We start from the raw sequence: 115,343 nt of genomic DNA, 5'->3' as shown, positions 1-115,343 counted from the left end.
GGCAATTCGACGCCGCTCACCGACGGCGCGTCGACCGTGCTGCTGGCCAGCGACGAGTGGGCCGCCGACCGTGGACTACCGGTGCTCGCCTACTTCGTCGACAGCGAGACGGCCGCAGTCGATTACGTCAACGGTCCCGACGGATTGCTGATGGCGCCGACCTATGCGGTTCCGCGACTGCTCGCCCGCAACGGACTCACCCTGCAGGACTTCGACTTCTACGAGATCCACGAGGCCTTCGCGTCGGTGGTCCTCGCCACCCTGCAGGCGTGGGAGTCCGAGGAGTACTGCAAGGAGCGTCTCGGCCTCGACTCCGCGCTGGGTTCGATCGACCGCAGCAAGCTCAACGTCCACGGTTCGTCGTTGGCCGCGGGTCACCCGTTCGCCGCCACCGGCGGCCGGATCGTCGCGCAGGCGGCCAAGCAGATCAAGGAGAACGGCGGCGGTCGCGCACTGATCTCGATCTGTGCCGCCGGCGGGCAGGGCGTCACCGCGATCATCGAGGGCTGACCCGGACGAGGTCGCATCCGACGCGGCGAGGGACCGGATCCCGACAGGTGGGACGGGTTGGCGACTGATCAACCGATCCGTCTCACCTTCGTGGGACGAAACGGGGTACTTCGTCACATATTCGGCAGAATCGTCCTTTCGGGGATGCCTCCGGCCGAAAAGTAGCGTAAATATGTCTATAGCTCCGGCTGCGCTGTCAGACCCCCGACCCGACAGCTCGGCCGGAGCGCCTACTTTCCGACCGTAGTTCTGCGGCCACCCCCTGATCTGCCCACTCGTCAGCCCCACCCGGCTGTCAGCCACGATGGATGGAGTTGTGACCCCAGGCTCTCGCCGAGCACGATCCGCGCTTCGCGCCGTGCTCGCCGTCGTCGCCGTGGTCACCCTCGTCCTCGCCGCCGAATTCGTCGCCACCCGCTCCGATTCCGCGCGCAACGCCGTCGTCGGCGGAATCGACGCAGGTGGTCGGGACACCGCCGGACTCACTCCCGTCCTCGACGAGCTGGCGGCGCGCTCGACCCAGCCGGTCATCGTGCGGACGCCGGAGGGTTCGGCCGAAGTCGCGCCGGCCGATCTCGGACTCTCCTTCGACCTCGACGCGACACGCACACGTCTGCTCGAGCAACCGCGCAACCCTCTCGTGCGACTGGGCGCCCTGTTCGGCCGGGACGCCCACGTCGAACCGGTCGTCAGGCTGGATCGGGCCGCGATGAACGCCGCTCTCGACGCCCAGCGCACATCACTCGAGAAGGCGGCGGTCGAAGGTGGCGTGCACTACGACGGCACCCGGCCCGTCGGAGATCAACCCGCCGCGGGTGAGCGCATCGCCCGGGACGCGGCAGCCGCCGCCCTCGTCGACCACTGGCTGGACGGCAGACCCGTCGACCTGCCCATGGAGCCCTTCTCGCCGACCGTCAGCGCCGAGGTCGTGGCGGCCACCGTCGCCGGACCTGCCGAACGCGTGACGTCGGCTCCCGTGCGTCTCGTCGACCGGCGGAAACGGACGGTCGAGGTACCCGCGGGAGACCTGGCGTCGATGGTGACCTTCGGTCCCGACGGGCGCGGCGGACTCACGCCCCGAGCCGATGAGAAGGTCGCCCGCCAGATCCTCGCCCCCGACCTCGACGCGTCCCAGCGCGCCCCGGTCAGTGCGAGGTTCAGCCTCGCGTCCGGCCGTCCGACGGTGGTGCCCGGGGTCGCCGGCGCATCGGTCAACTGGCCGAAGACGCTCGAGGCCGTTGCGACGAGGGCGGCCGCCGACGGTGGCAACCGCACGGTCGAGGTCGTCTACGACGAGGTGGAACCGAAGCTCACGACCGATGCCGCCCGCAAGCTCGGTGTCACGGAACTGATCAGCGAGTACACGACGGGTGGCTTCTCGAGTGCCTCCGGGGAGAACATCCGGCTCGTCGCCGCCGAGGTCGACGGGGCGCTGGTCATGCCCGGAAAAGTGTTCTCGCTCAACGGACACACCGGACCGCGCGGGTCCGAGCAGGGATATGTCGAGTCGACGATCATCGACCAGGGCCGGGCGTCGACCGCGGTCGGCGGCGGTATCTCCCAGTTCGCGACGACCCTGTACAACGCGGCGTACTTCGCCGGACTCGAGGACGTCGATCACACCGAGCACGCGTACTACATCTCGCGGTACCCCGAGGCGCGGGAGGCGACGGTCTTCGAAGGGGCCATCGACCTGAAGTTCCGCAACAACACGCGGCACGGCGTCCTGATCGAGACCAGCTGGTCGTCGTCGTCGGTGACAGTGAGGTTGTGGGGCACCAAAGCGTTCGAGGTGGAGTCGGTGACCGGGGAACGGTACGCGACGACCGACCCGCAGCGCGTCCGCGTTCCGCGCGGAGACGACTGCATCCCCAGCAGCGGGAGCAAGGGTTTCACCACGTCGGACACCCGCATCATCAAGGATGCGCGCACGGGACGGGAGATCGACCGGTCCACCCGTACCGTCCGTTATGCGCCCGAACCGATCGTGAAGTGCGTCTGACCCGACGGGGCGTTTCGCGGAGGGACTTTACCGAGCGATAGAACGATCGATAGGCTCCGAGTCGTGGATATCAATGGAGCTAGTGCAATCGTCACGGGTGGCGCCTCCGGCATCGGCGCAGCAGCGGCTCGCCAGCTGGCGGCCAAGGGTGCGAAGGTCGTCGTCGCCGACCTCAACGCGGACAAGGGCGAGGAACTCGCCAAGGAGATCGGCGGGCAGTTCGTCAGCGTCGACGTCACCTCGACCGAGCAGATCGAGGCCGCGGTCAACGCGGCAACCGAACTCGGCCCGCTGCGTGCGCTGGTGAACTCGGCCGGAATCGGCTGGGCGCAGCGCACCATCGGCCGCGACGGCGAGTTCGGTTCGGCACACAACCTGGACGCCTACAAGAAGGTCATCGCGATCAACCTGATCGGCACCTTCGACGCCATCCGCCTCGCCGCCACCGCGATGAGCCGCAACGAGCCGCTCGACGCCCACGGTGAGCGTGGCGCGATCGTCAACATGGCCAGCGTCGCGGCATTCGACGGCCAGATCGGCCAGGCGTCGTACTCGTCGTCCAAGGGCGGCGTCGTTGGCATGACCCTCCCGGTCGCGCGCGACCTGTCGGCGGTCGGCATCCGCGTCAACACCATCGCCCCCGGACTGATCGACACCCCGATCTACGGCGAAGGCGAATCGGCCGAGGCGTTCAAGGCCAAGCTCGGCGAGTCGGTGCTCTTCCCGCACCGACTCGGAGCCCCGGACGAGCTCGCCTCGATGGTCGTCGAGCTGGTCACCAACAGCTACATGAACGCCGAGGTCATCCGCGTCGACGGCGGCATCCGGATGCCACCGAAGTAGTCAACAGCCATGATGGACTCCCGCCGGAACGCCGGCCTGGGTCTGATCGGAGCGATGGCGGCCGTGCTGATCACGGCCGCGTGTGCAACCGAGACCTCGGGGACCGCTGTCCCCGAGGTCTCGCCGATCGCAATCACGACAACTGAATCCGCGGTGACCTCGACCGCGACGACCACGACGTCACCTGCCACGACCGGCCGGACCACCCGGCCACCGGCGGCGGTCCCGCCGCAGGCGGGTGCGGCGACCGACCCGGACGAGATGACCTGCGGCACCTATCTGTCGCTCACCGATTCCGAGCAGATCGCCACGATCACCGCGTTCGCGGACCGGCACGGCAAGGAACTGGTCAAGAGCAACCCCAACAGTTACCTGTTGGTTCGCGCATTCTGTGTGGGCGACCCCGACATGCTTCTGAAGGACAACCTTCTGCTGCAGGGCAGCTGACCGACGTCGGCGATGAGGACCTCGACGAGTAGACGCACCGCCGATCTGGCGGTGCGTTTCTCGTTGTCCGGGACCTGGTCACGTGAAAGAACTTTCATCCGCGTCTCATGGAGGTGTCACGCCGGCGACCCATAGTTGTCGCCATGAACGTTCCGCCCGCGACCGAACGACTCCCGGACCACCCGGGGCCGGTGACGATGTACGCGACGCGCCCACCCGTCCGGCCGATGGTGCCGCCGCCGCCTCGACGCAGCTTCGCCGACATCCGCGGCGGAGTGCTGTCGCCCTGGGCGGCAGCAGGTCTCGTCGTGATCGTGATCGCCGGCGCGTTCGTCGGACACGCCGGCTGGTCGGGTGGGTTGTCGTTCGACGCCGTTGTCACGCTGCTCGTGTTCCTGGTCGCGGTGTGGGCGTGGATCTTCTCGCCGCTCGATGACACCTACGTCGCCCTGGGCGGCGGCATAGCGCTGGTGATCTTCGGGATCATCGACGCCGACACCTTCGCGGGAACGTTGGGCTCGGGTGTGATCTGGCTGCTGATAGGCGCTTTCGTGATCGCGGCTGCGGTCACGGCGTCGGGATTGTCCGCTCGTGTGTCGGCGCGGGTGGTCCGCCGGGCCCGCACGCCTCGTCAGCTGGTCCACCTGATCACCGCCGCGCTGTTGCTGACCACATTCGCGATCCCGGCGACTTCCGGGCGCGCAGCACTGGCACTCCCGATCTTCCTCACGCTCGCCGCGGTACTGCGCGACCGGCCGCGCCTGGTGCTGTGCCTCGCGTTGGTCTTCCCGCTGGTGATCCTCTTCTCGGCGGTCGGGTCGCTCCTGGGAGCCGGGGCTCATCTGATCACCGCCGAGATCGTCTCGGCGGCAACGGGTGAGGGTATCGGCTTCGTGCACTGGGCGGTCCTCGGTGTACCTCTGGCCATCGTGTGGTCGCACCTGGCGGCCGAGGCGGCGCTGTGGCTGATGACCGATCACGACGAACGGGCACGTGGGCTGTGCGTGCCGCCGGCCGCGTTCGAGGAGACCGGGACGGCGACCTCCGGACCGCTCACCGCCGCGCAGCGTCGTGTGTCCGTCATTCTCGGAATCGTGGTGGTGCTCTGGTGTTCCGAACCGCTGCACGGCGTCGACCCGGCGGTCGTCGCGGTACTCGGCGCCTTGGCCGCGTCCGCGCCGGCGGTCGGAGCGACGACGCTGAGCGCGGCACTCAAGACCATCCCGTGGACGCTGCTGCTGTTCATGGCCGCCACCCTCGCGCTCGGCATGGCCCTCAACTCCAGCGGCGCCGCACAGTGGCTGGCGGACCGTGCTCTCGGTTCCATCGCCGAGACCGGCCCGGCCGCCGCGATGGTGTTCGTCGTCGTGTCGGCGGTCGTGTCGTTGCTCGCCCACCTGGTGATCCAATCCCGTTCTGCCCGATCAGCGGTGCTGATCCCCATCATCGTGGTGACCGCCCCGGCCGTCGGGGTGGATCCGGTCGCCGCGGCCTTCTTGTCCACCGCCGCCGCAGGCTTCTGCATCACCCTCACGAGTTCGGCCAAACCCGTCGCCATGTTCGCCGCGAGCGACGACGTGCCGGGTTATCAACCGCGACATCTCCTCACGATGTCGGCGTTGCTCGCACCGGTCTCGCTGGTGTTGCTCATCGTCTTCGCCTGCTGGGTGTGGCCGCATCTCGGCCTTCCCCTCCTCTCGTCCTGACCGTCTCGTGCCGACCGACTCGTTCCTTACAGCTGTGCCGCGCAGGTCATGCCGGTCCGATTTCCATCCCGTCACCAACCCTCGTCCGATCGATCAACAGGAGTGCCGATGTCCGTCCGAGTTCCGCAACGAATCCTGGTCGCCCCGAGCGGTTTCAAGGAGAGCCTCGACGCCGTGTCGGTGGCGGCCGCCATCGCCGCGGGAGTTCGGCGCACGATTCCCGGAGTGCGCGTCGACATCGCGCCCATCGCCGACGGAGGTGAGGGAACGGCGCGCATCCTGGCCGCAGCGGGCAACGGGCGGCTCCACGAGCTGACCGTGTGCGGCCCCACCGGCGAGCCCGTGCAGTCGCACTGGGCCGAAGTGGGCGTCGGCCGCAACCGTATCGGCGTCGTCGAGATGGCCGCTGCCGCAGGGCTGGCGCTCGTTCCGGCGGGGCAGCGCGACCCCGGTGCCACCACCACTTTCGGTGTCGGACAGCTGATCGCCGCGGCCCTCGACGCCGGTGTGTCGGCGATTCTCGTCGGCTGCGGCGACTCGGGCACCTGCGATGGCGGGGCCGGTGCGCTGCAAGCACTCGGCGCCCGCGTCCTGGACTGCGACGGACGCGAGATCGGACGCGGTGGTGACGAACTGGCACGTGCCGCGTCGCTGGACCTCACCGGTCTGCATCCGCGGCTGCGTGAGACGGAGGTGGTGGTCGCGGGCAATCCGCACAACGTCCTCACCGGACCGAGCGGCGTCGCGCGTGTCTTCGGCCCCCAGAAGGGAGCGACACCCGCGCAGGTCGACTCGCTGGCTTCCGCGCTCGACGTCTGGGCAGACGTCTTGCAGCGAGATGGTCTGGCCGACATCGACTATCGCCACGGAGCAGGCTCCGGCGCGTCGGGCGGGCTCGGGGCGGGACTCGCCGCGGTCGGCGGAATCCTGCGTTCCCGGTTCGACGCGCTGCTCGATTCCGGCCTGTCGGGAATCGACCTCGATCATCGGATCGGCAAGGCGGATCTAGTGATCACGGCCGAGGGTTCCATCGACTTCCAGACCCCGCACGGGAAGGTGCCCGCCGAGGTGGCTCGCCGCGCCCAGCTGCGGGGTGTGCCCGTGGTCGCACTGGCGGGTTCGCTCGGGCACGGTGCACCGTCGGTCCACGACGTCGGGATCGGCGCGATCGCCTCGATCATCGCGGTACCCATGCCATTGTCGGAGGCGGTCGCCAACGGCGAGCAGCTCCTCGCCGACGCCGCCGAGCGCACGATGCGGATGATCCTGCTCGGCGCGGCTGTCTCCGCCCGGGCGGGACAACGGAAGCGCAAGAAGGCCGTCTGAGTGCCCCGCACATCCACCACCGTTGGACACTTCCGCAACCTTCTGTGGGGTGGACGTGTCCAACGGTGGTGGATGTGTGGGGTGGAGGTCTGGGGCGGGGTCGCCGGTGCGCTGGACGTACCGGCGGGTGCCGGTAGTCTTCGCGCGTGACCAACTCGCCATATCAGCCGGGGGACCCGCGGTACGGGCCACAACAACCCAACAATTACCCACCGCATGGCGGGTTCCCGCCACCGAATCAGCCCTACGGGGCTCCGCCGCCGAATCAGATGCCTTACGGCGCGCCGCAGCCGTATCCACCCGGTCCGATGCCGGGAGGGATGTACCCACCCGGGCCGCCCTTCCCGCCTCCGCCGAAGAAGAAGCGCACCGGCTTATGGGTCGCACTGGGCGTCGTGGGGGTGTTGTTGCTGATCGTGATCGCCGGCGGCGTGGCGCGGGTGCTGGTGTCGTCGGCGCAGGGTGGCGGGATCTCGGACGTCAGTGACGTCGATGCCGGCGACTGCATCACCGTGACCGCGGAGCCGGACACGCTCAAGGCCACAGAAGTATCGTGTGGTGACACCGATTTCCACTTCGTCGTCGCGGAGAAGTCCATCTCGCAGGGACTCTGCGGATCTCAGTACTCGCGGTACTGGGTCGCGGGGGAGGATGGCGCGCTGTGCCTGGCGCAGGTGTACCAGGAGGGTCGTTGCTACCATCTGCCGTCTGCGACCGGTGGCACCGCGCTTGCCGACATCCGTGAGATCGACTGTGGTTCACCGGTATCGGGTGGAACCAACTTTCGCGTCGACACGAAGGCCGCGGGCGAGCCCGACTGTTCCGGTTCGGACGGGACCTACTTCGCGGAGAGGCCGAAGCCGGTCGGGTACTGCTTCAGCGTGATCGAGTGACATCACCGTATCGCCGGGTCTGAGCCGCGATCTGCGTTGACTCCACGCAAACAAGAACTCCCACCGGCGATTGCACCGGTGGGAGTTCTTGTTGAGCGGAGAGTGTCTCAGAAGGCCGCTTCGTCGAGTTCCATGATGTCGTTGTCGATGTTCTCGACGGTGACGCGGACGGAGGTGAGCAGCGGCAGCATGTTCTTGGCGAAGAAGCTGGCCACGGCGACCTTGCCTTCGTAGAAGGACTTGTCGGCGTCGGAGGCCCCGTTGTCGAGGGCGGCGAGGGCGACCTCGGACTGGCGGAGGAGCAGCCAGCCGATGAGCAGGTCGCCGACGGCCATCAGGAAGCGAACCGAACCGAGTCCGACCTTGTAGAGCTCGGCCGAGTTCTCCTGTGCCGCCATCAGATCGTTGGTCAGCGACGCGGCCATCGCCTGCACGTCGTCGAGTGCGGTCTTCAGCAGTGTCCGCTCGGTCTTGAGCCGGCCGTTGCCCGCCTCGGAGTCGATGAAGGTCTGGATCTGCCCGGCGACATGTGCGAGGGCCTGGCCCTTGTCGCGGATGATCTTGCGGAAGAAGAAGTCCTGGGCCTGGATGGCCGTGGTGCCCTCGTAGAGCGAGTCGATCTTGGAGTCACGGATGTACTGCTCGATCGGGTAGTCCTGGAGGAATCCGGAACCGCCGAGCGTCTGCAGCGACTCGTGGCCGAGCGTGCCGTAGGCGCGCTCGGAGCCGACGCCCTTGACGATCGGGAGCAGCAGATCGTTGACGCGGTGGGCCATCTCGGGGTCGGCGCCCGACACGATCTGAGCGGCGGCGGTGTCCTGGTGCGACGCGGTGTAGAGGTAGATCGCGCGCAGACCTTCGGCGTAGGCCTTCTGGGTCATCAGCGACCGGCGCACGTCGGGGTGGTGGGTGATCGACACGCGCGGTGCGGCCTTGTCGGTCATCTGGGTCATGTCCGCACCCTGGATACGCTCCTTGGCGTACTCGAGCGCGTTCAGGTAGCCGGTCGACAGGGTCGAGATGGCCTTGGTGCCCACCATCATCCGCGCGTGCTCGATGACCTCGAACATCTGCGCGATGCCCTTGTGGACGTCGCCCACGAGCCAGCCCTTGGCGGGTGTGCCGTGCTGACCGAAGGTGACCTCGCAGGTGGCCGACGCCTTGATGCCCATCTTGTGTTCGACGTTGGTGACGTAGACGCCGTTGCGTTCGCCGAGTTCACCGGTCTCGAAGTCGAAGTGGAACTTGGGCACGAAGAACAGCGACAGGCCCTTGGTGCCCGGTCCGGCGCCCTCGGGGCGGGCGAGCACGAGGTGGAAGATGTTCTCGGTCATGTCCTGATCGGCCGAGGTGATGAACCGCTTCACGCCGTCGATGTGCCACGAGCCGTCTTCCTGCTGAACGGCCTTCGTGCGTCCGGCGCCCACGTCGGAGCCGGCGTCGGGCTCGGTCAGCACCATGGTGGCGCCCCAGCCGCGCTCGGAACAGATGGCGGCCCACTTCTTCTGCTCGTCGGTGCCGTTGTTGTAGAAGATGTTGGAGAAGCCGGCGCCGGCGGCGTACATGAACACGGGCGGGTTCGCACCGAGGATCATCTCGCCGATCGCCCAGTACAGCGACCGCGGCGCGGGGAGGCCGCCGAGTTCCTCGGCGATGCCGATCTTGTCCCAGCCGCCCTCGACCAGGGCGTTGTAGGACTTCTTGAACGACTCGGGGATCGTGACGCTGTGCTCGTCGGGATCGAAGACCGGGGGATTGCGGTCGGCGTCGACGAAGGACTCCGCAATCGGGCCCTCGGCCAGCGCACGGACCTCGCGCAGCATGTCGACGGCGGTCTCGTGGTCGAGGTCTCCGAAGTCGCCGGACTCCAGTACCTTGTCGAGCTCGAACAGTTCGAAAAGGTTGAACTGCAGGTCGCGCATGTTGCTCTTGTAATGGCCCATGGTGGTTCCTTGTCTGGTGTGGCCGTCTGCGTTGGCGTCTTCGGCCCGGTCCGATCGCTCACGAGATGTTCGCGTACCGGCCGGGACGAGGTGACTGTTCGGCTCAAGCTAAGTTACTCGCCGGTAACCACCAGAATAGACCGAACTCCCGGTCTGATCAATCGGAAGATGTGTGATCTGCGCCGGCGGCGACTTCGACACGAGAATCTCCCAACGCCGACGCGCGGGCCCGATCTGCGCTCCAATGACTGAATGCACAGAGCCCGCACCGCCGGACGCCGAAACGGCGTGCTCGTCTCCGCGAGCGTCGTCGCCGCGGTACTCGCCCTGGCCGCGGGGCTGCTGGTCAGCGTCGCCCCCGCCGACGCGGCGCCCGCGCCGAGGTGGGACGGCGTGTACTCGCTCAAGAGGTTCGCGGCGTCCAAGACCGGGACCAGCCTCGCGGCCCGACAGCGCGAACCGGATTTCTCCGACGACTACACCTTCGCGACCGACTGTGTGCGCAGTCGATGCGTCGCGACCGTCGTCGGAGGTCCCAAGCCGGCCAATCCGACGTTGCCGCAGCCGCCGCGATACACCTGGCAGAACGGTTCGTGGGTGCATCGTTACAGCTGGCAGTGGGACTGCTGGCAGGGGGTGGGCGTGCCCAAGGTGTGGCGGCCGGCGCGGTCGGTCGCGACCTACAAGCCCCAGAGCGATGGATCACTGAAGGGTGTGTGGCGGACCACCATCTACGGCGGGCCCTGCCGAGGGACGGTCGTCATGAACGTGGCCGCCTACCCGGTGCGGGTTCCGACCTCGTGAGGTGAACGCCTACAGCGCCTCTCGCAGATAGGCGAGATCGTCGGGGATGCCGTCCCCGGGCGTCTCCAGGATGACCGGAGCGCCCGCCGCCTCGGCGACCGCGACGAGGACCTCGGGGTCGATGTGACCCGACGCGAGGTTGGCGTGACGGTCGCGACCTGAGTCGAACTCGTCGCGAGAGTTGTTGAGGTGCACCAGATCGATCCGGCCCGTGATCTGGCGGACCCGCTCCACGAGCCCGACCAGATCTTCGCCGCCGGCCCAGGCATGGCAGGTGTCGAGGCAGAATCCCGCCTGGTCGAAGTCGCCGACGGCCTCCCACAGCCGGTCGATCGACTCCAGGGTGCGTGCCATCGCGTGGTCGCCGCCCGCGGTGTTCTCGATCAGGATCGGGACACCGAAGCCGCCCTTGTCGACCTGGCGGTCGAACAGCTTGCGCCAGTTGGCGAATCCCTCGGCACTGTCCTCGCCGTCGCGCAGGTGCCCGCCGTGGACGACGAGTCCGAAGGCACCCAGCTCGGCGGCGGCCGCGGCCTGCTGTTCGACGGCCTTGCGTGACGGCATCCGCAGCCGGTTGTTCAGGCTCGCGACGTTGATCTGGTAGCTGGAGTGCACGACGACGTCGATGTCGGATTCGCGGAACTCCGCCGCGCGGGGGTTCGGCTGCGGCTTCTTCCAGCTCTGGGGGTCCGTGACGAACATCTGGAAGACGTCGATCCCGAGCTCGGCGGCCGTGGCCAGGGGATCGGCGTCCTCGCGAAGATGTGCTCCGATGCGCATGCGACAACGATAGTTGTCCTCACCGACGGTCGGACGCCCCCGTCGATGTCGATCGGCGGACACGCCGTGGGCGCCGGAATTCGTCCCGTCGTCTCGAACCCCTGTCCGGGGCCGCTACTCACCCATGCACGGCTCGGTCTCGATGGTGATCGGCACCCCGGCTGCGATGAGGAGCCGGCACGGTGCCGCGCTGTCGTGATAGAGGTTCAGCCACTCGTGTCCGCGGGTCCCGTCGGCGTACACGGCGTCGAGAGTGCGGTTGAGGCGGGCCTCCGCCTCTTTGTTGATGATGTAGCGCTGGTCGCCGTAGCGCAGGTAGCGATTGGGCACCGAGACCTCCTTCAGGGGATCGACGACTCCAGTGTGATCCACAACACCCCGTCGGGCGAGGCGTCCGCGAAAACCGCTGTCGGCGCGCGTGGGCTGGGCGGCGCCGCGCCGAAACCACTCGAATCCGACATGCCTGACCGTCGGGGTCGCTCGCCAACAAGAGATGGCCATTACACTGACGGCAGGTTAAGTGGGTGGTTGCCCTGCGGGGTGTGACAGGCGGGGTTGTGTCGGGTGAGTGTCGACGAGACGATGGGCGTCCCGCAGCCGGGCAGAAGACCTTCAAAGCGCGACGAGCGCCAGAATCCCGAGACGACCGCCGAGACCGACTCCTCGCTGGACACCGAACGTGAGGACGCTGATCGCGAGGACACCGGTCCCGCGGGTGTGAATCCGGTCCTCGACGACTTGGCCGCGGCCGCCGAGATGGAGGCCGACCCGGAGAGCCGCCGCGATCTGACTATGGTCCGGCGCATCGCGATCGGCGCCTGGGTCGTGCTCATGGCGGTGCACGTCGCGCTCTATGGCCTCGCATTCGACCGCACGCGACTGATCGTCCTGATGTGTCTGGGACTCGCCGCCGCCTGTATCGGCCGGCGCAAGTTCATCACGATCCTCATCGACTGGGCGCCGTTCGCGCTGATCCTGATCCTCTACGACTGGACGCGCGACGTCGCGCGCATCGTCGACATGCCCACCCACTGGCACCTGGCGATCGATTTCGACGCCTGGCTGACCGGTGGTGTCAATCCCACGGCGTGGCTGCAGGAGAACCTCAAGCAGGCGACCCCGCCCTGGTGGGAGGTCATCGTCAGCGTTGTCTACATGTCCTACTTCATCATTCCGTACGCGGTCGCGGCGGTGCTGTGGCTGAAGGACCGGGCCGCATGGCGACGTTACGCGGCGTGCTTCGTGGCCACGACCTTCCTCGCCCTCGTCGGATACACCCTCGTCCCGGGTGCTCCGCCGTGGGCCGCCGCGCGATGCACCGCGGCCGAGGTCCAGGACTTCCCGCGCGACCCGATCTGCATGTACTCGCCCGAGGCGAAAGAACCCGGCGGGCTGCTGGGGCCGCTGGACAACGCGTACCCGGACGCCAATCCCTACGTCGAACGCATCTCCGCGCGGGGCTGGGGCTTCCTCAACATCCACGCCGCCTCGAACCTCGTCGAGGTCGGTCAGGGCAAGTCCAACCTGGTGGCCGCGATCCCGTCGTTGCACGCCGGTCTGACGATGCTCCTGGCCCTCTTCATGTGGCCACGCGTGAAGGCTCTGGGTAAAACACTGTTCATGGGCTACGCCTTCGCGATGGCGTTCGCCCTGGTGTACACCGCCGAGCACTACATCTTCGACATCGTGCTCGGGTGGGCGCTGGCCGCCGCGGTCGTGGCAACCTACCTGGTCATCGACCGCAAGATACTGATCCCACGACAACGACGCCGGGCTGCCGAAGAGGCTGCGGGGGAGTCGGGAGACGAGTCGGTCCCCGACGGCGCCAGGGCGTCGACGCCGGCGTCGTGAGCTCGTAACCTGGCACCGTGAGCCGCCGCCGTGGAACGGGTCGCGGTGCCGTACGCCGGCGCCGCGGGCTGGTTCTCGTGCTCGCTCTCGCCGTGATGCTGATGCACACGGTGGTGTCGGGTCACGCGGGTTCGCCGGCATCGTCCGCTTCGGCAGCGGGTCATTCTCAGGCCGGGCCATCCGGCGGCGACATCGGGATGTCGCACCACGCCGGTCATTCGGCGCACAGCGGGTCGTCGACGATGAGCGCCGCGCCGGAGATGGCCGGCCCGGAGATGACCGACACCGACGACTGCGGCGAGCACTCGCACGACTGCGTCTTCATCCGCGCGGCGGGCGTCGATCTCCCGGCCGTGGTGCTCGTCCTCCTCGTCTGGTCGCTCGCGGCGCTGCCGCGCATCGCTGACATAGCCCGCCGACGAACGACAGTCCTGGGTCGGCCACCGCCGTGGGCTATCTACTCCCATCTGCAACTACAGGTGATCCGCTGCTGAGATGAGCGTCTGCGGACCGCTGGGTCCGCTCTGTCCTCATCTCTCCCATCCGGCCGGCCGTCGCGCCCGCCGGATACTCCGACAGCAGCAAGGAACTCACTCATGCACACGTACAACACATCTCGACGCCGTATTCGGGCAGCGACGGGAATCGGGCTGACCGCGGCGGCACTCATCGCGGTCGCCGGATGCTCGCCGGACGAGTCGCCGGGTGGCACCACGGCCGGTGCCACCTCGTCCTCCGGGTCGGCGACGACCTCCGCGCCCGGGTCGGCCGCCCACAATGAGGCCGACGTCGAATTCACCTCGACGATGATCGGCCATCATCGCCAGGCCGTCATGATGGCCGAACTCGTCGAGGGCCGAACGGACAACGCGGAATTGATCGCCCTCGCCTCGACGATCGAGAAGGCCCAGGACGCCGAGATCGAGCAGATGGAGGACCGGCTCGAGAGTTGGGGCGAGCCAGGCGACGACCACGGGGACATGGGCCATGGCGGTCACTCCGCGATGCCTGGCATGCTCACCCCGGACCAGATGGCCGCCCTACGCGACGCACGCGGTGGGGAGTTCGACCGGCTGTGGCTCGAGGGCATGATCCGGCACCACGAAGGCGCCATCGCGATGGCCGATGCGGTACTCGCCGACGGCGTCGACCCTGCGACGAAAGCCCTTGCCCAAGAGGTCAAACGAACCCAGCAGGCGGAGATCGATCAGATGAAGGGCATGCTCGGCCAGGGCTGATTGCCCCACAGACGACGCCGGGGCGGTTGGGTTCGGAAACGGACGTCAACCGCCCCGACGTGTCGGTGGGTACCTACCGACAGGCGGCAGGACGAGTTTCGTATCGAATCGAGTTAGGACCGTAACTGTCCTAACTCGACGACACACTCGGATCATGAGTGAAACCGAATCGACTGCAGGACAGCCCGATCAGACCACTATCACCGACTATGACGATCCGAACGCGCCGTGGAACCAGGCGTGGGAACAAGAGGGCGGCATCGCCAACTGGAACGATGATGTGATCAAGGAGTTTCGGGAGAACGCGGGCAAGGTGGCCGGCGCTTACACGGGCACCGACCTCATCCTGCTCACCACCACCGGGGCCAAGAGCGGAAAGCCACACACGACTCCACTGGGACCCTGTTACCGCGACGACACCATGTACGTGAGCTCGTTCATCGAGGACAAGTACCCGGCATGGTGGTACAACATCAAAGCGAATCCACAGGTCAGGATCGAGTTCCGGGACAAAACCCACCAGGGGACCGGCAAGGTGCTCGAAGGCGTGGAGTATGACGAGTTCGCGGCCTGGGTGCTGGCCAACAACCCACTGCTGGCGGACTTCCAGTCCAAGGTCGAGCGCCCCATCCCGCTGGTCGTGCTCACCATCGCCGGCGAGGGCTGGGCGCTGGCCACGTGACCTGAGCGCGGGGAGTTCGCCGTGTTCACGTGGTAATCGGATCTGGCGCGCCTGGGGTCGACCACAGCCTAGACGGTTCGGACGCGTGGGGGGACGTGTCTCAGGAGGTGAGTCGGACGGCGCCGAGGCCGGAGCATTCCATGTAGGGCACGGTGGTGCCGCCTTGGTAGCAGCCCCAATTTTGTCCGGCGACGGTGACGGTGATGGGGAACTGGGCGCCGGTGGCGCGTTGAGCGCCCAGGGCCGATGACACCGATTGGGCGGTGGCGCAGTCGGGTCCGAAGGCCCATACGGCCAGGCCGTTGTAGCCGGCGCCGCAGTAGGTGCCTGCGGCGGAGGGTTCGTTGGGATCGGTAGGGCGTTCGGCGGCTGGGGGTGCTCCCTGGTCGGGTGTGGGACCGGTCGCCTCGGCGGGCTGCGGTTGATCCGGGGCGTCGCCGCCGGGATCGACGCCGGGGTCGATGCCGGTTTCGGCGCCGGGGGCACCGCGGGGAGCTGCAGTGGATTCACCGGCCGCCGATGTGCTGGTGCTGCCCGTGGCTGCGCTGCCCGGCGCTGACGGTGACTGGGTGTCGGTGGGGTCGCTGGTACAGCCGGCCAGTGCGAGCGTCGTGGCGGCGGCCGCGACGGCGGTGAGTGTGCGGATATGCCTCATCGGTTGTGCCCCTTGCTGTCTGTGTGGTGGGTCGTAGGGGTTAGGGCACGAGGAGTGCGTTGAGGCCGGGAATGATGTTGTTGGCCACGGTGCCGCTGTACTGCTCGCGCAGAACGGTCACGGTCGCTACGACGGGTCCTGCCCCGGTCGGTGCTGATGCTGTGGTGGGCAGGGTGGAGGGGTATCCCGTGAGGGGGATGGTGCCGGGGGCGAAGTTCGGTCGCTGCCAGTGCCTCAGGTCCACGGTGCCGGTTGCACCGGTGGTGAGGTTGCGCCACGCCACCTGCACGTACTGGTAGGCGTAGAAGGTGTTGTAGTGCGCCAGGTTGGCGACCGCGAATGACACCGATGATCCGGCGGCGGGTCGGGCGGTCACCAGGGTTTGGCGAAACAATCCACCTCCCACATAGCCCGGGCCGACATTCGGGCCGCTGATCGCCGGGAGGGCGAACGTCAATTCCGGTGCGGCGACCGGGGTTGCGGGGTCTGGGGTCGCTGATGCTGTCGGAGCGATGGCGATCGATACTGCTGCGGCGCCGGCCAGGGCGATCCCGGCAGCGGTTGCTCGGATGCGGTGGAGCATGGGTGGGTCCTCACTGTTGAAGAAGCAAAGATGGAAGGAAGTGCAGCAAGACTTTGCTACATCGAACCCCCTTGTGATGATGGTCGCCCCCGCCTCGCTGGGTGTTACCGCGTCCGATGATCGAACGACGAGCTGAACAGTCTCCATGGCGTCTGCCGGGACATGTGTTACACGGTGGGCGGGTTGAGCAGGGCGAAGCCTTCCTGTCGTCGGTAGGGGAAATAGGGGTAGGGCGCCTCGACTGCCGAGGCGTCGTCGAGGTAGCGGACCTGTTCGGTGGTCAGTGACCATCCGGCCGCGCCGAGGTTGTCCAGGAGCTGGGAGTCGTTGCGGGCGCCGATGATCACGCTGGACACGGTGGGTCTGCGGCTGAGCCAGTTGAGGGCGACTTGGGCGACGGTGTGACCGGTCTCTTCGGCGACGTGGTCGAGGGCGTCGACCACGGTGTAGAGGTGTTCGTCATCGACCGGTGGGCCGGCGTCTGCGGTGGAATGCAATCGACTCGTCGGTGGCAGGGGCGCGTCGCGCCGTATGCGTCCGGTCAGCCGACCCCAACCGAGGGGACTCCACACGATCGCGCCGACGCCCTCGGCGGCGGCGAGTGGCATCAGCTCCCATTCGTAGTCGCGCCCGATCAGCGAGTAATACACCTGATGAGCGACATGCCGTGGGGCGTTGCGTCGGTCGGCGGTCGACAGTGAACTCATCAACTGCCAGCCCGAGAAGTTGGACACACCGGTGTAGCGCACCTTGCCGCTGCGCACGAGCACGTCCAGGGTGTCGGTGACCTCGTCGAGGGGGGTGGCGGCATCGAAGGCGTGCAGCTGAAACAGGTCGATCCAGTCGGTGTCGAGGCGCCGCAGCGCTGCGTCGACGGCGTTGATCAACCGCGTGCGGGAGGTCCCGCGATCGGATGGGCCCGCACCGATGGGCAACGCGGCTTTCGTCGACAGCACGACACGATCGCGCCGACCGCGTAGTGCCGCACCCAACACTTCTTCGGATGCGCCGTCGGAGTACACATCAGCTGTGTCGAACAGGGTGACACCGGCATCCAGACACAGATCGACGAGCCGGCGCGCGGCCACGACGTCGGTGTCTCCCCACGCGCCGAAGAATTCACCCCGTCCGCCGAATGTGGCGGCACCAAAACCGAATTCCGAGACCACCAGACCAGAACGGCCCACCTGCCGATACTCCATACCCACTCCTTAACGGGACAACAGAACCATTAGCAACGATACCTGCCGAACCCCATAAAGGGAACTGGGTTCCCGATAAGGCGTGCGCGGTCGTAGTATGAAGTCATGGCTCAGTCCCGCCCGAGTGCCGCTCAGGTCGCTGTTCATCCGGTCGTTGCTCGCCCCGGCGGGCGCACCGCTGCAGTACGCAAGGCGGTGCTGACCGCGACTGAAGACGCGCTCATCGAGCACGGCTTCGCCGGAATCGACCTGCCCTCGATCGCTCGGTCGGCGGGGGTGGGAAAGACCACGATCTACCGCCGGTGGGGGACGCCTCAAGCGCTGGTGGCCGACCTGCTCGATGACATGGCCACAGCATCGGTGTCCGCGACACGAACCGGTGATCTGGACGCCGACCTGAGCGCCAACGCCGAACTGCTCGTACGGACGCTCACACACCCACGTCAAGGGCCTCTGTTCGCTGCGCTGATCGCCGCAGCCACCCACGATCGGGACACCAAGACCGCACTGGCCAAGTTCTACCGGCGACGCGTCGAGGAATGGTCGCTACCGATCCTCGACGCCATCGACCGCGGCGACGTTCCCGCAAACACCGACGCGACAGCCGTCGTACGCCACCTGTCATCGCCGCTGTACTACCAATTTCTCACCACCACAACACCACTCGATGACAGTGCCGCCGAGCTGGCGGTACGCACCACACTTGCGGCATTGCATGCACACTGCTTCACTCGGTCCGGTGCCGCACCGACCTCGCCCGCAGCTGCGACGACACCCCCCGCGTCCGAGGCGATAGAGCACTGACGCCCTCTTGGCGCTCCTGAGTGCAGCAACCACCGCTGAGTTCGTGCGTGGCGGTCTATCCAAATCCCGATACCCGAGAGAGGTCGAGTTCTGACTCATGGACACCGAACTGCCGCGGCCGCACTACCTCACGGTCGACGGAATACGTGTTGCGACGTACGTTTTCGAGCCCACGCACCAGGCCGTTGGAGAGGTTGTGATGTGTCACGGCACCCCGTGGTCTGCGCGTGTATGGGCTGAGGTAGCCCGCCATGTCGGTCGCGATCGCCGCGTGTTCCTGTGGGACATGCCGGGATACGGCCAATCGATCACCCCCGATGCGCCACTCGACCTGGCAACCCAGATGTCGAGATTCGCCCAGGTGCAGTCGTTGTGGGGCGTTACCCGGCCGCATGTCGTTGCTCATGACATCGGCGGTGCGGTCGCGTTGGGCGCCCATCTACTCCGCGATTGCGGGTATGCATCGTTGTTTCTCTGGGACATCGTGACCCTCGATCCATGGGGATCACCGTTCTTCCGCCTGGTCGCTGACCATCCAGAGGTGTTTGCTCAACTTCCCGACGCGCTGCACGCCGCGCTGGTACGCGAGTACATCGCCGGAGCCATACCCCACGGACTGCCCGCAGAACAGCTCGATGCGCTCGTCCAGCCATGGCTCGGCGGGAACGGCCAAGCCGGCTTCTATCGGCAGATCGCGGCCCTGCGACCAGAGCACACCAGGCCCGTCGTGGAACGACTGTCACAGGTACGGTGTCCCACCCGCATCGGTTGGGGCGCCGACGACCCATGGATTCCCGTCGAGCAAGCCACCCGGTTACAACAGCTACTACCCGGCCGTCCCGACCTGGTCACGCTCGACGGCGTCGGTCATCTGGCCCCCGTGGAATCCGCGGCGCAAGTCGCCCAAGCCATCGACGACTGGCTGGGCGAATTCGCGTGAACCGACCGGATCACGGGACGGTGATGTCCATCTCCCGACGTGTCGGGGGTGGGCAGTGGTAGGTCAGCCGCGACGCAGCGGTAGCCGCATCAGGTAGACCTGGTACCCGATGGAGATCGAGTAGGTGAAGTAGAGGGTGCTGCCCTTCGACCACGGGTGGATGTAGGGTGCGTAACCCGTGTACGGGTCCACCGAGGGTGCGACGATCTCGCCGGAAGTCCACGGGCCCCAGGGCTTGTCGGCGGTGCGCAGGGTGACGCCGACATCCTGGCTGGCCAGTGAGATGTACTTGCCGAGGTAGTCGTTCCACTGCACCGACAGCTCGCCTGTCGGCGCGCCCATCACCGGGGTGGCGGCATCGGGGTTGTTCGGTACCCAATTGCCGTAGGAGAAGTACTGCCACTTCCCGAGCTTCTCGATGTCCTTCTCGTCGACGCGGGCGAGATAGACTCCGCCCCAACGTCCGTCGGGCGTCCCGTAGTAATAGATGGTCTTGCCGACCTTGAGGAAGGCGCCCATCTGGAATTTCTTGTTGCCGCCCCCGTTGGGACGGAACGAATTCACCGCACGCCAGTTCTCCCCGTTGTCGGCGGAGGAGACCAGACCGGCCCAGTTGGTGGTCCAGATGCCGGGCGAGTCCCAACGTTTGACCGACATCACGGTCATGTACTGCTTGCCGTTGGCGGCCACACCCGCGGTCGGGATGATCGTGACCTCGCGGCGGACGTTCGGCTTCAGCAGACGCTTCGCATGGCCGGGGCGGCCGGCATGCGAGGTGAACGTCATCCCGTCGTTCAGATGCCTGTCGGTGCTGCGGAGCAGGACGTTGGACCGCCAGTAGAAGAGCTCGCCGTACAACAGGGACCACCCGTTGAACGACTGGGTGTCACCGAACGCGGTGAGGATCTCGCCGCGACCGTTGTCCCACATGACACCGAGATCGGTGCCGACGATGTTGAACCGCCCGATGGTGTCGTTCATCGCGAACGGGCCGGTCAACCGGTTGACGATGGTCGCCGGACCATTGGCATGCGGGGCGGCGTGCGCGGGTGAGGCGGCCAGGGTGGTCGTCAAGGCCAGGGCCAATACGGAGACGACAAGACCCAGGAAGAGCCGTGAGAGGCGCCGTGTCATGGCCGTGACCTTATCAAGACCTGAGATATATGTGTGAGGTGCACTACGGCGCTTCGCGAGCCTAATGGCTGTGTGTCCTCAGGCTTCACGATAGCGCTCCGAGGTGTCCACGGTGGTGAAGTCGATCTGCGCCGCCGCATTGTTCACCGCGGTCACGAGAGCGGTCCCGAACATCCCGTCCGCGTCGTAGAGGCCCGCATTGCTGACCGAGACACCGTCGTCCTCGATGTGGACGTCGGCCTCGACGCCGACCCGCTCGCCCGACGGCAGCCGGCTCAGCGCAACGGTCAGATCGCAGTTGATGAAGCCGATGCCCGCGCTGCCCCAGTTCGAGACGAAGCTCGCGGCCTCGGCGCTGACGACCGCGCTCTGGAACGGCGTGGGTTTCTCCCCGGTCACGATGGGCGCGGCGCGGGACCACCGTCGCTTGCGGTGCGCGTTCTGATGAGCCGCCATGTCCCGTCCCCACTCGCCGACGGCGCCGACCGTGGCGTCGGAGGCGAACCGGGGGAAGAGGTCGTCGTCCTCGGCGGCCACCGCGGGCGGGCGGAAGGTGATCGTTTCGGCCGGACGATGCCACCGTTGCCCGGGCGGGTTGCTCGAGGTGCGCAGGAACACGGTGGAACCGCGGGCGACGACGACCTCGTCGCCATCGTCTGGATGCTGTACGACCTCGACGTCGACGACCCGGATGCGTCCGCCGGATCGCACCGGGCGGACCCGTGTCGAGGTGACGATGTCGCGCGCGGCCCGGAAGAGATCGATGGTGCACCGGGCGGGTAGGAACTCGTCCCCGCCGAACTCGATCTCGACCGCGCGCGCGGCGAGGCCGCACACCGACGGACCGTTCAGGGTCCCGGGTGCCCACGGGCTGGCGGCGAAGCGGGTCGGACGGTACCGGATCCCGCGGTCGGCCCCGCCGGTTCCGCTGATCGGCTCGAAGTAAGCGATATCGGTCATCGTTACTTGTTACCCCGTGTTCATTCGCGTCGACGACGACGGTCGGGTTTGTGCCACTCCTGCGCGAATAGCGCGCCGGATCCTCCTGCGGCGGATAACCTCCGACCATGACCTTCGCCACGGTGTACACCAAACACTTCCCCGACGAACTGGTCGGTGCCGTGCGCACGGCACTGATCATCACGTCGATCGTCGGCATCGTGATCGGGGTCGTCGCGATCCTGTGGCCCGGGCCGACCATCGTCGTCGTCGCGATGCTGTTCGCGATCTCGCTGATCATCGCCGGCATCTTCCGCATCTACCAGGCCTTCGCGGCGTCGTTCCTGAGCACCGGGGTCCGGGTGATGCTGGGGATCGTCGGCGCAATCGTGCTGCTGGCCGGTGTGATCGCACTGTTCAGCCCGGGCGATGCCGTGTGGCTGCTCGCGGTGTTCATCGGGATCGGCTGGATCTTCCAGGGCGTCGCCGACCTGTACGCGGCGATCACCAAGTCCGGTCATTCCCCGACCTGGTTCCTGATCCTGTCGGGCATCGTCGCGATCATCGCCGGCATCGTGATGATGGTGCTGCCCGCCTTCTCGCTCGAGGTGCTCGCCCTGGTCGGCGGCATCATGCTCGTCGCCCTGTCGATCGCCACGCTCCTCACGCTGCCCAAGAAGGTCGAGCAGCCGGCCGCCGGAGAGCCCGCGGTCTGATCGCACCCTCTGCCGGTTGAGCTTCCCTCTGCCGGTTGAGCTTCCCTCTGCCGGTTGAGCTTGTCGAAACCCCGTCAGCGCGGCCAGGGAGCGATGGGGTTTCCCTGCCAGCGGGTGTGCGCCGGGACGACATCACCACGCATGACCAGCGACGCGGGGCCGACGGTCGCCGAGTCGCCGAGTCCGGATGCGGGCAGGGCGACGCAGTGCGGGCCGAGGGTCGCACCCGCACCCAGGGTGACGCGATCGATGGCCATCACCCGGTCGTGGAACAGGTGGGTCTGCACCACGCAGCCGCGTTGCACGGTCGCGCCGTCGCCGAGGGTGACGAGGTCGGCCTCCGGCAACCAATAGGTCTCGCACCAGACGCCGCGACCGATCTTCGCGCCGAGCATCCGCAACCACAGGTTGAGGATCGGTGTACCGGTCGCGGCGTTGGCGAACCAGGGGGCCGCAACGGTTTCGACGAAGGCGTCGGACAATTCGTTCCGCCAGACGAACGAACTCCACAACGGATGCTCGCTCACCCTGATGCGTCCGACGACGAGCCATTTCGCCGCGGCGGCGGTGACACAGGCGATCGCGCCGACGACCAGCAGCAGCAGGCCGCTCACCAGGGCTGCGACCCCGTAATGCACGTGTCCCGCCACATATTGCAGCGCGAGCAGCAGGCCGATACCCAGCCCGAACGACACCATGACGGGCACCAGGCGCAGCGTCTCGATGAGTGAGCGGGCGACCTTCAGCGTGGCCGATGGCTCGAAGGTGCGCGAGGTGTCGGTCTCGGCGGCGGTCCGGCGCAGACGTACCGGCGGGCTGCCGAGCCAGCTCGACCCCGACTTCGCCCGGTCAGGCGTCGCCGAGAGCACCGCCACCAGACCGTTCTTGGGGACCTTGCGGCCGGGACCGGTCATGCCGGAGTTGCCCAGGAAGGACCTCTTGCCGATCTTCGCCTCGTCGATGTGCAGCCAGCCGCCACCGAGTTCGTAGGACGCGACCATCGTGTCGTCGGCGAGGAAGGCGCCGTCGCCGATGGTGGTGAACCGGGGGAGTACGAGTGCGGTCGAGATCTCGGTCCCCGCACCGACCTTCGCGCCGAGGATGCGGAACCAGATCGGGGTCAGCAGGCTCGCGTACAGCGGGAACAGGTAGGTGCGCGCGGCGTCGAGGAGGCGTTCGGTGATCCACACCTGCCAGCCGACGCGGGAACGCACCGGGTGGTAACCGGTGTACAGACCCAGTGAGGCGAGCCGGACCAGGGCCGCGGTGATCGCGGCGAACACGAAGAGACTCGTGACGGTGGCCGCGGGCAGCAGGATCAGCGCGCGAATCCCGGCGTCCCGCAGGCGGTCCGCGGTCAGTGCCCAGGACCCGATCACCGCCAATCCCGACGCCAGCGAGATCAACGGGATCGCGGCCAGCCCCAGTGAGGACAGGCCGAAGACCGGCACCCACCACGTCGCCCGCGGGGGCCGGTGGTCGGGCCAGGGATGTTCGGCCTTCCCGATCTTGACCGCGGGCGAACCGGCCCAGTGCTGGCGTGCCTTGACCCGGCCGAACACCGCCGACCCTGGGGCGACCACGGCGTCGCGTCCGACGACCGCGCCCGGGGTGAGCGTCGACCGGGCACCGATCGACGCCCCGCGTTTGATCGCGATCTCACCGATGTGGACGTCGTCGCCGTCGATCCACCAGCCGGAGATGTCGACCTCGGGTTCGACGGACACGCCGTCGCCGACCGTGAGCAGCCCCGTCACCGGTGGGATGGTGTGCAGGTCGACGCCGCGGCCGATCGTCGCACCGAGCGCCCGCGCGAGATAGATCATCCACGGCGCCCCGGACAGATTGGCGGCACCGCTGGCGTCGAGGAGCCGCTCGGCCACCCACAGCCGCACGTGCACGTTGCCGCCGCGTGGGTACACGCCCGGAGAGACGCGGGCGAGGAGTACTCGCGCGCCGATGGCCGCGATGCACATGCGTCCGGGTGGGGTGATGAAGACCAGGAACGCCGCCAGCAGGACCCACCAGTTGATCTCGACCAGCCACTCGACCGTGCGGTCCATCCGCTCGGCGGTGAGGACCGCGAGGTTGTTGACCACGCCGAGCCACGTCGCCCACTGCAGTCCGGTGAGCGTCGTCAGCGGGAGGGTCAGTGCGAGCTGTGCCAGCCCGGCCGAGCGCGGGGTCGGTTCGATGTGGCGTTCGTCGATGCTCGTCGTCGGGCGCCGGGCGTCGAGCATCTCGGCCATGGAGCCCAGGCGCGGGTGGTCATAGAGATCGGCCACCGAGATGTCGGGATACCGTTCGCGGACAGCGGTGACGAGCTGTGCCGCGGCCAGTGATCCGCCGCCCTCGGCGAAGAAGTCGACATCGGGGCTGGAGACGGTCAGACCGAGGACATCGGTCCACAGTTGCGCCAGCCACAGCTCGGTCTCGCTGAGTTCTACGTCGTCATCCACTGGTCTGCCGCTGCCTGGCAGGGGCCAGGGCAGCGCATCACGATCAACCTTTCCCGAAGTGCGCGTGGGCAATTCGTCGACAAGGGCAAGAGTGGGCACCATGGCGGCGGGCAGTTGGCGCCGCAATTCGGCGTGCGCGCCGGCCACGTCGAAGCCGGGGTCGGCGGACACGAGATAACCGACGAGCAGGCTGTTGCCGGCCGCGGATTTGCGGACCGCGGCCGCTGCCCCACTCACCCCGGGCAGGTTCTGCAGCGCGTTGTCGATCTCGCCGAGTTCGATGCGCCGGCCGCCGACCTTCACCTGGTCGTCGGCGCGGCCCATGAACAGCAGGCCCGCGGTGTCCAGCCGCACCAGATCGCCACTGCGGTAAGCACGTTCCCAGCCGAGCGTCGGCATCGGAGCGTACTTCTCCGCATCCTTCGCGGGATCGAGATACCGGGCCAGGCCGACGCCGCCGATCACCAGTTCACCGACCTCGCCTTCGGCCACCGGTTGGCCCTGGGCGTCGACGACAGCGAGATCCCAACCGCGCAAGGGCAATCCGATCCGTACCGGACCGCCGCCGCCCAGTGGTGCGGCGCAGGCGACGACCGTCGCCTCGGTCGGGCCGTAGGTGTTCCAGACCTCACGGCCCGGGACGGCGAGCCGGTCGGCGAGCTCGGGCGGGCAGGCCTCGCCGCCGAAGATCAACAGCCGCACCGCTTCCAGGGCTTCGGGCGGCCACAGCGAGGCCAGCGTGGGCACCGTCGACACGACGGTGATGTCCCGCGCCACCAGCCACGGTCCGAGGTCCATGCCGCTGCGTACCAGCGAGCGCGGTGCGGGTACCAGGCACGCGCCGTTGCGCCACGCGAGCCACATCTCCTCGCAGGACGCGTCGAAGGCGACCGACAGCCCGGCCAGGACCCGGTCGTGGGGGCCGATCGGGGCGTCCGGGAGGAACATGGCCGCCTCGGCGTCGACGAAGGCCGCGGCGTTGCGGTGGGTGACCGCGACGCCCTTGGGCTTGCCGGTGGACCCGGAGGTGAAGATGATCCACGCATCGTCGTCGGGTGTGGGGCGGGCCGGGGGTTCCGCGGGCGTCGAAGCGGTCGACGCCGTTCTCGTCGAACGGGGTCCGTCCGCGTCGACGATGGCGTCGACGTCGGCCTCGCCGAAGACGAGCTCGGCGCGTTCGTCCGGGTCGTCGGCGTCGACCGGCACGTAGGCGGCGCCCGCGTAGAGGGTTGCCAGGATCGCGACATAGAGGTCTCGCGAGCCCGAGGGCATCCGGATGCCGACCCGGCTGCCACGCCCGACGCCGGCCTCGCCGAGGCGCGCGACGGTGCGGCGGACCACGGCCAGCAACTGGCCGTAGGTCAGGGTCATCTCGCCGTCGTCGATGGCCGCCGCGTCCGGGTGTGCACGGGCGGTGGCGGTGAGTACGTCGCAGAGGGTGCGAGGGGGGTCTGCCTGCGCAGACAGCAGGAACTGGGGTGGGATCGGCACCTAACCGGCACCTGCCGGGCACATCCGCGATGGGGTCACGAGTCCGAGAATATAGCCGACGAAGGTGACCGACCGGCCTCGACACAGTGAACGCGGCCGCCGATGAACGGACTGAAACGTGTGGCTCCGAGGTGTAGTTTCGGGCCAGGAGGAATCTGATGCCCATCGTTCACCACCGTCGGCCCAGCCTGCGGTCGTTCCCCATGTGGCTCGGTGCACGTGTGCTCCTGAAGCCGACCCTGGCGTTGTGGCCGGTCAACAAGCCGGGACTCGCCGGTCTCTTCCTCATCGACCGGCTCATCGCGATCGGACCCAAGCCCCGGGGCGTGGTCCGCGAGCAACTGGTCCTCGCCGGCCGGCCCGCCGAACTGATCATGCCGGTCGGGCCGTCGCGCCGGGACAGCGACACGGCGATGCTCTATCTGCACGGTGGCGCCTTCGTGGTGTGCGGGCTCGGCACGCACCGCTCGATCGCGGCGCGGATGGCGCGGGCGTGTGAGGTGCCGGTGTTCTCGCTCGAGTACCGCCAGCTGCCGAAGGCGGGTGTCGGTACGTCCGTCGTCGACGCGGTCGACGCCTACGCCGAACTGATCAACGAGCGCGGGTTCCGTCGGGTCATCGTCGCCGGGGATTCCGCCGGCGGTTTCCTGGCCGCCAAGGTGGTCGAGGCGGTCGCGGCCCGGGACCTCCCGACCCCGGCGGCCCTCGTCGGGTTCTCGCCGCTGCTCGACATGGATCTGGGTACTCATCCGGACCGGTCCAGCCGTTCCGACGCCTACCTGCCGAAGACCAAGATGGCCCGGCTGGCGCCGCAGTTCGACAGGGGCCCGATCCCGCTGTCGGGTGTGCGACGCATCGTCGACGCCGACCTCGCGTCGTTTCCGCCGACCGTCCTGGTCGCGGCCGAGGGGGAGATGCTCGAGCCCGACGTCATCGACCTCGTCGAATCGCTCGACGAGGCGGGTGTCACCGCGGTGGCCCACATCTACGCCTGGCAGATCCATGCTTTTCCGGTGCTGAGCTCGCATCACCCGGAGACACTGGACGCGGTCGAGGTGACCGCGGCCTTCGCCACCGACGCGATCCGAGAGGGCAAGACCACTGACGAACGAACGGGCAAGCGCGCCGGCTGACGACGTGAACACCCCGGCCCCGGCGAACCCGGGCACCGCCTACGCCGACGAGTTGGAGACCAGACCCCCGGGCGCGGTGGACGCCCGGTTCACCCTGGCCGCGGAGCGCACGCTGCTCGCGTGGGTCCGGACCGCCCTCGGATTCATGGCGGCCGGGATCGCCGTCGTCTACCTGTCGCCCGACGAGACCACCCCGCTCATCGACGTCGCGCTGGGCGTCCTGATGGTCGGGCTGGGTGCTTCGCTGGCCGTACTCGGGGCCTGGCGATGGCGACGGACGACGCGCGCGCTGGTCACCGGAGGCGAGATGCCGGGCCCGAAGCAGGTCATGCTCGTGGTCGCTGCGATAGTGGTGGTGGCGGTCCTCGTCGCGGTGGTCATGGTGATCCAGTCCTGACCTCGCCGTTCACCACGACACTCCTACCTTCGGGACGGCCGCGACACTCAGCCGTCCACCATCCAGGGAGATCGACGTGACCACCGGCCCCGACTTCTCGCGGAGCGCGCAGACGTTCTCGATGACGCTGACCATCGTCGGCGCGACCATCCTCATCTTCTGCATCGGCTGGCTGACCGTCGGCTGGTGGCAGGAGGGCCGGTGGTTCTGGGTGGCCGTCGGGATCGCCGTGGTGGTCGTGAACGTCGTGCTGATCGGCATGCAGCTCCGGCGCCGCCTCGGTGAGCGGGTCAAGGACACCGACGACCGCCCCCGGCGCCGCGGGTTGATCGACAACTTCGACGACCTCGACGACTGAGCCCGCGGGCGCTCACGCCGTCAGCGAATCCGAGTCCTCGGGATCGTCGTCGGCGAACTGGGTGCGGTAGAGCTCGGCGTAGCGACCGTTGCGGGCGAGGAGTGTCGGGTGATCACCGCGTTCGACGACGCGCCCGGCTTCGAGTACGACGATCTCGTCGGCGGCCCGGATCGTCGAGAGCCGGTGTGCGATGACGATCGAGGTCCGTCCCTCGAGTGCTTCACCGAGTGCTTCCTGGACCGCAGCCTCCGACGTCGAGTCGAGATGCGCGGTGGCCTCGTCGAGGATCACGACCGACGGCTGGGCCAGGAGCAGTCGGGCGATCGTCATCCGTTGGCGCTCACCGCCGGACAGCCGGTAGCCGCGTTCGCCGACGACGGTGTCCAGTCCATCCGGAAGTGATCCGACGAGGTCGTCGAGCCTAGCTCGCCGCAGCGCGTCCCAGATCTCGTCGTCGGACGTGTTCGGCCGCGCGAGAACGAGGTTCGCGCGGATGGAGTCGTGGAAGAGATGCCCGTCCTGGGTGACGAGGCCGACCGTCCGGTGGACCGACGCGGTCTGCAACTTCCGGATGTCCACCCCGGCCAGCTGGATCGACCCCTCGTCGACATCGTAGAGGCGGGTCGCGAGACTCGCGATGGTCGACTTACCCGCACCCGAACTCCCCACGAGGGCCACCATGCTGCCGGCCGGAACATCCAGGTCGACGTTGTGCAGAACCGTCGTCCCGGCTCGATTGTCCAGTTGGGCAACCTCTTCCAACGAGGCCAGGGACACCTTGTCGGCCGCCGGATAGGCGAACGAGACGTCCTCGAACCGGACGGACACCGGCACGGGTCGGCCACTCTCGGTGCCGGGCACCGCGATCGCATCCGGCGCGTCGGTGATGAGGGGCCGCAGGTCGAGCACCTCGAAGACGCGCTCGAAGCTGACCAGCGCACTCATGATCTCGACGCGGGCATTCGCCAGGGCCGTCAGTGGCGCGTACATCCGGGTCAGCAACAGCGCCAGTGAGACCACCGCGCCCGCGGACAGGTGATCCTGTACCGCAAGCCATCCGCCGAGCCCGTAGACCAGGGCGAGGGCGAGCGCCGACACCAGCATCAGCGTCGTCATGAAATACGCCTGCAGCATCGAGCGGCGTACCCCGATGTCGCGGACACGGTCGGCGCGTTCGGCGAATTCCCGGGACTCGAGGTCGGGCCGCCCGAACAGCTTCACCAGCGTGGCGCCGGGAGCGGAGAAGCGCTCGGTCATCTGCGTCGACATCCGGGCGTTGTGCTCGGCGGCCTCGCGGGACAGCGCGGCCATCCGCCGGCCCATGCGCCGCGCCGGTACGACGAAGACCGGCAGCAGGATCAGCGCGAGCAGCGTGATCTGCCAGCTGATCGCGATCATCACGGCGAGGGTCAGGGTGAGCGTGACGATGTTGGAGACGACGCCCGACAGGGTGTCGCTGAACGCGCGCTGGGCACCGATGACGTCGTTGTTGAGCCGGCTCACCAGTGCCCCGGTACGGGTACGCGTGAAGAACGCGACCGGCATCTGCTGCACGTGGTCGAAGACGGCGCGACGCAGGTCGAGGATGAGGCCCTCGCCGATGTTCGCCGACAGCCACCGGACGCCGATGCCCGCGCCGGCCTCGGCGACGGCGATCAGCGCGATGGCGACTGCGAGTCCCACGATCATCGCCTCCGAGCCGCCCTCGGTGATGAGGTTGACGACCCGGCCCGCCAGCAGCGGGGTCACGACCGTCAGCACCGCGGTGAAGACCGACAGGACGAGGAAGAAGGCGATACGACGCCGGTGCGGGCGGGCGAAGTCGCCGATCCGGCGAAGTGTCACCCGGCGGTCGCCCCGCAACCGTTTGCTGCTCGGCTGGGTGGAGGACTTGTACATCATGTCCCAGGCCACGGACTGCATGCTCATGCCGTCCACGGTAGAACTTCAAGTTGGCTTCAAGTCCACTCTGTTCGCTGCCGGAGGAATCCTCCGGCAGCGAACACACCGCCCCGCGGGGACGAGAGCGCTATCCGGCGAGCGCGTCGGCGACCCCCGCGCCGAGCACGTCGAGGAGGTCCGACGACGCGGCGACGGCGCCGAACACACCGCCCTGCATCGTGACCATGTTGAGCGCCGCCTCGTGGTTGGCGGGATCGGTCGCACCCGTGCAGTCGGAGAGGATCAGACATTCGTAACCGCGGTCGTTCGCCTCGCGCATCGTGGTGTGGACGCAGACATCGGTCGTGATGCCGGTGAGGATGATGTGCGTGATCCCGTTGGTGCGCAACACGAGATCGAGGTCGGTCGCGTAGAACGCGCCCTTGCCTGGCTTGTCGATGACGATCTCGCCGTCGAGCGGAGCGACCTCCGGCACGATCTGCCATCCCGGTTCGTCGCGGATGAGGATGCGCCCGCAGGGGCCGGTGGAGCCGATCTCGGCCCCGATCCGTCCCGACCGCCAGCGCTTGTTGGCCGGGAGGTCGGACAGGTCGGCGCGGTGACCTTCCCGGGTGTGGATGATCGTGAGGCCGGCGTCGCGCGCCGCGGCCAGGACCCGGGCGGTCGGCTCGAGCGGTGCCCGCGTCAGCGACAGGTCGTAGCCCATCGAGTCGACGTAACCGCCGGGACCGCAGAAGTCGGTCTGCCAGTCGATGCAGAGGAGTGCGGTGGAGGCGGGGTCGAACCCGCCGTCGTAGGGCCACGCATACGGCCGTGCGCCGCCGATGGTCGAGAATTCATGTGGTGCAGCAGATGTCATGGTCGATTCCTGGTCGGGGGGTGCGGATGTCGGGTGGTGATCTGGGTGATGACGAACATCAGTCACACCGGCGCCGAGGTGGTGTCCTCGACGGTGACGTCCGGCGTCGACGACGTGGCGGACGTCCGCCGGCTCAGAACCGCCGCGAGGGCGCCGGACACGACGATCCCCACCGCGACGACACACAGGGCCGGGGCGAAGTAGTGGGTGACGAGCGCTGCGATCGCACCGGCGCCCCACGCGATGAACGCCGTTGCGCGCCACGGTGTCGAGGCGTCGGACGACGCGGCCCGCCTGGTCAGCGGCAGCACCTGGTCGACGATGAGGACCGCGCCGAGCGGTGGGACGACGACGCCGAGCAGGTTGAGCCAGTCCTCGAAGTGCTGCCAGATGCCGGCGACGGCGAGCGCGACGCCGATGGCGCCGAGTCCGACGGTGAGCACGCGCATCCGGATGCCGGTCAATTCGCTCCAGCCGACGGCGCCGTTGTAGAGGCAATGCGTGCACACCGAACCCAGGTTGATGAACACGAAGGCGACCGCGATCGGCACCAGCGCGCCGCCGTTGTCGATGAGGATGCCGAGGAATCCGCCGCCGTTGGCGGCCGGATCATCGCCCGCGCCCATCGCCACGATGACGCCGCCGATGGTCAGCGCGACGGTGTTGCCGACCGGGAAGGCGCTGAACGCGGCGAGGAACGCCTGCTTGCCGTTGACCGACCAGCGGGTGAAATCCGCTGTCATGGTTCCGGAGTCGGCGAACAGGGCGACCACGAGCGTGACCGCGGCTCCGAACGTGAGCGCGGTGGCCCCTGCTCCGCCGGTGTAGGAGGCGAAATCTCCGGCGCCCGGCGCGGACGAGGCGTCGACGATGGCGAGAACGCCGAGGATCAGATAGAGCGGTGCCGCGATGATCCCGATCACGGTCAGTGCCCGGATGCCGAGCAGGGTCGCCGCGACATAGCCGACGCCCGCTATCAGGGCGATCAGCGTGGCGTTCCACCCCATGCTCGCCTCGAGCGTCGATCCGGTGAGACCGGTCTGGAAGGCGAACCAGCCGATCACCACTGTGGTGAGGAAGGCTGCCGGGATGCGGTAGCCCTTGGCGCCGAACGTGCGGGCCGCCATCAGCGCGAAGTTCTCGCCGGTGCGGCCCGCCTGGTAGCTCAGCAGTCCGACGTAGGCCATCAGGATCAGATTGCCGACCGCGATCGCGGCCATACCCGGCCAGAACCCGAGCGAGTACACGATCATGCCGCCGAAGACGGCGCAGGTGAGGATCATCGGGAACCCGAGCCACACCGACGACACCGCGAAGAGCGATTTGCGCGCCGATACCGGTACCGGCCGATCCTCGTACTCGTCGAACGCCGACGTATCGCCGTCGGCGTCGTCAGGGCTGGTGCCGGCGACCGGTATGTCTGAGGTGGATCTCATGGTTCCTCCCGAACCTCGTTGCAAGTTCCTATAGGAAACGCCGGAGGCGTCGCGCTTCCGTTGCAGCTTCGTTAACAGCCGATTAATCCGCATAGTCCGCGGTGCAGCGAGCGCGATCTCGCGCGGTGTTGACGCCCCCATGCGCACCTCTGCGCGAGACGGCCGTCGTCATATAGGATCTCTGCATGATCGAGCGTGCCCCCGTCGTGGGCGCCACCCCCGCGCCTGCCGACCGGATCCGCGCCGACGTGGAGGAGGCCATCCTCTCCGGACGGCTTGCGCCGGGCACGAGGATCAACGCCGACGAGCTCGCCCGGGAGTCCGGGGTCAGTCACATCCCGGTGCGGGAGGCCCTCCGGTCCCTGGAAGCCGAGGGATGGGTCGTCCGTCGTCACAACCGCGGGACCTACGTCCGGGACCGGGACTCCGCCGAACTGTCGGACCTGTTCGAGGCGCGGCTCATCGTCGAGCGGAAAGCGGCGTGGCTCGCAGCGCAACGACGGACCGCGGCGCAACTCGACGATCTCGTGCGGATCGTCGAACGTCAGGACGCGACGACCGATGGCGCAGTGCTGTCCGCGATCAACTGCGACTTCCATGTCGGCCTCGCCGGTTGTGCGCACAACCGTGTTCTCGAGTCGATGGTCGCCGACGTGAACAAGCGGGTTCGCTTCTACTACCTGCCGACCGCGGGCCGACGGCACGACGTGTCGGTGGCCGAGCATCGCGCGATTCTCGACGCGGTGCGCGACCGCGACTCCGAGCGTGCGGCCGACTTGCTGGAGCGGCACATCGCCGACACGAGGGCAGGAGCGTCCCGGACGCTCACCGCCGGTGAGGTAGATGAGGCGGGTACGGCCGGAAGGCAGGCCGGCTGACGCGGCGGCAGGCTGGCGACGCCGGGGTTTCCACGCATGCTCTACGTTGGTATGCGAGGTCACAACACGATTCGGCCGACTGACAGACCGGCCCGGGCCGGCGATGAGGGCCGGTGGCAAAGGAGCGAGGCGACATGGCAGAACTCAAGCTCGGTTTCAAGGCGTCGGCGGAGCAGTTCGATCCGCGCGAGCTGGTGGAGATCGCGGTCGCGGCCGAAGAGCACGGCATGGATTCGGTTGCGGTGAGCGATCACTTCCAGCCCTGGCGGCACAACGGCGGGCACGCGCCCTTCTCCCTCGCGTGGATGGCGGCGGTCGGTGAGCGCACCAAGCGGGTGCAGATCGGCACCTCGGTCATGACCCCGACCTTCCGCTACAACCCCGCGGTCATCGCGCAGGCCTTCGCCACGATGGGTTGCCTGTACCCCGGTCGCATCATGCTCGGCGTCGGAACCGGCGAGGCACTCAACGAGTACGCGACGGGATTCCAGGGCGAGTGGCCGGAGTTCAAGGAGCGCTTCGCGCGCCTGCGTGAGTCCATCAAGCTGATGCGCGAGCTGTGGACCGGCGAGGAAGTGAACTTCGACGGCGAGTACTACCACACACAGGGCGCGTACATGTATGACGTTCCGGAGCAGCCGATCCCGGTGTACGTCGCCGCCGGCGGTCCGGTCGTCGCTCGTTACGCGGGCCGCTCCGGCGACGGTTTCATCTGCACCTCCGGCAAGGGGCCCGAGCTCTACACCGAGAAGCTGCTGCCCGCGGTCGCCGAAGGTGCGGAGAAGGCCGAACGCGACGTCGACACCATCGACAAGATGATCGAGATCAAGATCTCCTACGATCCCGATCCCGAACTGGCACTGGAGAACACGCGCTTCTGGGCGCCGCTGTCGCTGACGCCGGAGCAGAAGCACAGCGTCAACAGCTCGACCGAGATGGAGCGCCTGGCCGACGAGTTGCCGATCGAGCAGGTCGCCAAGCGGTGGATCGTCTCGTCCGATCCCGACGAGGCCGTCGAGAAGGTCAAGTTCTACACCGACGCCGGGCTCAACCACCTGGTGTTCCACGCCCCCGGGCATGACCAGCGCCGCTTCCTCGAGAACTTCGAGCGCGACCTCGCCCCACGACTGCGCAAGCTCGGCTGAGCCTACGGAACCGTCTGGGCGACAGCGGCGTCGAGCATGTCCAGCACTCGCCGGACCGGGGGTAGGTCGAGTCCGGCCTGTCGCACCCTCACCCGCACCTCGCGGGCGGGCGTGGGGTCGACGATGGGAATCGACGCGACTCCGGGTGGCAGGTCGATGAGTGCGAGCTCGGGGACGACGGTGAGTCCGACGCCGGCGGCGACGAAGCGGATCGCGGTCGGGTAGTCCTGCGTCTCCACGCTGAAGTCGGGAACGAAGCCCACCGAGGTGCAGGCGTCGAGCAGTGCCTGCCGGCAGGGTCCGCGTGCCACGTCGTTGTCGACCCAGGGGACCTGGGACAGTTCGCGCAGGGTCACCGAGTCCAGCGCGGCCCACGCTGAATCCTCCGGCACGACAGCGTGATAGGGGTCCGTGGTCAGTCGGCGACCGACGAACCCCGCGACCTCGGCGGAGGGTCGTCGGCTGTCCGCCACGTAGATCTCGATGTCGGGCGACGCCGACGACGGACCCATCAGTTCGATGAGGCGCAGATCGAGCCGCAGCCCGGGGAACTCGCGGGAGATGGTGGCGACGATCGGCGGAATCCAGGTGGCGCCCGCGGAGGCGAAGTAGTTGATGCGCAGCTGGCCGAGACGCCCGTCGCGCAGCTCCGAGATCAGGCCGTCGACGCGCGCGATCTGTTCGAAGACGGTGTCGGACTCGCGTGCCAGGATGAGGCCGGCCTCGGTCGGCACGATGCCGCGCCCGTCGCGCTCGACCAGTGACAGCCCGGTCTCGCGCTGGAGCGTGGCGATGTGCTGACTGACTGCCGACGGTGTGTATCCGAGCGCGGCCGCGGCCCCGCCGATGGACCGCTCGCCGATGACCGAGCGCAGGACCCGGAGGCGGTGGATGTCGACCATGCGGAGACGATACAACGGGAACGCTACAGCGGTGCTGAAGTATCGGAAATGAGTATTCACTTGTCCTGAAGTGCGGAATGGGCGAACCTGGAGGACATGTCCTCGCGCCTGACGCCGGCCTCCTCTGTGTCCGCCGCCGCATCACTGCCCGCGCTCGCCGCACTCGTGACCGTCGTGTTGTGGGCGTCGGCGTTCGTCGGCATCCGTGCGCTGGGCGACACGTTCTCCCCGGGTGCCATGGCCTTTCTGCGGTTGCTCGCCGCGGTCATCCCGCTGACGATCCTCGTGGCGGTGGTGCGTCTGCGTGCACGGGCCGCCGGGGCGCAGGCACGGCCACTGTTCCCGCGGGGTCGAGCGCTCGCCATGGTGACGGCCTACGGCGTCGCCTGGTTCGCCGGGTACACCGTCCTGCTGAACTGGGCCGAGCGTCACCTCGACGCCGGGACCGCGGCATTACTCGTGAACCTGGCGCCGATCCTCGTCGCCGTCGCCGCGGGATTGTTTATGGGAGAGGGATTCCCGCGCCATCTCGTGATCGGCATGACGATCGCTTTCGCGGGGGTGGTGCTGATAGCACTCGGCGGGTCGGCGACCGCGGACGCGCACGCCGACTGGCTCGGTGTCGTGCTCGGGGTCGCCGCGGCGATTCTCTACGCGACCGGCGTGCTGCTCCAGAAATCCGCACTGCGCACCGTCGATGCGCTGACCGCCACCTGGCTGGGTGCGGTCGCGGGCTTGGTGGCGACTGCGCCGTTCGCGCCCGTCGCCGTCACCGAATTGTCCGGCGCCGAGCCGGGCGCGATCTGGGCGGTCATCTACCTCGGGGTCGGACCGACCGCGATCGCATTCTCCACGTGGGCCTACGCGCTGGCCCGGACCGACGCGAGCGCGATGGCGGCCACGACGCTCGTGGTCCCCGCACTCGTCATCGTCCTCTCGTGGGCGCTGCTCGGCGAGCTGCCCACCGGTGTCGGCATCGTCGGTGGACTGCTGTGCCTGGCCGGCGTCGCCATCGCGCGCCGATTGCTGCCGAGACGGCCGCGCGTGGCCCGGCGTGCGCGTAGCCTGGACGCATCGTCGCCGGCGTTGACGCCTCCCGAGCCACGACGGGTTCCCGGCACGACCGCAACCGAGGGGACACCGCCATGCGCAAGCTCGTCGCCGGCCTCGCCATCGGCGGGTCGCTGACTCTCGGTGCGGTGGCGACGCTGCTGACCGTCGACTCGGAATCGCCTGCGGCGCCGCCCACTGTGAGCTGCCCACCGTTCTCCGGTTCCGGGCCGATCCCCGGATGCTCGTTGCGTGTCGACGGGACCCATCTGCAGATCACTCTGTACAACAACGCCACTCGAAGCCCTGCTGTGGAGTGCACCTTGACGCCGAGCGGTGCGCTCCGTCCCACCGACTCCGCGTCGATGGGGCCGGGCTCGCGCGGGACGCTCGGGGCCTCGGTGTTCCCGAGCGTGTCGAGGGTCTTCGTCGTCGACTGCCGTGGCGGCGGTACGGGCGCCGACCGCGTCGAGCGCCAGACCACGATCAGCGCGCGCGCCGAGGCGCCGGTACCCGAGCGGACGACGCCGCCGGCCCGTCGATCATCACCTCCGCCGGCCCCCTCGGCGCCCTCCACGTCACGCGAGTCCGACGTGCCCGCGGATGACTCGGCACCGCAGCCGGGTACCGGGGATGCCGGGTCCGCCGAAGCCGCGATCCCGCCGCCGACCGTCACCACGACGACCACGACGGTTCCCGCCTCATCCTGATTCGCTACGGTTTTCGCATGGATCGCGACCGCATGGTGGATGTCGGAGTCGGGCTTGTCTCCCGGTTCGGGGCCAAGACGCTGAGTCTGACGTCGGTGGCCCGGCACGCCGGGGTCGCGCGCGCCACCGCCTACCGGATGTTCGGCGGGCGCGAAGCGCTGGTCACGGCGATCGTGGAACGCGAGGTCTCGCTGCTGCGGGTGAAGCTGGTGGAGTGGTCGGCGAGTGCACCCGACGCGGCGGGCAAGATCCACGCGCAGGTGGTGAACGTGCTGCCCTACATCCGCAACCACGACGCATTGCAGTACGTCCTGCGCAAGGAGCCCGAGGAGGTCGTGCGCGCGCTGGTCGCCACCAGCGATTCGGCCGGGCCCACCCTCATCCACCAGATCGTGTCGGAGACCCTGCCCGACCTCGAACCCCAGATCGGGGACCAGCTGTTCCCGAACCCGCGGGGAGCCGCGGAGTTCCTCGTCCGCACCATCTACTCCCTCATGCTCATCCCCGACAGCTTCCTGAGCGATGAGCAGATCGCCGAACTCGTCGTCCGGGCGGTCGTGCGCACCGACGCTGAGGGAGACGCCCCCGGCGGGGATGATTCCGGGGGTGTTCCGCCGACCGGCGGTGCCGCACCGGGCGCGGCCCGATGACCGACGAGCGGATGTCCGACGAGACCGCGATACCCGTCGTCCAGATGCGCCGGCCGCGATGGGGGGACCCGGCGCGCACGGCCGAACTGCCCGGCGCGGCGGCTGCGCTCGCCGGCGGCCGGGACGCCGACTCCGGCGTCGACCCGGCGACGATCACCCCTCCTCGACCGGTCGTCGATCCCAGTGTCCGAGAGGAGATCTCGGCGATCGTCGGTGCCGGAAACGTCACCGACGCGGATGCCGCACGGGTTCAGCACACGCGCGGGTACTCCACCCCGGACATCCTGCGGTTGCGTGCGGGCGACGCCGGCGATGCGCCCGATCTGGTGGTGTACCCCGGTGGCCACGACGAGGTGGTCGCGATCCTGCGGCTGTGTTCGGACCGGCGGATCGCCGTGGTGCCCTTCACCGGTGGGACGTCCGTGGTCGGTGGCCTGACGCCGGACCGTGCTGCGGTCACCGGTGTGATCAGCCTCGACCTGCGACGCCTCGACCGGGTGGTGGAGATCGACGAGATCTCCCGGATGGCGACCCTGGAGGCGGGCCTGCGGGGGCCGGCGGCCGAAGCGCTCCTGCGTGAGAAGGGGTGGACCATCGGGCATTTCCCGCAGTCTTACGAGGGCGCCGGGATCGGTGGCTACGCGGCCACCCGATCTGCCGGCCAGTCGTCGGCGGGCTACGGGCGGTTCGACGAGATGGTCGAGGGACTCGTGCTGGCGACCCCGCGCGGCACGATCGAACTCGGTACCGCGCCCCGCTCGGCGGCCGGCCCCGATCTACGTCAGCTGGTCCTGGGGTCGGAGGGTGTGTTCGGTGTCATCACCAGCGTGCAGGTACGCATCCGGCCGGTGCCGGTGGCCCGAGTCTTCGACGCCTGGCGCTTCGCCACGTTCGCCGACGGCGCGACCGCGCTTCGCCGGCTCGCCCAGGACGGTCCGCTGCCGACGGTGCTGAGGCTGTCCGACGAGGTGGAGACCGCGCTGAATCTCGCGGATCCGGCCGGCGCCGGGAGCGAAGCGAGCGGGCCGGATGACACCGGCGCCGGGAGCGAAGCGAGCGGGCCGGATGACGCCGGCGCCGGGAGCTTAGCGGGCGATGGTGGGTCCGCGGGGTGTCTGGTCGTCGCCGGATATGAGGGTGCCGCCGACGAGGTGGCACGCCGTCGCGACGCGGCGTCGGCGGTCCTGACCGACGCCGGCGGCAGCGCGCTGGGCGACGGTCCCGGGGAGTCCTGGCGGACAGGCCGTTTCGCCGCACCGTATCTGCGCGATCCGTTGCTCGATGCGGGCGTGCTGGTCGAGACGCTCGAGACCGTCGCCTTCTGGTCGCGGTTGCACGAGGTGCGCGACGCGGTGACGGCTGCCCTCACGGACTCGCTCACGGCGTCGGGCACGCCGCCGCTGGTGATGTGCCACATCAGTCACGTCTACGAGTCGGGCGCCTCGCTGTACTTCACCGTCGTCGCACCGTTCGGCGACGATCCGCTGACGCAGTGGGCGGCGGCGAAAACCGCGGCCAATTCCGCGATTCGGGCGTCCGGGGCCAGTATCACCCACCACCACGCGGTCGGTCGGGATCATCGGGACGCCTACCACGACGAGATCGGGCCCCTGGCGCTGGAGGCGTTGCGGGCGGTGAAGGCGTCGCTCGATCCGGCCGGCGTGTGCAATCCGGGAATTCTGATCTGACCCTCGATCCGACGGGCGGGGTGCGTGGCTCGAGCGCCACTATGCTGGGGCGCATGGCCACGGATGCAGTCCAGACCGCCGACGGACCCGCGAGTGCGGAACAGGTCGTCGCCGACACCACGACGAGTATCTACATCGCCTCCGCGGAGGGGGAGACCGGCAAGTCCATCGTCGCGTTGGGGCTGCTGGCGCTGCTGTCGGCCACCGGCGGGCGGGTCGGCGTGTTCCGCCCGATCTCGCGGACGGCCACCGAGGACCGGGATCCGATCCTCGATCTGCTCCTCGACTACGACTCCGCCGACCTCCCCTATGAGGACTGTCTCGGTGTCACCTACGAACAGGTCCACGACGACCCAGAAGGTGCGATCGCGGAGATCGTCGCCCGTTTCCACGCCATCCAGTCCCGGTGCGACCGCGTGGTCATCGTGGGCTCGGACTACACCGACGTCGGAACTCCGTCCGAACTGAGCTACAACGCCCGGATCGCGGCCAATCTCGCTGCCCCGATGGTGTTGGCCATCAGGGCGATCGACCGGTCGCCGGCAGAACTGCACGGTCTGGCCGAAGGCCTCATCGCCGAGGTGAAAGCCGCGCACGCGACCCCGGTCGCGCTCGTCGCCAACCGATGCGATCCCGATCGGCTCGTCGAGATCCGGGAACAGCTGCGCAGCACCGGGATTCCGGCGCTGTGCCTCCCCGAGGAGCCGGTGCTGTTCGCGCCCACGATGGGGGAGCTGAAAGAGGCGCTCGGCGCGACCATGTACAGCGGCGACGAGGAGCTGCTCGACCGGGAGGCGCTGCGGGTGATGGTCGGCGGCATGACCGTCGAGCACATCCTCGAAAGGCTCACCGACGGCACGGTGGTCATCACTCCGGCCGACCGATCGGATGTCCTGCTCGCTCTGGTGAATGCGAACACTGCGCAGGGGTTTCCGCGTCTGTCGGGCATCATCCTCAACGGTGGGCTCAAACCGCACCCGATGATCGAGGCGCTGGTGAGTGGTCTCAAACCGACGCTGCCCATCATCAGCTGCCCGCAGGGCACCTACGACACCGCGCGTACGGCCGCGCACACGCGGGGCAAGCTCGGTGTGGGCTCCGTGCGCAAGATCGAGGCTGCGCTGTCGATGATGGAGACCCACGTCGACCCCGAGAAGGTCATGCACAACCTCAACGTGTCGACGCCGACGGTGGTGACGCCGCAGATGTTCGAGTACCGGCTGATCTCCCGCGCGCGTGCCGACCGGAAGCACATCGTGCTGCCGGAGGGGGATGACGACCGAATCCTGCGCGCGGCCAACCGGCTTGCCCGGCGCGGCGTCGCCGATCTCACCATCCTCGGAGATCCCGACACGGTCCGGGAACGCTCCATCGAACTCGGACTCGACCTGGCCGATGTGACGGTCATCGACCCGGCCGAGTCCGAGTACCTCGACGAGTTCGCCCGGGTCTACACCGATCTGCGCAAACACAAGGGCATGGATTTTGAACGGGCACAGGAGAAGATGCGGGATGTGTCCTACTTCGGCACGATGATGGTGCACACCGGCCGTGCTGATGGGATGGTCTCGGGGGCGTCGCACACGACCGCACACACGATCCGGCCGGCTTTCGAGATCATCAAGACGAAACCGGGGGTCTCCACCGTCTCGAGCGTGTTCTTCATGTGCCTGGCCGACAAGGTGCTGGCCTACGGTGACTGCGCCATCGTCCCGGACCCGTCCGATGAACAGCTCGCCGACATCGCCATCTCGTCGGCGCAGACGTCGGCGGCCTTCGGCATCGATCCGCGGGTCGCGATGCTGTCCTACTCCACGGGAACGTCCGGGTCGGGCGCCGACGTCGAGAAGGTCAAGACGGCTACCGAACTCGTACGCGAGCGGGAACCAGGGCTGCTGGTCGAGGGACCCATCCAGTACGACGCCGCGGTGGAACCGTCGGTGGCGAAGACCAAGATGCCCGATTCGCCGGTCGCCGGTCGCGCGACCGTGTTGATCTTCCCCGATCTGAACACCGGCAACAATACGTACAAGGCGGTTCAGCGCAGCGCGGGCGCGATCGCGATCGGCCCGGTGCTGCAGGGATTGAACAAGCCGATCAACGATCTGAGTCGTGGAGCTCTCGTCTCCGACATCGTGAACACCGTGGCCATCACCGCGATCCAGGCCCAGCAGGGGGATGTGGACCCGATCGCCGGGAACGCCGACACCGACGACGCCGAGGCCGGTCGATGAGCGGGGCGTCCGGTGCGGTGCTGGTGTTCAATGCCGGCTCGTCGTCGCTGAAGTATCAACTGGTGCAGCCGGCGGACGGGACGGTGGTCGCGGAGGGCATCGCGGAGCGGATCGGCGATGCCGGTTCGTCGATGACGCATGAGCAGAACGGTGAGACGGTCACCGAGACATTGCAACTCGACGATCACCTCGCCGCGGTCCGGCGTGCGGAGCGTTTCTTCGCCGACAACGGAACCGACTTGGCGAAGGCGGGACTGAGTGCGGTGGGGCACCGGGTGGTCCACGGCGGCAGGTCGTTCTACGAGCCGACCGTGGTGACCCCCGAGGTGATCTCGGAGATCGAGCGGATCTCCCCGCTGGCACCGCTGCACAATCCGGCCAACCTGGTCGGCATCCTGGCGGCACAGGAGTTGCTCCCCGATGTCCCGTCGGTCGCCGTCTTCGACACCGCCTTCTTCCACGGGCTCCCCGACTCGTCCGCGACGTACGCCATCGACCGTGCGGTGGCCGACGAACATGCGATACGCCGCTACGGTTTTCACGGCACCAGCCATGAGTACGTGGCCGGCCGGGTGGCCGAGTTCCTGGACCGCGACCCGGCGTCGCTGAACCAGATCGTGCTGCATCTCGGCAACGGCGCGTCGGCCTCGGCGATCGCCGGCGGACAGCCCATCGACACGTCGATGGGTATGACCCCGCTGGAGGGGCTGGTCATGGGAACCCGCAGCGGTGACATCGACCCCGGGCTGGTGTTGCACCTGAACCGGGTGGCGAATCTGTCGGTCGGCGAGATCGACACGCTGCTCAACAAGCGTTCGGGACTTCGAGGTCTGTGCGGCGAGAACGACTTCCGCACCATCACCGAGCTGATGGACTCCGGCGACGACGCGGCCCGTCGCGCCTTCGACGTCTACATCCATCGCCTACGTCGCTACCTCGGCGCCTACGCCTTCGCCCTCGGGCGCGTCGACGCCATCACCTTCACCGCCGGAGTCGGTGAGAACTCGGCAGTCGTCCGGTCTCGTGCGCTGGCAGGGTTGGAAGGGTTCGGGATCGTCGTCGACGAGGAGCGGAACACTGTGCGCGGCAAGGCTACTCGGCGGATATCGGCGGATGACAGCGCAGTGGATGTGCTCGTGGTGCCGACCAATGAAGAGCTGGCCATCGCGAGGCAGTCGGCTGCGGTGGTGGCGGGCTGATTCCCGGTGGTCGGCATCTTCTCGACGGCGTACTCGAAGGTCGATATACCGGCACTGAAGGAGTACGGCGCCGCTGATGTTCCAGGATGGCTGCGTTCGGAAGGCTGACGGGTAAGAGACCAAGCCGCAGGGTGGTTCGATATTCGGCCGCCTCTACCACGCACCACCGACAAGATGCGCTCTGCAGCGGGTCATCGAAAACCGTTGCACACCAGCGTTATAGCCGCTACACTCGAACATGTATTCGCGCAACGTCTCCGGGGGGTGACCATGTCTGACGAATCCGCCGCATCACAACCCCGTGCTGTCGAGCTGGTGGCCGAGCTGAATGCGATCCTCGACGAACTGCGGACGGTCGACCTGGCCCCATGCACCGACGAAGAACTGATCGACATCGCCTCTGCCACCGAACGGGCCATCGCGCGAACCACTTACGCCGGCGACCGCCAAGTCGCCGAAGTCGAGGCTCGCGACCTGCCACGCAAGACCGGATACCGCACTCTCACCCAGTTCATGAACCATAGCCTCCGCATCACCAATCCTGTGCGGCGGCGGAAGCACCTCAACGCCACCGCCACCCTCACCTGCCTCAACGGCGAACGCCTCGATCCCGAACACCCCACACTGGCAGAAGCTTTCGCCGTAGGGACTGTCGGAACCGCACACATCCAGGCCGCCCTCGACGTCCTCGACCACATCCCGAACGCTGTCGACCACGATGTGAAGGTCGCTGCCGAACGACAGATGGCCGAGATCGCCGTAGCCCACACCCCCGCCGACATCACCCAACTCGGCGCGCGCCTGCTCGCCCACCTCGACCCCGACGGCACACTCGCCGACGACACCGACCACAAACGACGCCGCAACCTGTGGATCGGTCGGCAACGAGCTGACGGCACCGCCAAGATATCGGGCACCCTGACCCCCGAACTCGTCGCCCGAATCTCGATGATGTTCGCGGTCTGGGGCAAACCTGGACTCAACAACCCCGACGACCCCGCCTCACCGAGCGGACCGGGCGGCACCGCCGACCCCGATGCGGTGGCAGCCGCAGCCGATCGTGACGGGCGCACCCTGGCCCAGATCAACCACGACGCCCTCGATGCCGCACTCACCGCCGGATTTGCCGACGGCAGGCTCGGCACCTCGCACCGCGGCCTGCCCGTGCAGCTGATCATCAAAGCCGACCTCGGCGACCTGATCCGCGAAGCCGGCCTGGCCACCACCGCCACCGGCACCCTGCTGCCCATCCCCGACCTGATCGCCATGGCCGGCGACATTCAGCCGTGGTTGGCGATCTTCAAAGATCACACCGCGGTGCCTTTGCACTTCGGTAGGGGCAAACGTCTGGCCACCCGCGAACAACGCCTCGTCTCGTTCGCCCGCCCCGACGGCGAAGTGTGCTCGGCTCCCGGGTGCGATCAACCCGCCACCCACGTCGAACTCCATCACGCCCACAAGGATTGGGCCAAGGGTGGTCTCACCGACATCGACGACCTCGCACCCGCATGCCCACGACACAACCGCATGGTCGGCACGAACCCCGGCCAGTACACCACCCGCATCGAACGGTCCGGACCAGACGAAGGCCGATGCGTCTGGACACTCAACGCCGAACCCGGCGGGCCACCCAACCCCGACCGCCTCAACCGCCGACCCGACATACCCCGGCGATTCGCAGAGCATCTGAACACCGTGCGCGACGAGATCCACGGACCGACCACCCGGCCCGGCGATCAAGCACGCCGCTCATGGCTGACGATCAGCCACGTCATCGACGTCCGACCACCACGGCGCGTGCGTGGTACTCGCCCATCGTTGGTCGAGGAACACCTCGAGAATCTCCTCAGCCAAGAACCGCTGGTGCGTAACGCAACAGCACCGTTCCGGTCGGCCTAGAACAATGTATTCGGCCGAACGTAGTTGGCGAGATCGACGAGCATGAACCGGTGGTCCCGGTTGGTGCGGGTCAGACGTGCCAGCTGACGCAACGAGCGCTCTGTGCCGGTCCGAATCCCGTACTCGGTGAACGGGAATCCGAGCAGTGTGGACGGCTCCTTGTCCAGCAGGGCGTCGTCGGGGTTGTCGTGAATCCAGCCCAGCGCGGTGCCCAGCACGATCAGCAGCATCCGGGCCTTGCGCGGTTCGGTGTCCGGGATCTGTTCCAGGCGCCGCGCCGCCTCGACGATCTGCTCACGGGTCACCTGCGTGGTGGGCCGTCCGTGGACGAGCGCGATGATCGCCGTCGCACGTGCGGTGTTGAAGTGGCGGCTGGTCGCGGGAACCTCGTCGAGCGGCTGGATGGCGGCGTCGATGTCACCGGCCGCCACCGCGAGCCGGGCCAGACCGAACGCGGCGGTCACGATGCTGTGATCGGTCAGCCACAGATCGTGATAATGGTGCTGCGCAACGTCATATAGTTTGGCGATCTTCTCCGCGGATTTCGCCGGACCGTTCTCGTCGGCGAGCCAGCGGCCGATGAGTTCGGCCGTACCCGCGACGGCGAGCTTGGGTGCGACCTCACCGGGCATCGCACCCAGGACCTCGTCGAAGCGCTCATAGGCCAGTTCTGGCTCGTCGTTCATCAGCGCGCAGATACCCATGTACCACTCGACCCGCCACGAATCGCCGTGGTGGGCACGGACTTCCTGGAGGAGGGCGAGCGCGGTGTCGACGTCGTCGAGCTGCAGGTGCGCGCGGGCCTCGGCGAGGTCGATCTCCCGTGAGGGATGGGCGTTCTCGACCGGCCGCCCGCCGAAGAGCGAGGCGAAACCCTCCGCCCGCGCGGTGTTGATCGAGTCGAGGGTCTGACGCGGATCCGACAGCGCCGCCGACGTGAGCAGGCTCGCCGCCGGGTCGAGCGGGTTGACCAGCGGTACGGGCAGCGCGTTGGCGATGTCCACCGGGTCGTAGAACGCCGCCTGATCGGGGTCGAAGAAACCGTCGACGGGCGCGAGCATGAGGTCGGTGCCGAAAGTCGAGCGCTGCGGCGTGAACACCGTCGACAGTGCGGGTCGCGGAACGCCGGTGTGGACGGCGACCGTCTCACGCAGCACGTTCAGCACCTGGGTGCTCATCTCCTCCGCGGAGACGAAGCGATCGGCGGGGTCGGGTGCCGTGGCACGCTGCAGGAGACGGTAGTACGACGGATTGTTCCGGAAGACAGGAGTTTTCGACGCGGCGGGCAGGCCGTCGACGTAGCGCCCGTTCCGCATCTCCATCGGCACGGTGAGGACCGCGAGGGTGCGCCCGATGCTGTAGATGTCGGTCGCGATCTGCGGTCCGGTCTTGACGATCTCCGGTGCCTGGAAGCCGGGCGTCCCGTACAGGTGTCCGTAACCGTTGATCGGGGAGACGGCGCCGAGATCGATCAGCTTCACCTCGTCGCTGCCGACCATGATGTTCTCTGGTTTGACGTCGTTGTAGACAAGTCCGACCGAATGCAGATAGCCCACGGCGAGAAGCACTTCCAGGATGTAGGCCAAACCCTGCTCCACCGAGAGCAGGGCGTTGTCGGGATCACCTCCGGTGATCTGCTTGAGCGTCTGGCCGCCGATGTACTCCATCACGATGTACCCGAAGCGGTCATCGTCGTCGACGTGCTCGACGAAGTTGTAGATCTTCACGATCCCGGGATGGTTGACCGAGGCCAGGAACTGCCGCTCCGCGACCGCGACGCGCTGGGCCTCCGAATCCGAGGAATTCAGCAGACCTTTGAGGACGACGGGCCGATCACTCACGTTGCGGTCGATGGCCAGGTAGATCCAGCCGAGGCCGCCGTGGGCGATCGCGCCGGCGATCTCATACTGGTCGGCGACCAGCGTGCCCGGCGCCAGGCCCGGGACGAACGAGTACCGGGCGCCACAGTTGCCGCAGTCGCCGGTCGGGGGGCCGGCACCGTCGCCCTCGCGACGGCCGACCGGTTTGCCGCAGCGCCAGCAGAACCGCTTGCTGTCGGCGATCACCGGGTCGTCGATGACGGCGTCGGCGGGTTCGATGTCGGTGATCTTCGGCATCTCGACCAGGCCGCTGCCGAGCCGGCGTTCGTGCACCGGAGGCCGACGATGCGGCACCAGTCGTCGGCCGAGCGGACCCGAGTCGGGTTCGGGATGGGGTACGGCCGGACGGGATCGGACGACGCGGTCGGTCCGGTCGTCGGGGTCGACCCCGACGGTGAACACCGGTGCGACGGCCTGTGTTCCGACATCCGGGTCGGCGCGGCGCCCGGGCCGTGGATCGGTCGTGTCGTCGGAGCCGGCGGTCAGTGCCGCGAGGTCGGCCTTCTGGGTGCCGACCTCGGTGACCTTCGCGGTGGTCTCGGCGTCGCTCCCGTGTGGGTCATCCCCGAGAAGCGAGTCGAGCGAGACCCGCTGCGTGCCCAGCTCGTCGCCTTCCGCGTCGGCGCGCGAGTCGCCGCGCACGTCGTCCGGCTCGTCGTCGCGGGCGGTGCTGTCCATGGGCATCAGTCCCGGTAGTACGGCTGGGGTGCGCCGTACCCACTGTCGAGGATGGACAACCAGCGGTCGCGGATCTCCTGCCAGCGACCGGTGACGCGAATGCGCTCGAGCACCCCGTTGACGAAGCGGACCATGTCGTCCTGCCCCTTGGGAATCCCGACGCCGTAGAACTCCTCGCCGAGGCTGGGACCGACGACCCGTACCCATGGGTCCTGCGCGGCGAGGCCCGCGAGGATCGCGTCGTCCGACGTCACCGCATCGATCTGGCCCTGCTGCATGAGCACCAGGCAGTCGGCCCAGGTGGTGGTGCTGACCATGCGCGCGCGTGGCTGGATCGACTGGATGCGACCGATCGAGGTCGTCCCGCGCGCCGCGCAGACGCGTTTGCCCGCGAGTTGATCCGGACCGGCGACGTTCGAGTTCCGGAAAGACAGAATCCGCTGCGAGGCAACGTAATAAGGGGCGGAGAAGCTGATGTCGCGCAACCGGTCGCAGGTGATGCTCATCGTCTTGATCACCACGTCGACGGTCATGTCCCGCAGCGCGTCGATGCGCTGCGCGGAACTCAGGACCTGGAATTCGATCCGGCGGTCGTCCCCGAAGATGGCCCCGGCGATCTCGTGCGCGATGTCGACGTCGAAACCCTGGATGTCACCGGTGATCGGATCGCGGAAGCTGAACAGGTTGGAGCCGATGTCGAGGCCGACGATGAGCCGGCCGCGTTCCAGGATCCCGGCCATCGTCGAATTCGGTGGCATCTGACGGGGAAGCGGCATCTGGGCGGGCGGCCGCAGGGTCAGCGTCGCGTTGCATGCCTCGGAACTCGGTGGGGGTTCGACGGGCACGTCGACCTGCACGCCGGGCAGCACGGGCGATCCGGCGGTGGCGGTCGGCGGCGGTGATTCGGGTGCGGGAAAACGCACGCATCCCGTCGCGACCAGACCGGTGAGCGCGAGCACGACCACGACGGTCAGCAGGCGGCGAGTCGAGCGCGTGGTCGTCATCGGTACTCCCGGATCCGGGGGATGAGACCGCCCACGACCGCGACGCCGGCGAAGACGGTGAGCAGCAGGATCCCGGTGCCGGTGAACCCGAGTACGCGCTGCGCGGTGTTGATGTCGTCCCGGAACGAGTTCCGGGCGGTGGTGATCGCATCGACCAGGGCGGTGTCGACCGCGGTGTAGGCGCGCGCGGAACTGTCCGGCCCGTCGCCGACGGTGTGCAGGCGAGCGAGACCGAAGTTCCCGGTCTGGATGTAGCGGCGGACGGCGGCGTCGGTGCGCCGCCACTCCGTCAGCGCCGCGGTGACCGTGTCCAGCTGCTCGGGGGTGACGGCGCTGTCACCGTCCTCGGTTCCGTCGCGCACGTCGTCGACGATGGTGCCGATCTCGCTCGTCGCGACGGAGAAGCTGCGTTCCAGACCGCTCTGGTCGCCGCGGCGGATGAGCGACAGTGTCTCGGCCGACCGCGCCTGCTGGGTGAGGATGCGCGCAGCGGTCAGGTCGCGGAGCGGGTCGGCGCCCTCGGTGCGGGCGTCGCTGGTCGCGGCGACCGACATCAGGCCGGAGGCGAGCAGCCACAGGGTCCCGATGCCGAGGGCGAAGATCGCGGCGACGACCCCGACGTTGAACCGTCTGCGGGTCCGGCGCGCGAGATAGCGGGACGTCAGCACCAGCGCGGCGAGCAGGAACAACAGCGGCGCGTAGACGGTCCAGGGCGGACGGGTCAGCGTGTGCTGTGGATCGGCGATGGCCATCGAACGTCGTTCGTAGAGACGCTGCGCGGCCGGCAGGATCTGATCCTGCATCATCGACGACGCCTGTCCGAGATACGCCGACCCCACCGGATTGCCGAGCCGGTTGTTGGTCCGCGCCGTCTCGATGAGTCCGCTGTACACCGGGATCGACGTCGACAGCGTCTCCAGATCGGCGCTGACCGCCTGCTCCGACCGGTCCGACGTCATTCCGGAACCCGGCTCGCTGGAGGTGCCGGTCGCCAGGATCAACGACGACGACGCCGTCGCCAACGCATCCGAGTAGCGCTGCCGCAGATCAGGGGTCTCGAGTCCGCCGGAGATGAACGCCGCGTTGGCCGAGGCGTCGGCGATCGACAGTGAGCTGTAGAGGACCTGGGCGGCCTCGGCGAGCGGCTCGGTCCGGTCGATGAGGCGCTGCAGGGTCTGGGTGCGGTCTTCGAGAACCGTCGATGCGTACAGCCCGGTGCTCAGACAGCCCAGCGCCAGGATTCCGCAGATGATGATGAGCTTGCCGGGGGTGGTGACCGCGAAGTGGCGGATGGTCTGGAAGGGCGACTGGGCGCGTTCCCGGGCGGTGGCGACGAGTTCGCGACGGTCGGCGAGCACCTGGCGGATCGGGGGCGAGGCCTGCGCCGGCCGGATCGTGCGACCGCCACGCGTCAGCGCCGTCCGCACGGAGGACGCGTCGCCGGTCACCTACCTGATCCCTTCTCAAACGCTGGATCGTCTCCGGTGCGGTCGTACGGTCACCGGTTCCCCGTTCCGGATTCGCGTGGCCGGGCGATCAACGCCAGGTGTTGTGTCACTTGGGTCATCGTTCACCGGGTCGTGCGTGTTTCACCCTATGCCATCGGGCAGGGTTCCTCCGGGTTGACCGACGCCGCGTCGCCGACCTCGGCCGTTCGGCTCGCGCTGCGTGAAACCGGCGTCTCCGCACGGTTCTCGCCCCCGTGGTCGGCACCGGTTTGCGATGTTCCTGGCAGGTGGCGCGCGTCTCACTTACGGTGGAGGCACCCGGTCGACGCGATCGGGATGCGAGGAGGCGTGGTGCGCGGCGACGGCGACGGCTGGGTGATCGATCCCGACGGTTCACGATATTGGGGAATCCACGGCGCGGCAGGCCTGCTGTTGCGGGCGCCGCTGCCGGAGGGATCGACCGGTGTACTCCTCCAGCACCGCGCCGCGTGGTCGCATCAGGGTGGCACCTGGGCGCTGCCCGGCGGCGCCCGCGACTCGCATGAGGGCGCCATCGACACGGCGATCCGCGAGGCCCAGGAGGAAGCCGGTATCACCGGGGACGACCTGCGCGTCGTCGCGGCGGTCGTCACCCACGAATCGCCCGGCGGATGGACCTACACGACCGTCATCGCCGAGACCGACACGCCGGTCCGCACGGTCGCCAACTTCGAGTCCACCGAGCTGCGGTGGGTCGACGAGAAGCGGGTGGACCAGTTGCCGCTGCACCCCGCGTTCGGGCTCGCCTGGCCCACCCTCCGCGAGCGCATCGCGATGCTCGACCCCCAGAGCTGAGCTGAACTGATCTGTCGGCGGGTCAGCCGACCCGGCCGCCGTCCAGGAGCCGGTTCGCGCCCGCGACCAGCGCGTGGACGTTCGCCTCGTCGCTGCTCGCACCCTCGCCGGCGGCCCAGGCGTGGCGGCCGTCGTTCTCGCACAGGAGGAACGTCGTGACCACGCCGTCGACGACCCGCTGATGCAGACGGACGATCTGAACGGGGGCTCCGACGTCGTGGAGGATCGACGTCATCGCACCGACCGGGCCGGCGGCGACGGCGCTGCAGGACCTGATGCGGTCGGCGATCGCGAGCGTCGCCCGGCACTCGACCAGGTCGCCCGAACACGACGCGACCGACCATGACCCGAGCCGGATCGTGCCGCCGCGGGAGTACTCGTCGGTGAATTCCTGCCAGGTCATCCCGGTGGCCTCCTCGTGCATTCCAGGGGGAAGCGGACGGCCGTACCGCTCGGTGAACAGATCGCCACCGCGGCGGTCGTCGTGCTCATGCCACGAACAGGATCGATGAGACAGATGAAGAGGGTGCATCTCGGTAACCGATTTCGGTCGAAGAATGGGTGACCGACGATAGAGCGCAACCGACCCGCAGCGGGGGGTCGGTCAGATTCAGACCCCGCTGCGGCGGGTTACGAGAATGCTCGTGATGCACAACATGATCGGTCCACCATAGACCCGCGACACCGACCGGGCAAACCTGTTTCGTCCCCGACGACGACTCGCTACAGCACCCCGGCGAGTTCCCGGGCCGCGGCGGTCGGGTCGGCGGCGGCGGTGATGGCGCGCACCACGACGATGCGCCGGGCCCCGAGCGCGGTGACCTCGCCGACGCGGCCGGCGTCGATCCCGCCGATGGCAAACCACGGTTTCGCTGATTGCGTTGCCCCCGACAGCATTTCCGCAGTGGCGGACACGAGGTCGAGGCCGGCGGCGGCGCGGCCGGGTTTGGTGGGCGTGGTCCAGCACGGGCCGACGCAGAAGTAGTCGACGTCTTCGTCGGAGATCGCGGCGGCAGCCTGCTCGGGGTCGTGGGTCGAGGCGCCGATGACGACGTCGCGGCCGACGATCCGGCGGGCCGCCGACGGCGACAGGTCGCCCTGTCCCACGTGCAGGACGTCGGCGCCGGAGAGCGCCGCGATGTCGGCGCGATCGTTGACCGCCAGCAGCGCACCGTGCGCGTCGGTGATCGCCCGCAGTCCCGCGAGGATCTCGAGCTCCTCCCGCGCCTCCAGGGTCCCGAACTCGCGTTCGCCCGGCGAGTTCTTGTCGCGGAGCTGCACGATGTCGACGCCGCCCGCCAGCGCGGCGCCGACGAAATCGAGGAGGTCGCCGCGCTCGCGTCGGGCGTCGGTGCACAGGTAGAGGCGGGCCGAGGAGAGCCGACGACGACGGTCTGTCGCGTGGCCGGAATCCGCGGACCCTGACCTGGTGTGGTTCGGGGTCGTCACGCCGACCAGGCTAACCGGACACCTGACGCCCCCGCGTAGGGTGGACCGCACGAACACACGGGAGCCCGGACCGGCCGGGCTGAGAGTGCGGACCGATCCGCTGACCGTCGAACCTGATCCGGGTCATTCCGGCGAAGGAAGGTGATTCCAGCGTGAATTCCCCTCGGAAGACTGCTCACCGCACCCTGACGGTGGTGGGCGGCGGCGTCATCGGGCTGACGTGCGCACTGGCCGCGGCCGACGCCGGGTGGCGGGTTCGCGTACTCGACGCCGGAACCGACGAGCGCGCCTCGTGGGTCGCGGGTGGCATGCTCGGCTCGCTCGGCGAGGGACATCCCGGCGAAGAGGCGTCGCTCGCCCTGTCGGTGGAGTCGGTCCGGCTCTGGCCCGCGCTCGTGAAGCGGCTCGACGACCCCGCCGTTGTCACCGCCACCGACTCGCTGTTCGTCGCGGCCTCGGCCACGGACATCGAGTACCTGCGGCACCTCGCCGACTTCGTCTGGGCCGGCCAGCCCCGCACCGACTCGGCGTTGCAGCCGGTGACCGGCCGCGACATCCGGGCACTCGAACCGTCGCTGAGTTCTCGTCTGGTCGGTGGCTATCGCGCGGTCGGGGAGTGGTCCGTGGACAACCGGCGCCTCCTCGAGGCGTTGCGCGCCGCGGTCACGACGGCCGGCGTGGAGCTGACCACCGCCCGCGTCGGGTCCCTGGCCGATCTCGACGACCCCGGCTCCGACGGGCAGATCCTGCTCGCCGCCGGGCTCGGCACCGCTGCCCTCTGGCCCGGCGCCGACCTGCACCCGGCCAAGGGCGAGATCCTCCGGCTTCGTCGCACCCGCTGGTCCGTGCCCCCGCCCGCCCACGTCGTCCGGGCACGTCTGCACGGTCGGGCCGTCTACCTGGTGCCACGCGAGGACGGTGTCGTCGTCGGCGCCACCCAGTACGAGGCCGAGGGGTTGACCGACCGGGCGCCGCAGGCCGGTGGGGTCGCCGACCTGCTCGCCGACGCGATCGAGGTCCTGCCCGGACTGCGGACGTATGAACTGACCGAAGCGGCCGCGGGTCTGCGGCCGTGCACCGCCGACGGGTTGCCGCTCGTCGCCCGCGTGGACGCACGCACCGTCGTGGCGACCGGGCACGGACGCAATGGGATCGTCCTCGCCCCGGGTACCGCCGAGCGCGTGCTGTCGATCCTGGAAGGAGTCGAGGAATGAGTATCACGGTGAACGGCGAGAGCATGGATGTCGACGCCGACGCCTCGGTGCGCGATGTGGTCGCCGGGCTCGGGTTGCCGGACCGTGGGATCGCGGTCGCGGTGGACGGCGCGGTCGTCCCGCGCGGTCGCTGGGACCGGCACACCATGACCGACGGCGCCGTCGTCGAGATCGTCACGGCGGTGCAGGGTGGCTGACCAGTCGACACCGGATCCGTTGCGGATCGCGGGCCGCGACTTCTCGTCCCGGCTCATCACCGGCACCGGCGGGGCGTCGAATCTCGCGACCCTGGAACGCGCACTGGTCGCCTCGGGCACCGAACTCACCACCGTCGCGGTCCGCCGCGTCGACGCCGCCTCGGGTACCGGGGTCTTCGATCTGCTGCGCCGGCTCGACATCGCCGTGCTGCCCAACACGGCCGGCTGCCACACCACCGCCGAGGCGGTCCTGACCGCACAGCTGGCGCGCGAGGCGTTCGAGACCGACTGGGTCAAGCTCGAGGTGGTCGCCGACGAACGCACCCTGATGCCCGATGCCATCGAACTCGTCGACGCGGCCGCCGCCCTGGTCGGCGACGGGTTCGTCGTGCTGGCATACACCAACGACGACCCGGTTCTGGCCGCGCGACTCGCCGATCTCGGGGTGGCCGCGGTGATGCCGCTCGGGTCACCCATCGGGACCGGTCTCGGAATCCTCAACCCGCACAACATCGAGATGATCGTCGACGACTGCCATACCCGCTTCGACGACCCGCTGCCGGTCATCCTCGACGCCGGCATCGGCACCGCGAGCGACGCGGCGCTGGCGATGGAACTCGGTTGCGACGGAGTGCTTCTGGCGACCGCGGTGACCCGCGCGGAGAATCCCGAACTGATGGCGACGGCGATGCGGCACGCGGTGATCGCGGGCCGGCTGGCCGGGCGGGCGGGCCGAATTCCCAAGCGCTTCTGGGCTCACGCGTCCTCGCCCGGCCGCGATCCGGGCTGACGGGCGGCTGCGACAGGCCGTACGAATGACAGACCGGGCCGCTTTGGATTCGACGGCTATGGTCGAGGCGTGTTGCGGGTAGCGAATCTGACGAAGGACTTCGGCGGTCAACGCGCGGTCGACGATCTCACCTTCGAGGTCGGGCCGGGACGGGTGACCGGCTTCCTGGGGCCCAACGGGGCGGGCAAGTCGACGACCATGCGCATGATGCTCGGTCTCGATCGTCCGACCTCGGGCACGGCGACGATCAACGGTCAGCGCTACCGGGACCTCGACCATCCGCTGCGTCAGGTCGGTGCGCTGCTCGACGCTCGGTGGGTGCATCCGAACCGCAGTGCGCGCTCGCATCTGCGGTGGCTGGCGGCGAGCAACCAGATCCCGGCTGCCCGCGTCGACGAGGTGCTCGAGACGGTCGGGCTCACCTCGGTGGCCAAGAAGCGCGCCGGCGGTTTCTCGCTCGGCATGTCGCAGCGGCTCGGGCTGGCGGGTGCCCTGATCGGCGATCCGCACACGCTGTTGTTCGACGAACCGGTCAACGGCCTCGACCCGGAGGGCATCGTGTGGATCCGCGGGTTCATGCGCAAGCTCGCCGCCGAGGGTCGGACGGTGCTGGTGTCGAGTCACCTGCTCACCGAGATGTCGCTCACCGCAGATCATCTCGTCGTCATCGGGCGGGGCCGGCTGATCGCCGACTGTTCGGTCGCGGAGTTCACCGGGCGGGCACGACAATCGGTCCGGGTGCGCGGCCCGCAGCTTGAGCAGCTGCACGCCGCGCTCGCGGCGGCGGGGTTGAACCCCGCCCCGGGTGACCCGGACGGTCAGGGGCGTCCGGTGATGCGCGTTCCGGACACCACGACCGATCACGTCGGCGATCTCGCTGCCGCCGCGGGCATCACCCTGCATGAGCTCTCCGCCGAGTCGGCGTCGCTGGAAGAGGTGTTCATGTCGATGACAGCCCACGCTGTCGATTACCACGGGGGAGTGAACCGGTGATCGCCGCGATCAACGCCGAGCGGATCAAACTCGCCAGCACCCGATCGCCGTACTGGTGCCTCGGGGTCGTCGTCGTGCTGGGACTGGGCCTCGCGGTGCTGCTCGGTGCCGTCGCCGGGACCTCGTACGGAAGTCCCGGGGAGGCCGACACCCTCACCGACGACTTCCTGATCGGCGTCGACCAGTTCGGGGTCGCGGTTCTCGCGATCATGGCGATCCTGGGTGTCACCACGGAGTATCGCTTCGGCACGATCCGCCCGACCTTCGCCGCGATCCCGCGCCGCCCGCGGGTTCTCATCGCGAAAGCGGTCGTGTTCGGCGGACTCTCCTTCGCGGTGGTGGCGATCCTGTGCGTCGTCGCGGTGGTGGTCGCACAGGTGCTCTCCGGCGTCGGAGTCTCGCTGACCGGCCCCGAGACCGTCCGGCATCTCTGGGGCACACCGGTTTTCGCGATGCTGTGTGCACTGATCGGTCTCGCCGTGGGTGCGCTCGTGCGGCATTCGGCCGGCGCGGTGGCGATCATGCTCGTCTGGATGCTGGCGCTGGAGCGCATCGTGTCGGTGCTCCCGCGCGTCGGTGAGCACATCGTGTCGTTCCTGCCGTTCCTCAACGGCTGGAACTTCCTCGCCGGCGGCAGTGACACCTTCCACTGGAACGCCTACGGTTCGTTGCTCTACTTCGCGGGTTTCACACTCGTACTGCTGGCGGCCGCCGTGGCGGTCACCAACGCCCGAGATGCGTAGTTCGCGTGGTTTTCCTCCGCTGATGTCACACGCGGAATCCGCTGAGAGCCGGTCGATGCCATCCGGTCGGACCACATTGATGCGTCGGCGCGGCCCATTGTAGGGCCCGGCAGACTAAAATTCGCGAATATGTCCACGAATTGGCCGCTTGTCGAGCGCGATCGGGAGTTCCGCACGATCCAAGCGGCGCTCAGGGGTGAGACGACCGGCTGTGGTGTGGTGCTGACCGGTGACTCCGGCGTGGGCAAGACGACCCTCGCCCGCCACGTCACCGCGGAGTTGCCGACGGGTGTGCGCTGGGTGGCGGGCACGGAGTCCGCGCGGTCCATCCCGCTCGGTGTGTTCGCCCACCTCGTCGGCCCGGCGACGTCGAGCGATCCCGTCACCTACCTTGCGGCAGCGCGTGAATCGCTGCTCGCCGACGGCGATGTCGTCATCGGTGTCGACGACGCCCACCTGCTCGACGAGCTGTCGGCGACGCTCCTGCACCAGCTCGCGATCGACCGCGCGGTGCACATCGTCGCGACCGTGCGCAGCGGCGAGACCGTCCCGGACGCCGTGACGTCGTTGTGGAAGGACAATCACCTCACCCGGATCACATTGTCTCCGTTCACCAAAGACCAGAGTGTCGAGCTCGTCGAATCGGTGCTCGGCGGCCAGCTCGAGGAGCACTCCGCGAATCTCATGTGGGAGGCCTCCGGTGGGAACGCACTGTTCCTCCGGCATCTCGTGGACGGCGCCCGCCAGGCGGACACGCTGCGCCAGGTCAACGGCGTGTGGCAGCTCCGCGGCCGCGCCGCCATCACCTCGGAGCTGGCGTCGTTGCTGGAGGGACGGATCGAGCAACTCGACGGCCCGGTCCTGGGTGCGCTGAAGTACCTCAGTCTGTGCGAGCCGCTCGACATCGACGTCCTCTCCGAGCTCGCCGGCGAAGAAGCCGTCGAGGAGGCCGAGATCGCCGGGTTGGTGCGTATCACCCGCGACGGACGCCGCCTCGACGTCGCGTTCCACCATCCGCTGTTCGGCGAGGTGATCCGACGCCGCCTCGGTCAGGTCTCGTCGCGACGGCTGCGCGGCCGGCTCGTCGAGGCCCTGCAGTCGCGGCCCACGAACACTCCGGCCGAGCGGATTCGTCTCGCCGACCTGGCGATCGAGAGCGACGTCGAGATCGATCTGACGCTGGTGCGGACAGCTGCCCGCGACGCGCTGAACCTCGCGCAGACGCCGCTCGGCGAACGATTCGCGCGGGCGGCGCTCGACGAGGGCGGGGGACTCGAGGAGGCCGAGCTGCTCGCGCGGGCGGTCATGTGGCAGGGCCATCCCGACGAGGCGCGGGACATCCTGGCGCGATTCTCGCCGGACGACCTCGACGAGGGCCGGCTCGTGCTGTGGGGCAACTCGATCATCGGCAACACCTTCTGGGCCCTCGGCGACGCCGACCGGGCCGACGAGATCCTGCAACTGCTGACCGAGCGCGTCACCCACCCCGCGCTCAAGCCCATCGTCACCGGCATCGCCTCGGCCTGTGCTCTTTTCGAGAACCGGATCGACGAGGCGATCACGTTGTCCGACACCGTGCTGGCCGAGTCCAAGGTGCTGCCGTGGGCGGTGGAATGGGCGGTGTTCGGCGGCAGCCTCGCCCGTGCGGTGGCCGGCCGCGGCGCGGAGGTCCGGGCGTTGGCCGAACACTCGCGGGAGGTCGAGGTCGACGGGCTGCTCCGGTTCCCCACCGGCTTCGGGGAGACGCTCGCATTGACCCTCACCGGCCGGCTCGACGACGCGGATGCCGCCTCCGGGCGCTTCGTGTCGGCTGCGCAGACCGCCCAGTACCTGGGTTGGGCGATGTCCGGAATCCTGGTCGCCGCAGTCGAACTCGCACGTGGATCGTGCGGGTCGGTGACCCGGCGGATGGAACAGACGCTCGCGATCCTCGACAGCGGCCGGTTCTCCGATTCCTGGAACTTCCCGGCGCACATCTTCCTGGTGCAGGCGCTCAGCGCGTTGGGTCAGGCCGACCGCGCCGCCGCCGCGCTGGCCAAGGCGCGGGAGAAGTCCGGCAAGCATGTGGCGGTGTTCGGGCCGATGCTCGCCATCGCGGCGGCGTGGCAGTCGGCGGCGGCCGGAACCGTCACGCCCGCCGTCGAACTCGCCCATTCCGCGGCGGCGGCGGCCCGTGCTGCCGGTCAGTTCGCGGTGGAGGCCGAGGCGCTGCACACCGCTGCGCGCTTCGGTGACGAGGGCGTCGCCGATCGGCTCGCCGAACTGGCGGAACGCATCGACGGCCCGCTGTCGGATCTGTACGCGCGGCACGCCGCAGCCCTCCGCGACGGTGACGCGGTCGAACTCGATCTGTGTTCGGCAGCCTTCGAGGACTCCGGGGTGCGTCTGTCCGCCGCCGACTCCGCGGCGCAGGCCAGTGTCCTGCACGACGCCGCGGACAAGCGGTCGGCCACCGTGGCGTCGGCCGCGGTGGCGAACCGTCTGGCGTCCGAATGCGGTGGCCTGCGGACGCCAGCACTGATCTCGGCCGCCCAGCCGTTGCCGTTGACCTCGCGCGAGCGCGAGATCGCCAACCTCGCGGCGGCCGGCCTGTCCAACAAGGACATCGCGCAACGCCTCACCGTGTCGGTGCGTACCGTCGAAGGGCATCTGTTCCGCGCCTACACCAAGCTCGATGTCGGTGACCGCGCCGAGCTTGCCGCCCTTCTACTCAAAGACGCACGGCCGCAGAACCACTGAGAACCGCCCGGAGGAAACGGACAGTCGACGATATGTCGGCGGTGTCGCCCGGACGGGTCGTTTTCGGGGGCGGTTCTCGGCTCAGCCATCCGACCGGTCGAGGGCGGCGATCACCTCGTCGTCGTCGACCTGGGTGAAATCCTCGTACGACAGTCCGACGGCGCGGAACGGTTCCGGCATCACGAGGACGACGACCTCGTCGACGCCCCGATCCTGGAGTCGGCGAACCGAATCCGACGGGGCTGTCGGTGCGGCCACCACCACGTGCGCGGCGCCGGCGGCCCGGACGGAGTCGACCGCCACGGCCATGCTCGAGCCCGTGGCGAGACCGTCGTCGACGAGAATGACCGTCCGGTGCGAGAGTTCGGCTTCCGGACGGTCACCGCGATAGCGTCGCTCGCGGGCACGGAGGACCCGCCGCTCCCGGTCGGCCGACTCCTCGAAGCCGGTGCGGGACACCCCGAGCCGACGGGGCACATCGTCGTTGACGACCAGGTGGTGGGCGGTGAGTGCACCCATCGCGAACTCCTCGTGGCCCGGCGCCCCGATCTTGCGGACCACCAGGACGTCCAGCCCGCACCTGCCCGTCGCCCGGGAGATCGCGTCGGCGACCTCCCGCGCAACGGGGACCCCGCCGCGGGCGAGGCCGAGGACAACCGGTGCAGACACCGGTGTGGCCGCGGTGTTCAGGACCGCGACGACCCGCGCACCTAGCAGACGACCCGCTTCGCGGCGGTCGGCGAAAGTGCGCGGGCGCATCGTCAGACCTCAGACCCGCACTGCGGGACCGACCTTCAGAGCGAAACTCGGCAGGTCGGCGAGACCGATGGTCGCCTCGTATGTGCGGTCGTAGCCGGTGCTGCTGATGCGCCAGCCGCCCGCGGTGCGGCGGTAGGTGTCGTCGTAGAACGCGGCGCCGATGAGCATGAACGAGAACTCGGCGACGATGACGCGGTCCTGGAGGTACCAGCGTCCGCGTGCGGTGTCGCCGTCGATCTCGATCTCCGGATGCGCGACGCGGTGTTCGGTGATCACTGCGGGACCGACGTTCTCCCTCATGTACCCGACCAGCTCGTCCCGGTTGGAAAAAGCCAGTCCCTCACCGTAGTTGCCCGTGACATCGTCGGTGAGAGTCGACGAGAACGTCGCCCAGTCCTTGGTGTCGAGGGATCTCAGATAGCGGTACTTGAGGTTCTCGATCGCCCGTAGGTCCTCGAACCGTCCGTCGGGTGCGCTCACTTCGATCTCGTTCCCGGCAGTATCCCCGCATCGATGACAGCTTTCACGACGGGCCTCGTGCGCTCCAGCAGATCATCGGTGCCGGCCCAGATGGATTCTCCCACAGCGTCGGTGGTGGCCTCGATGTCGTCGTAGGTCGCCGCTCCGGAGGGGGTGAGCCGGTGCCCGTCCTCGACACGCTCGACCAGTCCGGCGTCGACGAGGCGGTCCACGCTGTCCTCCCACTCCTCTTCCGACCACCCCCGGGTCAGCAGCAGGATGCGCTTGCCCAGGGTGCGGCGGCGAACGGTGGGATCGGGGAGCTGCGACTCGTGGAAGACGGCCGCGTCGAATCCGTTCAGGCCGTGGAGGGCGAGGGCGGCGATGTGGTTGTCGCCGCGCCATTCTCGCAGAATCGCGACGGCGTGCCACAGGCGGAGCCGCGCGGTGTCCGGCTTCGGGGCGGTCGACCAGGCGGCGGCGAGCGGGCGGCCGCCGAGCGGTAGGCCGGCCGCGAGTTCGTAGTAGGCAGAGGCGAGTTCGTCGAGGCTCGCGTCGTCGACGGAGTCGCCGAGGATGTCGCGGAGCGAATCGTCGAGCATCTGGTTGCGCCGCTCATGGACGCGGTCGAGCCCGGCGTCGACGGCTGCGGCCCAGCTCTTCGCGATGAGTTCGAAGTTGAAGTTGTAGAAGGCAGAGGCGATGACCGACGACGTGCACGGGCCGAACGGGGCACCGCGCGCACCGACGTAGAAGGAGTATCCGTTCAGCCCGGTGTCCTGCTGCGCGCTCTTCAGGCCCGGATTGAAGTAGGCGATGATGTGGAAGGGTTCGAGGGTCTCGTAGGCGAGCCGGGCCGCGGAGCCCGTGCTGGTCGATGTCATCAACCCACCCTCGTCACCCGAGACGCAGGTGTCAACCACCTGGTGAGCGGGGAAAGCGGTCAGTTGCGGCGGGAGTCGCGAGCGTCGAAAACGGAGTTGTCGACCTGCCATGACTCGGCATCGGGCGCCGGGCCGACGTCTCGCCGGGCGTCGTCGGCCTCGCCACCGAACCCGTCGGTCTCCGCGGAGGAGTCCGCCCGCGGCTCCTCGGACCCCGGCTCCTCGCGGCCACGGCGCCACCCGCCCTTCATCGGCGGGGCCTCACCCAGGTGATCCGGGTCCACCGAGCCGTACCAGGCCACCAGCACGGCGCCGATCACCGCGCCGACGAAGCCGAGGATCGCCAGCCAGCCGAGTCCGGGCTTGGCCGTGTCCTCGAGGAACACGACCCCCACGAGGCTCGGTCCGGCCGTCTCGCCGACGACGAGCACGGCCGTCACCCCGTTCACCGCGCCGAGCTGCAGGGCAACGGTCTGGACGTAGAAGCCCACCGCGCCCGCGGCGGCGATGGTCCAGGCCGCCGGATCGGTCAGGAGGGCGACGGGATCGAACGGCTGGACCCCGTCGAGGATGCGGACGGCGATGGCGATGATGCCGAACAGCAGACCGGCCGCCGCCCCGCCGACGATGGCACCCGCCGGGCCGAGGTTGTACACGCCCACCAGCGCCAGGGCGCACAGGGCGAGGGTCGCGACGAACAGGCCCCAGTGGAATCCGACCTCCTCGCCGCCGCCGGTGTGATGGGACGACGCCACGCCGAGCAGGCAGAGCGACATCACGACCAGCCAGATGGCGACCCATTCGCGGGTGTGCAGCGCGATGTTGAGGATGATCGTGCCGAGCAGCGCGGTGATGACGAGGTTCGCCGAGACGATGGTCTGGGAGAGGAACAGCGGCAGGAATCGGGCGGCGAGGGCGCCGCCGGCGAATCCGAGGACGACGAGCGTCGTGCCGAGGATGAAGGCCGGGTCGACCAGCGTCGACATGGTCGACGAGAGCGTCGGTGCGCCGTTCTCGTTGGTGATGCCCTCGCCATCGTCGGCGGCGGCCTCGGCCACGCGGCGCGCACCGAGTGCACGCAGGACCGTCGACATCCCGTAGGCGACTGCGGCGAGGCACGCGGCGATCACGCCGATGACGAACAGCTGCATGCCTCCTCCAACTCGGTCCGGATGAGCCCCATAGGCTCGGACCGCCGACCACCCCGACTGCGTACACGCGCGATCGGCCGCCGGCGCTCTGCTGCAATCGTGCTGGTCGCAGGACTGCAGACATCGACGTGCCTGCCGATCGTGGAGAAACTAACAGGACGAACCGACAGGACGGTATCGAATATTCCCGCCCCCGGCCGAATCACACCGGGAATCCTCGGCCCCGGCCGGCCGAACGCCTTGCGCCGTCGGCACTACACTCGCTCGGGTGAACAGCGCCGGACGAGCCCATGTCCTGATCACATTCGGCAGGTCCTTCCTGACCCTGGAACTCGCGCGGCTCATGGCCGCGGCCGGTCATCGTGTCAGCATCGTCGATTCGATCCCGGTCGGGATCGGTCGATTCTCCAACGCGGTGAGCGACTTTCATCGGGTGCCGCCGCCGAAGTTCGAACCCCTCGCGTACTGCCACGCGCTCGCGCGGATCGTGGCCGAGAACGACGTCGACATGGTCATCCCGGTGCACGAGGAGACCGACATCATCGCGATGCTCGCCGACGTGTTCCCACCCGGATGTCGGCTGTTCCTCTCCGATTTCGCCACCGAGAACCGGCTGCACAACAAATACGATTTCCAGGAACTGCTCGTCGAACTCGGTATTCCGACGCGCAAGTTCGCGCGGGTCACCGGACCCGAGGACGTCGGATCGCTCGATTTCACGCAGCCGTTCGCACTCAAGCGTTGTTACTCGCGTGGTTCGCAGAAGGTCCACAAGGTGACGCCCGGTGATCCGCTCACCTGGCTCGAACACGACGAGCAGAACCCGTGGATCGCCCAGGAATGGGCCTCGGGAAGCAACTACTGCACCTATTCGGTCTGCAACGAGGGTCGCGTCTACGCACACGCAACCTATCCCGTCGACTACGCCATCGACGGCAGCTCGTGCCTCAACTTCCGGTCCGTGGACCATCCGCGGATCGCCGAATGGGTCAGCGATTTCGTCCGCCGGGTGAACTTCACCGGGCAGATCGGCTTCGACTTCATCGAGGACCGGACCGGTTCCGGTGAGGCCGCCGATCTGTTCTGCATCGAATGCAATCCGCGTGCCACGAGCGGGATCATGATGTTCACGCCCGACGACGGGGTCGACCGCGCGTTCCTCGGGACCTGGAACCCCGACGACGGGCCGATCACGCCCGGCTCGGGCGTCGACAAGATGATCGGACTGGGCATGCTGCTCTACGGGTGGCGCTCCTCGTCCCGCAAGGACCGGACCCTGCGTGACTTCGTCCGCGATTTCCGGGGCGCATCCGACGTCGTCAAGAGCCCTGGCGACCCGAAGCCCGCGCTGATGCTGCCCTTCGCCTATGCCGGAATCCTGCGCAGCTGCTTCAAATACCGGGTCGGGCTCGCCGAGGGGTTCATGCACGATCACGAGTGGGACGGGCTCCGCATCAGCCTGTGACGTGCAGCGCCCGGGGCGTAGACTCTCCAGTCACCATCACCTGCGTGTTTGCCCCATCCGCAGGGTTGTCCGGGGGGACTCGAGCTCGAGGAGAGCTGCTCATGAACATGTCCAGAATCATGCGTCGTACGTCTGTCGGGGTGGCCGCGGTCGGTGCCGCCTGCGCGATCGGTCTGGCCACCGCGCCGGCTGCCTCGGCCGCTCCGGCGGTACAACCGGTGCAGCCCGTCCAGGCCGTCGGTTCGGTGTCGATCTGCTTCGGCATCCCCATCGGGCCGGTCACCATCAGCGTCTGTCTCTGATCTGATCCGTATGTGATCGCGTTGCGGTATGTCCCGGTTTCCGGGACAAACCGCAACCTGATCTGACCGCGCGACCATCTTGTGCCCTGACCGGCGCGATCCCCGGCCGAATGGCGCTCGCGCACGTACGATTCCCCGATGACGTCGACAACGGCCGAGGTCGAGGCGGGGACGGCCCCGAAGCGGGCGAAGGCGATCCTGGTCGCGCTGATCCTGGTCGCCGGGGTGGCCAACATCAATCTCGCGGTGGCGAACGTCGCGCTGCCCGACATCGGCAAGGCACTCGACGCGAGTTCGACGCAGCTGAACCTGGTCGCGGTCGGCTACTCGCTGGGTCTCGCGGCGTCGGTGCTCTACTTCGGCGCGCTGGGAGATCGGCACGGCCGCAAGCGAATGCTCATCATCGGCATGTGCCTGTCGATCCCGGCGTCGCTCGTCGCCGGGTTCGCGCCCAACGTCGAGGTCCTGTTCGGCGCTCGTCTGGTGGGTGGAATCGCTGCCGGCCTGGCCTTTCCGACGACCCTGGCGGTGATCACCGCCCTGTGGTCGGGACCCAAGCGCGTCCGGGCGATCGCCGCGTGGTCGGCGTTCGGCGGTGCGATCTCGGCGCTGGGGCCGGTGCTGTCCGGAGCCCTTCTCGAGGTCTTGTCGTGGCACTCGGTGTTTCTGGTGACCCTGCCGCTCGCCGTCGTCGCGCTGGTCACCGCGTGGCGGCTGGTGCCCGCCGACACCGGTGACGAGGCGGCGGTCGTCGACAACCTGGGCGGCGTCGTGTCCATCGTGATGGTGGGCTCGCTCGTCCTCGCGATCAACTTCGCCCCGAATTCCGATCAGCGACTCCAGGTCTACATCCTGGCGGCGATCGCGGTGCTGACCGGAGCGGGCTTCGTCTGGCGGCAGCTACGCGTGCGGGTTCCGCTGTTCGACCTCCGCATCGCCTCCCGACGCACCTTCTGGGTCGCGGCGGTGGGCGGGCTCATCGTGTTCGGCACGCTCATGGGAGCGATGTTCATCGGTCAGCAGTACATGCAGAACGTGCTGGGGTACTCCACACTCGCGGCCGGCGCCACGATCCTCCCGGCCGCGGCCGCCATGATCGTCGTGGCACCGCGGTCGGCGAAGCTGGTGCAGAACATGGGTTCGCGGTTCACCCTGCTGTCCGGCTACGCCTTCATCGTCGTCGGCCTGGTGCTCGCGATGCTCACCTGGGACGAGGACGCTCAGTTCTGGCATGTCGGCCTGGTCTACGTCCTCGTCGGGGTGGGTGTCGGCCTCGCGGGGACACCGGCGTCGCAGTCGCTGACCGGCTCGGTACCCGTTCAGCGTGCCGGAATGGCGTCGAGCATGTCCGATCTGCAGCGCGACCTGGGCGGCGCGATCCTGCAGTCCACCCTCGGTGCGATCTTGACCGCGGGTTACGCGAATCAGCTGCGGGAGACCATCTCCGATTCTCCGCAGGCCGATGAGGTCACCGAACAGACCGAAGCCGCGCTGACGAAGTCGTTCTCGAGCGCGGAGGTCTTGGCCGAACGCTATCCGCAGTACGCCGATCAGATCATCGCTGCGGCCCGCGACGCGTTCGTACAGGGCGACAAGTACGCCTACGGCGCGGCGGCCGGCATCGTCGTGCTGGGTGCGGCGGTGGTGTTCTTCTTCTATCCCAAACACGACGCGGAGCGAACGGCGATGGCGGAGTACGCGAAGCAACGCAGCCTGTGATCCCCGGGAACGCTCAGCCCTCGAAGCGGCTGGCGGCGGTGACGTCCTCGGTCAGGCAGTAACCGACCGAGAGAGGCTGTGTGAAGGACCATTTCGTCTCGTCCTCGGTACAGGTGAGGGAGTCGCCGCCCCGGCTGACGGTCTTGGCGAGGATGGTGCTCTCTGCCGGGGAGGCGTCGCATTCGACCTCACGGTAGTCGGCGAGCTTGCCGCCGCCGACCGGGATCTGGTAGCACGTGTCGACGGCGAAGTTGGGTGTGAGGCAGAGCTTCTGGTCGCCTTCGCCGAACGTGAGCGCCGAGGTGTTGGGTGTTCCGCACTCCGCCGAGGTGCCGACCTTGTCGGCGGCGTAGAAGGTGAGGCCCTCGGTCCCTTCGCAGTCGGCCTTGGTCGCCTCGACCTTGCCCTCGCCGGCCTCGGCACCGATCTGCAGGCACTCGCCCACGTCGATGTCGGAGGCCTCTTCGACGGATTGCGTGCCGACGCTGACACTGCAGGCCGCCAGCGCCGAGAAGCCCACACAGGCCGCGATCACGGCGGCCCGCCGGCCGAGCTGCCAGAAGGGCTTGTCCACGGAGGGAACGTCGATGCCGGACCCGGCAATCCGATCGTCGGTGGCCTGCGAATGGCTGTGGGTGCTGCGCGACATCGTGGTTCCTATCGTCTGGAGTGGGCGGATGCCCGGTCTCGGCGGTTCATCGTGGTGATCAGGTGATGAACGACAGGATGTCTGCGCGCGCTTGGCGCGAACTTGGGGTCGACTTGTCCGGCCCTTGAGGCCTGTCCAAGTCGCCCCCAGAAGTCGCGCCTGCGAGAGGAGAGCCGATGTCCGTCGCGTCCGGCGGTGTCGTCCGTGTGGTGTTGCCGCATCAGTTGTTCGAATCGCACCTCGACGCCGAGCCCGGCACCCGCTTCGTCCTCGTCGAGCACGATCTGATGTTCCGGCAGTACCGGTTCCACGTGCAGAAACTCATCCTGCACCGGGCGAGTATCCGCAGGTTCGCGGAGCGATTGCGCGCCCGGGGCTTCGAGGTCGACGTCCTGGAAACCGACGCGGACGAGTCCAGTCACGACCAGCTCGTCGGATACCTCTCCCGTCGGAAGCCGGCGTCTGTCCACCTGTACGACGTCGTCGACGACTGGCTGATCGGGGACCTGCTGGCGGCCTTCGAGCACGCCGGGTGCCCACTCGCGGTCGACGACATCGCCGAGAGCCCGAACTTCCTCACCACCCGACGCCAGATCCGGGAGTTCTTCACCGGGAAGCGGCCGCGGATGCAGCAGTTCTACACCTGGCAGCGCCGGCGACTCGGTGTCCTCGTCGACGCCGACGGCAAGCCGGAGGGCGGCCGGTGGAGCTTCGACACCGAGAACCGGAAGAAGCTGCCGAAGGGCCGCGAGGTTCCGCAACCGACACCGCCGGAGCGCCATCCCGAGGTCGACGCCGCGATCGCCTGGGTGTCGGACGAGTTTCCCGACAACCCGGGTGACGCCGACGGCTTCGGCTGGGCGACGTCTCACGACGAGGCGCGCGCGATGCTCGAGCAGTTCCTCGCCGACCGGTTCGCGGAGTTCGGGCCGTACGAGGATGCGATCAGCACCGAGCACCCGTTCGTGTTCCATTCGCTGCTGACGCCCGGCCTGAACATCGGGCTGGTGAGTCCGCGGACGGTGCTGACCAGGGCCCTGGAGGTCGGGGATCGCAACCGCGTTCCGCTGGCCGGTGTCGAGGGTTTCGTGCGGCAGCTGATCGGGTGGCGGGAGTACATGCGGGCGTCCTATGAGATCCGCGGCCGTGGTCTCCGGAGCCGGAACCACCTGGGCCACGACCGGAAGCTGGCGGACGGATGGTGGACCGCGGAGACCGGCCTCGAACCGGTCGATCTCGTCATCCGGCGGGTCCTCGCACACGGGTATGCCCATCACATCGAGAGATTGATGGTCCTGGGCAACGCGATGTGTCTGCTCCGCACCGACCCCGAGGAGATCTACGAGTGGTTCATGGAGATGTTCGTCGATGCCTACGACTGGGTGATGGTCCCGAACGTGTACGCCATGAGTCAGTTCGCGGCGGGAGACGCGATCACCACCAAGCCCTACGTCTCGGGTAGCAACTATCTGCGAAAGATGTCCGACATCCCGCCCGGGGAGTGGGCCGAGGAGTGGGACGGTCTCTACTGGACGTTCGTCCGCGACCACCGGGACGTCTTCGAGGCCAACGCCCGCTCGAACTTCCTCGCGCGGGCCTACGACCGGCTGCCGGCGGGTACGAAGGCGGCGCACAGCCGACGGGCCGGCCGCTGGCTGAGTTGACGACCCCGCGGCTCAGCGCTGTTCGAGCGAGGCGTCGAGTGCCTCGAGTTGTTCGGGCCGCACGTCGCGGAGCACGGCGAGGGTCGCGGTGATCGCGAGGTCGCAGGCCTCGTCGACGCCCGCGCCGTCGACGATGAGGGCGCGGTGCGCGACGTCCAGGCTCATGCCGAGCAGGAGTGAGGCGAGGGTGTCCGCGCTGGCGGCGATGCCCGCGCCGCGTTCGGCGTAGTTGTCCCGCAGGCGTGCGGCGATCCGCGGTTCGAGCGCGGCGTAGAGCCGACGGTCGCCACCGCCCTCACGATGGCCGATGAGGACGCGCAAACCGGCCGGGTGGCGTCGGGCGTAGTCGAACAGCGCCTGCACCGAGTAGCGGGCGCGGGCACCGTAGGGCATGTCCTCACTCGCGTCGTACACCTCGAACATGAACGAGGTGAACGTGTCCAGCTCGCGTGTCATCACGCGATTGACCAGTTCGTCCCGGGACCCGAAGTGCGCGTACAGGGTCACCCGGGTGGTGCCGCCGCGTTCGGCGATGGCGGTCATCGTGGTGCGCTCGGCGCCGACCTCGGCGATGACCGCGCACGCGGCGTCGAGCAACTCGTCGTCGGTGGGCCGGTTGCGCGTGTTGCGTGTCGGTCGTGCGGTACCGGCGTCGGTTGGTACCGGATGGTTCTCTGCTCCGGTGGCCACGTCGCTCCCGGTCCCCGTTCGTCTCGTCCGTGCGCCTGCTGACCGTCGCGGCCTACGAGGCGAGATCCCCGACGGTGCGGCCGAAGTAGGCCGCCTCGACCATGTCTCGGCGACTGCGGAGTTCGCTCGCGGGTGCCGAGAGTGCGACACGACCATGATGGAGCACGATCGCGGCGTCGGCGATGCCGAGGGCCAGATCGATGTGCTGTTCGACGAGGACGACCGCCATCTGGTGTTCGTCGGCGATCGACCGCAAGCGGGGCAGCAGGTCCTGCACCGCGACCGGGGAGAGGCCGAGGCTCAGCTCGTCGATGAGCAGGACCTTCGGGTTCGCGAGCAGCGCCTTCGCGAGCGCCAGCATCTGCTGTTCGCCGCCGGACAGGTTGCCGCAGCGCCGCCCCCGCATCGTCTTGAGCTTGGGGAAGTACTGATAGACGGTGTCGAGGTCGGGTCCGTTGCGACGCTTTGCGAGGCGGAGGTTGTCCGACACCGACAGGCGGTGGAACACGCCTCGCGTGTCGGGCACCAGGGTGACGCCCCGGCGCGCGTTTCGTTCGACCCGGCGGTCGATCGGGACCCCCAGGGCGGTCACCGTGCCCGACATCACGCCGAGGGCGCCGACCGCGGCGAGCAGGCTCGTCGTCTTTCCCGCCCCGTTCGGGCCGAGCAGGGCCAGGATCTCGCCGGGGCGTACGGACGCGCTGAGGCCGCGCACCGCCGGCACCCCGCCGTAACCGACGGTGATCTGGTCGATCTCCAGCACCGGTGCCGTCGGGTCCGTCGTGCTCATCTCGTCTCCTTCGGGGCGTGCCCGATCGGGCCGTTGTCTGACGGTCGTTCGGTGCCGATGTCGCCGTCGGACGGGCCGGCCGCCGGAACAGGTGCCTCGACGACGGCGTCCGGATCCACCTCGGGACTGCCGAGGTAGGCCGAGATCACCGCGGGGTCGTCCTGGATGGCGGCGGGTGGTCCGCTGGCGATCACGCGACCGAAGTCGAGCACGTACAGGCGGTCGCACACGTCGAGCACCAGGGACATGTCGTGGTCGATCAGCAGGATGCCGATGCCGGTCGCGGCGATCCGGCGCAGTTCGGTACCGAACTCGCGGCTCTCATGGGTGTCGAGTCCGGCGGCCGGTTCGTCGAGCAGGACGAGTTGCGTCCCACCGACCAGCGCGCGCGCCACACCCACGAGCTTCTGCTGTCCGAGGGCCAACTCGCCGGGGAGCTGATCGGCGGCACCGGCGAGGCCGACGAGTTCGAGCGCCGACGAGATGACGTCGGCTGGCGGCCGGGAACCGTTGACGACGTCGGCGAACATGGCCCGCAGACCGACGGGTTGCACTGCAACCGCGAGGTTCTGGGCGACGGTGAGGTCGGTGAACAGTTCGCCTGCCTGCCACGTGCGGGCCATGCCCGCCCGGCGGCGGCGATGTGAGCTCGCCTTGTCGAGTCGCTCCCCGCGCAGCGACACCGTGCCGGTGGCTTTCGTGAACCCGGTGACGGCGTCGACGAACGTGGTCTTGCCCGCACCGTTGGGGCCGATCAGCCCGACGATCTCGCCTGCCGAGACCGTGATGTGGATGTCGGTGTTGGCGCTGACGCCGCCGTACCGGACCGACAGTCCGCCGGTCTCGAGGAGCGTCGTCGGCGCGGTCTGCGGTTCGGCTGTCGACTCAGACATGTGCACCCTCCTGTGCGTTCTGGGCCGCGCCCGGCGCTTCCGGATGGGGTGGTGGCCGGTGTCTCTGGGCGCGAATCCGGTCGCCGAACTCCGACACCGCGCCCGCGACCCCGACCGGGTTCAGCACCGCCATCAGCAGCAGGCTGCCGGCGGCGAAGAGTTCGTAGTACTCACCGAGATCGAGGGTTTGGTTGAGGAACACATAACCCACGCCCAGCGGTCCGATGATGCCGGCGAGGACCGCGCCGGCGAACGACGTGATACCGCCGACGTAGGTCATCGCGAGCAGCGTCAGCCCGATCATGACCGTGAACGAGCCGGCGGACAGCTGGCCGCGGCTGTACCCGATGAGGCAGCCGCCGATGCCGGCGAGGAAGGCCGACAGCGCGAAACCGAGCAATTTTGTTGCGGCCACGTTGATCCCGACCGACGACGCCGCGCGCTCGTTGGACCGCACGGCCAGGAAGGCCCGTCCGGTCGAGCCGCCCATGAAGCGCAGCACCACCAGGGTCGCGATGGCGACGACGATCAGGACCATCAGCGAGAAGCGGATCGTGACCAGGTTGGTGCCGTCACGCACGCCGAGGTCGAGGCCGAAGATCGTCGGGTCCTCGATGAGGTTGCCCTCGAAGGACGTGATCGCCGGATTGTTGAAGATGAAGCTCTGGATCGCCAGCGCCGCGGCAAGGGTCACGACGGCGAGCTGTGCACCCCGGATCCGGAGTGCGGGTACGCCCACCAGGACACCGAGACCGGTCGCGATCAGGGCCGCGAAGATCATGCTGAACGGGAAGGGTACGTCCCAGTTGGTCGTCAGCTTCGACAGCGCGAAACCGGCCGCACCGGCAAAGGCCATGCTGGCCAGTGAGATCTGGCCGAGGTAACCGGTGAGGAGCACGAGGGACAGGGCGATGAGGCTGAGGATCACCGAGGTCACGACGCCGAATCGCCAGCTGCCCGAGGTGAGCAGGATGGCCGCGACGACGACGGCGATGCAGACGGTCGCCGGGATCACCCGGATGCGCGGGATCCGGACCGCGGGCATCCGCACCTCGCCGAGTGAACCGCGGGACGGGATGCGACCGCCCAGCAGGAAGAGGGCGATGACGACGATGATGAACGGGACGGCGTCGCCGAGGCCGGCCTGCGCCCATTCGGGCCACCAGTCCTTGGTGGTGAGCCACGTGATGACCGACTGGAATGCGCCGAGGACAAGACCTGCGGCGCAGGCGATCCCGAAGGAGGTGAGCCGGCCGACGAGCGCGACGGCCAGCGCCGGGATGACGAAGAAGGTGTAACTGGTCTCGGTGAGTCCGATGGTGTACGACGCGAGCACGACGATGAGTCCGGTTGCCGCTCCGGTCAGCGCCCAGACGATCCCGGCGAGGCGGTCGGGTGAGTAGCCGGACAGTCGCGCGGCCAGCTCGTCTTCGGAGCCGGCGCGGGTCGCGACACCCAGGGTGGTGAGGCGGAAGTAGGCCCAGAGCACCAGCGAGACGGCGATGGCGACACCGGCCAGGATCAGATCCGAGACGTTGACGATCGCACCGGCGATGTCGACCGTGCTCTCCGGCAGGATCGCCTCGGCGAACAGGTTCTCGGTCTCGAAGCGCAAGTGCACCAGTGCCTGGATGAACAGCATGAGACCCACCGAGGCGACCACCTGCGCGAGCACCGGGGCCGAACGCAGCGGACGGAAGACGAGCACATGCGCGAGCAGGGCCCAGACCACCGCGCTGAGCACACCCAGGACGACCGCCAGTTCCATCGACGTGGGATCGGATTCACTGCCGAGACTCAGGGTGCCGATCGGCAGGACGAGACTGCCGTCGGTGCGTAGTGCGGCAACGAGATAGACCGAGTACAGGCCGATGGCGCCCTGCGCGAAGTTGATGATGCCGGTGGCGGCGTAGATGCCCACGAGCGACGACGCGAGCACCGAGTAGATGGCACCGGCGGATAGTCCGAGGAAGACGAACTGGAGGAACTGGCCCATGTGGTGTACTCATTCGTTCGGCGCGTAGGGATCTCACGCGCGTGGGGGTTGAAAGAAGGGTCGGGGTCGCGACGCAGAGTCGGATGTGGCGGGGTGGGTGTCCACCCCGCCACCTCGAGACCTGTCTCAGTAGGCGCCCGGGATGCGCTGCAGCGCAGCCGGGAGCGGGGTGATGAAGCCGCCGGTGGCGGGTTCGGTCTTCTTGTCGGCGACGACGTCGAAGAGCAGCATCTCGGTGGTGCAGTTCGGCGTGGTCGGCTTACCGCAGTTGAGCTTCGGGCCGATGAAGGACTGGTAGTCCGTGACTGCCTTCAGTGCGCCGAGCACGTTGGGTCCGGTGTAGTCGGTCACCTTGGCGTTGTTCAGCGTGATCGCGAAGTCCGCGAGGGTCGCGAACGTGCCGTAGGCGTAGAAGCCCGCGGTGCCACCCTGCTCGTCGATGAACGTCTGGGCGATTCCGAGATTCGCCTTGGCCGGCTCCGGAGCGGAGTCCTTGGCCGGGGGCTGCCAGATCGGTGAATAGGTCTGCGCACCAACGGCTTGCGGGCCCAGGGTGTCGATGAACTCGGTGCAGGCCGCCATGAACATGGTGCCCTCGTAGTTCACCGAGCGCAGTGACTGGGCGAGCTTGGTGCACACGTTGTCGTTCGGTGCCGTCATCAGGCCGGCGGCCGCGGGGTTGCCCTCGGCCAGCGTTGTGGCGAGTGAGGTGAAGTTCGGGCCGGTCGGCGGGTAGTAGACCGACTTGACGTCGATGCCGAGTTGCGTGCCGAGCGGCTTCATCAGCCCGTCGAACACCTGATGTGCCTGCGGCAGATCGGCATTCGCCAGGGTCAGCGACGTCTTGTTCGACGCCTTGAGCTGCTGCATGAAGCCGACGAGGAACGCGGCGGGCGGCGGGCCGAAGTAGACGCGGTTCTCGGCCGAGGCGCCGGTGGAGGTGTTGAACGGGATCTGGCCGACCAGCGGGATGCCGGCCGAGGTGAGAATCGGTACCGCGGAAGCGGACTCGGCGTTGTAACCGTCGATCGCGGCGACCACGCCGGCCTCGACGAACTGATTCGCGCAGGACACCGTCGATTCCGGTGCGGTCTGGTCGATTCCGCAGTCGACGATCTCGACGGGACGGCCACCGATGCCGCCGATCTGGTTGTTGATGTAGTCCAGGGCGGCTTCCTTGCCGGTGGTGACGCCGCCTTGGGTCGCGGGTCCCTTGCTGGGGTTGAACAACCCCACCTTGATCGCCTCGCCCGAGGCCTTGGTGCCACTGGCATCCGCGGCTGAGCCGTCCGACGATCCGCCGTCGTCGCTGCTACACGACACGACCGAGAAGATGCAGGCCGCGGCGATGGCGACCGCCGCCAACCGTCCGGATCTCCTGCGTGAATTCGACCAACGCATGTTTCGACTGCCTTTCCCGATGAACTCCGGGCACGACGACACAGCCCTGCGAGAGGGCATGGCGACATCGCCCCGGCGGGGCTGAGAAGGAATGAGTTCATCGACCCAGCGCTGTGTCTGGGTCTGTGATTCCGGCACCGTCCGCCCAGGTCACGGCGGTGAGTCCACGTCGGATGTGATGTGGGCCACTCGAAAAGTAGCCACATCCTTACGCTGGTGTCAAGCTGTTGCGACAAACTGGACACACACTGCACCAGATCGATACGGAACTGCCGGTTGCGAACGAGTTCGCAACCGGCAGTGGGACAAACGATTAAGTCATCGTGAGGTCGGGGCGGTCCTCAGCGAACGGTCACCCGGCCGTCGGGGCCGACGGCGACATCGGCGGTGTAAGCCCGCACGAGGTCGAGGCGCTGCCAGGAGGTGCGGCCGGGGCGCTGGTCGTCGAGCGGGTACCCGGCGGGTGCCGCCGTCTGTGCCAGGACCTGGCGTCGCTGCTCGTCGGTGAGTCGCGGGTACGCCGAGGCGATCAGGTCGACGGCCTGGGGCGGTACCGCCATCGGATGCGTCGACGAGGCGACGCGACCGAAGCCGTAGGTCATCCGCTGCGCGTAGATCGTGCGGGCCTCGGCGTCGGTGACATAGGGCGTGTCGCGCGCGATGCACACCGACAGGGCTGCACCGCAACGCCATTCGAGTTCCTTGCGGATCTCTGCGGCGGAGGCGGTGAGGAGCCGGCGGAATTCGGGGTCGTTCCAGCGATCGGCGGCGGCGGCCTGCCCGACCATCGCCCCGCCGATCACGTCGAGCGGGTAGTGCACGCCCAGCACGATGCGGTGATACCCGCCCTCGGAGGCGCGGGCGAGGAACTGCGGCGCGAGCTCGGGCAGCATCGACGCGAACAGCGTGCCCCGCCAGAAGAACAGGCTGCTGTGACCGGACGGGAACGACGGGTTGCTGCCCAGGGCGTCGTACTCGCTGGCGCCGGGGCGCATGTACTTGCGGATCCGCTGGGGCGCCACGATGAACGGTCGCTGGTAGCCGAAGGCGTACTTCTCGACCAGTGTCGCGTTCGCCAACCCGCCCGCGCGGGCGAGGTAGTCGCTGAAGAGCGCGGTCGTCTTCGGCAGCCGGCCGGCGGCGAGGGCATCGGAGAAATGGCGTCCGAGTCGTGCGCCGAAGGCGTCAGACATCGTCTGCAGCGGATCGTCGTGTGCGTCGGCGAGCGCTCGACGCTGCAACGCCGGGTCGTCGGCCGCGGACTGGTTGATCGCGACCGCGGTCTCGAGGTTGCGGGCCATGACCTCCGGGTGATCCCGGCGCAGCGCGGTGAAGGTCTCGACGGGCGGCAGGTAAACGCCGCCGGGGTAGGACGAGACATCCGAGGCGTAGAGCCGCGCCAGGTCGGTGACGGGGAACGGCGACGGCGCGGGCTTGGCCGGCGCGGCCTGGGCCGGTGCCGCGAGCGAGAGGGTCGCGGCGATGGCTGCCGCGGTACCGACCAAGGATGCGGCAAACCGTGACCAGCGGACCGAACCCCCTGCTGCCTGAGCCGGCGACGAGCGCAGCGAGGAGACTGAACCCCCTGCTGCCTGAGCCGGCGACGAGCGCAGCGAGGAGCCGAGTCGAAGGCCGGTCGTCGTTCGCGGTCGGGCGGCGCTGTCCGAGATCACGCCCTCGATCCTAGAGGGGAATGTTCGCGGGGCGAACGGGCGCGTGCATCGCGCCTTGCGGGCCGCGGCCGACTCACCCGAGCGGCAATCCCTGCTCGAGCAGGTCGATGGCGCGCAGTGTCGTCTCGAGCGGCGGCATCTCCCGGTTCTCGTCGATCTCGGTGGCCAGGTGGAAGGTGACCCCGGCGACCGCGTCGAGGAAGACCTTGAGCCGGAAGTCGTCGGGCGCGATCCGCAGATAGTCGGCGATGAGCTGGGTCATGTCCGAGATCATGCGCTCGGACTCGACCTGAAAAGTCTTCTGCAGCAACGGTTCGTTGCGGATGAGCTGCATGCGTAGCGGATTGCCCACCCACGGGTCGTCGACCGTCAGGCGGTGCAGCTCGGTCATCAGGCGTCGGATGAGGTCGAAGTGGTTGAGCCCGGGCGGCATCGACTCGACGATCGCCCGCGCCTCGGCGTGCAGGTGCTCGTCACCGATGACCACCCGTTCCTTCGACGGGAAGTAGCGGAAGAAGGTCGTGTGCGAGACGCCCGCGGCTTCTGCGATCTGCTCGACGGTGGTCTTCGCGTATCCCTGTTCGGCGATCAACGTGATCGCGGCCTGCCGGATCGCGTTGCGGGTGCGTAGTTTGTTCTGTTCGCGCAGGCCCATCCGACGCCCCGGGGTCGATCCCGGGGCGTCGGAGGTGTCGTGCACCGTCAGGCAATCGCCCATGTGTGCTCACTCATTGTCGAAAGGCATGTCCAGCTGGTCAGTTCGCCGGGACCGGAGTCCTGGTGTCGTCCGGCTCCTCGAGCCCGCGATGGCGGACTGCTTCGCCCTCGATGTCGAAGTTGATCACGAAGCGGTCCAGCCATCGCGGCAGTCCCCAGGCGCGGTCGCCGAGCAGCGCGATCACTGCGGGAACCACCAGCATGCGGATCACGAAGGCGTCGAAGAAGACTGCCGCGGCCAGGGCGAAGCCCATCATCTTGGCGGTCGTCTCCGGGGAGAGCATGAACGCGGCGAAGACGCTGATCATGATGATCGCCGCAGAGGTCACGACCCGCGCGCCGTGCCGGTAACCGGCCACGATCGCCTCCTTGGCCGACATGCCGTGGATGTACTCCTCGCGCATTCGCGTCACGAGGAACACCTGATAGTCCATCGCGAGCCCGAACACCACGCCGATCAGGAAGATCGGCAGGAACGAGATGATCGGCTGGGTCTGGGTGATCAGTCCGAGCCAGCCCTCCTGGAAGATCGCGACGGTGATGCCGAAGGTCGCGAGCACGGAGAAGATGAAGCCGACGGTGCCGACGAGCGGAACCCACAGCGAGCGGAACACGCCGATCATGATCAGGAACGCCAGACCGACGACCACGATCAGGTAGGGGATGAGCGCGTCGTCGAGCTTCTGCGACAGGTCCGACATGATCGCGGTCTGGCCGCCGACGTGCAGTTCGGCGCCCCGCTCTTCGACGGTCGGCGCGAATGCGCGGATCTGCTCCATCAGTTCGTGGGTCGCCTGCGACGACGGTGAACTCTCCGGCGTCACGATGATGAGCGCGGTGTTGCCGTTCTGCCCGCCCTCGTTGCCCGTCCAGGTGAGCGCCGGGGCATTGGCGACGTCGCCGAGCCCGGCGATGTGGCGGACGGTTTCGTCGGCGGCGGCCTTGATCTGACCGTCGTCGTCGTGCACGACGACGAGCAGCGGGCCGTTGATGCCCTCGCCGAATCCGCGGCTGAGCAGTTCTTGCGCGGGCGCCTCGGCCTCGCTCGTCAGCGACAGGCCCAACTCCATCTTGGTGGCCGGGATCGCCGCCACCGTCAGCGCCAGAAGGCCCAGGACGATGAACGGGATCGGCCACTTCACCACTGTGCGGCCGACTCGGATCCCGAGGGTGTCGTCGGATTCGGACTCCTCGGCATGCTTGATCCACGGGATCTTGGGCACGAAGGCGAACCGTCCGAAGGCGCCGAGGAGGGCGGGGATCAGCGTCAGGGCGGCGAGAACGGCGATCAGGACCGCGACGCCGGCACCGGCGCCCATCTGGGTGATGATCGGGATGCCGATGACCACGAGCGCGACCACCGCGATGATGACCGTCAGGCCGGCGAACACCACCGCGGACCCGGCGGTGCCGACGGCCCGGCCCGCCGCGTCTTCGGGCGCACCACCTCGCCGGAGTTCGGCTCGATAGCGCGACACGATGAACAGGGCGTAGTCGATGGACACCGCGATGCCGAGCATCGTCACGATGGCCGTCGCCGACTCGTTGATCGACAGGACCTCGGCCGACAGGTTGAGCAGCATGATCGTGATCGAGACGCCGACGATGGCGGTCACGAGTGGGATGAACGCCGCGATCAACGCACCGAACGCCACGATCATCACGACGAAAGCGACTGCGAAGCCGATCAATTCGGCGGCTCCACCCGGTTCCATCACCTGCATGAGGGACCCGGTGGCCTCCACCTGCAGGCCGTCTCGGCTGTTCTCCTCGAGGATCTTGACCAGCTCGTCCTTGTTCTCGACGGTGAGGTCGAGCATCTCGATGTTCTGGCGGACCTGGATCAGCCCGACCCGGCCGTTGTCACCGACGACCGTCGGCGCGAGCGCCGGCTGGGCCGCCGCGACGGCGAGCGGGTTCGCGACGGTCTGGGGATCGATGACATCCGGCAGGGTCCGCAGATCTTCGGCCAGCGCCTCCAGTTGCGCGGTGTGATTCTGCAGGCCACCCTCCGCCGCGACCAGGATGCTGGTGGAAGCCCGCTCCTGCTGCTGCATCACCTGCGGGAAGTAGTCCTGGACCTGTTCGGTGGCGATGCCGGAGTCGGTTCCGGGGAGGCTGAAGTCCTTCGCGAACTTCGGTTGCAGAGTGCCGACGAGGCCGGCGACCGCGATCAGCGCGACCAGCCAGGCCGCGATCACCACCCATTTGTGCCGGAAGGAGAACCTCCCGAGTGCGAACAAGTACGACGCCATGACGTGGAAACCCTCCGGTGCTTCGCGGGACCGGCCCCCGACGGGCGCGGCAGGTGATCGATAAAATGATAGCCACTCACACTCGGCACTGAGTACCACTTTTGTCGATGTGCTCAGTCACACTGCGCGTGTCGATGTGGGGCAGATCGCCACTCGCGGGGGTTCGGGGCCGCGACGCGCCGCCGGAGGGGTCCCTCGGCGCGCGTTGGCTTCTTATCGCTCCATGAGGAGGCCCGGAGCGTGCGGAGGGCCGTCTCGAAGGTCTCGTCAGCGGGCGTTCGGCGGCGCCTGGTCTCCGCGGGGATCGACGTCGGGACGGTTACGCGGATCGATCGGATTGTTCGAATGCCGACCGGACTGCTGGCCGGCACCGGCCGCGTTGCCCCATCCGTCGGAGTCCTGTCCGTCCGCGGTCCGCCCGTCTCCATTACGTCCGTCTGCATTACGTCCGTCAGCGTTCCGTCCGTCTGTGTTTCGTCCCTCTGCGTTCCGTCGCACGTCGGGGTCCAGCCGATCCGCGCGAGCGAACTCACTCTCGACCTCTTGCCGTGACTCCGCGGCATGTCCCTGGTGGTGTCGTGCCTGCTCCTGGAGGCGCTTGGCCTCCGCCGCCTTCGCATCCGCCTCGGCCTTGGCCTGGCGTGCACGGGCGTCCGCCTCCTCGGCGACGGCCTCACGATGGCGGACCGACGAGACCTGCTGGGCGGCGTTCTGCCGGATCTCCTCGGCTTGTACCCGTCGGCGCGCCTTTCGCTGGCGCAGCAGCAACAGCACGAGCGCAAGGACGACGATCACGACGACGACGGCGATGATGATCCAGATGGCGGTGTCCACGGCTCACTCTTTTCCTCGATGATGGTGGTGTCGGGTACCCCGCCCCGGGGTTGCCTAACCCACGCCGGACCTCGCGCTGAGCTGCGGCCGCGTGGCGGTCACCGCGGTGCGCCCACGCGCTCCGGCGGCCTCCGCCGATCGGCGGACGCGGTGATGCGGTCGTAACTCCGGTGCCACAACCACTCCAGGGGGCCGCGTTCGAAGCGGCTGAGCCAGACGTGGGAGAACAGCATGAGCACTGCGGTGATGGCGAAATAGAGTGTCACCGTGGCGGGCACCAGCGTCGTGCCGTCGAGATGCCGAGCGAGTCCAGCGCCCCAGCCGTAGCAGACCGCGCCGGCGATGGCGTTCTGAAGCACGTAGCAGGACAACGCCATTCGCCCGATCGACGTCAGGGCGCGACCGCATCGCCCGGGGGTGTGGCCGTCGGCATAGTAGCCGGCGACCCAGGCGAGCAGACCGAGTGCGACGACCGGCGCCAGGCCGTATCGCCCCACGACGAGTCCGGCGTCCCCGCCAGCCAGCCCGATGGCGAGATCGAGGGGAAGTGCCACTCCCAGTCCGGCGACCATCAGGCGGCGGCGCAACCTGGCTCCGCGCGCTTCGAGAAATCCGGCACGCAGAAGCGCGGCGCCGACGAGGAACAGCGCGATCGACATCGGCAGGATGAAGATGACCTCGGCGCGGAACGTCAGCAGGTTCTCGGCGCGGAACGCGACGAGATCGATGAAACTGCCGTCCGCGTAGGGATTGGGGGACAGTTCGCCACCGGAGCCGGCCGGTGCCGGGGCGGCGAGGAGAGCCCAGGTCACCAGGCCCAGCAACATCACGTGCGTCGACGCAGCGACTGCGATGGCGACGTACTGGCGTCGAAGTCGCATCGACAGGAGGTAGGCGACGATGAGCCCGGTGACCGCGTAACCCATGAGGACGTCGAACTCGGTGAAAAGGAAGTAGTTGATCACGCCGTCGACGAACAGCAACGCGGCGCGCCAGAAGTACCGACCGGGCCAGCGGCGGCCTCGTCGAACGGCCGATCGCTGCTGGATGGCGAGTCCGATTCCGAACATGATCGTGAGCAGCCCCAGGAACTTGCCCTGGGTGAGTTGCTGTAAGAGGTCTTCGGCCACCGCCCAGGAGCCGGTGGCGTGGTGTGTGCCCTGGATGTAGCCGATGAGCCCTTCCGGGTTGGTGAAGATCCAGATGTTGGTGGCGAGGGTGCCCAAGATCGCGATACCGCGCAGGACGTCGAGTGCCGCGTGCCGGGTCGTCATCGTGTCTCCGTCCTTTGCTGGCACAGTCGTGCTATCAAAACACGAGATCAACGTAGCACGGGTGTACTACCATGAGTCAATGCCCAAGTTGATCGACCGAGACGAGCGACGCGCTGAGATAGCCGAGGCCCTGTGGCGGATCGTGTTGCGCGAAGGGGCGTCTGGGATCTCGGTCCGCGAGGTGGCGGCGGAGGCCGACATCTCGGTGGGTTCGCTACGCCACGTCTTCGCAGACAAGGAAGAGCTGCTCGAATTCTCGATGCGACTGATCTACGAGCGGGTCGAGCTTCGTCTGCGCCGGCACGAGCGGATTCGCAATCCGCTGCGTTGGGCCGAGGCCGTCTTGTCGGAGGCCCTACCGCTCGACGACGAGCGGCGCGTCGAGATGCATGTCAACATGGCCATGATCTCCGAGTCGGTGGCACATCCCGGACTCGCGACGGCTGCGCGCGAAGCCCACGACGGCCTGCGCTCGCTGTGCCGGACGGTGCTGAGTGTCCTCGACGAGCACGGGCTGATCGGCTCGGGCCGCGACCTCGACTCTCAGGCGATCGCGTTGCATGCCCTCGTCGACGGCCTGGCGATGCACCTGCTCCTCGCCGACACCGATTCGCCGGCTCGGGTCAGGCGCGTACTCGGCGACTACCTGACGGGGTTGGCGGTCGAGTCCGGAGAGATGTCGCAGTGACGCATGGTCGGTTGTCTGCGGGAATGGTTGCGCTGCCGCGCATCTGCCCGCGTCGAGCTAGGCCTCCGGGTCCGTGTCGCCCTTGTCGCGGGCGCGTCGCTTGTCGGCGTGGAGGGACTTGACGCGCCGTTCCTCGCGACGGACCTCGATCTGGGTGGCGCGTTCGGCGGCAAGCCAGTCCGGCATCTCGCTGAGGAGCTCGTCGATCTGGGCCGTCGTGAGTGCCTCGGTGATGCCGCCACGGACCAGGCCCGAGTTGGAGATCCCGAGTCTGGCGGCGACCAGGTTCTTCGGATGGGGTCCCTCGGCACGCAGCGTGCGAAGCCACTCCGGCGGGTCGGCCTGGAGGGCGGCGAGTTCGGCCCGGGTGATCGGGCCCTGCTGGAACTCCGCAGGAGTCGCCGGCAGGTACACGTCCAGCTTCTTGGCGGCGGTGGCCGGCTTCATCGACTGCGAGCTCATTCGTCGAGGGTATCGGGCGGTAGCCTTTGTGCGTGACCACACCCGACGTTCACACAGCCGGCGAGGCCCCGGTCTTCCGGCTGGCGTACGTCCCGGGGGTCACGCCGAGCAAGTGGGTCCGGATCTGGGCGGAGCGACGGCCCGATGTGCCGCTGGAACTCATCGCACTCGACGTCGCGGACTGTGCCGACGCGGTCGGGGAGGGGCGCGTGCACATGGCGATCACGCGGCTGCCCGAGGCGCTCCGGCACGGCGATGCGCGGCAGCATCACACCATCGAACTGTACGAGGAGAGCACCGTCGTCGTCGTGCCGAAGGACCACGTCCTGACCGCGGGTGAGGAGATGACGCTGGCCGATCTCGCCGACGAACAGTTCCTGTGGCCGCTGGACGAGCCGTTGACCGTGTCGGAACGACCTGGCGCGGCGGTGGAGCACCGGCCCGAGACCACCGGTGACGCAATCGAACTCGTCGCGGCCGGAGTCGGCGTGTTGCTCGTGCCGCAGTCGCTGGCGCGTCTGCATCATCGCAAGGATCTCGTCTACCGCCCGGTGACCGATGCCCCGACTTCGGCCGTCGGACTCCTGTGGCCCGCTCCGACAACGGAATCGGCGGACGAGTTCGTCGGGATCGTGCGCGGCCGCAAGGCGACGTCGTCACGTGGACGCACCGACGAGGTGCCCAAGCGGTCGGCCCGGGAGAAGGCGGCGGCGAAGAGGGCGGCACGCGAGGCTGCCGGGAAGATCCCCGGCAAGAGTGCGCGTCGAGGGCCCGGACGTCCGAAGCGTCGGTGACCTCACGCAGTGGCGTGCCGCCCCCTGAGAGCCTCTGTCAGGCGCGCCATTCCGCGGTGCGTTCCGGTGATGCCTCGGCGAGCGCCTTGAGGGTGTCCTCGACGCCGAAGTCCTTGCCGTACACCGGGGTACCCGGCTGCTGACGCCACGATTCGGCGAGCGGGCCGGCGTCGACCGGGTCGAATCCGAGTTCGTCGACGACCCGGAACACGATCTCCTTGCCGGCCGCGTCGTCGCCGGCGATCGGCAGCGCGATGCGTCCCTCGGTGCCCGCGGGTACGCCCTTGTTCAGCAGGTGCTTCCAGAAGATGCCGTTGAACACCTTGTACACCGGTACGCCGAGCAGCTCCGACACCCAGACGCTCTCGGGTGTGCCGTTCTCGATCGCCTCGATCTTCCCGTCGCGCTGCTGCGGGTAGTAGTTGTTCGTCTCGATGACCGGCGCGCCGGCCTTGCGGGAGTCGAGGATGCCCGGCGCGAGATCGGGGGTGTTCTTCTGCGGGATGCTGACGATCACCAGGTCCGCGTCCGCAGCGGCGTCGGCCGCCCACACCGCCGTGGCCCCGGTTTCGGAGGCCAGCTCGGCCAGCGTCTCCGGGTCGCGCGAGTTCGCCACCTGCACCTCATGCCCGAGCGACGTCAGACGACGCGTGAGCGTCCCGCCGATGAATCCCGCACCGATGATTCCGATCTTCACAACCGCACCTCTTGCCTCTTGTTGGACGATGTCGATGACCATTCGCGCAACGAGGGCGTGTGCCGCGTCATTCCCGGGCGGGACGAAGGGTGACGAGCGACTCGGTCGGGTGCGTGGGACCGGCGCGCCGTGCTCGGCTGCTGCTGGACCCAGACATCGATGTGCGTGCCTACGAGGTGGCCGACCAACCGTGCCACGTCAGAGACTCCACGACGATCACCGGTCCGTCGGGCCGTCGGAGTCGATACTGCGGGTACTTCGCGGCCAGCACGTCGATGCCGTGACTGCCGACGGGTTCACCGGCCTCGACGACGTGTGCCCGGCCGTCGACCCGCACCCACCAGAGTTCATCCCAGCTGTCGGAGTACAGATCAGCCAAGAGCGACACCGCGGGATTGTCCGCGATGTTGGCGAGACGACGTAGTGCGGTGGTTCGTTTGGGCTTGTGATCCACGCACGTGTAGATGACGTCGTCATCGATTGCGAATACGACGGGGACCAGGTGCGGTTTGTTGTCGGTTGACACGGTGGCGAGCTTGACCGACCGGGCGGCGGCGAAACGTTCGCGAGTCAGGGGCGGGTCCATCTCACGAGGATGACATGCGCCCACGTGCCGAACTGGGCGCCGGAAGGGTCGGAACGCCGCGCCTGCCGGGAGATGAGGCTCGACGTGACCGATGAGCACGGGCACCGGTTCGGGTCCACCTCTGTGTCCACCCCCGTTCCGGGGAACCCGACCAGAAAGGGTCTGCAGCATGACTCACGACAACGTTGCCGTCAGCCTCACGATCTCCGCCACGCCCGACGAGGTGTTCGCGACGCTCGCTGACCCCCGCACCCACCAGGCGATCGACGGCACCGGCTGGGTTCGGGACGCAGTCGACACGACACCGCTGCGGGAGGTGGGTCAGGTCTTCCGGATGAACATGTACCACCCGAACCATCCGGACGGTGACTACCTGATGGAGAACCGGGTCGAGGTGATCGAACCGCTGTCGGCGATAGCGTGGCAACCAGGGCAGCGCAACGATTCGGGGGAGCTCGAGTTCGGCGGCTGGACATGGCGGTACGATCTGGTGCCCGTGGGGGAGTCGTCCACCGAGCTCACCTTGACCTACGACTGGTCGGCCGTACCCACCCACATCCGCGAGTACATCCAGTTCCCGCCGTTTGCCGACGACCATCTGCGTAACTCGTTGAACCACATCGCCGAGCTCGTCGGCTGATCGGCGACGTCAGCACACAGAGTTCGAGACCCGGTGCCCCACCCCGCGATCGCCCGACGAGCCGGTCAGCCGACGAGGTCCGGATCCGGGTCTCGATGCGCCGACGCGGCCGATGCGGGTGACAGATCGGCCGTGAGTAGGTCCACGGTCGGACTGCGTGTGATCACCTTGTGGCCCCACCACAGAGCGAGGAACACGAACAGCGCGCCGTAGGCGGTGAGCCACAGTTCGAGATTCCCTGCGGATCCGTCGCGGATCGCCGGGAGATTCTGCCCGGCGATCACTGCAACACACATGAGCAACGCGATGATCGGGCCGGCCGGGTAGAGCCACGCCTTGTACGGGAGTATGCCGAGGTCCAGACCTTGCGCGTGCCACGCCCGTCGGAACCGATAGTGAGCCCAGGCGATACCCATCCAGGTGATGAAGCCGGCCACCGATGAGGCGGTGACAAGCCAGACGTAAGCGCGACCGTCGCCCACCCGACTCGCCAGGAAGCAGAGGGCACCGATGGCTGTCGTCGCGGCCACGGCGAGGAGTGGCACACCTGATCGCGTGACCCAGGCGAACACACGTGGCGCGTTGCCCTGAACCGACAGGCCGTACAACGCGCGGGTTGCCGCGAACAGGCTTGCGTTGCCCGCCGACAGAATCGCGATCAGGATCACGGCGTTCATGATCGATGCCGCCACCGCGATCCCCGCCTCGGAGAACACGAGGGTGAACGGGGCGATGGCGATGTTCTCCTCGGACGCATTCAGCAGATTGGGATCGGTGTACGGGATCAGGAACGCGATGATGGTCAGGGTGCCGATGTAGAACAACAGGATGCGCACGAAAACGGTGCGCACGGCGCGCGGAATCGCGGTCTTCGGTTCGACCGCCTCGCCGGCGGCGACCGCAATCATCTCCGTGCCCTGGAATGCGAAGCCGGCGATGAGGAAGACCGACAGCATGCCGAGCGGGAAGTCCACGAACGGAGCGTCGTCGATCGTCCAGTTGCTGAATCCCGGCGACGGGCCGTCGCCGACGACACCGAGAATCAACAGAACGCCGACGATGAGAAAGACGACCACCGCGATCACCTTGATCGTCGCGAACCAGAACTCGGCCTCGCCGAACGCCTTGACCGCGAACAGGTTCAGCGCGAGCAGACCCGCCAGGAACACGACCGACCAGATCCACGACGGCACGTCGGGTGCCCAGTACTTCATGATCAGCCCGGCGGCCACCAACTCGGCGGCCAGGGTGACCGACCAGTTGAGCCAGTAGTTCCACCCCGCCGCGAAACCGAAGGACTTGCTCACGAAGCGTTTGCCGTATTCCTCGAACGGGTTGCTGCACGGGATGTATGCCGACATCTCGCCGAGGCTCTGCATGAGGAAGAAGACCATGCAGCCCATCAGCAGATACGCCACGATGGCGCCACCCGGGCCCGCGTCGGAGATGGTGGCGCCGGAGGCGACGAACAAGCCGGTTCCTATGGCGCCGCCGAGCGCGAGCATGCTGATGTGACGACTCTGCAGTCCCTTGCGCAGGGTTTCGTCGGGGGTGATTCCCAGAGGACTGGACATCGGCAGAGTCTAACGGCCGGTCGGCCCGTCGGCCGAGTGTTGCACCGCGGCCCGAGTACCGAGCCTCAGTCGAGGCTGGTCAGTTCGGCGACCAGGTCGTGCGCCGGGTCATCGGGGCCGATGTCGTAGGTGCACATGCTGTGCCGCGGGTCCGGGACGAACGCCCAGAACAGTGCGGTTGCCGTCCCGGCCGCCCGCTGACCGGCGACCTTGGTCCGGAAGTCGTCGACGCGCCCGGACCGTGAACCGCACGAGCCGGCAAACTGGCCGATCTCGTTCACCGCGAGAGGTTTTCCGACTGCGCGCGCCTGCCGAAGACGTTCGGCCAGTCCGTTCCACTGATCCCCGGGGAGCGCGACACCATCCGCACCGTAGTCGTGATAGTCCAGGACATCCACGTACGGGGAGCCGGCGACGTACTGGTAGTCGGGCCCGGCGGTGCCGCACTGACCACCGCCGGTGAAGCCGGACCAGATCACCGCACCGCCGTGCAGCCGGGTGAGCACAGCACCGGCGGTGTCGAAGAACGACCGCAATACCAGCTCGGCGTCGGCCGGGCACGACCGCTGCTGCCAGGCGCACGTCTGATCGCCACAGACGGACGGCTCGGGTTCACCCACCAATTCCCATCCCGCCAGTGCCGGGCTGCCCTTCCAGCGTCCCACCGCCGTCTGCACCCATTCCTCGAACGTGAGTCCGCCCGCTCCGGCGGCTGTTCGCCAGCCCGATCGGTACCAGTCTCGTTCCTTGAAATCTCCGCTCTCGCAGGCACCATCGGCGGCGGCCAGTACCGGCAGGACCATTTGACCGTGCCGTGCCGCGGCGTCGAAGACGGCGTCCATCGGCCTGAAATCCAACTGCTGTGTGTACTTGTTCAAAGCCAGTCGAGCGAACAGATTGAAGCGGGTGAGCGAATGCGGGGGTAGGGCAGAGAAATAGTCGTCCAGATCCACCATCGCCCCGCACCCGGCGTTCACCGACCAGTCGGTGGCGAGCTGGTAGGCGTCGAACCCGGATGGCCACCACTGGCGTCCATCGAGCGTCAGTCCAGCCGGCGTGGCATCCACCCGATCGGGCGCCGCATGTGCGGGCGGAGGAAGCAGCCAGCACATGAGGAATACGATGCCAAGCACCAGGATCGGTCTTCTCACCACGTGTAGATACATATGTGCGTCCCGTATGGATCTCGATCGCCGGCGCGGTCTTCTGAACCGCGTGACCGTACCGTACTCGTGGCTTGAGGTCTCGACTGCGGAGAATGCGTGGACAATCCGGCAAATGGTGGAGCCGATGACGGGAATCGAACCCGCGTATTCAGCTTGGGAAGCTGATGTTCTGCCATTGAACTACATCGGCGAGCGAGTGCTGGACTCGCGACCGACAGCCTAGCAAACCCGCCGCCGGGCCGGTCGCCGGGACGCGCAGATGTCGCGGATCGTGGCGCTGGGCGCTACGAAGTGCTACATCTGGCCGGCGATGGGTCGGTGCGCCGGAGAAGCGGCGCCAACCGACACCGGCGCAGATCCTCCCTGACCATTCGATAGCCTCGACACCGTGCTGCTCTCCGACCGCGACATCCGCGCCGAGATCGCCGACGGGCGCCTCGCCATCGATCCGTTCGATCCTGCCCTCGTCCAGCCCTCCAGCGTCGACGTCCGGCTCGACCGCCTGTTCCGGGTGTTCAACAACACCCGCTACACCCACATCGACCCCGCACAGCGCCAAGACGAACTCACCTCGCTGGTCGAACCGGCCGCCGGTGAGCCCTTCGTGCTGCACCCGGGCGAGTTCGTGCTGGGTTCCACACTCGAGGTGTGTTCGCTGCCCGACGACCTCGCCGGCCGCCTCGAAGGAAAGTCCTCACTCGGCCGCCTCGGCCTCCTCACCCATTCGACGGCGGGCTTCATCGACCCGGGCTTCTCCGGCCACATCACCCTCGAACTCTCCAACGTGGCCAACCTGCCGATCACCCTCTGGCCCGGGATGAAGATCGGGCAGCTCTGCCTCATCCGCCTCAGCAGTCCGGCGGCGGAACCGTACGGCAGCGCGTCGGTCGGATCGAAGTATCAGGGACAACGCGGACCGACCCCGTCGAAGGCGTACCTGAACTTCCAGAAGGACTGACCCCGCCGCCGGAAGTTCACCCTGCCGATCACCACCCGCCACGGCGTCGATGGTTACCGGCAGTCCCGGCTGGGTAAGCGTTGCGGTCATGAAGCTCACGGTGATCGGATGCGGCTACCTCGGTGCCACCCACGCGGCCTGTATGGCCGAACTCGGGCACGACGTCCTCGGTATCGACGTCGACGCGTCCAAGATCGAACGGCTCCAGGCCGGGGAGGTTCCGTTCTTCGAACCCGGTCTGTCCGACATCCTGCGCCGCAACATCGACGCCGGACGACTCCGGTTCACGACCGACCACCTCGCGGCCGCCGACCACGCCTCCGTCCATTTCCTCGGCGTCGGGACACCGCAGGAACCCCGTGGACACCGAGCCGACCTCTCGCACGTGTACGCCGCGATCGACGCGCTCGTCCCGACCCTGCGGGGCGCACACCTGATCATCGGCAAATCGACCGTCCCAGTCGGCACCTGCGCCGAACTCGCGCAGCGGATCTCCGTGCTGTCGCACTCCGGAGCCGACGTCGAACTGTCGTGGAGTCCGGAGTTCCTGCGCGAGGGGTTCGCCGTCGAGGACACCCTCGAACCGGATCGCCTCGTCCTCGGCACGGGCTCGCTCGACCCCGACGGCGTGAACACCGCAGTCCACGACCGCGGCGCCGGGTCGTCGGCCGGTGAGGTCGTCCGCGAGATCTACCGCGAGATCCTCGAGACGGGCGTCCCGCTCATCGAGACCGATTGGGCCACCGCCGAACTCGTCAAGGTCTCGGCGAACGCCTTTCTCGCCACCAAGATCTCGTTCATCAACGCGATCAGCGAACTGTGCGAGATCGCCGGGGCGGACATCAACACCCTCGCCGACGCCATCGGGCACGACCCGCGCATCGGACGCAAGTTCCTCAACGCCGGGCTCGGTTTCGGTGGGGGATGCCTGCCCAAGGACATCCGCGCACTGACCGCCCGCGCCGAGGACATGGGTGCACCGCGGGCCGTCGGATTCCTGCGAGAGGTCGACGCCATCAACATGCGTCGCCGCGGTGCGGCAGTGGAACTCGTCTTCGAGGCCCTCGGTGGTGAGGTCCTCGGCCGCAACATCGCCGTGCTGGGCGCCGCGTTCAAGCCGGAGAGCGACGACGTCCGCGACTCGCCCGCACTGACGGTGGCCAGCAGGCTGGCACTCGAAGGCGCGTCGGTCACCGTCTTCGACCCGAAGGCCATGGACAACTCGCGACGCGTCCACCCGAGCCTCGACTACGCCACCTCGGCGCACGATGCCTGCGACCGTGCCGACGTCGTCGTCATCGCCACGGAATGGGCGGAGTTCGTCCACATCACGCCCGAGGAGCTCGAGGGCGTCGTCCGCGCCAGACGCATCGTCGACGGCCGTCGCTGCCTCGACCCGCAGATGTGGCGCGACGCAGGGTGGGATTACCGTGCGCTGGGCGGTCCGGCACCCACGCGCCCCGCACCGCGAAACAACCCGTCCGAGCAGGTGAGCGGACTCGCGCCGGGGGCCTCGGTCCGCTGAGTCGTGCTAGGTTGAGATTCGCGACTGTCCAAGGGGCACGTTCTCGCCGGGGGGCCTGGGGCGAGGTGCACGTGAGGTGCAGGAATCAATCACATGACCGACACGGTGGCCGATCCGGCCGTGACGCCGACGTCTGCGCAGGCAGAGGTCACGGTCAGTGCTGCCGTGGTCGACGCCGTGCGCGCCCAGCTCGCCGGCCGCGGAATCCCTGAGACAGCCGAGGTCGTTCTGTTCGATCTCGATCCGCGCGCGGGTGTCACGGTGGGGCGCATGGACCCCGCCCGCGGGACCATCGCCGATCCCTATACCGATTCCGGCCTCACCCTCGACGCCCTCGATCAGGTGACCGCCGACCATCTCGTGCGCGTGGGGCGCGTGGCGGCGCCGACCTCGCGCGAGTGGCACGAGGAGGTCCTCGACCTCGTGCGGCGCGGCCGCGAACGACTCCGCGAGTCCGACGGCACGTTCCTGATGGGCCGCGACCACATCCGGTTGTTCCGGATGGCACGTCGCGACATCGCCGAAGCAGGCGCGCCGCTCACCGCCCGCGCCGAGGACCTCGCCCGCGCGGCCGTGTCCGGTGTCGCTGCCCCCGCGGTCGTCATCACCGACCGCGTCAGCGCCTGGCCGGGCCTCCGGGACGCCGTCGCGCGAGCAGTTCCCGTTCCCGTCGTCGACGTCGAGCCCTCGGGGAACGCGACCCGGCCCGCGATGATCGGCGGGCACGCTGCCGAGCCCGACGAGCCAGAGGCCGGAGTGGTCCCCGACCGATCTGTTCCCGACGACCCCACGACGGAACGCCGGGAGGCGACCGCACCGGAACCCACCCCGATCTTCGAGGCCGTCAACCAGTCACCGCCGACGCCACCGCCGACGCCGGCGCCGACGATCGCGACGGCGTTCGGGGCGCTGGCCCCGTCGGGCGCCACGCCCCACGATCCGTCCTCTTCTCACGGTGCCGGACAACGTCTTCCGGACCCACCTCCCGCCGACCGCCCGGCTCCCGATGGGAATGTGCCCCACGCCGGGGTGGGCCCCGAGCAGCACCCGACGGCCGATTCGGCACTCGCCGGGTCCCCACTCACCGGCGGTCGACGTCGACGAGGCACACGCGTTCTCGCCGTGATCGGGGTGCTGTGCGCGGTGGCCGTCGTGGCGGTGGCCACCGCCTTGGCCGTCACGCACGACGAACCGTCTCCGGCCGTCGCCGCGCCGCTTCCCCAGCGCACGATCTCCTCACCCGAACCCGAATTCGCCGACCCCGCAATCCTTGCCGAGGCCCGGCAACCCGCGCGTCGATACACGCCGCCGCCTCCGCCGGAGACGTCGGCCTCGGTCGAGTCCGCGACGCGGCCGCGCCCACGACCGCGAACCCCCCGTCCGCAACGCGGGGTGACGATCCCGAACCCGATCCCCGGTCTGCCGCCGATCGTTCTGCCCTGAGCCGGCGTCGTCGACACCTGTGGGAGAGGCCCCGGCTCGTCAGCTACCGGGCCGCGGTGCGAGCGCGCGCGCGACGAAGTCGAGGACGTTGTCGTAGTAGGCCGACGCATCGACGTCGGGTTGATAGGCGCGGGCGAGTTCCAGGCTGACCGCGCCGTGGACGGCGGACCACGTCTGCATGCCCAGGTCGCGCGGGTCGGCGGACATGACCACCCCGGCGACCTGGCCATACCGGATGATGTCGACGAGGACTGCGAATGCGTGTGCGGCGACCTCGATCTCGGGTGCGCACTGCGCCGAGAACATCAGACGGTAGATCACCGGATTGGCGAGCGCGAACCTCCGGTATGCCAGCCCGGCGTTGCGTAGACGTGTCACCGGATCGTCGTCGGTCGCTGCGATCGCGTCTCCGAACTCTGCATAACCGTCCGTGACCAGCGCATCCAGTAGGCCGTCGCGACCGTCGAAGTGGTTGTAGACCCCCATCGGGGCCACCTGCGCCTCGGCCGCGACGGCACGGACCGTCAGGCCGGCCTCGCCGTCGCGCTCGAGGATCGTGCGGCCGGCTCGGAGCAGGGCGGAACGCACCTCGGCGGCCGAGGTGCGGGTGCGGGGCTTCGCGGGGGACATATTGACAACCTACTAGAACAGTGTTCTTCTTGAATAGAACACTGTTCTACAACACTGGAACGATGTTCTACCGACTCTCTGTCCGGCTGTCAGCACATGCGTCTCGAGCGGCCCCACTGATCAGGAGAATCCGATGCCAACAGAACGCACACACACCCGTTGGTGGGCGCTCGGCGCCCTCAGCTTCGCCGAACTACTCGTCATGATCGACAACACGATCGTCAACGTGGCCCTCCCGACACTCGCTCGCGACCTCGGCGCGGGGATCTCGGGCCTGCAGTGGATCGTCGACGCCTACACCCTCGTCTTCGCGGGCCTGCTGCTGACCGGCGGCTACCTCGGTGACCGCTTCGGGCATCGCCGGATGCTCCTCACCGGCATCGCGGGGTTCATGATCGTGTCGGTCGTGGCGGCGTCGTCGCAGGACATCGGTCAGCTCATCGCCAGCCGCGCCGGTCTCGGAGTCTTTGCCGCGCTGGTCTTCCCGGCCACGCTGGCGATCATCACGACCATCTTCGTCGACGCCCGGGAACGGGCGATGGCGGTGGGGATCTGGGCGGCGGTGTCCGGGGTGGCGGTGGCCATCGGCCCGGTTCTCGGTGGCTGGCTGCTCGAACACTTCTCGTGGACATCGGTCTTCTGGGTGAACATCCCGTTCGGTGTCCTGGCCCTGGTGTTGGTCCTGGCCGTCGTCCCCGGTACCCGCCCGCTGGCGGTGCCGCGGTTCGACGCCATCGGGGTCGTCCTCTCGGTCGCCGGTCTGGGCTTGCTCACCTTCACTCTCATCGAGGCGCCCCATGTCGGCTGGACCGAGGTGCGGACCATTCTCGGCGTCGTTGCCGCACTGATGATCCTGGCGATCTTCGTCGCGACGCAGCTGCGGATCGCACATCCCATCTTCGACGTGCGGCTCTTCGCCAACCGGCGCTTCGCGACCGCTGCCGGCATGATCAGCGTGGCCTTCTTCGCGCTGTTCGGCTTCATCTTCCTGATCACCCAGTTCTTCCAGGCGGTGAAGGGATACGGCCCGCTGGCCGCCGGGATTCGGACCCTTCCGTTCGCGATCGTGATGGCGGCGCTCTCCCCGGTCGCGATGGCGCTCTCGCACCGTTTCGGGCCCAGAATCGTGTCGGTGATCGGCGCATTCCTGATGTCCGGCGGGTTCGCGCTCGTCGAGATCGCCTCGCGCGCCTCCGGTTACTGGGAACTCATCGTCTGGTCGATGGCACTGATGGCGGCGGGTCTGGCGTTCATCTCCGGTCCGTGCACGCAGCTCATCATGGACGCCCTGCGCCCGGAGCAGGCCGGTGCGGGTAGCGCGGTCAACGACACCACGCGCGAGCTCGGCGGGACGCTGGGAGTGGCCGTGCTCGGCTCTATCCTGACGTCCGCCTATGTCGCCGGTGTCGGAGAACGGTTGTCGGGCAACGGGGTACCGACCGAAGCGGTCGACGCCGCGAAGCAGTCGGTGATGGCCGGGGTCGAGGTGGCGGATCAGTTGCCTGGTGCGCTGGGAGACGCGGTGCGGGTCGCGGTTCAGGAGGTCTTCATGAACGGGTTGCACAACGCGGTCTGGGCTGCCGTCGCCGTGACCGCGATCGCCGGTGTCGCGGCGGCATTCCTGTTGCGCGGCAGCGGGACCGGGCCGCAGGTGGTTCCGTCGGTGGAGGCGAAGGAGGTCGAGGGCTCAGAGATCGAGGGTGAGGTTCCCGCCGGGACTGCGTGAGACGCAGGTGAGCATGGTTCCGGCCTCCCGCTCGGGCTCGGTCAGGATGTTGTCGCGGTGGTCGATCTCGCCGGACAACGTCCTGACCTTGCAGGTACCGCAGAACCCCTGCCGGCACGAGTACGGCACCGACGGCACCACCCGGCGGATCGCGGCGAGCGCGGATTCGTCTGCGGCGACCGGGATCTTCTGGCCGGTCGAGGCCAAGGTCACCGTGAACTCGGTCCCGTTCTCCACCGGTGGCGGGCTGAAGCGCTCGTAGTGCAGTTCGATGTCGGGGCGGTCGGCGAGATGTCGACGCAGTCCCTCGAGCATCGGAACGGGCCCGCAGCAGTAGACGGCGAGGTCGGCGCGACCGTCGTCGACGGGACCCACCAGCTCGTCCATGGTGGGCAGGCCGTCTTCGTCGTCGGTTCGGATGGTGATCCGATCCCCGAACCGGGCGACCTCGTCGAGGAAAGGGATGGAGTCGGCGCTGCGGCCGGTGTAGATCATCGACCAGTCCAGACCGAATCGTTCGGCGGTGGCCAGCATCGGCAGGATCGGGGTGATCCCGATACCGGCGGCGATGAACCGGAGCCTGCGTGCCGGCGAGCCGTGACCGGGGACGGCGAGCGGAAACGCGTTCCGCGGACCCTTGATCGAGATGACGTCACCGACGGAGAGCGTGTCGTGGACCTCGATGGACCCGCCACCCCCGTCGGGGATGCGGCGGACGGCGATCCGGTAGTGCTCCCGGTCGGCCGTGTCGCCGCACAGCGAGTACTCACGCATGCGGCCCGACGGGAGCAGCACATCGATGTGGGCGCCGGCATGCCACGCCGGCAGGCGCCCGCCCTCGGCCGCCACGACAGTGAGGGCGATGACGTTCTCGTCCTGCGCGACGACCTCCCGGTCGACGACCCGCACCTGCGTGATGCCGTTGTTGGGCGGGCCGGGCTGCAGGGGTGACACGGGCCGCCACATCGGCCACCACGCCCGGAACACCATCGTGCCGAGCGTGATGACCGGGTCGTGCCGCCACCGGCCGTGCAGGTGCGGCGGGGGCGCCGTGAGCGTCGTCGAATGTGGGTGTGCGCGTTGGTTCATGACGTTTCTGGGTGGTGGTCGGTGGATGATCAGGCCGCGTTGCGGGCGGCCGGGGAACTCGCGAGGTAGGCGACGGCCTGCGCGGTGCTCCCGATGTCCTCGGGCCGGAAACCCGGTCGGAAGTAACTGAAGGTGGAGAAGATGATCGTGCGCATCTTCGGCAACGCACCTGCCCGCACACCCCGGTGGTAGTGCCAGGTCTTCTGGAAGTAGTTGTACGACAGCGTCGTGTCCTGTCTCATGATGAAGCGGTAGCCGCGCTGCACGAGGAACAGCAGGATCGGCAGCACCGCGAACATCGCGCGACCGCGCCGCAGATATCCGTCGCCGAAGTACGCGGCGACGTCGTGGGCCACGGCGCGGTGCTCCACCTCTTCGGCGCCGTGCCACATGAAGAGGTCGGCCATCGTCGGATGCGCGCCGAGCCGAGTCCAGGAGTTGTTCAGCGCGAAGTCCCCGAGGATGGCGGTGTAATGCTCCAAAGCTGCGATGAGCCAGAGACGTTCGACGAGGTGCTTCTCGCGGGCTTCCTGGTTGCCACCCTCCAACGGCCCGAGGACCTTGCGGAAGATCCACTCCATCTGCAACTGGTAGGGCCGTGGGTCGATGCCGTGGTGATCGAGGAACTCCCACAGGACATGATCGTGCGCCTCGGCGTGCATCGCCTCCTGACCGATGAACCCTCGCATCCGGGCGGCGAGTTCGTCGTCGGCGACCAGGGGCAGGGCCTCGTTGTAGGTCTGCACGAACCAGCGCTCACCCTCGGGCAGAAGGAGGTTGAGCACGCTGATGAAGTTCGACGCGACCGGGTGACCCGGAATCCAGTGGAGCGGGACGTCGTCCCAGTCGAACGCCACATTGCGGGCGTGCAGCTCGACGGGCCCCGGATCGGCCGATGCATCGTCCCGGTGCGCGGGAGTGTCGATGTGCGTCATATCCGTTCACCCCGCGACTTTCTGGCGGGCCCCGAGACGCGAGAGCCAGGGCGCGAAGCGGTAGATCCGGTATCCCACCTTGGCTTCCACGGTCACCGGCACCACCGCCTTGTCGTGCTCGATGGCCGCGACGATCTCGCTCGCCACCCTGTCGGGGGTGAATCCCCGGCGCCGGTAGAACCGATCCAGCCGATCTCGTTGTGAGTGCTCGGTTTCGGCGTCGAGTCCGGCAATCGGTGTCGAGGAGACGATGTTGGTGTCGACGAGTCCGGGGCAGATCGCGCTCACACCGATGCGGTGCTCGGCGAGTTCGGCGCGCAATGACTCCGAGAACAGCAGAACGCCCGCCTTCGACGCCGAGTACAGCCCGAGGCTACGCGACGGGGTGAACGCCGCGGCCGACGCGATGTTGACGATGTGCCCGCCGACCCCGCGCTCGACCATCTGGCGGCCGAATTCACGACTGCCGGTGACGACTCCGCGCAGGTTGACGTCGAGGAGACGGTCGACCTGTTCGTCGGAGGCGGCCAACACCCCGCCGGCCAAGCCGATCCCCGCATTGTTGACCACGATGTCGGGGACTCCGTGGGTACGCCGGACCTTCTCGGCGAACGCGGCGAAGGCTGCGGTGTCGGCGACGTCGAGTTGGTAGGCCGTGGCCTGCCCGCCGAATCGTTTCGTCTCGCGCGCGGTTTCTTCGACCGAATCGAGGTCGAGGTCGGCGAGTACCGACTCGCAACCGCGTTCGGCCAGCGCGTACGCGGTCTCCCGGCCGATTCCGCTGCCTGCGCCGGTGATCACCACGAGCTTGCCCGTCAGCCGATTCGGCGGACCGACGACGCGAGACCGACCGAGTGGGGACGAGGGGTCGATGCCTGCGGTCTGGGCGGCGATGAAGTCACGGGCGACGTCGGCCACATAGTCGGGACGTGTCAGCGGGAGCCAGTGACCGGTCGGGGTGCGGTGCCGCCAGAGGCGATGGGCGTAGAGGTGTGTGTCGTCGAAAATGGCCGGGCGCAACGCGATGTCGCGCTCGTTGATCACCTCGAGCACCGGCACGGATGTGGGCCGGGGGTCGGGATTGCGCAGCTTGGGCCGGATGTTGGCGCGGTACAGGCGGAGTCCCGAGATCATGTCCTCGCGGAGATTCGGCTGGAAGGTGGCGTTCTCACGCGGCGTGCCCTCGACCCGGTACAGGAATTCGCGCCAGAGACGTTCGGACCCGGCCGCGCGGAAGAAGAGCTTCGGCAGGACCGGCAGTTGGAAGAATGCGGTGTAGGCCGACGAGCCGCCCTGCGCGAGGCTCTGCGCGAGCCGCCGGGGCGTCGGGCGAGACAGGTTGTTCCGCGCCCAGGTCCCCAGCTGGTCGAGGTTGGGGCCCGAAATGGACACGAAGGACGCAATACGGTTCTCGGCGCCGGGACGCACGACGGCCTCCCATGCGGTCACCGAACCCCAGTCGTGCGCGACGACGTGCGCCGGCTCGTCCGGACTCGTGGCCTCGAGGACCGCGAACAGGTCGTCGGCCATCGCACTGAGGCGATAGGCGTCGTCTCCGTCGGGATGGTCGCTGTCTCCGAAGCCGCGACAGTCGTACGCGACGACATGGTGGTCTTCGGCGAGTCGGGGCGCGACGTGGGTCCACAGGTGATGACTGTCCGGCCAGCCGTGCACCAGCAGCACGGTGGGTTTGGACGAATCGCCCAGTTCGTAGGTGGCCAGCCGGATGCCGTCGTCGGTGACGGTTCCCCGCCGCCAGTCCGGTTGCTGTCGTGCCTTTTCGGACATGTGTGTCACCTCGCTGTGAATGGCCCCGACGCCGATCCTCGGCATGGCCTACGGGTTCATGCGGCGAGACGCGGAACGTTCGACGACGGACCCGATGGAGGTACACGTTACCAACGGTTACACAAATGTCCAGACCCTGGCGAAACAGCGAGGGCCCGGTCGCATGACCGGGCCCTCACCTGGGACTTTTCGCAGGATTCCGCGGAATCACTGCCGATACGACGACAGGAAGTTGCCGATACGTTCCACGGCCTCGGTCAGATCCCGCGACCACGGCAGGGTCACGATGCGGAAGTGGTTGTGGTCGTCGAGGTTGAAGCCGGTGCCCTGGACCACGAGGATCTTCTCCTGCAGCAGCAGGTCCTGGACGAACAGCTCGTCGTTGTGGATCTCGTAGACCTCGGGGTCGAGGCGGGGGAACGCGTACAACGCGCCCTTGGGTTTCACGCAGCTGACCCCGGGGATCTCGTTGAGCTTCTCCCATGTGACGTTGCGTTGTTCGTACAGCCGGCCGCCAGGGGAGACCAGGGCCTCGATGGACTGGTATCCGCCGAGCGCCACCTGGATCGCGTGCTGGCCCGGCACGTTGGCGCACAGACGCGTCGACGCCAGGATGCCCATGCCCTCGATGAAGCCGCGGGCGTGGTCCTTCGGTCCGGTCATCACGACCCATCCGGCGCGGTAACCGCAGACGCGGTACGCCTTCGACAAGCCGTTGAACGTGAGGCACAACAGATCCGGCGCCAGCGACGCCACGTTCACGTGCTCGGCGTCGTCGTAGATGATCTTGTCGTAGATCTCGTCGGCCAGAATCAGCAGCGAATGCTGCCGTGCGAGTTCGACGAGCTGCTCGAGGACCTCACGTGAGTAGACCGCGCCGGTCGGGTTGTTCGGGTTGATGATGACGATCGCCTTGGTGCGGTCGGTGATCTTCGCGGCGATGTCGGCGACGTCGGGGTTCCACCCGTTCTCCTCGTCGCAGCGGTAATGCACGGGCTGCCCGCCGGACAGCGAGGTCATCGCGGTCCAGAGCGGGTAGTCGGGCGCGGGGATCAGGACCTCGTCGCCGTCGTTCAGCAGCGCCTGCATCGTCATGGTGATGAGCTCGGAGACACCGTTGCCCAGGATGACGTCGTCGACGTCGAAGTACGGGAAGTCGGGGATGAGCTCGTAGCGGGTCACGACGGCACGACGCGCCGAGAGGACACCGGCGGACTCGGAGTAGCCCTGTGCGTAGGGGAGGGCGTGGATCATGTCGCGCATGATCACGTCGGGGGCCTCGAAACCGAACAACGCCGGGTTGCCGATGTTCAGCTTGAGGATCCGGTGGCCTTCTGCCTCGAGGCGCTGCGCGTGCGCGTGGACGGGACCGCGGATCTCGTAGCACACGTTCTGCAACTTGAGCGACTGCTCGAGCGGCTTGAGGTTCTGGTTGAGGTGCGAAACATGGGGCCTACTCACGGGTACATTGTCGCAGCCGGTGGCAAATGCGTTTCTGCCAGTGGGGCGCCGCGCCCTTACCGCCCGAATGAAGGCCGGCGGCCGGTGTGGCTAGTAGTCGACCGCGTCCCTGATGAGCGGACACGTCATGCAGTGGCCGCCGCCCCGTCCGCGTCCGAGTTCGGCTCCGACGATGGTGATGACCTCGACGCCCGCCTTGCGCAGCAATGTGTTGGTTGTCGTGTTCCGGTCGTAGGTGATGACCACCCCCGGCTCGAGGGCCACGGCGTTGTTGCCGCTGTCCCACTGCTGGCGTTCGGACTGGTACACGTCTCCACCGGTCTCGATCACTCGCAGCGCGTCCAGGTCGAGCGAGCGCGCGACCGTGTCCACGAAGGAGCCGGTGCCGTGGTCGATCACGTCGACTCCCGGTGCCGTGTCCGACGGCAGCAGCGAGAAGGTGTGCACCGCGTCGATGATCCTGGGGTACAGCGTGACGATGTCACGGTCGGCGAAGGTGAACACCGTGTCGAGGTGCATGGCCGCCCGCAGCTTCGGCATCCCTGCGACCACCACGCGGTTGGCGGCGCCCTTCTCGAAGAGTGTCTTCGCCACCTGGGTGATCGCCTGGCGCGACGTCCGCTCGCTCATACCCATCAGGACGACCCCGTTGCCGACCGGCATGATGTCGCCACCCTCGAAGGTGGCCCGGCCCCAGTTCTGTTCGGGATCGCCCCACCAGACCGTCGCGTCGACGAAATCCGGGTGATACAGGTAGATCGCCTTGTAGATCAGGGTCTCTTCGCGCCGCGCCGGCCAGAACAGCGGGTTGAGGGTCACCCCGCCGTAGAGCCAGCACGTGGTGTCGCGCGTGTACAGGGTGTTCGGCAGCGGCGGCAGCAGATACTCGCGTGCACCGACCTGCTCGCTGGCGAGTTTGAGGTAGCCGGACCGGAAGTCGTCGGGCAGATCATCCGTGGCCAGCCCGCCGATCAGGACCTCGGCGAGGGCTTGCGACGTGATCGACTCGAGGTAGCTCCGTGTGCTGTCAACGAGACCCAGGCCGACGCGGTTGGTGACGATCGTGCGATCGAGCAACCAGTCCCGGGCACCGGGGAGTTCGAGTGTCGCGGCCAGGACGTCGTGGAGTTCGAGCACCTCGACGCCGCGCTGCGTCATCTTGTTGACGAAGTCGGCGTGGTCGCGCTGCGCGTTCTCCACCCACATCACGTCGTCGAAGAGCAGGTCGTCGCTGTTTGACGGGGTCAGGCGCCGGTGTGCGAGCCCGGGAGCGCAGACGAGCACCTTGCGCAGGCGCCCGACCTCGGAGTGGACACCGAGTCCGGCGGTTCCGGATGTGGCTGCGGAGATCATCGGGGGCAGGGCCTTTCGATCGAGGACGGTTCGGTGTGGTCGGTTCCGGAACGTGTCACAGAGTGATCGCCCCGGTGGCCAGCGCGCCGATGCCGAGTACCGCGCCGGCGACCAACACGGCGCACAGGACTGCCTCGGCGGGCCGGAAGATCCGCGCGCTGTTCTCCCGGCGCGCCATCACGTACAGGATGGTGCCGGGCGCGTAGATGATGCACGACAGGATCAGGAACTCCGGCCCGGCCGCGAAGACGAGGAACACCGTGTACACGGTGGCGAGCACCGCGATCGCGAGCGCTCGACGTGCCTGCGTCCCTGACCCGCGTTCGGGGAACGCGACTTTCACCGCGAAGGCCGCGGCGAGGAAGTAGGGGATGAGCGACAGACTCGTGCACAGGTCGAGGAGGAAGTCGAGCGAGTCCTCGGCGAAGAGCACGACGATGATCAGCGTCTGAACCATCAACGAGGTCAGCGCGAGTGCCGCGATGGGGGCGCCGGCACCGTTCTGCCTGGACAAGAAGCGAGGCATGTCGTTGTCCTGGGCCGGGGTGAACAACACCTCGGCGGCCATCAGGGTCCACGCGAGGTAGGCGCCGAGGACCGAGATGACGACTCCGAAGCTGATGAACGCGGTTCCCCAGCTACCCACGATCTCGGCCAGCAGTGGCGCCATCGACGGCTGCCGAAGAGCCGCGATCTCGGCCTGCGGGAGTATCCCGTAGGAGAGCAGGGTGACAGAGGCGAAGACGCACAGCACGCTGACGAAGCCCAGGATGGTTGCGCGGCCGACGTCCTCGCGCCGTCGGGCGTAGCGGGAGTACACGCTTGCGCCCTCGATCCCGAGGAATACGAACACGGTGATGATCATCGTGTTGCGTACTTGGTCGAAGACAGCGCCGGCGGTGACGTCCTCGGTGCCCCAGAAGTTGTCCGTGAAGACTCCGACGTCGATCGCGACGGCGGCGACCGCGATGAACACCAGGATCGGCACGATCTTGGCGACCGTGACGATCCGGTTGATCGCCGCGGCATCCTTGACGCCGCGGGCGATCAGGGCGGCGAAGACCCAGATCCCGACGGTCGAGAGCAGCGCGGCGATCACGGTGTCACCCTCGCCGAGCGCCGGCCAGGCCTTGCCGATGGTGCTCATGATGAAGACCCAGTAGAAGGCGTTGCCCGCGCAGGCGCTCGCCCAGTATCCGAACGCCGAATTGAAGCCGACGTAATCTCCGAAACCAGCCTTGGCATAGGCGAACACACCGGAATCGAGTTCCGGCCGACGAATCGCCAGCCGCTGGAAGACGAGTGCCAGGGTCAGCATCCCGACGCCGGCGATGGTCCACGCGATGATGGCTGCGAAAACGCCTGCGGACGAACCGAAACGGGCGGGCAGTGAGAACACGCCGGCGCCGATCATCGAACCGACAACCATCGCGGTCAAGGTCGGCACGCTCATACCGGCGGTCCGCTGTACGGCGTTGTCCTCGACTGTCATGTCCGACTCCCGATCATGGGCTGCGATCAGCTTCGACTCGCTAACGATGCCATAGCCGCGGACTCTCGGCAGGACTTCGGTTCCGGTGGGGTGCGATGCCGACGGCACGACGCAGAACGGGCCCCGACCGGTCGGTCGGAGCCCGCTCTGGGTACTTCGGATCCTGCGTGGCCGGACTACTTGTGGCCGGGCCGCTTCTTCCCGGCCGCGATGCCGAAGCCCTTGGCCTTCGACGCCCCGGCCTCGGCGACCGTACGAGCCGCGGACGAGCCGTTGCTCGACGCATCGGGTGCCTCGGTCGCGGGTGTCTCCTCGACCGGGGTCTCGTCGGTCTGCGCGGCGTCGGGTTCCGGTGCCTGCTCCGGCTCGGGAGCCGCTTCCGGTGCCGGCTCGGGAGCCGCTTCCGGTGCGGGCGCGGCTGCCGCCGGGGCGGCCTTGCTCGCGCCGCCCGGACGCTTCTTGCCCGCTGCCATCCCGAAGCCCTTGGCCTTGGCCGGCTTCTCCTCGGTCAGCACGGCAGCCGAACCACCTTGCGGTGCCTCGGGTTCCGGTGCCTCCGCCGTCTTTTCGGCCGGGGCGTCGACGGCCTCGGTGGCCGGTGCCGGCTCCGCCTCGGTCGGCGTGGGAGCCGCCTCGGCAGCTGCAGCGGTCGCAGCCGGCTTGGCTGCGGACTTCCCGATACCACCGGGCCGCTTCTTGCCCGCGGACATCCCGAAGCCCTTGGCCTTGCCCGGCTTCTCTTCCGTTGCGGCAGCGACAGATGTCTCGGTCGCAGTCTCGGTGGTCGCAGTCCCGGCGGTCGCCGATTCGGTGTCGACGGTCGGTGCGGCGTCCGGTGCCGATTCGCTCTCGTCGACCTTGCTCTCGGCGGGAGCGGTCACCCCGGCCGCCGGAGCTGCCGCGTTGGTGGTCTTCTGACCCGGCCGCTTCGCCTTGCCCATACCGAAGCCCTTCGATGCGGGCTTCTTCTCGGCCGCGGTCTCGGTGGCGGTCTCGGCGACCTCCTCCTTGACCGCTTCCGACGACTCGGTCTCGGCAGGCACCGGCTGCGCGGTCCCCCCGGCGGGCTTGCCGGCCGCGCCGGGACGCTTGGCGCCGCCCTTCATGCCGAAGCCCTTGGCGGCGGGCTTCTTCTCGGCGGGTGCCTCGGCAGGGGCCTCCGCGGGTGCGGAATCCGTGGCCGGAGCGGCGGACGATGCCGCGGCGCCGGGCTTCTTGCCGCCCTTCATCCCGAAGCCCTTGGAGGCCGGCTTCTTCTCGGCCGGTGCCTTCTCGGCGGGGGCTTCCGGCGCTGCGGTCTTGGCCGTCGCACCCGGCTTCTTGCCGCCCTTCATGCCCAGGCCGACCTTCGGCTTCGGCGCCGCCTCGGTGGTCGCCGAGGCAGATGCGGTCGCCGCGGCGGGAACCTTCTCGGGCTCGGGTTCGGGCTCCGCAACGGTCGGACGCGGTCCGAGGAACCGGCCGCCGAGCTTGACCTCGGTCCGGTCGCGCTTGACCGATTCGAGCAGCAGCTGCGCGACGTCGACGACCTCGACCTTGCCCTCGGACTCGGTGCCGCTGGTCCGTGCGGTCACACCGTCGGTCAGCATCACGCGGCAGAACGGGCAGCCGGTCGCGACCTTCTTGACCTGATCGCCGGTCGTGTCGCCCAGGGTGTCGAGTGCCTCGTCGACCCGGTCGAGGTTGATCCGCTTGCCGATCTGCTCTTCCATCCACATGCGGGCACCACCGGCACCACAGCACATGGACCGTTCGCCGTGACGCGGCATCTCGGTGAGGGTCGAGCCCGCGGCACCCATCAGCTCACGCGGTGCGTCGTAGACCTTGTTGTGACGGCCCAGGTAGCACGGGTCGTGGTAGGTGACGCCCTCGCCGAGCGGTGCCACGGGGACGAGTCGCTTGTCGCGCACGAGGCGGTTGAGGAGCTGCGTGTGGTGGACGACCTCGTACTTCGCGCCCAGCTGCGGGTACTCGTTGCCCAGTGCGTTGAAGCAGTGCGCACAGGTGACGACGACCTTCTTGCGCTGGTCCGGCGCGGTCGCGAAGACCTCGCCGAGCATCTCGATGTTCTGCTGCGCGAGCATCTGGAAGAGGAATTCGTTGCCGGCGCGTCGCGCGGAGTCACCGGTACAGGTCTCGCCCTCGCCGAGGACCATGAAGTTCACGGCGGCCATGTCGAGCAATTCGGCGACGGCCTTGGTGGTCTTCTTCGCGCGGTCCTCGTAGGCGCCGGCACAGCCGACCCAGAACAGGTACTCGAAGCCCTCGAACGACTCGACGTCCTTGCCGAAGACCGGGATCTCGATGTCCATCTCGTCGATCCAGGCGGTACGCGCGGAGGCGTTCTGGCCCCACGGGTTGCCCTTGTTCTCGAGGTTCTTGAACATGCCGGCCAGCTCGGTCGGGAAGTCCGACTCGATCAGGACCTGGTAGCGGCGCATGTCGAGGATGTGGTCGACGTGCTCGATGTCGACGGGGCACTGCTCGACACAGGCACCACAGGTGGTGCAGCTCCACAGGGTCTCGGTGTCGATGACGGCGCCCAGGGCCTCCGGATCGAACTCGCCCTCCACGGCCTCGACGACCTGACCGCCACCGAGATCGCCCTTCGACTCGCCGACCAGCTTGCGGGCGGCCTCGGCGCGCGCCGCCTCGGGGATGGCGTTGAGCTTGTCCTCGTCGACGTTGCCGTCGGCGTCGACCAGGCCGACCTCGTCGCCGCCCATGTCCTTGCGACCGCCGGCCAGCAGGTAAGGAGCCTTGGCGTTGCCGTGGTCGCGCAGCGACATGATGAGCAGTTTCGGGCTCAGCGGCTTGCCGGTGTTCCACGCCGGACACTGCGACTGGCAGCGACCGCACTCGGTACAGGTGGTGAAGTCGAGCCAGCCCTTCCAGGAGAAGTCCTCGATCTTGCCCGCGCCGAACGCGTCGACGTCGGGGTCGGCGGTCTCCATGTCCAGGACCTCGCCCTGGCTCATCATCGGCTTGGCGGCACCGAGGGCGACGCCGCCGTCCTGCTCACGCTTGAAGTAGATGTTGAAGAAGGCCGAGAAGCGGTGCCAGGCAACGCCCCAGCTGATGTTCATGCCGACCATGGCCAGCCACACCATGCCGCTCATCAGCTTGATGACGGCGAAGATCGACACCAGCGTCGGGGAGGCCGGCAGGATCTTCGCCACCTGCATGGTGAAGAAGTCGGAGTAGACGTTCGCGTGACCGTAGGTCGCGATCTTCGACGCCTTCACCAGGATCATGCCCAGACCCTCGAGCAGCACGACGCCCTCGACGAAGTACGCCGGACCGAAGCGCGAACCGCCGAAGCGGGACAGCCGTTCCGGGACGCGTGGGTGGTTCAGCTGCCGGATGACGATGAGGACGATGATGCCGACCACGGTCGCGATGCCGAGGAGCTCGTCCCACAGGTGCCACGCGAACGTGTCACCGAAGACCGGCCAGTGGAACTCGGGGTTGATGGACTGGCCATAGGCCTCGAACCACAGCAGGAAGCCGCCGAGGAAGCCGACCATCACGAGCCAGTGCGCCCAGCCGACGGTGCGGAACTTCACCATTCGCGTGTGGACGATGAACTCTTTGAGCATCGTCATCATGCGCGGCAGGATGGGCCAGAAGCGGGAACTGTCGACCTTGTGTCCGAGCTTGATGGTGCGGTAGATCCGCACCACGCCGCCGAGGAACAGGTACCAGCAGAACAGGCTGATCACCGCGGCTGTCGTGCCGATGGCAATCGTCGTGGTAGTCACGGGCGCGTACCGGCCTTTCGTCTAGGTCGTCCGCCGCCGGGTCGCGGAACGCGAGGCTGGGTACCACGGGGCGGTGTACTACAGATAACCGTAATTCCTTGCGCCACCGGCGCGCTGCCAAGGCTGGCCTAATTACGCAGGTCTACCTCATGACCGATGATACTCGCCAGTAACTTACTGTCGAGTCAGGGTGGGCGACACCACGTCTGTACCGCGAGCCCCGCGGGGGTTCACCGCGTGTGCGCGACCTTCTCGAGCTCCTCGAGCGCGGTGTCGAGGTGTGTGAGCAGCCGTTGGAGGCTCGGGAGCTGGGCGCGAGCACCGATCAGGCCGAAGTTGATGTGATCGGCGGTGCTGGTCACGGTGATGTTGAGCGCCAGTCCCTGCGTCGGGATTGAGACGGGATACACACCGTCGAGTCGGGCGCCGTTCCAGTAGAGGTGCTTCGTCGGGCCAGGCACATTGCTGATGATGATGTTGAACTGCGGCGGGACGTACTGCACGAAGCCGGGGACGGTGGCGAAGGCCAGGGGCGCGAAGTTGGCCGCGCCGAGGGCGAGGGCCTGCAACGGCCGCAGACCGCGGACCACGGACTTGCTGTGTCGCGCCGAATCCACGAGCTTGTCGAGCCGGCGTTCGGCATCGGGTTCGTCGGTTGCCAGGCTCACCAGGATCGCGGTCACCGCATTGCCGTCGTCGTCGCCGTCGGTGTGCATCGACACCGGTACCGCGGCGATCAGCGGCGCGTCGGGCAACGCGTCCTGGTCGATGAGGTACGACCGCAGCGCGCCCGAGCACATCGCGACGATGACGTCGTTGAGGGTGATGCTGCGGGCGTCTGCCACCGCACGGAGACGGTCGAGTTCCCACTGCTGGGAGGCGAACCGGCGGGCGCTGCCGATCGCGACGTCGAGGATGGTGCGCGGTGCTCGTCCGAGGGGCGCCACGAAGTCCGGATCGCGCAGACCGGCAACGGCCACCTTGGCCGCGGCCGGTCCGAGGCCGGCGATCTGGCCGGCCACGTTCGCCAATCCCGACACCCGGTTGCGCAGACTCGGCGCGGGACGGGGACGGCGACGTTCGGCGAGCGCCGGGTCCCACGGTGCGGTGCCCGACCGGTCGCCGGGGTCCTCGGAGAGCGTGCGCTGCAGGAGTCGCAGGGCGGAGACGCCGTCGACCACCGAGTGGTGGATCTTGCTGTAGAGCGCCACCCGCCCGTCCGCGAGGCCCTCGATGACATGGATCTCCCACATCGGGCGGAACCGATCCAGCAGTGCCCCGTGGTTGAGTGAGACGTATCGCAACAGCTCGAGCACGCGTCCCGGGCGGGGGAGGACCGCACGACGCACGTGGTAGTCGAAGTCGATCTCGTCGTCGTACGACCACGCGACGTTGCCGAGTATCGTCACCGGCGAGGCCGGGCGTTTGCGGAAGAGCGGATGGATCTCGGTGCAGCCGCAGAACGCCTCGATGATCTCCTCGGCGAGCTCGCTGGACGACTGGCCCTCGCGTGGCACGAACAGCTGGAGTCCCCCGACGTGCATGGGTTGCTCACGTGTCTCGGCCAACAGGAACATCGACGAGGTGACCGGCATGTACGGCATCGCACCATCACTTTCAACACCGCGGGGTGGTGCGCACAGGCTGAGCGCGACCGGGTCCTCCAAGTATCACGGGGTGACCGCCGGGCCCGGGCTGGAATGGCCATGTTGGGGACGGGCTCCCTACCTTGTAGGGGTGAGATCGGGTGCTCGTCTGGTGGTGCCGGCACTGCTGGTGCTGGTCGAACTGTGGATCACCGTGGCCGTCACCTGGATGTACTTCGCGTCGGCGGGCAGGGTCGACGACGCGCCCGCGCCCGCTTCCCGTCCGACGCTGCTGGTGTTGGGTTCGCTCGTCCACGACGACGGGTCTCCCGGCGACTACGTGCGCGGTCGCCTCGACACCGCGCTGGAGCTGTACCGCGCCGGAGGGGTGGATCGGATCATCAACTCCGGCAACGGTTCCGAGGAAGCCGGGAACGAGCCGGCGGTGATGCGGAGCTATCTGGAGGATCGCGGCGTGGCGTCGCGGGCGATCGTCGGCGACCCGGCCGGTCTCGACACCGCCGCGAGCTGCCGGCGTGCGCGGGAGGTGTTCGGCGTCGACGAGGTGGTCATCGTGACGCAGGACTTCCACCTTCGCCGGGCCATCGCGTTGTGCCGGGACCAAGGTGTCGACGCGCGCGGTGTCGCGGCCCGATGTGACTGTCCCGCCTGGACTCTCGTGCGCAATCACATCCGCGAGACGGTGTTCGCCGGACCGCGTGCGGTGCTGACCGCGGTCAGCTGACCCTGCTGCTTCCCGAGGTGACTCACCACCATCGCAGCGACCGCTGCAGGTCGGCTTCGACGGCGGGGATGAGGCTGCGGACGAAGGTCGCCGACAGGTGGTGGAAGTCGTGCCACACCAGGATGTTCCCGACGACCGCGGGGCAATAGGTGTCGTCGCACATGGCGTCGGTGTAGTCGAGGAAGCTCATGTTGGGGAACTCGCCGGCGAGCGGGGCCGCAGGGTCGGCCGGTGCCATCGCCTGGTCGCGGGGCACCCCGCACACCTCGGGTTTGCGGCCGCTGGCGAGACACTCCGGTGGCTTGAGTTGTCCGGTCGCCCAGGGGTTGTCGCGGACCGCGACGACGCGCTGGCCGCGGTCGCGGAACTCGGCGAAGATCTCCTCGTAGTCCTTGGGCACGTAGTCGCCGTCGCCCGACTCGACCGGACGGGTGCTGTTGGTGAACACGACGTCGGGTTTGTCGACGGCCAGACGTTCCATGACCCGGCGCGACCAGTCGTTGCACTGGTAGTACTTCTGGCCGAACCAGGTGAAGACGTGCTCGGTCGTGAGAGCACACCCGACCTTGAGGTAGGTGGTCACGCGGAAGCCGTGGCGTTTGCCGATGGCGTCGAGGGCGGTGATCCACTGTTCGGCGTGCGAACCGCCGACGAGCGCGATCGTGCGAGTGGCGTCGACGTTGCCGTAGTACCCGACCTTGATGGACGGGTCCTTCCATCCGCTGATGATCGAGTCGTAGGAGGTGATCGGCCAGTCCATGTCGACGACGTCGGGGCTCGGTTGCGCGGTCACGTTCGGCACCGGCGCCCCGTCGAGGAACGCCCGCGCACCCGGGTAGAGGCGCGGGTCGAGATTCTGGGTGTCGAGGGTGGCGTTCGCGGCGTCGCGCTGCCAGGTCACCGCGGCAGCCCCGGCCGCGACGCTGATGACGACCAGCACCGCGACGAGCGCGCGACGGTAGCCGCGGGTGTCCTGCGGCGCCGGCCGCGCCGTGTCCGCCCGCTTGCGGTCGGCCTTGCCCGCACGCAGCGGCGCCTCGACGTACTTGGTCGTCAGCCAGGCCAGTAGGACCGACACGGCCAGGATGGCGGTGCCCTCGAACCACGAGACGTCGTCCTGATAGCGCCAGGCCAGGTAGAAGATGAGCACCGGCCAGTGCCACAGGTACAGCGCGTACGCGATCGAACCGAGCCACACGAGTCTCGGATGCGCGAGGCCCCGGCTGACCCCGGACCGGATGGAGGTCTGGCCGGCCGTGCCCGCCCGGTCGATGGGGGCGGTCTGCGACGATCCGACCCAGATGAGCAGGAGGGTCGCACCGACCGGGACGAGCGCCCACGCGGCCGGATATTCCTGGACCCCCGCGATCCACCACCCGCACGTGACGATGAGGCCGAGGGCGATGATCCCGAGCAGATCACGCACCCGCTGCGACAACGGGATACGTGGCATCCACACGGCGAGCAGACCACCCACGAGCGGTTCCCACAGGCGGGCGACGGTGTCGTAGTAGGTGAACGGCTGGTTGATCCCGTGGCGGTGATTCGCCCACGCGAACGAGCCCAGTGCGACGATGCCGAGCGCGATCCCGACGACCCCACGGACCACCTTGGGGTCGGCGAAGAACGCGGATCGGCGGCCCAGGGCGCGCAGCACCGCGCCCAGCGCCAGCGCGCACACGAGGGTGAGGACGAAGAACTGGCCCTGCATCGACATCGACCAGAGATGCTGCATCGGGCTGTTGGCGGAATCGGCGGCCGCGTAGTCCTGCGACTCGAACGCGAGATGCCAGTTCTGGTAGTACAGCGCGCTGGCCTGGAGTTCGGCGCCGAGCGGTCCCCACCGGGTCGTCGGCATGATCAGCGCGATCAGGCCGGCCGTGACCGCGAGCACCAGCAGCAGGGCGGGCAGCAGCCGGCGGAGGAGCCGGGAGAACCGCGGCCACGGATTGATCGCCGCACGCCACGAACTCGTCGCGGGCTGCGTGGCCAGGACATGTTTGAGCAGGGAGGCGACGAAGAAGTAGCCCGACAGGGTGAGGAAGACGTCGACGCCGCCGGACACCCGGCCGAACCAGACGTGGAAGATCGCCACCAGCGCGATCGCGACACCGCGCAGCCCGTCGAGGTCCAACCGGTACCCGGACGTGTTACCGGTCGCGGCGTCCTCGTTCGGGGTCGCGACGGGTGTCGCTTCGGTCAGGGGCGTACGCACAGAGGGCGATGGTACTTGCCGGCACCTGAGGCCGGCCTGGCACGAGCGGGGTGTCGTCGGACCTCACAGCAGACTCATGGGAATGCGCGCTCTCCACGAAGTCCGCGTCGCGGGCCCGGCAGCGCCGTACCATCCCTCGCATGCTGCTCTTGTCGATGGGCGTGTCGGTCGACGGCTTCATCTCCGATCGCGACGGCGACTTCAACTGGACGGTCCCCGACGACGGACTGTTCGCCTTCCACACCGAACGGGTGGCCGAACTCGGCGCCTTCGTGTGCGGCCGACGTCTCTACGAGGCGATGGTGGTCTGGGAGACCGACCCGCGGATGCGTGAGAACGAGGCCCACGCCGCGTTCGCCGACATCTGGACGGAGCTGCCCAAGGTGGTCTTCAGTCGCACCCTCACGGCGGTCGAGGGCAATGCCCGGCTGGCTCGGGGCCCGCTGGCCGACGAACTCACCGCGGTGCTGCACTCGACCGACGCCGACGTCGAGATCGGTGGTGCCGACCTGGCGCGGCAGGCCATCGAACTGGGATTCGTCGACGAGTTCCGCATCTTCCGGTATCCGATCATCGTCGGTGGCGGTACACCGTTGCTGCCGCCGGTCACCTCCCCGGTGCAGCTCCGACTCGCCGAGACCCGCACCTACGAGCAGGTGGTCTACGAGCGCTATCTCCGCGTGCGCGACGAGGCGTAGTCCTCAACCCCCAACGGGCGCCGGCGCGCGAGCCATTCGTTCTCGATGCGTCTAACCCTTCATCCGCACCGATCGCCCCGGCACCCTGTCGAGCAGCCATTGCACGCCGACAACCAGGGGAGATCCACACATGACAGCACGACGATCGGTAGCGATCATCGGGGCCGGGCTGGCCGGTACCAGCGCGGCGCTCGGCTTTCTCGACGCCGGGTTCGACGTCACGCTCTACAGCGATCGCGACCGCGAGTCGCTGCGCGACAAGGTGCCGCCGACCGGTGTCGGCGTCCTGTTCGGCAAGTCCCGTGAGTGGGACGCCGAGATCATCGAAGACCTCTACGAGGTCGGCAACACGACCGGCATCAGCGCTCGCCTGTACTCGGGCGTCGGTGACGAGCGTGCCCCGGTCCTCGAGTTCAACCCGGACTACGGCTACGTGGCCCAGGCCGTCGACCTGCGCCTGAAGGCCGACGACCGTCTCGGCCGATTCCTGGACCGCGGTGGCCGATTCGAGGTGGGTCAGGTCGACACCGACCGCCTCGACGCGATCGCCGCCGACGCCGACATCACGCTCGTCGCCACCGGCAAGGGCGGGCTCTCGACGCTCTTCCCGGTCGACGAGTCGCGCACGCACTACCGGGAACCCCAGCGCCGTCTGCTGCAGGTCACGCTCACCGGAGTCGATCACGGCCCCGAGTCCTTCGCCTACCGCAGCAGCGCCGGCGGTGACCACTCGCTGTTCAACCTCGACGCGCAGAACGGTGAGATCTTCGTCGGACCGTTCCTCCACAAGGACGCCGGACCGACGTGGTCCTTCATCGTCTTCGCCAAGCCCGACGGAGCGTGGGCCGGCCGGATCGACGACGTCCACGACGCGGTGTCCGCCCGGCAGACGATCTCCGGCATCTTCGCCGAGTTCTTCCCGGAGGACGCGCCGGTCATCGATCGGCTGCAGGTCATCGAATCCGACCCGGTCTCGTGGCTCAAGGGCGCGGTCACCCCGACGGTCCGGCAGGCCGTCGCCACCACTGCGGGCGGGCACCCCGTCGCGGCGATCGGCGACACCGCGATCGCCGTCGACCCGGTTGCGGGACAGGGCGCGCAGAACACGCTGATCCAGGTCGCCGAGCTCGTGAAGGCTGCGCGGGACCACGACGGCGAGTTCACCGCGGAGTGGCTGTCGGCTGAGTTCGAGAAGCACTGGGAACGACGCGGACGGGCCGCCGTCGAGGTCACCCGGCTCTACCTGGGTGATCCCGACTACGCGACGCACCTGGAGCTGTCGTTTCCGGCTGCCGCCGTCAGTCCCGCGATCGCGTCGGCCCTGTTCGGTCTGCTGTCCGAACCGAATCCGCTCCTCGGTCTGCGGACCCGCGAGGACGTGGAGGGATTCATCTCCGCGGTGGCCGGAGAGCCGCACGACGAGGTCCTCGCCCGGTTCGCGCCGGCCGGGCGGTTCAGCAGCGCCACCCCGGCGGCCGTGAGCGCCTGACACCCGCCCCTCGGCGCCGATGTGATACGAACGACACCGTCGTTCGAGTCGGCGTCGAAGGGGGCAGATGTGAAGTCGGGGTGGACGCTGGCCGACGCGCCGCCGCAGACCGGCCGGGTTGCGGTGGTGACCGGTGCGAATTCGGGGATCGGACGCGAGATCGCGCTCGGGCTGGCGACGCTGGGCGCACGTGTCGTGCTGGCGTGCCGCAATCCGGAGACCTCCGCGGAGGCCCGCGACGACATCGTCGGGAAGGTCTCGGGCGCCGAGCTGGAGATCGTCGATCTCGACCTCGCCAGTCTGGATTCCGTCCGTGCGGCCGCCGCCGAGATCGGCGCGCGTCATACCCGGATCGACCTGCTGGTCAACAACGCCGGGGTCATGCGGGCGCGCCGTGACCTGACGCCCGACGGTTTCGAGATGGACTTCGGCACGAACTACCTCGGTCACTACGCGCTCACCGGACTGCTGATGGACCGGATTCTGGCGGCCGATGCCGGGCGGGTGGTCACCGTCGGCAGCCACGCCCATCGAGCAGGCACCATCGACTTCTCCGATATCCCCATGGACCGGACCTTCAGCAGCGCGGGTGCGTACTCCCGTGCGAAGCTCGCGCAGATGCTGTTCGCGCTCGAACTCGACCGGCGCATGAGAAGTGCCGAGGTGTCGGCGATTTCGCTCGCCGCCCACCCCGGCGGCACCCGCACCGGGGTGATGCGCGAGCAGAGCAGATTCCTGCAGTGGGCATACCACGCGTCCTCGCTGCGATGGCTCACCGATCGTTTCATCATGGATCCGCCGGACGGAGCCCTCTCGGTCCTCCGCGCCGGCACCGATCCGAAGGCGCAGGGCGGCGAATACTACGGTCCCGTGGGAGGTTTCGGGCTGGCCGGTCCGCCGGTGCTGGTGGAGCCGTCGGCGAAGGCGAAGGACCGCGGCGTCGCTGCGCGACTGTGGGACCTCGGTGCCGAGCTCACCGGGGTGACCATCGACCTCGGCTCATCCTCTGCTCCCTGAGGGCCGCAGCGACTCTCGTCAGATCGCGAACCGTCCGGCGAACGACCGCAGCGGGAGGTCGGTGCTCGTGACGATTCCCGGAGCGGCCTCGACGACCGAGCGGATGGCGTTCAGGGCGGGCAGCCCGGTGACCGTCATGCCGATGGAGGCGAAGTTCTCCGGTTTGGAGAGGTCGAAGCCCTTGCGCGGGAAGATCATGTGTTTGGAATAGATGTTGGGGTCGCCGGTGATCTGGGTGATGTAGCAGGCCTGGATGTTCCACGACGGGTCGGTGTGCGGGGTCATCTGCCATTCGAGATGGGACTCGACGCGGGCCACCCCGTCGACCATGCCCTGGTACTTGATGTGGCTGCCACCGAGTGAACCCTGCGGCAGCTGATACCAGCCGAGGTCGACGTCCTTGGTGCAGGCGCCCAGCTCGTAGGAGAACGCCACCTCGTCGAGTTCGAGTTGGAAGGCGTCGGCCATCAGATAGACCGAGTCAGCGAACACCGCGGTGTACTTGTACAGCGAGTCGGGGATGCTCGGGTCGTCGACCGGCAGGCCGTATCCGACAGCCTTCCAGGTGTCGACGGAGTGGTGACACGAGACGTCGACGGATTCGATGACCGTGACGTTCTCGATGTCGGCCACGTCGGCGGTGTGCACGATGCCGAGGATCTGCGCCAGGCCGGGATTCATGCCGGTGCCGTAGAAGGTGGCGCCACCGCGTGCGCAGGCCTCGGCGATGACGTCGCTGACCTTGCGTCCGGAATGGTGCGGGTGATTGGTGTCGCGATGGAAGCCGGTGATCCAGTCTGCGGTGGTCACGACGTTGATGCCGGCTTCGAGAACCGCGACGTAGAGGTCCTCGTCGGGGAACACGCCATGGAATGTGAGCACATCCGGACGCGCGGCGATGATCTCGTCCACCGTGCCCGTGGCCGTCACCCCGACCGGATCGAGCCCGACGATCTCGCCGGCGTCGCGCCCGATCTTGTCGGGCGTGTAGCAATGCAGGCCGACCAGTTCGAGGTCGGGATGGGATCGGATGCGTCCGATCATCTCGGTGCCCAGATTTCCGGTGGCGACTTGGAAGACCCGGATGCGTTCGGCGGCGGTCATGGGAGATCCTTTCGGCGGAGCGACTTGTCAGGGCTGCGCGGCGGCGCGCAGCGCGTCGAGCTCGGATCGGCGGATGCGGACGAACTCCTCGCCCGTCGGGGGCACTGCACCGCTCGGTGACGAGGGATCGGCACCGTCGGGTCCGCCGTCGGGGTAGAACTGACGCGCCCAGTTCCGTAGGGCGGTGAAGCCTTCGAACTCCTTGCGGGACAACGCGGGTGGATCGGAGTAGCGCTGGTGCGCCCAGATGTCGATGTCGGCGGCGAACTGCTCGATGACGAGATCGGCCATGATGGTGCCGTAGCGGGTGATCTCGCCGGTTTCCTCGCCCGGCTTGCGGCCGATCCACACGGTGAACCGGACGTCGGAGGTGTGCTCGTCGACCGGGGTGACCGCCGGCATCGTGCGATTGTCGACCATGCCCCAGCTCTTGGTGACCGAACAGCCCAGCCCGGCATTGATGGATTCGACTCCGCTCGTTGCATTTTCGAGCGTCGCGCCTTCGTCGAAGGCGATGGTGAAGTCGACGTAGGACACCGGTCCGCCGAAGTCGTGCCGCGTGAACTCCGGCATGAACGGTGTCTTGTGGACGAACTTGAAATGGGCGAAGTCGACGCCGTTCTCCATGATGTACTGCGGATGGATCTCGAGTCCCGGCCGGAAGAGGGTGGCCGCCGGGACCGGCGGGTAGTAGTCGGCCGCGGTGCGGTCGTCGCCGAAGTCGCCGAAGATGTCGGGCACGTCGAAATGCGGTGGGCGTCCGTCGATGTCGTGCCAGATCCAGACGGCCTCGTTGCGTTCGACGACGGGGTAACTGCGGATGCGACGCCCCCGGTTGGGGTGTCGTTCGTACGGGATGCACTCGTTGCGACCCTCGCGATTCCACTCCCAGCCGTGGAACGGGCAGACCAGGTTCTCGCCCTCGACGTGGCCGCCGTGTCCGAGGTGGGCACCGAGGTGCTCGCAGAAGGCGTCGAAGACGGAGACCGTGCCGGACGCGGATCGCCACGCCACCATCTCGCGCCCGAAGTACTTCATGGTGTGGACCGACCTCACCGGGATCTCCGAGCACCAGGCGACCTGGAACCAGCCAGTGGGTGTCATCGAGAGGGGCGTTCTCGCCATGCGGCAACGGTAGGTCTCGTCGACGCAGAATGCAAGAGGGTTCTATGAAAAGTATCGCGCCTGGTCAGCTGGCGGTTTCGGTGATCTCCGGACTCGGCGACGCCGTATGCATGACGCGGTGTATCTCCGCGGTGAAGTCCTCGGCGGCCTCGATGTTCGACGCATGGCCGGTGTCGAGGACGACGAGGCGGTCGAGTTGGCCGCGAACCGACAGCGCATGGGCGATGCGCTGGGTCATCGCATGTGGGAGGAGCAGGTCGTGCCGACCACCGATCACCGTCGTAGGCACCGAGATCGCTTCGGCGCCGGTGGGGCCCATCGCCAACTGCAGAAGGGCGACCGCGGCCTTGGCGCGGGAGCTCGGCGTGCACGAGCGGGTCATCGCCAGGACGAACGCGGCATGATCGGCGGTCGCCGACCGGCTGTTCAGGATGCGATGCCGGATCACACTTCTCGTGAATCGGTCGCCGGGTAGGGGGAGCGGCACCGCCAGGGCCATCTGCAGCAACCACAGCGGTGCCTTGATGGGGCCGTTGACGAACGGCAGGACCCGACTCTCGGTGGCGATCCCGCCCCAGGTCGTGTTGGCGAGAACCATTGCGGCGGCGCGGTCCTCAGCCTGTTGCCGGTGCCGGTGTGCCCACGCCTGGAGCGTGATGCCGCC

Annotated in this window: 100 protein-coding genes, 1 tRNA gene and 1 riboswitch (2 of these 102 only partly in view); of the genes, 49 read left to right on the top strand and 52 right to left on the bottom strand. The window is 68.2% G+C overall.

What is annotated here, in order from left to right:
• The 7 genes from AC3B6C_RS04940 to AC3B6C_RS04910 form a co-directional block, all read left to right on the top strand.
• A protein-coding gene (locus tag AC3B6C_RS04940) for an acetyl-CoA C-acetyltransferase (RefSeq protein WP_014928330.1) crosses the window boundary here: on the top strand, positions 1-510 show its end. Its footprint begins 804 nt before the window's first position; only the last 510 of its 1,314 coding nucleotides appear in the window; the start codon falls outside the window, past its left edge; it ends in the stop codon at positions 508-510.
• Between the two features lie 304 nt (positions 511-814).
• A complete protein-coding gene (locus AC3B6C_RS04935) occupies positions 815-2,512 on the top strand; it encodes a VanW family protein (protein ID WP_488375199.1) in 1,698 nt (565 codons plus the stop codon).
• Between the two features lie 63 nt (positions 2,513-2,575).
• Positions 2,576-3,355, top strand: a complete 780-nt coding sequence (locus AC3B6C_RS04930; protein ID WP_488375198.1) for an SDR family NAD(P)-dependent oxidoreductase — start codon at positions 2,576-2,578, stop codon at positions 3,353-3,355.
• Between the two features lie 9 nt (positions 3,356-3,364).
• On the top strand, positions 3,365-3,802 hold the full coding sequence (locus tag AC3B6C_RS04925) for a hypothetical protein (protein WP_488375197.1): 438 nt from the start codon (positions 3,365-3,367) through the stop codon (positions 3,800-3,802).
• Between the two features lie 143 nt (positions 3,803-3,945).
• On the top strand, positions 3,946-5,508 hold the full coding sequence (locus AC3B6C_RS04920; protein WP_488375196.1) for an SLC13 family permease: 1,563 nt from the start codon (positions 3,946-3,948) through the stop codon (positions 5,506-5,508).
• A 108-nt stretch (positions 5,509-5,616) separates the two neighbouring features.
• The gene (locus tag AC3B6C_RS04915; RefSeq protein WP_488375195.1) at positions 5,617-6,834 is read left to right on the top strand and encodes a glycerate kinase family protein; all 1,218 of its coding nucleotides are present in this window, start codon (positions 5,617-5,619) and stop codon (positions 6,832-6,834) included.
• 146 nt (positions 6,835-6,980) lie between these two features.
• Positions 6,981-7,727 (top strand): LppU/SCO3897 family protein, encoded by a 747-nt coding sequence (locus AC3B6C_RS04910; RefSeq protein ID WP_488375194.1) that lies wholly within the window; start codon positions 6,981-6,983, stop codon positions 7,725-7,727.
• A gap of 107 nt (positions 7,728-7,834) precedes the next feature.
• On the opposite strand, the gene AC3B6C_RS04905 is transcribed toward AC3B6C_RS04910, so the two are convergent.
• Positions 7,835-9,670, bottom strand: a complete 1,836-nt coding sequence (locus AC3B6C_RS04905) for an acyl-CoA dehydrogenase (RefSeq protein WP_055475661.1) — start codon at positions 9,668-9,670, stop codon at positions 7,835-7,837.
• A gap of 252 nt (positions 9,671-9,922) precedes the next feature.
• Between AC3B6C_RS04905 and AC3B6C_RS04900 the strand changes: the two genes are divergently transcribed.
• Positions 9,923-10,474 carry an Rv2253 family sensor-like surface protein gene (locus AC3B6C_RS04900; protein ID WP_488375192.1) on the top strand — a complete coding sequence of 184 codons (552 nt, stop codon included), beginning with the start codon at positions 9,923-9,925 and terminating at the stop codon, positions 10,472-10,474.
• A gap of 9 nt (positions 10,475-10,483) precedes the next feature.
• Here AC3B6C_RS04900 and AC3B6C_RS04895 read toward each other — a convergent pair whose 3' ends face one another.
• Together AC3B6C_RS04895 and AC3B6C_RS04890 are read right to left on the bottom strand one after the other, a co-directional pair.
• Complete coding sequence (locus tag AC3B6C_RS04895; RefSeq protein ID WP_010843358.1) at positions 10,484-11,254, bottom strand: deoxyribonuclease IV; 771 nt, start codon at positions 11,252-11,254, stop codon at positions 10,484-10,486.
• A 114-nt stretch (positions 11,255-11,368) separates the two neighbouring features.
• Entirely contained in the window at positions 11,369-11,584 is a 216-nt protein-coding gene (locus AC3B6C_RS04890; RefSeq protein WP_488375191.1) for a hypothetical protein, read from the bottom strand.
• A 234-nt stretch (positions 11,585-11,818) separates the two neighbouring features.
• Here AC3B6C_RS04890 and AC3B6C_RS04885 point away from each other — a divergent pair, with 234 nt between their 5' ends.
• From AC3B6C_RS04885 to AC3B6C_RS04870, 4 genes are all read left to right on the top strand, one after another.
• Positions 11,819-13,105, top strand: coding sequence for a phosphatase PAP2 family protein (locus AC3B6C_RS04885; RefSeq protein WP_488375190.1), 1,287 nt, complete (start codon positions 11,819-11,821; stop codon positions 13,103-13,105).
• Between the two features lie 17 nt (positions 13,106-13,122).
• Positions 13,123-13,599 carry a hypothetical protein gene (locus tag AC3B6C_RS04880; protein ID WP_488375189.1) on the top strand — a complete coding sequence of 159 codons (477 nt, stop codon included), beginning with the start codon at positions 13,123-13,125 and terminating at the stop codon, positions 13,597-13,599.
• Between the two features lie 102 nt (positions 13,600-13,701).
• Complete coding sequence (locus AC3B6C_RS04875) at positions 13,702-14,343, top strand: DUF305 domain-containing protein (protein ID WP_488375188.1); 642 nt, start codon at positions 13,702-13,704, stop codon at positions 14,341-14,343.
• 154 nt (positions 14,344-14,497) lie between these two features.
• Entirely contained in the window at positions 14,498-15,025 is a 528-nt protein-coding gene (locus AC3B6C_RS04870) for a nitroreductase/quinone reductase family protein (protein ID WP_488375187.1), read from the top strand.
• A gap of 100 nt (positions 15,026-15,125) precedes the next feature.
• Here the strand turns inward: AC3B6C_RS04870 and AC3B6C_RS04865 are convergent, their stop codons facing one another.
• From AC3B6C_RS04865 to AC3B6C_RS04855, 3 genes are all read right to left on the bottom strand, one after another.
• A complete protein-coding gene (locus AC3B6C_RS04865) occupies positions 15,126-15,680 on the bottom strand; it encodes a hypothetical protein (RefSeq protein ID WP_488375186.1) in 555 nt (184 codons plus the stop codon).
• A gap of 40 nt (positions 15,681-15,720) precedes the next feature.
• The gene (locus tag AC3B6C_RS04860; RefSeq protein ID WP_488375185.1) at positions 15,721-16,263 is read right to left on the bottom strand and encodes a hypothetical protein; all 543 of its coding nucleotides are present in this window, start codon (positions 16,261-16,263) and stop codon (positions 15,721-15,723) included.
• A gap of 167 nt (positions 16,264-16,430) precedes the next feature.
• Entirely contained in the window at positions 16,431-17,465 is a 1,035-nt protein-coding gene (locus AC3B6C_RS04855) for an aldo/keto reductase (protein WP_055475669.1), read from the bottom strand.
• Between the two features lie 105 nt (positions 17,466-17,570).
• Here AC3B6C_RS04855 and AC3B6C_RS04850 point away from each other — a divergent pair, with 105 nt between their 5' ends.
• The gene (locus AC3B6C_RS04850) at positions 17,571-18,269 is read left to right on the top strand and encodes a TetR/AcrR family transcriptional regulator (RefSeq protein WP_488375183.1); all 699 of its coding nucleotides are present in this window, start codon (positions 17,571-17,573) and stop codon (positions 18,267-18,269) included.
• Between the two features lie 97 nt (positions 18,270-18,366).
• Positions 18,367-19,209 (top strand): alpha/beta fold hydrolase, encoded by an 843-nt coding sequence (locus tag AC3B6C_RS04845; RefSeq protein ID WP_488375182.1) that lies wholly within the window; start codon positions 18,367-18,369, stop codon positions 19,207-19,209.
• 63 nt (positions 19,210-19,272) lie between these two features.
• Here the strand turns inward: AC3B6C_RS04845 and AC3B6C_RS04840 are convergent, their stop codons facing one another.
• Both AC3B6C_RS04840 and AC3B6C_RS04835 read right to left on the bottom strand, forming a co-directional pair.
• Complete coding sequence (locus AC3B6C_RS04840; RefSeq protein WP_014928307.1) at positions 19,273-20,343, bottom strand: glycoside hydrolase family 183 protein; 1,071 nt, start codon at positions 20,341-20,343, stop codon at positions 19,273-19,275.
• A gap of 78 nt (positions 20,344-20,421) precedes the next feature.
• Positions 20,422-21,303 carry an acyl-CoA thioesterase domain-containing protein gene (locus AC3B6C_RS04835; protein ID WP_488375181.1) on the bottom strand — a complete coding sequence of 294 codons (882 nt, stop codon included), beginning with the start codon at positions 21,301-21,303 and terminating at the stop codon, positions 20,422-20,424.
• Between the two features lie 107 nt (positions 21,304-21,410).
• Here AC3B6C_RS04835 and AC3B6C_RS04830 point away from each other — a divergent pair, with 107 nt between their 5' ends.
• A complete protein-coding gene (locus AC3B6C_RS04830; protein ID WP_014928305.1) occupies positions 21,411-21,998 on the top strand; it encodes an HdeD family acid-resistance protein in 588 nt (195 codons plus the stop codon).
• Between the two features lie 74 nt (positions 21,999-22,072).
• On the opposite strand, the gene AC3B6C_RS04825 is transcribed toward AC3B6C_RS04830, so the two are convergent.
• Positions 22,073-25,948, bottom strand: a complete 3,876-nt coding sequence (locus tag AC3B6C_RS04825) for a Pls/PosA family non-ribosomal peptide synthetase (protein ID WP_488375180.1) — start codon at positions 25,946-25,948, stop codon at positions 22,073-22,075.
• 158 nt (positions 25,949-26,106) lie between these two features.
• Here AC3B6C_RS04825 and AC3B6C_RS04820 point away from each other — a divergent pair, with 158 nt between their 5' ends.
• The 3 genes from AC3B6C_RS04820 to AC3B6C_RS04810 all read left to right on the top strand — a co-directional run bounded on the left by AC3B6C_RS04820 (position 26,107) and on the right by AC3B6C_RS04810 (position 27,836).
• Complete coding sequence (locus tag AC3B6C_RS04820) at positions 26,107-27,081, top strand: alpha/beta hydrolase (RefSeq protein ID WP_014928303.1); 975 nt, start codon at positions 26,107-26,109, stop codon at positions 27,079-27,081.
• Positions 27,082-27,085: 4 nt separating this feature from the next.
• Entirely contained in the window at positions 27,086-27,478 is a 393-nt protein-coding gene (locus tag AC3B6C_RS04815) for a YidH family protein (protein ID WP_014928302.1), read from the top strand.
• Positions 27,479-27,554: 76 nt separating this feature from the next.
• The gene (locus AC3B6C_RS04810) at positions 27,555-27,836 is read left to right on the top strand and encodes a hypothetical protein (protein ID WP_014928301.1); all 282 of its coding nucleotides are present in this window, start codon (positions 27,555-27,557) and stop codon (positions 27,834-27,836) included.
• Between the two features lie 12 nt (positions 27,837-27,848).
• On the opposite strand, the gene AC3B6C_RS04805 is transcribed toward AC3B6C_RS04810, so the two are convergent.
• The 3 genes from AC3B6C_RS04805 to AC3B6C_RS04795 form a co-directional block, all read right to left on the bottom strand.
• Positions 27,849-29,765 (bottom strand): ABC transporter ATP-binding protein, encoded by a 1,917-nt coding sequence (locus tag AC3B6C_RS04805; RefSeq protein WP_010844850.1) that lies wholly within the window; start codon positions 29,763-29,765, stop codon positions 27,849-27,851.
• 100 nt (positions 29,766-29,865) lie between these two features.
• The gene (biuH, locus tag AC3B6C_RS04800) at positions 29,866-30,597 is read right to left on the bottom strand and encodes a biuret amidohydrolase (protein ID WP_014928299.1); all 732 of its coding nucleotides are present in this window, start codon (positions 30,595-30,597) and stop codon (positions 29,866-29,868) included.
• Positions 30,598-30,659: 62 nt separating this feature from the next.
• Entirely contained in the window at positions 30,660-32,033 is a 1,374-nt protein-coding gene (locus AC3B6C_RS04795) for a cytosine permease (RefSeq protein WP_488375179.1), read from the bottom strand.
• 185 nt (positions 32,034-32,218) lie between these two features.
• Between AC3B6C_RS04795 and AC3B6C_RS04790 the strand changes: the two genes are divergently transcribed.
• Together AC3B6C_RS04790 and fgd are read left to right on the top strand one after the other, a co-directional pair.
• Positions 32,219-32,911 carry a GntR family transcriptional regulator gene (locus AC3B6C_RS04790; protein ID WP_488375178.1) on the top strand — a complete coding sequence of 231 codons (693 nt, stop codon included), beginning with the start codon at positions 32,219-32,221 and terminating at the stop codon, positions 32,909-32,911.
• 134 nt (positions 32,912-33,045) lie between these two features.
• The gene (fgd, locus tag AC3B6C_RS04785) at positions 33,046-34,056 is read left to right on the top strand and encodes a glucose-6-phosphate dehydrogenase (coenzyme-F420) (protein WP_010844846.1); all 1,011 of its coding nucleotides are present in this window, start codon (positions 33,046-33,048) and stop codon (positions 34,054-34,056) included.
• 2 nt (positions 34,057-34,058) lie between these two features.
• Here fgd and AC3B6C_RS04780 read toward each other — a convergent pair whose 3' ends face one another.
• Positions 34,059-34,958: a LysR family transcriptional regulator gene (locus AC3B6C_RS04780; RefSeq protein WP_488375177.1), complete on the bottom strand. Its 900-nt coding sequence runs from the start codon at positions 34,956-34,958 to the stop codon at positions 34,059-34,061.
• Positions 34,959-35,054: 96 nt separating this feature from the next.
• Between AC3B6C_RS04780 and AC3B6C_RS04775 the strand changes: the two genes are divergently transcribed.
• The 7 genes from AC3B6C_RS04775 to AC3B6C_RS04745 all read left to right on the top strand — a co-directional run bounded on the left by AC3B6C_RS04775 (position 35,055) and on the right by AC3B6C_RS04745 (position 44,388).
• Positions 35,055-36,146 (top strand): DMT family transporter, encoded by a 1,092-nt coding sequence (locus AC3B6C_RS04775; protein ID WP_488375176.1) that lies wholly within the window; start codon positions 35,055-35,057, stop codon positions 36,144-36,146.
• Positions 36,104-36,718 carry a hypothetical protein gene (locus AC3B6C_RS04770; RefSeq protein WP_055475682.1) on the top strand — a complete coding sequence of 205 codons (615 nt, stop codon included), beginning with the start codon at positions 36,104-36,106 and terminating at the stop codon, positions 36,716-36,718. The genes AC3B6C_RS04775 and AC3B6C_RS04770 overlap by 43 nt, the downstream gene beginning before the upstream one ends.
• 17 nt (positions 36,719-36,735) lie before the next feature.
• Entirely contained in the window at positions 36,736-37,368 is a 633-nt protein-coding gene (locus tag AC3B6C_RS04765) for a TetR/AcrR family transcriptional regulator (protein WP_488375175.1), read from the top strand.
• A gap of 11 nt (positions 37,369-37,379) precedes the next feature.
• A complete protein-coding gene (locus AC3B6C_RS04760; protein WP_488376222.1) occupies positions 37,380-39,056 on the top strand; it encodes an FAD-binding oxidoreductase in 1,677 nt (558 codons plus the stop codon).
• Positions 39,057-39,097: 41 nt separating this feature from the next.
• Positions 39,098-41,290 carry a phosphate acetyltransferase gene (gene pta, locus AC3B6C_RS04755; RefSeq protein ID WP_488375174.1) on the top strand — a complete coding sequence of 731 codons (2,193 nt, stop codon included), beginning with the start codon at positions 39,098-39,100 and terminating at the stop codon, positions 41,288-41,290.
• A complete protein-coding gene (locus AC3B6C_RS04750; protein ID WP_488375173.1) occupies positions 41,287-42,489 on the top strand; it encodes an acetate/propionate family kinase in 1,203 nt (400 codons plus the stop codon). The genes pta and AC3B6C_RS04750 overlap by 4 nt, the downstream gene beginning before the upstream one ends.
• Positions 42,490-42,759: 270 nt before the next feature.
• Positions 42,760-44,388, top strand: a complete 1,629-nt coding sequence (locus AC3B6C_RS04745; protein ID WP_488375171.1) for an HNH endonuclease signature motif containing protein — start codon at positions 42,760-42,762, stop codon at positions 44,386-44,388.
• On the opposite strand, the gene AC3B6C_RS04740 is transcribed toward AC3B6C_RS04745, so the two are convergent.
• From AC3B6C_RS04740 to AC3B6C_RS04730, 3 genes are read right to left on the bottom strand one after another with little or no spacing between them, the layout of a single operon-like run.
• Positions 44,385-46,946 carry a serine/threonine-protein kinase gene (locus tag AC3B6C_RS04740; RefSeq protein ID WP_488375170.1) on the bottom strand — a complete coding sequence of 854 codons (2,562 nt, stop codon included), beginning with the start codon at positions 46,944-46,946 and terminating at the stop codon, positions 44,385-44,387. The two genes, AC3B6C_RS04745 and AC3B6C_RS04740, sit on opposite strands and share 4 nt — an antisense overlap.
• Positions 46,947-46,951: 5 nt before the next feature.
• Positions 46,952-47,950 (bottom strand): glutamate ABC transporter substrate-binding protein, encoded by a 999-nt coding sequence (locus AC3B6C_RS04735; RefSeq protein WP_488375169.1) that lies wholly within the window; start codon positions 47,948-47,950, stop codon positions 46,952-46,954.
• The gene (locus AC3B6C_RS04730) at positions 47,947-49,398 is read right to left on the bottom strand and encodes a hypothetical protein (RefSeq protein ID WP_488375168.1); all 1,452 of its coding nucleotides are present in this window, start codon (positions 49,396-49,398) and stop codon (positions 47,947-47,949) included. Before AC3B6C_RS04730 ends, AC3B6C_RS04735 begins: the two co-directional genes overlap by 4 nt.
• Before the next feature lie 351 nt (positions 49,399-49,749).
• Between AC3B6C_RS04730 and AC3B6C_RS04725 the strand changes: the two genes are divergently transcribed.
• A complete protein-coding gene (locus AC3B6C_RS04725) occupies positions 49,750-50,232 on the top strand; it encodes an NUDIX hydrolase (RefSeq protein WP_014928285.1) in 483 nt (160 codons plus the stop codon).
• 22 nt (positions 50,233-50,254) lie between these two features.
• Here AC3B6C_RS04725 and AC3B6C_RS04720 read toward each other — a convergent pair whose 3' ends face one another.
• Complete coding sequence (locus tag AC3B6C_RS04720) at positions 50,255-50,635, bottom strand: hypothetical protein (RefSeq protein WP_010843761.1); 381 nt, start codon at positions 50,633-50,635, stop codon at positions 50,255-50,257.
• A 320-nt stretch (positions 50,636-50,955) separates the two neighbouring features.
• Positions 50,956-51,681 (bottom strand): thiamine phosphate synthase, encoded by a 726-nt coding sequence (gene thiE / locus AC3B6C_RS04715; protein WP_488375165.1) that lies wholly within the window; start codon positions 51,679-51,681, stop codon positions 50,956-50,958.
• A 47-nt stretch (positions 51,682-51,728) separates the two neighbouring features.
• Positions 51,729-51,839: riboswitch (TPP riboswitch) on the top strand.
• On the opposite strand from thiE, the gene thiO reads away from it, so the two are divergent.
• The 6 genes from thiO to AC3B6C_RS04685 all read left to right on the top strand — a co-directional run bounded on the left by thiO (position 51,834) and on the right by AC3B6C_RS04685 (position 58,357).
• Positions 51,834-52,895 (top strand): glycine oxidase ThiO, encoded by a 1,062-nt coding sequence (gene thiO, locus AC3B6C_RS04710; protein ID WP_488375164.1) that lies wholly within the window; start codon positions 51,834-51,836, stop codon positions 52,893-52,895. Its footprint overlaps the riboswitch before it by 6 nt.
• On the top strand, positions 52,892-53,092 hold the full coding sequence (gene thiS, locus AC3B6C_RS04705; RefSeq protein ID WP_010843758.1) for a sulfur carrier protein ThiS: 201 nt from the start codon (positions 52,892-52,894) through the stop codon (positions 53,090-53,092). Before thiO ends, thiS begins: the two co-directional genes overlap by 4 nt.
• Positions 53,085-53,882 carry a thiazole synthase gene (gene thiG, locus AC3B6C_RS04700; RefSeq protein ID WP_010843757.1) on the top strand — a complete coding sequence of 266 codons (798 nt, stop codon included), beginning with the start codon at positions 53,085-53,087 and terminating at the stop codon, positions 53,880-53,882. Before thiS ends, thiG begins: the two co-directional genes overlap by 8 nt.
• 69 nt (positions 53,883-53,951) lie before the next feature.
• Entirely contained in the window at positions 53,952-54,875 is a 924-nt protein-coding gene (locus AC3B6C_RS04695; protein ID WP_014928280.1) for an ABC transporter ATP-binding protein, read from the top strand.
• Entirely contained in the window at positions 54,872-55,618 is a 747-nt protein-coding gene (locus AC3B6C_RS04690; RefSeq protein ID WP_010843755.1) for an ABC transporter permease, read from the top strand. The genes AC3B6C_RS04695 and AC3B6C_RS04690 overlap by 4 nt, the downstream gene beginning before the upstream one ends.
• A 129-nt stretch (positions 55,619-55,747) precedes the next feature.
• Positions 55,748-58,357 (top strand): LuxR C-terminal-related transcriptional regulator, encoded by a 2,610-nt coding sequence (locus AC3B6C_RS04685; RefSeq protein ID WP_488375163.1) that lies wholly within the window; start codon positions 55,748-55,750, stop codon positions 58,355-58,357.
• Between the two features lie 81 nt (positions 58,358-58,438).
• Here AC3B6C_RS04685 and AC3B6C_RS04680 read toward each other — a convergent pair whose 3' ends face one another.
• The 4 genes from AC3B6C_RS04680 to AC3B6C_RS04665 are packed head-to-tail and all read right to left on the bottom strand — an operon-like array spanning position 58,439 to position 61,610.
• Complete coding sequence (locus AC3B6C_RS04680) at positions 58,439-59,116, bottom strand: phosphoribosyltransferase (protein ID WP_488375161.1); 678 nt, start codon at positions 59,114-59,116, stop codon at positions 58,439-58,441.
• Between the two features lie 9 nt (positions 59,117-59,125).
• A complete protein-coding gene (locus tag AC3B6C_RS04675) occupies positions 59,126-59,596 on the bottom strand; it encodes a nuclear transport factor 2 family protein (protein ID WP_488375160.1) in 471 nt (156 codons plus the stop codon).
• Positions 59,593-60,459, bottom strand: coding sequence for an SCO6745 family protein (locus AC3B6C_RS04670; protein ID WP_488375159.1), 867 nt, complete (start codon positions 60,457-60,459; stop codon positions 59,593-59,595). The genes AC3B6C_RS04675 and AC3B6C_RS04670 overlap by 4 nt, the downstream gene beginning before the upstream one ends.
• A gap of 59 nt (positions 60,460-60,518) precedes the next feature.
• On the bottom strand, positions 60,519-61,610 hold the full coding sequence (locus AC3B6C_RS04665; RefSeq protein WP_488375157.1) for an EamA/RhaT family transporter: 1,092 nt from the start codon (positions 61,608-61,610) through the stop codon (positions 60,519-60,521).
• A gap of 268 nt (positions 61,611-61,878) precedes the next feature.
• Here AC3B6C_RS04665 and AC3B6C_RS04660 point away from each other — a divergent pair, with 268 nt between their 5' ends.
• From AC3B6C_RS04660 to AC3B6C_RS04650, 3 genes are all read left to right on the top strand, one after another.
• Positions 61,879-63,075: an ATP-grasp domain-containing protein gene (locus tag AC3B6C_RS04660; protein ID WP_488375156.1), complete on the top strand. Its 1,197-nt coding sequence runs from the start codon at positions 61,879-61,881 to the stop codon at positions 63,073-63,075.
• A gap of 101 nt (positions 63,076-63,176) precedes the next feature.
• On the top strand, positions 63,177-63,377 hold the full coding sequence (locus AC3B6C_RS04655; protein ID WP_010843748.1) for a hypothetical protein: 201 nt from the start codon (positions 63,177-63,179) through the stop codon (positions 63,375-63,377).
• 138 nt (positions 63,378-63,515) lie between these two features.
• A complete protein-coding gene (locus AC3B6C_RS04650; RefSeq protein WP_010843747.1) occupies positions 63,516-65,096 on the top strand; it encodes an MFS transporter in 1,581 nt (526 codons plus the stop codon).
• 13 nt (positions 65,097-65,109) lie between these two features.
• Here the strand turns inward: AC3B6C_RS04650 and AC3B6C_RS04645 are convergent, their stop codons facing one another.
• Entirely contained in the window at positions 65,110-65,745 is a 636-nt protein-coding gene (locus tag AC3B6C_RS04645; RefSeq protein WP_488375154.1) for a pyridine nucleotide-disulfide oxidoreductase, read from the bottom strand.
• A 176-nt stretch (positions 65,746-65,921) separates the two neighbouring features.
• Between AC3B6C_RS04645 and AC3B6C_RS04640 the strand changes: the two genes are divergently transcribed.
• Positions 65,922-67,409, top strand: a complete 1,488-nt coding sequence (locus AC3B6C_RS04640) for a cryptochrome/photolyase family protein (protein WP_488375153.1) — start codon at positions 65,922-65,924, stop codon at positions 67,407-67,409.
• A 12-nt stretch (positions 67,410-67,421) separates the two neighbouring features.
• Here the strand turns inward: AC3B6C_RS04640 and AC3B6C_RS04635 are convergent, their stop codons facing one another.
• From AC3B6C_RS04635 to AC3B6C_RS04590, 10 genes are all read right to left on the bottom strand, one after another.
• The gene (locus AC3B6C_RS04635; RefSeq protein WP_010843744.1) at positions 67,422-68,099 is read right to left on the bottom strand and encodes a TetR/AcrR family transcriptional regulator; all 678 of its coding nucleotides are present in this window, start codon (positions 68,097-68,099) and stop codon (positions 67,422-67,424) included.
• Positions 68,100-68,151: 52 nt separating this feature from the next.
• A complete protein-coding gene (locus AC3B6C_RS04630) occupies positions 68,152-68,889 on the bottom strand; it encodes an ABC transporter ATP-binding protein (RefSeq protein ID WP_055476183.1) in 738 nt (245 codons plus the stop codon).
• Positions 68,886-69,782 carry an ABC transporter ATP-binding protein gene (locus tag AC3B6C_RS04625; protein ID WP_488375152.1) on the bottom strand — a complete coding sequence of 299 codons (897 nt, stop codon included), beginning with the start codon at positions 69,780-69,782 and terminating at the stop codon, positions 68,886-68,888. Before AC3B6C_RS04625 ends, AC3B6C_RS04630 begins: the two co-directional genes overlap by 4 nt.
• Positions 69,775-71,778, bottom strand: a complete 2,004-nt coding sequence (locus tag AC3B6C_RS04620; RefSeq protein WP_014928268.1) for an ABC transporter permease — start codon at positions 71,776-71,778, stop codon at positions 69,775-69,777. Before AC3B6C_RS04620 ends, AC3B6C_RS04625 begins: the two co-directional genes overlap by 8 nt.
• Positions 71,779-71,904: 126 nt before the next feature.
• Complete coding sequence (locus AC3B6C_RS04615; protein ID WP_488375151.1) at positions 71,905-73,179, bottom strand: ABC transporter substrate-binding protein; 1,275 nt, start codon at positions 73,177-73,179, stop codon at positions 71,905-71,907.
• Positions 73,180-73,520: 341 nt separating this feature from the next.
• Positions 73,521-74,684: a phosphatase PAP2 family protein gene (locus tag AC3B6C_RS04610; protein ID WP_488375150.1), complete on the bottom strand. Its 1,164-nt coding sequence runs from the start codon at positions 74,682-74,684 to the stop codon at positions 73,521-73,523.
• A gap of 241 nt (positions 74,685-74,925) precedes the next feature.
• The gene (locus tag AC3B6C_RS04605; RefSeq protein ID WP_488375149.1) at positions 74,926-75,570 is read right to left on the bottom strand and encodes a TetR family transcriptional regulator; all 645 of its coding nucleotides are present in this window, start codon (positions 75,568-75,570) and stop codon (positions 74,926-74,928) included.
• Between the two features lie 37 nt (positions 75,571-75,607).
• Positions 75,608-77,824: an MMPL family transporter gene (locus tag AC3B6C_RS04600; RefSeq protein WP_488375148.1), complete on the bottom strand. Its 2,217-nt coding sequence runs from the start codon at positions 77,822-77,824 to the stop codon at positions 75,608-75,610.
• Between the two features lie 267 nt (positions 77,825-78,091).
• The gene (locus AC3B6C_RS04595) at positions 78,092-78,658 is read right to left on the bottom strand and encodes a hypothetical protein (protein ID WP_488375147.1); all 567 of its coding nucleotides are present in this window, start codon (positions 78,656-78,658) and stop codon (positions 78,092-78,094) included.
• A 98-nt stretch (positions 78,659-78,756) separates the two neighbouring features.
• Entirely contained in the window at positions 78,757-79,956 is a 1,200-nt protein-coding gene (locus AC3B6C_RS04590; RefSeq protein ID WP_488375146.1) for a DUF418 domain-containing protein, read from the bottom strand.
• Positions 79,957-80,011: 55 nt separating this feature from the next.
• Here AC3B6C_RS04590 and AC3B6C_RS04585 point away from each other — a divergent pair, with 55 nt between their 5' ends.
• The gene (locus AC3B6C_RS04585; RefSeq protein WP_055476173.1) at positions 80,012-80,620 is read left to right on the top strand and encodes a TetR/AcrR family transcriptional regulator; all 609 of its coding nucleotides are present in this window, start codon (positions 80,012-80,014) and stop codon (positions 80,618-80,620) included.
• A 57-nt stretch (positions 80,621-80,677) separates the two neighbouring features.
• On the opposite strand, the gene AC3B6C_RS04580 is transcribed toward AC3B6C_RS04585, so the two are convergent.
• A complete protein-coding gene (locus AC3B6C_RS04580; protein WP_488376221.1) occupies positions 80,678-81,067 on the bottom strand; it encodes a DUF5997 family protein in 390 nt (129 codons plus the stop codon).
• Between the two features lie 41 nt (positions 81,068-81,108).
• Between AC3B6C_RS04580 and AC3B6C_RS04575 the strand changes: the two genes are divergently transcribed.
• Positions 81,109-81,876, top strand: coding sequence for a LysR family substrate-binding domain-containing protein (locus AC3B6C_RS04575; RefSeq protein WP_488375145.1), 768 nt, complete (start codon positions 81,109-81,111; stop codon positions 81,874-81,876).
• Positions 81,877-81,913: 37 nt separating this feature from the next.
• Here the strand turns inward: AC3B6C_RS04575 and AC3B6C_RS04570 are convergent, their stop codons facing one another.
• Positions 81,914-82,615, bottom strand: coding sequence for an NADPH-dependent F420 reductase (locus AC3B6C_RS04570; protein WP_488375144.1), 702 nt, complete (start codon positions 82,613-82,615; stop codon positions 81,914-81,916).
• A 127-nt stretch (positions 82,616-82,742) separates the two neighbouring features.
• Positions 82,743-83,159, bottom strand: a complete 417-nt coding sequence (locus AC3B6C_RS04565; RefSeq protein WP_488375143.1) for a TIGR03668 family PPOX class F420-dependent oxidoreductase — start codon at positions 83,157-83,159, stop codon at positions 82,743-82,745.
• 169 nt (positions 83,160-83,328) lie between these two features.
• Between AC3B6C_RS04565 and AC3B6C_RS04560 the strand changes: the two genes are divergently transcribed.
• The gene (locus AC3B6C_RS04560) at positions 83,329-83,799 is read left to right on the top strand and encodes an SRPBCC domain-containing protein (RefSeq protein WP_488375142.1); all 471 of its coding nucleotides are present in this window, start codon (positions 83,329-83,331) and stop codon (positions 83,797-83,799) included.
• Positions 83,800-83,864: 65 nt separating this feature from the next.
• On the opposite strand, the gene AC3B6C_RS04555 is transcribed toward AC3B6C_RS04560, so the two are convergent.
• From AC3B6C_RS04555 to AC3B6C_RS04545, 3 genes are all read right to left on the bottom strand, one after another.
• Positions 83,865-85,373: an amino acid permease gene (locus tag AC3B6C_RS04555; protein ID WP_044507293.1), complete on the bottom strand. Its 1,509-nt coding sequence runs from the start codon at positions 85,371-85,373 to the stop codon at positions 83,865-83,867.
• A gap of 65 nt (positions 85,374-85,438) precedes the next feature.
• On the bottom strand, positions 85,439-86,539 hold the full coding sequence (locus AC3B6C_RS04550) for a beta-mannosidase (RefSeq protein ID WP_488375141.1): 1,101 nt from the start codon (positions 86,537-86,539) through the stop codon (positions 85,439-85,441).
• Between the two features lie 116 nt (positions 86,540-86,655).
• Positions 86,656-86,729: transfer RNA gene (locus AC3B6C_RS04545), tRNA-Gly, on the bottom strand.
• Between the two features lie 198 nt (positions 86,730-86,927).
• Here AC3B6C_RS04545 and dcd point away from each other — a divergent pair.
• The 3 genes from dcd to AC3B6C_RS04530 all read left to right on the top strand — a co-directional run bounded on the left by dcd (position 86,928) and on the right by AC3B6C_RS04530 (position 90,465).
• A complete protein-coding gene (gene dcd, locus AC3B6C_RS04540; RefSeq protein ID WP_055476200.1) occupies positions 86,928-87,497 on the top strand; it encodes a dCTP deaminase in 570 nt (189 codons plus the stop codon).
• Between the two features lie 88 nt (positions 87,498-87,585).
• On the top strand, positions 87,586-89,022 hold the full coding sequence (locus AC3B6C_RS04535) for a UDP-glucose dehydrogenase family protein (protein WP_488375140.1): 1,437 nt from the start codon (positions 87,586-87,588) through the stop codon (positions 89,020-89,022).
• Between the two features lie 93 nt (positions 89,023-89,115).
• Positions 89,116-90,465 carry a hypothetical protein gene (locus AC3B6C_RS04530; protein WP_488375138.1) on the top strand — a complete coding sequence of 450 codons (1,350 nt, stop codon included), beginning with the start codon at positions 89,116-89,118 and terminating at the stop codon, positions 90,463-90,465.
• Between the two features lie 39 nt (positions 90,466-90,504).
• On the opposite strand, the gene AC3B6C_RS04525 is transcribed toward AC3B6C_RS04530, so the two are convergent.
• Positions 90,505-91,095 (bottom strand): TetR/AcrR family transcriptional regulator, encoded by a 591-nt coding sequence (locus AC3B6C_RS04525; RefSeq protein WP_488375137.1) that lies wholly within the window; start codon positions 91,093-91,095, stop codon positions 90,505-90,507.
• A 133-nt stretch (positions 91,096-91,228) separates the two neighbouring features.
• Here AC3B6C_RS04525 and AC3B6C_RS04520 point away from each other — a divergent pair, with 133 nt between their 5' ends.
• Positions 91,229-92,821, top strand: coding sequence for a DHA2 family efflux MFS transporter permease subunit (locus AC3B6C_RS04520; RefSeq protein WP_488375136.1), 1,593 nt, complete (start codon positions 91,229-91,231; stop codon positions 92,819-92,821).
• Here AC3B6C_RS04520 and AC3B6C_RS04515 read toward each other — a convergent pair.
• The 8 genes from AC3B6C_RS04515 to AC3B6C_RS04480 all read right to left on the bottom strand — a co-directional run bounded on the left by AC3B6C_RS04515 (position 92,783) and on the right by AC3B6C_RS04480 (position 106,304).
• Positions 92,783-93,910 carry a PDR/VanB family oxidoreductase gene (locus tag AC3B6C_RS04515; protein WP_488375135.1) on the bottom strand — a complete coding sequence of 376 codons (1,128 nt, stop codon included), beginning with the start codon at positions 93,908-93,910 and terminating at the stop codon, positions 92,783-92,785. The genes AC3B6C_RS04520 and AC3B6C_RS04515 overlap by 39 nt on opposite strands.
• A gap of 29 nt (positions 93,911-93,939) precedes the next feature.
• Entirely contained in the window at positions 93,940-94,845 is a 906-nt protein-coding gene (locus AC3B6C_RS04510; RefSeq protein WP_488375134.1) for a metal-dependent hydrolase, read from the bottom strand.
• A 6-nt stretch (positions 94,846-94,851) separates the two neighbouring features.
• Positions 94,852-96,633, bottom strand: a complete 1,782-nt coding sequence (locus AC3B6C_RS04505; RefSeq protein ID WP_488375133.1) for an SDR family oxidoreductase — start codon at positions 96,631-96,633, stop codon at positions 94,852-94,854.
• Between the two features lie 207 nt (positions 96,634-96,840).
• The gene (locus tag AC3B6C_RS04500) at positions 96,841-98,094 is read right to left on the bottom strand and encodes a pyridoxal phosphate-dependent aminotransferase (protein ID WP_010843717.1); all 1,254 of its coding nucleotides are present in this window, start codon (positions 98,092-98,094) and stop codon (positions 96,841-96,843) included.
• A 90-nt stretch (positions 98,095-98,184) separates the two neighbouring features.
• Positions 98,185-99,447: an arginine deiminase gene (locus AC3B6C_RS04495; RefSeq protein ID WP_488375132.1), complete on the bottom strand. Its 1,263-nt coding sequence runs from the start codon at positions 99,445-99,447 to the stop codon at positions 98,185-98,187.
• Positions 99,448-99,502: 55 nt separating this feature from the next.
• Positions 99,503-100,939: a basic amino acid/polyamine antiporter gene (locus AC3B6C_RS04490; protein ID WP_488375131.1), complete on the bottom strand. Its 1,437-nt coding sequence runs from the start codon at positions 100,937-100,939 to the stop codon at positions 99,503-99,505.
• Between the two features lie 176 nt (positions 100,940-101,115).
• Positions 101,116-104,700, bottom strand: coding sequence for a (Fe-S)-binding protein (locus AC3B6C_RS04485; RefSeq protein ID WP_488375130.1), 3,585 nt, complete (start codon positions 104,698-104,700; stop codon positions 101,116-101,118).
• Positions 104,701-104,930: 230 nt separating this feature from the next.
• On the bottom strand, positions 104,931-106,304 hold the full coding sequence (locus AC3B6C_RS04480) for a WS/DGAT/MGAT family O-acyltransferase (protein WP_488375129.1): 1,374 nt from the start codon (positions 106,302-106,304) through the stop codon (positions 104,931-104,933).
• A 154-nt stretch (positions 106,305-106,458) separates the two neighbouring features.
• Here AC3B6C_RS04480 and AC3B6C_RS04475 point away from each other — a divergent pair, with 154 nt between their 5' ends.
• Complete coding sequence (locus AC3B6C_RS04475; RefSeq protein ID WP_488376220.1) at positions 106,459-107,031, top strand: SanA/YdcF family protein; 573 nt, start codon at positions 106,459-106,461, stop codon at positions 107,029-107,031.
• A 22-nt stretch (positions 107,032-107,053) separates the two neighbouring features.
• On the opposite strand, the gene AC3B6C_RS04470 is transcribed toward AC3B6C_RS04475, so the two are convergent.
• The gene (locus tag AC3B6C_RS04470; RefSeq protein ID WP_488375128.1) at positions 107,054-109,246 is read right to left on the bottom strand and encodes an acyltransferase family protein; all 2,193 of its coding nucleotides are present in this window, start codon (positions 109,244-109,246) and stop codon (positions 107,054-107,056) included.
• A 140-nt stretch (positions 109,247-109,386) separates the two neighbouring features.
• Here AC3B6C_RS04470 and AC3B6C_RS04465 point away from each other — a divergent pair, with 140 nt between their 5' ends.
• The 3 genes from AC3B6C_RS04465 to AC3B6C_RS04455 all read left to right on the top strand — a co-directional run bounded on the left by AC3B6C_RS04465 (position 109,387) and on the right by AC3B6C_RS04455 (position 112,450).
• Complete coding sequence (locus AC3B6C_RS04465) at positions 109,387-109,944, top strand: dihydrofolate reductase family protein (protein ID WP_488375126.1); 558 nt, start codon at positions 109,387-109,389, stop codon at positions 109,942-109,944.
• Positions 109,945-110,074: 130 nt separating this feature from the next.
• A complete protein-coding gene (locus tag AC3B6C_RS04460; RefSeq protein WP_010843711.1) occupies positions 110,075-111,433 on the top strand; it encodes a styrene monooxygenase/indole monooxygenase family protein in 1,359 nt (452 codons plus the stop codon).
• 69 nt (positions 111,434-111,502) lie between these two features.
• On the top strand, positions 111,503-112,450 hold the full coding sequence (locus AC3B6C_RS04455) for an oxidoreductase (RefSeq protein WP_488375125.1): 948 nt from the start codon (positions 111,503-111,505) through the stop codon (positions 112,448-112,450).
• Positions 112,451-112,468: 18 nt separating this feature from the next.
• On the opposite strand, the gene AC3B6C_RS04450 is transcribed toward AC3B6C_RS04455, so the two are convergent.
• From AC3B6C_RS04450 to AC3B6C_RS04440, 3 genes are all read right to left on the bottom strand, one after another.
• Positions 112,469-113,554 (bottom strand): NAD(P)H-dependent amine dehydrogenase family protein, encoded by a 1,086-nt coding sequence (locus AC3B6C_RS04450; RefSeq protein ID WP_488375124.1) that lies wholly within the window; start codon positions 113,552-113,554, stop codon positions 112,469-112,471.
• Between the two features lie 27 nt (positions 113,555-113,581).
• Positions 113,582-114,679, bottom strand: coding sequence for a Rieske 2Fe-2S domain-containing protein (locus AC3B6C_RS04445; protein ID WP_488375123.1), 1,098 nt, complete (start codon positions 114,677-114,679; stop codon positions 113,582-113,584).
• A gap of 64 nt (positions 114,680-114,743) precedes the next feature.
• Positions 114,744-115,343 carry the 3' portion of an alpha/beta fold hydrolase gene (locus tag AC3B6C_RS04440; protein WP_488375122.1) on the bottom strand. 423 nt of this gene lie beyond the right edge of the window, so the window shows 600 of its 1,023 coding nt (coding positions 424-1,023); its start codon lies beyond the right edge, outside the window — the gene reads right to left on this strand; it ends in the stop codon at positions 114,744-114,746.

It is taken from the genome of Gordonia sp. 11cp, from assembly GCF_057767225.1.
Note: the sequence above shows the minus strand (reverse complement) of the source record. Positions and strands in the feature narration are given on the sequence as shown.

What these genes read in the sequence shown, in the direction of transcription:
- AC3B6C_RS04830 (WP_014928305.1), top strand. Translation starts at nt 21,411, where the DNA reads ATGACCTTCGCCACGGTGTACACCAAACACTTCCCCGACGAACTGGTC.
- AC3B6C_RS04505 (WP_488375133.1), bottom strand. Translation starts at nt 96,633, where the DNA reads ATGTCCGAAAAGGCACGACAGCAACCGGACTGGCGGCGGGGAACCGTC.
- AC3B6C_RS04600 (WP_488375148.1), bottom strand. Translation starts at nt 77,824, where the DNA reads ATGGCGTCGTACTTGTTCGCACTCGGGAGGTTCTCCTTCCGGCACAAA.
- AC3B6C_RS04740 (WP_488375170.1), bottom strand. Translation starts at nt 46,946, where the DNA reads ATGGACAGCACCGCCCGCGACGACGAGCCGGACGACGTGCGCGGCGAC.
- AC3B6C_RS04655 (WP_010843748.1), top strand. Translation starts at nt 63,177, where the DNA reads ATGAACATGTCCAGAATCATGCGTCGTACGTCTGTCGGGGTGGCCGCG.
- AC3B6C_RS04765 (WP_488375175.1), top strand. Translation starts at nt 36,736, where the DNA reads ATGGATCGCGACCGCATGGTGGATGTCGGAGTCGGGCTTGTCTCCCGG.
- AC3B6C_RS04915 (WP_488375195.1), top strand. Translation starts at nt 5,617, where the DNA reads ATGTCCGTCCGAGTTCCGCAACGAATCCTGGTCGCCCCGAGCGGTTTC.
- AC3B6C_RS04570 (WP_488375144.1), bottom strand. Translation starts at nt 82,615, where the DNA reads ATGGTCATCGACATCGTCCAACAAGAGGCAAGAGGTGCGGTTGTGAAG.
- AC3B6C_RS04795 (WP_488375179.1), bottom strand. Translation starts at nt 32,033, where the DNA reads ATGAGATCCACCTCAGACATACCGGTCGCCGGCACCAGCCCTGACGAC.
- AC3B6C_RS04625 (WP_488375152.1), bottom strand. Translation starts at nt 69,782, where the DNA reads ATGTCTGAGTCGACAGCCGAACCGCAGACCGCGCCGACGACGCTCCTC.
- AC3B6C_RS04680 (WP_488375161.1), bottom strand. Translation starts at nt 59,116, where the DNA reads ATGCGCCCGCGCACTTTCGCCGACCGCCGCGAAGCGGGTCGTCTGCTA.
- thiS (WP_010843758.1), top strand. Translation starts at nt 52,892, where the DNA reads ATGAGTATCACGGTGAACGGCGAGAGCATGGATGTCGACGCCGACGCC.
- AC3B6C_RS04745 (WP_488375171.1), top strand. Translation starts at nt 42,760, where the DNA reads ATGTCTGACGAATCCGCCGCATCACAACCCCGTGCTGTCGAGCTGGTG.
- AC3B6C_RS04835 (WP_488375181.1), bottom strand. Translation starts at nt 21,303, where the DNA reads ATGACCGATATCGCTTACTTCGAGCCGATCAGCGGAACCGGCGGGGCC.
- AC3B6C_RS04685 (WP_488375163.1), top strand. Translation starts at nt 55,748, where the DNA reads ATGTCCACGAATTGGCCGCTTGTCGAGCGCGATCGGGAGTTCCGCACG.
- pta (WP_488375174.1), top strand. Translation starts at nt 39,098, where the DNA reads ATGCTGGGGCGCATGGCCACGGATGCAGTCCAGACCGCCGACGGACCC.
- AC3B6C_RS04580 (WP_488376221.1), bottom strand. Translation starts at nt 81,067, where the DNA reads ATGAAGCCGGCCACCGCCGCCAAGAAGCTGGACGTGTACCTGCCGGCG.
- AC3B6C_RS04520 (WP_488375136.1), top strand. Translation starts at nt 91,229, where the DNA reads ATGCCAACAGAACGCACACACACCCGTTGGTGGGCGCTCGGCGCCCTC.
- AC3B6C_RS04490 (WP_488375131.1), bottom strand. Translation starts at nt 100,939, where the DNA reads ATGACAGTCGAGGACAACGCCGTACAGCGGACCGCCGGTATGAGCGTG.
- AC3B6C_RS04790 (WP_488375178.1), top strand. Translation starts at nt 32,219, where the DNA reads ATGATCGAGCGTGCCCCCGTCGTGGGCGCCACCCCCGCGCCTGCCGAC.
- AC3B6C_RS04535 (WP_488375140.1), top strand. Translation starts at nt 87,586, where the DNA reads ATGAAGCTCACGGTGATCGGATGCGGCTACCTCGGTGCCACCCACGCG.
- AC3B6C_RS04495 (WP_488375132.1), bottom strand. Translation starts at nt 99,447, where the DNA reads ATGATCTCCGCAGCCACATCCGGAACCGCCGGACTCGGTGTCCACTCC.
- AC3B6C_RS04515 (WP_488375135.1), bottom strand. Translation starts at nt 93,910, where the DNA reads ATGAACCAACGCGCACACCCACATTCGACGACGCTCACGGCGCCCCCG.
- AC3B6C_RS04550 (WP_488375141.1), bottom strand. Translation starts at nt 86,539, where the DNA reads ATGTATCTACACGTGGTGAGAAGACCGATCCTGGTGCTTGGCATCGTA.
- AC3B6C_RS04770 (WP_055475682.1), top strand. Translation starts at nt 36,104, where the DNA reads ATGCGCAAGCTCGTCGCCGGCCTCGCCATCGGCGGGTCGCTGACTCTC.
- AC3B6C_RS04895 (WP_010843358.1), bottom strand. Translation starts at nt 11,254, where the DNA reads ATGCGCATCGGAGCACATCTTCGCGAGGACGCCGATCCCCTGGCCACG.
- biuH (WP_014928299.1), bottom strand. Translation starts at nt 30,597, where the DNA reads ATGACATCTGCTGCACCACATGAATTCTCGACCATCGGCGGCGCACGG.
- AC3B6C_RS04670 (WP_488375159.1), bottom strand. Translation starts at nt 60,459, where the DNA reads ATGACATCGACCAGCACGGGCTCCGCGGCCCGGCTCGCCTACGAGACC.
- AC3B6C_RS04465 (WP_488375126.1), top strand. Translation starts at nt 109,387, where the DNA reads ATGCTGCTCTTGTCGATGGGCGTGTCGGTCGACGGCTTCATCTCCGAT.
- AC3B6C_RS04925 (WP_488375197.1), top strand. Translation starts at nt 3,365, where the DNA reads ATGATGGACTCCCGCCGGAACGCCGGCCTGGGTCTGATCGGAGCGATG.
- AC3B6C_RS04775 (WP_488375176.1), top strand. Translation starts at nt 35,055, where the DNA reads ATGTCCTCGCGCCTGACGCCGGCCTCCTCTGTGTCCGCCGCCGCATCA.
- AC3B6C_RS04840 (WP_014928307.1), bottom strand. Translation starts at nt 20,343, where the DNA reads ATGACACGGCGCCTCTCACGGCTCTTCCTGGGTCTTGTCGTCTCCGTA.
- AC3B6C_RS04805 (WP_010844850.1), bottom strand. Translation starts at nt 29,765, where the DNA reads ATGAGCATGCAGTCCGTGGCCTGGGACATGATGTACAAGTCCTCCACC.
- AC3B6C_RS04665 (WP_488375157.1), bottom strand. Translation starts at nt 61,610, where the DNA reads ATGCAGCTGTTCGTCATCGGCGTGATCGCCGCGTGCCTCGCCGCAGTC.
- AC3B6C_RS04605 (WP_488375149.1), bottom strand. Translation starts at nt 75,570, where the DNA reads ATGGGCGATTGCCTGACGGTGCACGACACCTCCGACGCCCCGGGATCG.
- AC3B6C_RS04445 (WP_488375123.1), bottom strand. Translation starts at nt 114,679, where the DNA reads ATGGCGAGAACGCCCCTCTCGATGACACCCACTGGCTGGTTCCAGGTC.
- AC3B6C_RS04820 (WP_014928303.1), top strand. Translation starts at nt 26,107, where the DNA reads ATGCCCATCGTTCACCACCGTCGGCCCAGCCTGCGGTCGTTCCCCATG.
- AC3B6C_RS04935 (WP_488375199.1), top strand. Translation starts at nt 815, where the DNA reads ATGGATGGAGTTGTGACCCCAGGCTCTCGCCGAGCACGATCCGCGCTT.
- AC3B6C_RS04480 (WP_488375129.1), bottom strand. Translation starts at nt 106,304, where the DNA reads ATGCCGTACATGCCGGTCACCTCGTCGATGTTCCTGTTGGCCGAGACA.
- AC3B6C_RS04560 (WP_488375142.1), top strand. Translation starts at nt 83,329, where the DNA reads ATGACTCACGACAACGTTGCCGTCAGCCTCACGATCTCCGCCACGCCC.
- AC3B6C_RS04615 (WP_488375151.1), bottom strand. Translation starts at nt 73,179, where the DNA reads ATGCGTTGGTCGAATTCACGCAGGAGATCCGGACGGTTGGCGGCGGTC.
- AC3B6C_RS04750 (WP_488375173.1), top strand. Translation starts at nt 41,287, where the DNA reads ATGAGCGGGGCGTCCGGTGCGGTGCTGGTGTTCAATGCCGGCTCGTCG.
- AC3B6C_RS04585 (WP_055476173.1), top strand. Translation starts at nt 80,012, where the DNA reads ATGCCCAAGTTGATCGACCGAGACGAGCGACGCGCTGAGATAGCCGAG.
- AC3B6C_RS04645 (WP_488375154.1), bottom strand. Translation starts at nt 65,745, where the DNA reads ATGTCGCGCAGCACCCACAGCCATTCGCAGGCCACCGACGATCGGATT.
- fgd (WP_010844846.1), top strand. Translation starts at nt 33,046, where the DNA reads ATGGCAGAACTCAAGCTCGGTTTCAAGGCGTCGGCGGAGCAGTTCGAT.
- AC3B6C_RS04565 (WP_488375143.1), bottom strand. Translation starts at nt 83,159, where the DNA reads ATGGACCCGCCCCTGACTCGCGAACGTTTCGCCGCCGCCCGGTCGGTC.
- AC3B6C_RS04780 (WP_488375177.1), bottom strand. Translation starts at nt 34,958, where the DNA reads ATGGTCGACATCCACCGCCTCCGGGTCCTGCGCTCGGTCATCGGCGAG.
- AC3B6C_RS04555 (WP_044507293.1), bottom strand. Translation starts at nt 85,373, where the DNA reads ATGTCCAGTCCTCTGGGAATCACCCCCGACGAAACCCTGCGCAAGGGA.
- AC3B6C_RS04850 (WP_488375183.1), top strand. Translation starts at nt 17,571, where the DNA reads ATGGCTCAGTCCCGCCCGAGTGCCGCTCAGGTCGCTGTTCATCCGGTC.
- AC3B6C_RS04760 (WP_488376222.1), top strand. Translation starts at nt 37,380, where the DNA reads ATGTCCGACGAGACCGCGATACCCGTCGTCCAGATGCGCCGGCCGCGA.
- AC3B6C_RS04865 (WP_488375186.1), bottom strand. Translation starts at nt 15,680, where the DNA reads ATGAGGCATATCCGCACACTCACCGCCGTCGCGGCCGCCGCCACGACG.
- AC3B6C_RS04640 (WP_488375153.1), top strand. Translation starts at nt 65,922, where the DNA reads ATGTCCGTCGCGTCCGGCGGTGTCGTCCGTGTGGTGTTGCCGCATCAG.
- AC3B6C_RS04720 (WP_010843761.1), bottom strand. Translation starts at nt 50,635, where the DNA reads ATGACCTGGCAGGAATTCACCGACGAGTACTCCCGCGGCGGCACGATC.
- AC3B6C_RS04460 (WP_010843711.1), top strand. Translation starts at nt 110,075, where the DNA reads ATGACAGCACGACGATCGGTAGCGATCATCGGGGCCGGGCTGGCCGGT.
- AC3B6C_RS04905 (WP_055475661.1), bottom strand. Translation starts at nt 9,670, where the DNA reads ATGGGCCATTACAAGAGCAACATGCGCGACCTGCAGTTCAACCTTTTC.
- AC3B6C_RS04650 (WP_010843747.1), top strand. Translation starts at nt 63,516, where the DNA reads ATGACGTCGACAACGGCCGAGGTCGAGGCGGGGACGGCCCCGAAGCGG.
- AC3B6C_RS04510 (WP_488375134.1), bottom strand. Translation starts at nt 94,845, where the DNA reads ATGACGCACATCGACACTCCCGCGCACCGGGACGATGCATCGGCCGAT.
- AC3B6C_RS04900 (WP_488375192.1), top strand. Translation starts at nt 9,923, where the DNA reads ATGCACAGAGCCCGCACCGCCGGACGCCGAAACGGCGTGCTCGTCTCC.
- AC3B6C_RS04855 (WP_055475669.1), bottom strand. Translation starts at nt 17,465, where the DNA reads ATGGAGTATCGGCAGGTGGGCCGTTCTGGTCTGGTGGTCTCGGAATTC.
- AC3B6C_RS04875 (WP_488375188.1), top strand. Translation starts at nt 13,702, where the DNA reads ATGCACACGTACAACACATCTCGACGCCGTATTCGGGCAGCGACGGGA.
- AC3B6C_RS04620 (WP_014928268.1), bottom strand. Translation starts at nt 71,778, where the DNA reads ATGGGCCAGTTCCTCCAGTTCGTCTTCCTCGGACTATCCGCCGGTGCC.
- AC3B6C_RS04525 (WP_488375137.1), bottom strand. Translation starts at nt 91,095, where the DNA reads ATGTCCCCCGCGAAGCCCCGCACCCGCACCTCGGCCGCCGAGGTGCGT.
- AC3B6C_RS04735 (WP_488375169.1), bottom strand. Translation starts at nt 47,950, where the DNA reads ATGACGACCACGCGCTCGACTCGCCGCCTGCTGACCGTCGTGGTCGTG.
- AC3B6C_RS04920 (WP_488375196.1), top strand. Translation starts at nt 3,946, where the DNA reads ATGAACGTTCCGCCCGCGACCGAACGACTCCCGGACCACCCGGGGCCG.
- AC3B6C_RS04530 (WP_488375138.1), top strand. Translation starts at nt 89,116, where the DNA reads ATGACCGACACGGTGGCCGATCCGGCCGTGACGCCGACGTCTGCGCAG.
- AC3B6C_RS04630 (WP_055476183.1), bottom strand. Translation starts at nt 68,889, where the DNA reads ATGAGCACGACGGACCCGACGGCACCGGTGCTGGAGATCGACCAGATC.
- AC3B6C_RS04845 (WP_488375182.1), top strand. Translation starts at nt 18,367, where the DNA reads ATGGACACCGAACTGCCGCGGCCGCACTACCTCACGGTCGACGGAATA.
- AC3B6C_RS04450 (WP_488375124.1), bottom strand. Translation starts at nt 113,554, where the DNA reads ATGACCGCCGCCGAACGCATCCGGGTCTTCCAAGTCGCCACCGGAAAT.
- AC3B6C_RS04860 (WP_488375185.1), bottom strand. Translation starts at nt 16,263, where the DNA reads ATGCTCCACCGCATCCGAGCAACCGCTGCCGGGATCGCCCTGGCCGGC.
- AC3B6C_RS04870 (WP_488375187.1), top strand. Translation starts at nt 14,498, where the DNA reads ATGAGTGAAACCGAATCGACTGCAGGACAGCCCGATCAGACCACTATC.